The organism is Paenibacillus cellulosilyticus (assembly GCF_003182255.1).
GTDB classification, from domain to species: Bacteria; Bacillota; Bacilli; order Paenibacillales; family Paenibacillaceae; genus Paenibacillus_T; species Paenibacillus_T cellulosilyticus.
Genome location: NZ_QGTQ01000030.1, coordinates 1 through 80,954, shown reverse-complemented (window position 1 = coordinate 80,954; position 80,954 = coordinate 1). Strand labels below are relative to the sequence as shown.

General features: G+C 43.9%; 104 protein-coding genes and 4 pseudogenes. 1 reads left to right on the top strand and 107 read right to left on the bottom strand.

Going from position 1 to position 80,954, the window contains the following annotated elements:
* Entirely contained in the window at nt 1–177 is a 177-nt protein-coding gene (locus DFQ01_RS25480; RefSeq protein WP_146216902.1) for an IS3 family transposase, read from the top strand.
* A gap of 332 nt (nt 178–509) precedes the next feature.
* On the opposite strand, the gene DFQ01_RS31260 is transcribed toward DFQ01_RS25480, so the two are convergent.
* From DFQ01_RS31260 to DFQ01_RS24935, 107 genes and pseudogenes are all read right to left on the bottom strand, one after another.
* Complete coding sequence (locus DFQ01_RS31260) at nt 510–1,226, bottom strand: NPCBM/NEW2 domain-containing protein (protein WP_174812621.1); 717 nt, start codon at nt 1,224–1,226, stop codon at nt 510–512.
* 366 nt (nt 1,227–1,592) lie between these two features.
* A complete protein-coding gene (locus tag DFQ01_RS25470) occupies nt 1,593–3,779 on the bottom strand; it encodes a protein kinase domain-containing protein (protein ID WP_217490334.1) in 2,187 nt (728 codons plus the stop codon).
* Nucleotides 3,780–3,783: 4 nt separating this feature from the next.
* Nucleotides 3,784–7,854, bottom strand: a complete 4,071-nt coding sequence (locus DFQ01_RS25465) for a TIGR02680 family protein (protein ID WP_181394750.1) — start codon at nt 7,852–7,854, stop codon at nt 3,784–3,786.
* Nucleotides 7,820–9,019 carry a TIGR02678 family protein gene (locus DFQ01_RS25460; RefSeq protein ID WP_110046765.1) on the bottom strand — a complete coding sequence of 400 codons (1,200 nt, stop codon included), beginning with the start codon at nt 9,017–9,019 and terminating at the stop codon, nt 7,820–7,822. The genes DFQ01_RS25465 and DFQ01_RS25460 overlap by 35 nt, the downstream gene beginning before the upstream one ends.
* Nucleotides 9,016–10,512 (bottom strand): TIGR02677 family protein, encoded by a 1,497-nt coding sequence (locus tag DFQ01_RS25455; RefSeq protein ID WP_110046764.1) that lies wholly within the window; start codon nt 10,510–10,512, stop codon nt 9,016–9,018. Before DFQ01_RS25455 ends, DFQ01_RS25460 begins: the two co-directional genes overlap by 4 nt.
* 311 nt (nt 10,513–10,823) lie before the next feature.
* A complete protein-coding gene (sigK, locus tag DFQ01_RS25450; protein ID WP_110046763.1) occupies nt 10,824–11,522 on the bottom strand; it encodes an RNA polymerase sporulation sigma factor SigK in 699 nt (232 codons plus the stop codon).
* A gap of 378 nt (nt 11,523–11,900) precedes the next feature.
* Nucleotides 11,901–14,225 (bottom strand): helix-turn-helix domain-containing protein, encoded by a 2,325-nt coding sequence (locus tag DFQ01_RS25445; protein ID WP_110046762.1) that lies wholly within the window; start codon nt 14,223–14,225, stop codon nt 11,901–11,903.
* A 15-nt stretch (nt 14,226–14,240) separates the two neighbouring features.
* The gene (locus DFQ01_RS25440) at nt 14,241–15,116 is read right to left on the bottom strand and encodes a carbohydrate ABC transporter permease (protein ID WP_110046761.1); all 876 of its coding nucleotides are present in this window, start codon (nt 15,114–15,116) and stop codon (nt 14,241–14,243) included.
* Nucleotides 15,117–15,132: 16 nt separating this feature from the next.
* The gene (locus DFQ01_RS25435) at nt 15,133–16,035 is read right to left on the bottom strand and encodes an ABC transporter permease (protein ID WP_110046760.1); all 903 of its coding nucleotides are present in this window, start codon (nt 16,033–16,035) and stop codon (nt 15,133–15,135) included.
* Nucleotides 16,036–16,099: 64 nt separating this feature from the next.
* Nucleotides 16,100–17,725 carry an extracellular solute-binding protein gene (locus DFQ01_RS25430; RefSeq protein WP_110046759.1) on the bottom strand — a complete coding sequence of 542 codons (1,626 nt, stop codon included), beginning with the start codon at nt 17,723–17,725 and terminating at the stop codon, nt 16,100–16,102.
* Nucleotides 17,726–18,069: 344 nt separating this feature from the next.
* A complete protein-coding gene (locus DFQ01_RS25425) occupies nt 18,070–18,789 on the bottom strand; it encodes an NPP1 family protein (RefSeq protein WP_110046772.1) in 720 nt (239 codons plus the stop codon).
* Nucleotides 18,790–19,129: 340 nt separating this feature from the next.
* On the bottom strand, nt 19,130–19,903 hold the full coding sequence (locus DFQ01_RS25420) for an ABC transporter permease (protein WP_110046758.1): 774 nt from the start codon (nt 19,901–19,903) through the stop codon (nt 19,130–19,132).
* Complete coding sequence (locus DFQ01_RS25415; RefSeq protein ID WP_110046757.1) at nt 19,900–20,817, bottom strand: ABC transporter ATP-binding protein; 918 nt, start codon at nt 20,815–20,817, stop codon at nt 19,900–19,902. The genes DFQ01_RS25420 and DFQ01_RS25415 overlap by 4 nt, the downstream gene beginning before the upstream one ends.
* Nucleotides 20,818–20,852: 35 nt before the next feature.
* Complete coding sequence (locus DFQ01_RS25410) at nt 20,853–21,041, bottom strand: PLD nuclease N-terminal domain-containing protein (RefSeq protein ID WP_110046756.1); 189 nt, start codon at nt 21,039–21,041, stop codon at nt 20,853–20,855.
* Nucleotides 21,042–21,411: 370 nt separating this feature from the next.
* Entirely contained in the window at nt 21,412–24,186 is a 2,775-nt protein-coding gene (gene nirB / locus DFQ01_RS25405) for a nitrite reductase large subunit NirB (RefSeq protein ID WP_174812619.1), read from the bottom strand.
* Nucleotides 24,187–24,330: 144 nt separating this feature from the next.
* Nucleotides 24,331–24,804, bottom strand: a complete 474-nt coding sequence (locus tag DFQ01_RS25400; RefSeq protein WP_110046755.1) for a DUF1572 family protein — start codon at nt 24,802–24,804, stop codon at nt 24,331–24,333.
* A gap of 37 nt (nt 24,805–24,841) precedes the next feature.
* Nucleotides 24,842–25,363 carry a GNAT family N-acetyltransferase gene (locus DFQ01_RS25395; RefSeq protein WP_110046754.1) on the bottom strand — a complete coding sequence of 174 codons (522 nt, stop codon included), beginning with the start codon at nt 25,361–25,363 and terminating at the stop codon, nt 24,842–24,844.
* A gap of 14 nt (nt 25,364–25,377) precedes the next feature.
* Nucleotides 25,378–25,572 (bottom strand): hypothetical protein, encoded by a 195-nt coding sequence (locus tag DFQ01_RS25390; RefSeq protein ID WP_110046753.1) that lies wholly within the window; start codon nt 25,570–25,572, stop codon nt 25,378–25,380.
* Between the two features lie 19 nt (nt 25,573–25,591).
* On the bottom strand, nt 25,592–26,146 hold the full coding sequence (locus tag DFQ01_RS25385; RefSeq protein ID WP_110046752.1) for a GNAT family N-acetyltransferase: 555 nt from the start codon (nt 26,144–26,146) through the stop codon (nt 25,592–25,594).
* A gap of 6 nt (nt 26,147–26,152) precedes the next feature.
* Nucleotides 26,153–26,521: a glyoxalase superfamily protein gene (locus DFQ01_RS25380; protein ID WP_110046751.1), complete on the bottom strand. Its 369-nt coding sequence runs from the start codon at nt 26,519–26,521 to the stop codon at nt 26,153–26,155.
* A gap of 85 nt (nt 26,522–26,606) precedes the next feature.
* A complete protein-coding gene (locus DFQ01_RS25375) occupies nt 26,607–27,041 on the bottom strand; it encodes a GNAT family N-acetyltransferase (protein ID WP_110046750.1) in 435 nt (144 codons plus the stop codon).
* 27 nt (nt 27,042–27,068) lie between these two features.
* Entirely contained in the window at nt 27,069–27,584 is a 516-nt protein-coding gene (locus tag DFQ01_RS25370) for a hypothetical protein (protein ID WP_110046749.1), read from the bottom strand.
* A gap of 47 nt (nt 27,585–27,631) precedes the next feature.
* Nucleotides 27,632–28,000 carry an avidin-fold protein gene (locus DFQ01_RS25365; protein WP_110046748.1) on the bottom strand — a complete coding sequence of 123 codons (369 nt, stop codon included), beginning with the start codon at nt 27,998–28,000 and terminating at the stop codon, nt 27,632–27,634.
* Nucleotides 28,001–28,018: 18 nt separating this feature from the next.
* Entirely contained in the window at nt 28,019–28,771 is a 753-nt protein-coding gene (locus tag DFQ01_RS25360) for a DUF4269 domain-containing protein (protein WP_245946882.1), read from the bottom strand.
* A gap of 49 nt (nt 28,772–28,820) precedes the next feature.
* Nucleotides 28,821–29,360, bottom strand: a complete 540-nt coding sequence (locus tag DFQ01_RS25355; RefSeq protein ID WP_110046747.1) for an NUDIX hydrolase — start codon at nt 29,358–29,360, stop codon at nt 28,821–28,823.
* Between the two features lie 18 nt (nt 29,361–29,378).
* Nucleotides 29,379–30,110 (bottom strand): GH25 family lysozyme, encoded by a 732-nt coding sequence (locus tag DFQ01_RS25350; RefSeq protein ID WP_110046746.1) that lies wholly within the window; start codon nt 30,108–30,110, stop codon nt 29,379–29,381.
* A 23-nt stretch (nt 30,111–30,133) separates the two neighbouring features.
* A pseudogene (locus DFQ01_RS25345) lies at nt 30,134–30,843 on the bottom strand (class I SAM-dependent methyltransferase).
* A gap of 104 nt (nt 30,844–30,947) precedes the next feature.
* On the bottom strand, nt 30,948–31,289 hold the full coding sequence (locus DFQ01_RS25340; protein WP_245946881.1) for an HIT family protein: 342 nt from the start codon (nt 31,287–31,289) through the stop codon (nt 30,948–30,950).
* Between the two features lie 101 nt (nt 31,290–31,390).
* Nucleotides 31,391–31,819, bottom strand: a complete 429-nt coding sequence (locus DFQ01_RS25335) for a hypothetical protein (RefSeq protein WP_110046744.1) — start codon at nt 31,817–31,819, stop codon at nt 31,391–31,393.
* A 12-nt stretch (nt 31,820–31,831) separates the two neighbouring features.
* Nucleotides 31,832–32,491 (bottom strand): hypothetical protein, encoded by a 660-nt coding sequence (locus DFQ01_RS25330; RefSeq protein WP_110046743.1) that lies wholly within the window; start codon nt 32,489–32,491, stop codon nt 31,832–31,834.
* A 33-nt stretch (nt 32,492–32,524) separates the two neighbouring features.
* Nucleotides 32,525–33,130 (bottom strand): phosphoribosylglycinamide formyltransferase, encoded by a 606-nt coding sequence (gene purN / locus DFQ01_RS25325; protein WP_217490333.1) that lies wholly within the window; start codon nt 33,128–33,130, stop codon nt 32,525–32,527.
* Between the two features lie 51 nt (nt 33,131–33,181).
* Nucleotides 33,182–33,724: a YfiT family bacillithiol transferase gene (locus tag DFQ01_RS25320; RefSeq protein ID WP_110046741.1), complete on the bottom strand. Its 543-nt coding sequence runs from the start codon at nt 33,722–33,724 to the stop codon at nt 33,182–33,184.
* Between the two features lie 43 nt (nt 33,725–33,767).
* Nucleotides 33,768–34,109: a hypothetical protein gene (locus DFQ01_RS25315; protein ID WP_110046740.1), complete on the bottom strand. Its 342-nt coding sequence runs from the start codon at nt 34,107–34,109 to the stop codon at nt 33,768–33,770.
* Nucleotides 34,110–34,136: 27 nt separating this feature from the next.
* On the bottom strand, nt 34,137–34,697 hold the full coding sequence (locus DFQ01_RS25310; RefSeq protein ID WP_110046739.1) for a DEAD/DEAH box helicase family protein: 561 nt from the start codon (nt 34,695–34,697) through the stop codon (nt 34,137–34,139).
* Between the two features lie 24 nt (nt 34,698–34,721).
* A complete protein-coding gene (locus DFQ01_RS25305; RefSeq protein ID WP_110046738.1) occupies nt 34,722–35,534 on the bottom strand; it encodes an aminoglycoside adenylyltransferase domain-containing protein in 813 nt (270 codons plus the stop codon).
* Between the two features lie 27 nt (nt 35,535–35,561).
* Complete coding sequence (locus tag DFQ01_RS25300) at nt 35,562–36,149, bottom strand: hypothetical protein (protein WP_110046737.1); 588 nt, start codon at nt 36,147–36,149, stop codon at nt 35,562–35,564.
* A 103-nt stretch (nt 36,150–36,252) separates the two neighbouring features.
* The gene (locus tag DFQ01_RS25295) at nt 36,253–36,606 is read right to left on the bottom strand and encodes a DJ-1/PfpI family protein (protein ID WP_110046736.1); all 354 of its coding nucleotides are present in this window, start codon (nt 36,604–36,606) and stop codon (nt 36,253–36,255) included.
* 170 nt (nt 36,607–36,776) lie between these two features.
* Nucleotides 36,777–37,307 (bottom strand): NUDIX hydrolase, encoded by a 531-nt coding sequence (locus tag DFQ01_RS25290; protein ID WP_110046735.1) that lies wholly within the window; start codon nt 37,305–37,307, stop codon nt 36,777–36,779.
* Between the two features lie 2 nt (nt 37,308–37,309).
* Complete coding sequence (locus DFQ01_RS25285; RefSeq protein WP_174812618.1) at nt 37,310–37,849, bottom strand: histidine phosphatase family protein; 540 nt, start codon at nt 37,847–37,849, stop codon at nt 37,310–37,312.
* 139 nt (nt 37,850–37,988) lie between these two features.
* Complete coding sequence (locus DFQ01_RS25280; protein ID WP_110046733.1) at nt 37,989–38,501, bottom strand: DinB family protein; 513 nt, start codon at nt 38,499–38,501, stop codon at nt 37,989–37,991.
* A gap of 197 nt (nt 38,502–38,698) precedes the next feature.
* Complete coding sequence (locus tag DFQ01_RS25275; protein WP_425452440.1) at nt 38,699–39,157, bottom strand: SRPBCC family protein; 459 nt, start codon at nt 39,155–39,157, stop codon at nt 38,699–38,701.
* A gap of 23 nt (nt 39,158–39,180) precedes the next feature.
* On the bottom strand, nt 39,181–39,618 hold the full coding sequence (locus DFQ01_RS25270; RefSeq protein WP_110046731.1) for a VOC family protein: 438 nt from the start codon (nt 39,616–39,618) through the stop codon (nt 39,181–39,183).
* A 47-nt stretch (nt 39,619–39,665) separates the two neighbouring features.
* A complete protein-coding gene (locus DFQ01_RS31255; protein ID WP_174812617.1) occupies nt 39,666–39,824 on the bottom strand; it encodes a hypothetical protein in 159 nt (52 codons plus the stop codon).
* A gap of 22 nt (nt 39,825–39,846) precedes the next feature.
* A complete protein-coding gene (locus DFQ01_RS25265; protein WP_110046730.1) occupies nt 39,847–40,452 on the bottom strand; it encodes a hypothetical protein in 606 nt (201 codons plus the stop codon).
* A gap of 35 nt (nt 40,453–40,487) precedes the next feature.
* Nucleotides 40,488–40,919, bottom strand: coding sequence for a GNAT family N-acetyltransferase (locus tag DFQ01_RS25260; RefSeq protein ID WP_110046729.1), 432 nt, complete (start codon nt 40,917–40,919; stop codon nt 40,488–40,490).
* A 28-nt stretch (nt 40,920–40,947) separates the two neighbouring features.
* Nucleotides 40,948–41,475, bottom strand: coding sequence for a nucleoside/nucleotide kinase family protein (locus DFQ01_RS25255; RefSeq protein WP_425452439.1), 528 nt, complete (start codon nt 41,473–41,475; stop codon nt 40,948–40,950).
* A 39-nt stretch (nt 41,476–41,514) separates the two neighbouring features.
* Nucleotides 41,515–41,937 carry a GNAT family N-acetyltransferase gene (locus DFQ01_RS25250; RefSeq protein WP_110046728.1) on the bottom strand — a complete coding sequence of 141 codons (423 nt, stop codon included), beginning with the start codon at nt 41,935–41,937 and terminating at the stop codon, nt 41,515–41,517.
* Nucleotides 41,938–41,952: 15 nt separating this feature from the next.
* The gene (locus DFQ01_RS25245) at nt 41,953–42,414 is read right to left on the bottom strand and encodes a hypothetical protein (RefSeq protein WP_110046727.1); all 462 of its coding nucleotides are present in this window, start codon (nt 42,412–42,414) and stop codon (nt 41,953–41,955) included.
* A 167-nt stretch (nt 42,415–42,581) separates the two neighbouring features.
* The gene (locus DFQ01_RS25240; RefSeq protein WP_110046726.1) at nt 42,582–43,067 is read right to left on the bottom strand and encodes a GyrI-like domain-containing protein; all 486 of its coding nucleotides are present in this window, start codon (nt 43,065–43,067) and stop codon (nt 42,582–42,584) included.
* Between the two features lie 232 nt (nt 43,068–43,299).
* Entirely contained in the window at nt 43,300–43,851 is a 552-nt protein-coding gene (locus DFQ01_RS25235; RefSeq protein WP_110046725.1) for a GNAT family N-acetyltransferase, read from the bottom strand.
* Between the two features lie 13 nt (nt 43,852–43,864).
* Nucleotides 43,865–44,512 (bottom strand): hypothetical protein, encoded by a 648-nt coding sequence (locus tag DFQ01_RS25230; protein WP_110046724.1) that lies wholly within the window; start codon nt 44,510–44,512, stop codon nt 43,865–43,867.
* A gap of 54 nt (nt 44,513–44,566) precedes the next feature.
* Entirely contained in the window at nt 44,567–45,007 is a 441-nt protein-coding gene (locus DFQ01_RS25225; RefSeq protein WP_110046723.1) for a GNAT family N-acetyltransferase, read from the bottom strand.
* A gap of 14 nt (nt 45,008–45,021) precedes the next feature.
* Complete coding sequence (locus DFQ01_RS25220; protein WP_110046722.1) at nt 45,022–45,615, bottom strand: GNAT family N-acetyltransferase; 594 nt, start codon at nt 45,613–45,615, stop codon at nt 45,022–45,024.
* A gap of 15 nt (nt 45,616–45,630) precedes the next feature.
* On the bottom strand, nt 45,631–46,098 hold the full coding sequence (locus DFQ01_RS25215; protein ID WP_110046721.1) for a GNAT family N-acetyltransferase: 468 nt from the start codon (nt 46,096–46,098) through the stop codon (nt 45,631–45,633).
* 124 nt (nt 46,099–46,222) lie between these two features.
* Nucleotides 46,223–46,650, bottom strand: a pseudogene (locus tag DFQ01_RS25210) (NUDIX hydrolase).
* A gap of 15 nt (nt 46,651–46,665) precedes the next feature.
* A complete protein-coding gene (locus DFQ01_RS25205; RefSeq protein ID WP_110046720.1) occupies nt 46,666–47,241 on the bottom strand; it encodes a GNAT family N-acetyltransferase in 576 nt (191 codons plus the stop codon).
* Between the two features lie 13 nt (nt 47,242–47,254).
* On the bottom strand, nt 47,255–47,971 hold the full coding sequence (locus tag DFQ01_RS25200; protein WP_110046719.1) for an HAD family hydrolase: 717 nt from the start codon (nt 47,969–47,971) through the stop codon (nt 47,255–47,257).
* A gap of 83 nt (nt 47,972–48,054) precedes the next feature.
* Nucleotides 48,055–48,210, bottom strand: a complete 156-nt coding sequence (locus DFQ01_RS31250) for a hypothetical protein (RefSeq protein WP_174812616.1) — start codon at nt 48,208–48,210, stop codon at nt 48,055–48,057.
* Between the two features lie 5 nt (nt 48,211–48,215).
* On the bottom strand, nt 48,216–48,821 hold the full coding sequence (locus DFQ01_RS25195; RefSeq protein WP_110046718.1) for a nucleoside/nucleotide kinase family protein: 606 nt from the start codon (nt 48,819–48,821) through the stop codon (nt 48,216–48,218).
* Between the two features lie 125 nt (nt 48,822–48,946).
* A pseudogene (locus DFQ01_RS31785) lies at nt 48,947–49,132 on the bottom strand (GNAT family N-acetyltransferase); the annotation flags it as partial.
* Nucleotides 49,133–49,171: 39 nt separating this feature from the next.
* Nucleotides 49,172–49,714, bottom strand: coding sequence for a hypothetical protein (locus tag DFQ01_RS25185; RefSeq protein ID WP_110046717.1), 543 nt, complete (start codon nt 49,712–49,714; stop codon nt 49,172–49,174).
* A gap of 47 nt (nt 49,715–49,761) precedes the next feature.
* Complete coding sequence (locus tag DFQ01_RS32300) at nt 49,762–50,094, bottom strand: DUF3024 domain-containing protein (RefSeq protein ID WP_484297972.1); 333 nt, start codon at nt 50,092–50,094, stop codon at nt 49,762–49,764.
* Nucleotides 50,095–50,127: 33 nt separating this feature from the next.
* Nucleotides 50,128–50,859, bottom strand: a complete 732-nt coding sequence (locus DFQ01_RS25175; protein WP_110046715.1) for a metallophosphoesterase family protein — start codon at nt 50,857–50,859, stop codon at nt 50,128–50,130.
* 49 nt (nt 50,860–50,908) lie between these two features.
* Nucleotides 50,909–51,445, bottom strand: a complete 537-nt coding sequence (locus DFQ01_RS25170) for a hypothetical protein (RefSeq protein WP_110046714.1) — start codon at nt 51,443–51,445, stop codon at nt 50,909–50,911.
* A 93-nt stretch (nt 51,446–51,538) separates the two neighbouring features.
* Nucleotides 51,539–51,973, bottom strand: a complete 435-nt coding sequence (locus tag DFQ01_RS25165; RefSeq protein ID WP_342770011.1) for a GNAT family N-acetyltransferase — start codon at nt 51,971–51,973, stop codon at nt 51,539–51,541.
* Nucleotides 51,974–52,012: 39 nt separating this feature from the next.
* The gene (gene rpiA / locus DFQ01_RS25160; protein WP_110046712.1) at nt 52,013–52,678 is read right to left on the bottom strand and encodes a ribose-5-phosphate isomerase RpiA; all 666 of its coding nucleotides are present in this window, start codon (nt 52,676–52,678) and stop codon (nt 52,013–52,015) included.
* A 35-nt stretch (nt 52,679–52,713) separates the two neighbouring features.
* A complete protein-coding gene (locus DFQ01_RS25155; RefSeq protein ID WP_174812615.1) occupies nt 52,714–53,496 on the bottom strand; it encodes a DUF4184 family protein in 783 nt (260 codons plus the stop codon).
* 89 nt (nt 53,497–53,585) lie between these two features.
* Nucleotides 53,586–54,056, bottom strand: coding sequence for a signal peptidase II (gene lspA, locus DFQ01_RS25150; RefSeq protein ID WP_110046710.1), 471 nt, complete (start codon nt 54,054–54,056; stop codon nt 53,586–53,588).
* Nucleotides 54,057–54,095: 39 nt separating this feature from the next.
* On the bottom strand, nt 54,096–54,626 hold the full coding sequence (locus tag DFQ01_RS25145) for a histidine phosphatase family protein (RefSeq protein WP_110046709.1): 531 nt from the start codon (nt 54,624–54,626) through the stop codon (nt 54,096–54,098).
* A gap of 37 nt (nt 54,627–54,663) precedes the next feature.
* Entirely contained in the window at nt 54,664–55,512 is an 849-nt protein-coding gene (locus DFQ01_RS25140; RefSeq protein ID WP_110046708.1) for a phosphotransferase, read from the bottom strand.
* 179 nt (nt 55,513–55,691) lie between these two features.
* Nucleotides 55,692–56,195, bottom strand: a complete 504-nt coding sequence (locus DFQ01_RS25135) for a DUF5071 domain-containing protein (protein ID WP_110046707.1) — start codon at nt 56,193–56,195, stop codon at nt 55,692–55,694.
* A gap of 243 nt (nt 56,196–56,438) precedes the next feature.
* Nucleotides 56,439–56,729, bottom strand: coding sequence for a GyrI-like domain-containing protein (locus DFQ01_RS31775; RefSeq protein ID WP_281272042.1), 291 nt, complete (start codon nt 56,727–56,729; stop codon nt 56,439–56,441).
* Between the two features lie 18 nt (nt 56,730–56,747).
* Complete coding sequence (locus tag DFQ01_RS31770; RefSeq protein WP_245946879.1) at nt 56,748–56,888, bottom strand: hypothetical protein; 141 nt, start codon at nt 56,886–56,888, stop codon at nt 56,748–56,750.
* Between the two features lie 291 nt (nt 56,889–57,179).
* A pseudogene (locus tag DFQ01_RS31765) lies at nt 57,180–57,578 on the bottom strand (transposase); the annotation flags it as partial.
* Nucleotides 57,579–57,766: 188 nt separating this feature from the next.
* Complete coding sequence (locus DFQ01_RS25120) at nt 57,767–58,354, bottom strand: YdcF family protein (RefSeq protein WP_110046706.1); 588 nt, start codon at nt 58,352–58,354, stop codon at nt 57,767–57,769.
* A 311-nt stretch (nt 58,355–58,665) separates the two neighbouring features.
* Complete coding sequence (locus tag DFQ01_RS25115) at nt 58,666–59,133, bottom strand: GNAT family N-acetyltransferase (protein ID WP_110046705.1); 468 nt, start codon at nt 59,131–59,133, stop codon at nt 58,666–58,668.
* A complete protein-coding gene (locus tag DFQ01_RS25110) occupies nt 59,123–59,947 on the bottom strand; it encodes a VanW family protein (RefSeq protein ID WP_110046704.1) in 825 nt (274 codons plus the stop codon). Before DFQ01_RS25110 ends, DFQ01_RS25115 begins: the two co-directional genes overlap by 11 nt.
* A gap of 235 nt (nt 59,948–60,182) precedes the next feature.
* Nucleotides 60,183–60,650 (bottom strand): NUDIX hydrolase, encoded by a 468-nt coding sequence (locus tag DFQ01_RS25100; RefSeq protein ID WP_110046702.1) that lies wholly within the window; start codon nt 60,648–60,650, stop codon nt 60,183–60,185.
* A gap of 653 nt (nt 60,651–61,303) precedes the next feature.
* Complete coding sequence (locus DFQ01_RS25095) at nt 61,304–61,714, bottom strand: SRPBCC family protein (RefSeq protein ID WP_110046701.1); 411 nt, start codon at nt 61,712–61,714, stop codon at nt 61,304–61,306.
* A gap of 325 nt (nt 61,715–62,039) precedes the next feature.
* Nucleotides 62,040–62,534 (bottom strand): GNAT family N-acetyltransferase, encoded by a 495-nt coding sequence (locus tag DFQ01_RS25085; RefSeq protein WP_110046699.1) that lies wholly within the window; start codon nt 62,532–62,534, stop codon nt 62,040–62,042.
* A gap of 80 nt (nt 62,535–62,614) precedes the next feature.
* Complete coding sequence (locus DFQ01_RS25080) at nt 62,615–63,142, bottom strand: hypothetical protein (RefSeq protein WP_110046698.1); 528 nt, start codon at nt 63,140–63,142, stop codon at nt 62,615–62,617.
* Between the two features lie 87 nt (nt 63,143–63,229).
* On the bottom strand, nt 63,230–63,787 hold the full coding sequence (locus DFQ01_RS25075) for a histidine phosphatase family protein (RefSeq protein ID WP_110046769.1): 558 nt from the start codon (nt 63,785–63,787) through the stop codon (nt 63,230–63,232).
* A 141-nt stretch (nt 63,788–63,928) separates the two neighbouring features.
* Nucleotides 63,929–64,426: a DUF6933 domain-containing protein gene (locus DFQ01_RS25070; protein ID WP_110046697.1), complete on the bottom strand. Its 498-nt coding sequence runs from the start codon at nt 64,424–64,426 to the stop codon at nt 63,929–63,931.
* A gap of 32 nt (nt 64,427–64,458) precedes the next feature.
* The gene (locus tag DFQ01_RS25065; protein ID WP_174812613.1) at nt 64,459–64,959 is read right to left on the bottom strand and encodes an NUDIX domain-containing protein; all 501 of its coding nucleotides are present in this window, start codon (nt 64,957–64,959) and stop codon (nt 64,459–64,461) included.
* 293 nt (nt 64,960–65,252) lie between these two features.
* On the bottom strand, nt 65,253–65,756 hold the full coding sequence (locus DFQ01_RS25055; RefSeq protein WP_110046694.1) for a GNAT family N-acetyltransferase: 504 nt from the start codon (nt 65,754–65,756) through the stop codon (nt 65,253–65,255).
* 74 nt (nt 65,757–65,830) lie between these two features.
* The gene (locus DFQ01_RS25050; protein WP_110046693.1) at nt 65,831–66,268 is read right to left on the bottom strand and encodes an NUDIX hydrolase; all 438 of its coding nucleotides are present in this window, start codon (nt 66,266–66,268) and stop codon (nt 65,831–65,833) included.
* 243 nt (nt 66,269–66,511) lie between these two features.
* Nucleotides 66,512–66,931 carry a GNAT family N-acetyltransferase gene (locus DFQ01_RS25045; RefSeq protein WP_110046692.1) on the bottom strand — a complete coding sequence of 140 codons (420 nt, stop codon included), beginning with the start codon at nt 66,929–66,931 and terminating at the stop codon, nt 66,512–66,514.
* Between the two features lie 84 nt (nt 66,932–67,015).
* Nucleotides 67,016–67,585, bottom strand: coding sequence for a hypothetical protein (locus DFQ01_RS25040; RefSeq protein ID WP_110046691.1), 570 nt, complete (start codon nt 67,583–67,585; stop codon nt 67,016–67,018).
* A 398-nt stretch (nt 67,586–67,983) separates the two neighbouring features.
* Nucleotides 67,984–68,571 carry a GNAT family N-acetyltransferase gene (locus DFQ01_RS25030; RefSeq protein WP_110046689.1) on the bottom strand — a complete coding sequence of 196 codons (588 nt, stop codon included), beginning with the start codon at nt 68,569–68,571 and terminating at the stop codon, nt 67,984–67,986.
* 259 nt (nt 68,572–68,830) lie between these two features.
* Nucleotides 68,831–69,232: a DUF4265 domain-containing protein gene (locus DFQ01_RS25025; RefSeq protein ID WP_110046688.1), complete on the bottom strand. Its 402-nt coding sequence runs from the start codon at nt 69,230–69,232 to the stop codon at nt 68,831–68,833.
* 138 nt (nt 69,233–69,370) lie between these two features.
* Nucleotides 69,371–69,961, bottom strand: coding sequence for a metallophosphoesterase family protein (locus DFQ01_RS25020; RefSeq protein WP_245946878.1), 591 nt, complete (start codon nt 69,959–69,961; stop codon nt 69,371–69,373).
* 50 nt (nt 69,962–70,011) lie between these two features.
* Entirely contained in the window at nt 70,012–70,377 is a 366-nt protein-coding gene (locus tag DFQ01_RS25015; protein WP_174812612.1) for a VOC family protein, read from the bottom strand.
* Nucleotides 70,378–70,411: 34 nt separating this feature from the next.
* Entirely contained in the window at nt 70,412–71,035 is a 624-nt protein-coding gene (locus DFQ01_RS25010) for an AAA family ATPase (protein WP_110046686.1), read from the bottom strand.
* Between the two features lie 40 nt (nt 71,036–71,075).
* On the bottom strand, nt 71,076–71,858 hold the full coding sequence (locus DFQ01_RS25005) for an HAD family hydrolase (RefSeq protein ID WP_110046685.1): 783 nt from the start codon (nt 71,856–71,858) through the stop codon (nt 71,076–71,078).
* Nucleotides 71,855–72,289, bottom strand: coding sequence for a VOC family protein (locus tag DFQ01_RS25000; protein ID WP_110046684.1), 435 nt, complete (start codon nt 72,287–72,289; stop codon nt 71,855–71,857). The genes DFQ01_RS25005 and DFQ01_RS25000 overlap by 4 nt, the downstream gene beginning before the upstream one ends.
* Nucleotides 72,258–72,737, bottom strand: a complete 480-nt coding sequence (locus DFQ01_RS24995; RefSeq protein WP_110046683.1) for a GNAT family N-acetyltransferase — start codon at nt 72,735–72,737, stop codon at nt 72,258–72,260. Before DFQ01_RS24995 ends, DFQ01_RS25000 begins: the two co-directional genes overlap by 32 nt.
* A gap of 708 nt (nt 72,738–73,445) precedes the next feature.
* Complete coding sequence (locus DFQ01_RS24985; protein WP_110046681.1) at nt 73,446–74,006, bottom strand: pyridoxamine 5'-phosphate oxidase family protein; 561 nt, start codon at nt 74,004–74,006, stop codon at nt 73,446–73,448.
* Nucleotides 74,007–74,210: 204 nt separating this feature from the next.
* Entirely contained in the window at nt 74,211–74,708 is a 498-nt protein-coding gene (locus tag DFQ01_RS24980) for a shikimate kinase (RefSeq protein ID WP_110046680.1), read from the bottom strand.
* Between the two features lie 130 nt (nt 74,709–74,838).
* Nucleotides 74,839–75,276: a GNAT family N-acetyltransferase gene (locus DFQ01_RS24975; protein WP_110046679.1), complete on the bottom strand. Its 438-nt coding sequence runs from the start codon at nt 75,274–75,276 to the stop codon at nt 74,839–74,841.
* A gap of 202 nt (nt 75,277–75,478) precedes the next feature.
* Nucleotides 75,479–75,970, bottom strand: a complete 492-nt coding sequence (locus DFQ01_RS24970) for a DUF4304 domain-containing protein (protein ID WP_110046678.1) — start codon at nt 75,968–75,970, stop codon at nt 75,479–75,481.
* 406 nt (nt 75,971–76,376) lie between these two features.
* A complete protein-coding gene (locus DFQ01_RS30910) occupies nt 76,377–76,613 on the bottom strand; it encodes a hypothetical protein (RefSeq protein WP_146216925.1) in 237 nt (78 codons plus the stop codon).
* 42 nt (nt 76,614–76,655) lie between these two features.
* Nucleotides 76,656–77,126: an alpha/beta hydrolase family protein gene (locus tag DFQ01_RS32255; protein WP_425452438.1), complete on the bottom strand. Its 471-nt coding sequence runs from the start codon at nt 77,124–77,126 to the stop codon at nt 76,656–76,658.
* 129 nt (nt 77,127–77,255) lie between these two features.
* Nucleotides 77,256–77,906: a DUF2625 family protein gene (locus tag DFQ01_RS24955; RefSeq protein WP_110046675.1), complete on the bottom strand. Its 651-nt coding sequence runs from the start codon at nt 77,904–77,906 to the stop codon at nt 77,256–77,258.
* 39 nt (nt 77,907–77,945) lie between these two features.
* Nucleotides 77,946–78,944, bottom strand: coding sequence for an NAD-dependent epimerase/dehydratase family protein (locus DFQ01_RS24950; protein ID WP_110046674.1), 999 nt, complete (start codon nt 78,942–78,944; stop codon nt 77,946–77,948).
* 42 nt (nt 78,945–78,986) lie between these two features.
* Entirely contained in the window at nt 78,987–79,649 is a 663-nt protein-coding gene (locus DFQ01_RS24945; protein WP_110046673.1) for an SMI1/KNR4 family protein, read from the bottom strand.
* 128 nt (nt 79,650–79,777) lie between these two features.
* Nucleotides 79,778–80,233 (bottom strand): VOC family protein, encoded by a 456-nt coding sequence (locus tag DFQ01_RS24940; protein WP_110046672.1) that lies wholly within the window; start codon nt 80,231–80,233, stop codon nt 79,778–79,780.
* An 89-nt stretch (nt 80,234–80,322) separates the two neighbouring features.
* On the bottom strand, nt 80,323–80,820 hold the full coding sequence (locus tag DFQ01_RS24935) for a DinB family protein (protein WP_110046671.1): 498 nt from the start codon (nt 80,818–80,820) through the stop codon (nt 80,323–80,325).
* Between the last annotated feature and the right edge of the window lie 134 nt (nt 80,821–80,954).

Genomic DNA, 80,954 nt, shown 5'->3' with positions numbered 1-80,954 from the left:
ATGGAATCCTTCTTCGGTCATATGAAAGATGAGGTTAATTTCATCGATTGCCAAACCCTCGATGAAGTAAGAGAACGCGTCGCTGATTATATACATCAATATAATACTGAGCGATATCAATGGGGATTAAAAAAGATGACCCCCGACGAGTTCAGGGATCATCTAATTGCTTGTTAAATTAAGATGGTCGCTTTTTAAACTGTCCACAAAACGGGTCACAGTTCAGATGTATGGGTTGTTTAATAAAACTTCACGTTGTGCCTCATTAAAATATTTCTTGTTCATGTCATCCCCTCCGTTGCATCTTCCAGTATACGAAAAAGTACCCACAGCCCAAACACCTTTTTTCAAAGTGTCCAGTCTATGGGTACCAGTTTATGTTTACCTACTCCATTTATTTTGTTTAACATATAGCGAATTGAAATAAATTTTTTTAAAAAACTCCACTCAATCTTATAAAACAAAAAAATGCCACATAAAGTAGGCATTTTGTCTTTGGGCCATCTCAATTAAGATACTTTTGCATCTCCTATAACGAATGCAATGTCTTGATTGTTGTTAAATTCAAATTGTATCCTCAATTTAAGAACTCCAGTAATATCTACATTAAGATCAATTGGTAAATTGCCACCGATTAAATCTGTACTAGTATAGAGTAATTCACCATCTCCAAAGATCTTGATTACACCGACAGATGTGGAATTTTTATATATATCATCAACGCCGATTTTCCCTACAAATTTTGAGTACTTTCCGTTAAGATTATAATCAACTGTTCCGGATAATGCCTTATTCCAAAAATCATTTGGAAAATACATTCCTATTCCGTTTACATATTTGTTCTCCGCAACAATAAAGCTACTTCCGTCTTTCCATTTATCAAAACGTAGCCCATCAACTGCTACACCTTCTGCTCTCGCATAATCAATAGAACTCAAGTACTTAAATGCCCCTTCTTTCTTCCCAATCCAAATCGTTTTACTTTTACCTTCCCATGTTACTTCTTTACCTACCGCTTCAGCTGCAAAACGTAGAGGTACATAAGTAGTTCCCTGGTAAATAAAACCTTGACCGGTAGTTGGCTTCATTTGTACCCCATCAACCATATACTTAAGGTTATCAATCACTACCTCTATCTTAGTACTTGTTGCTGCATAAGCAGCACCACCAGTAATCATTGTTCCAATTAGCAATCCTGTTACTAGGCCTTTAAGTTTATCGCTCACATGCATCCCTCTTCCTATGAAATAGTAATTCCAAAGATCCATATTTCGACATAAAATCTCAGAATCCTTCTATTTCCAACCTAATAGAAGTTTGCATGGTTTTAAAGACACCGGTATGTTACACCTATTTAAAGATATATCCCTTTATTCCTTTTCAAGAAGTACCAATTTATCACAATGACCGTACAACGTAAACGTAAAACAGCCCTCATCTTGATTACAGGGTGTGGACTGTTTTACGCTTACGTAGGAGCGAGATCAGGATTCCAAGTGAGACTAATACATCGTTTTTGTTCTTATCATTTAGGAATTTCATTACTTTACTTATGGCATAGTTCATGGCCAGTTCGGTTAAACACCTTCATATTAAAAGTCGTTCAGAGCAAAACGTATGTTGGATGGGTAGTTAATGTTCTTCAAAAGTCCAATTAATACATCGTGATAGCATAAGAATTCTTTCTCAATGATGTTTGCAATTTGTTGGGAAAGTGCGTCTTGCCCCGTCAAGGTAGAGAAAATATCCACCAGTATATTCAGAGTCAATTGATTGCCCTTCTTCAATGCGATGACTAGGATGAGATGTATTGCCATTAATTGTAGCTCACTATGCTGTGTACCTTTATAAATTTCTGCAATGCGTATTGAAACATGATACCATTCCTCATCCTTACACCTTGCTCTACCTATGTTCTTCTCAACAGCATGCATGAAAGGAAGCATCACCGTCTCATGTCTTGAACATTCTTCCAGTATATTGAGTGGCACAGAGATAAACGATTTAATAAATACCCAAAGAACTGCATCCGATTCCCCAATATCAACTGTCGTTAGACATCTTAATACATGATTCACGTCTATGGTAAAATCATTAAATTCATAATTCATTAAACTACTAAATGAGTAACCTCCTGATGGCAACGAACTATTAATAATATCGTCCCACAACTCTTGAACAGTTTGATACCGTTTGGAGCGATCTTCTTCCATAGCTTTACCAACAATATGCTGATAAGTAATAAACGATTTAAATCTATTCTCAGGTGATGTTCCACTAAATATATAATAAAGCAACGCCCCAAGTGAAAAAACATCAGACAGAGCATCAGCATTTTTCAAGCTTTCTTTCTGCTCAGGGGCTGTATACGCATCTCTTCCGTATAAAGCCTGCGAGTATCTTGTGATGGAAGAAAATGATCGATGATCTTTTGCCAAGCCAAAATCAGCTACTTTTGCCACTACACTGTCATCCTTTTGTTGGAACAACAATATGTTTTGAGGAGCCAAATCCCGATGACTGATTTTATGCTGATGAAGATATGCAACACCACTTAGAATATCCTTGAAAATGTTTAACTTCGTCTCATTGGGTACAATATGATTCGAAGATATCCATTTATCTAGAGAAGATGTCGCCAACGGCATTGTGAATAGCACTGGATCACGCTCTACTTGTATCTTGTTAATCTCAATGATATTGGGATGCGCGATATGATCTCGAAGCAAATTAATCTCTGTTTTAAAGCGGTGTAAATATTCATCCCCCTCTTTCCCGTAGGATTGTATAAAATATGACCTTTCAAATAATACTTTACAAGCCAACTCTCTTCTTTCAATCGGATCAAAAACTCTGTACACCTGTGCAAAAGATCCCCGATCAATTTTCCTCAAGGGAACTAGCTGATAATGTCCAGACTCCTCACTATTTTTTCTACCCAAAATCCATAAACGCTGCGCCAATTTATTAGCTTCCGGACAGAACAAGATGCCATAATCCTTAAATAGTTTCTCTACTTGTTCTTCTTCGAGTATCTGAAGAATTTCAACACCATTATCAAGATAACTTAATACTTGTAAAGCAAATATCACCATCTTACCGGCATCCGAGTTAAAAGCTAGTGCATGATAGTCCCCTCTAAGCTTATAAGCAAGCAGAGGAAGATAGATATCTCTGTTAAATGGCAACTGCTCAAACAGGTTCTTTATTAAAATTAGTAAGCCTTTGAGTGATTTAGAGTTTTTTTTATAAGCGTAATGGACAAATGGTGCATTTTTGTATGTCTTAATAAACGAAATAAATTGGTAGAATGAACTTTCCATCTGAGCTTCACGTAAAAGTATTTGAAAGAATTCCATCTTTTCTGCATCATAACGCCGCTTATCTTCACTTTTTGATGTTAAGTTCTCTCCGTAATACACTTGCAGAAAATCATTTAGATCATATCCATTAAATAAATCTCGATACTTACTTTTTCGAATTTCTTTTTCTATTTTGTCTGCTGTAATCGGTATGGCTCCTTCCTTCCTATAAGCCGAGCCTAAAAACCCGTTTAATACCCGCAATTCATCAGCTGATGGATTTTCAAGATAAATTTTAGTATTCTTGGTAATTCTTCCATAACTTCTGTATTTTTGATGAAAAAGCCAGAACACTCTTTTAAAACCATCATTATTGCGAAAAACCTGAACTAGTTGCTGTAATGATGAATCCATCAGTTCGTTTCCTCCATTCTCTAAGCCGCTTTTTCTTGTTATTATCTCTTTCACCGTTTTCATAATGTTATACCATAGGCTCAGGGTTCGTCTCAAGTGATTCCCCCGTTGGGAAGCGGTAACGTTTTTTACCATCCCAATGATACTTTACTAGCCCGAGAGTCGACGAGCTAATTGGGCGAACAATTTCAATAATGGAGAGTTTATCGACACTTTCGTAGCACCCCCATAGCCCAAAAGCGTTCATAATATAATCAAAATCAAGCTGATGAGCAAGCTGAAACAATTGCGCGGTATTATCTGCATCGACTCCAGCAAAAGCCTCGTCAAGAGATATAACCCTTGGAGCTGTCGATGATGCGTCTTTGTATTTTGCCGCGATTGCAGCAAAAAGCGGCATGTAGATGCTCATCGCTTTTTCACCGTTAGAGTACGTATTGAACACGGTGTCAGTCAGGTCGCTGAACCCAACTTCGTCTCCCTTTTGGGATCTGATGGTGAACACAAACCACTTGCGGTAATCCATAACCTCACGGATTTTGTCTCTCAATGAGAGATGTTTATCACTTTTTGCAAGACTACGTGCATCTTCGATCTGGCTGCGGAAGTGCTTGGATACTCTCGCTATGTCTTCATCAATGATCCACTCACTATCCCGGCTTAAGATATCAACCAATTGTTTAGTAGATAGTGAACCAAGTTTCCTTGGAAGTGCATCCCATCGCAACTGAATTTTAATATTGGTAGACATGTTGCCCAGCATCTCGTTGATACTAACGGTCCAATCACGAGCGCTTTGGATACGTTGCACGACGGTAGTTCCAATGTCATCGATCAAAACCTTCTTATACAGTTCCTTTTCTTCAGCCTCAATCAGTTGTTCGTCGTTCAAACGTTGTTGTTTTCTCTCCAATAGGAGTGTATTGGGAGTAATCTTTTTGTAATCTACGGTAAAAGTAAGTATAAGACGTGTTGTTTTTTCCCGCAGTGCAAGCCAGCCTTCATCCATTTCTTCTCCGATATCCGCACCCTCGACCTTGTGTAGGTCCGGTTTGTAGTCATGAAGATCATGTTGCGCACCATAAAACTGCTCATTAAGTGCAATTTCTAGGTCAGTGCGTTGGAGCTTGTGATATGTTTCCTCCATGCTTATCACCGTCTCTTCTGGAGACCAATCAGATGGGATTGTTGCACTTCGTTGTTCTTCTTGGAATTTCTTTTCCCACGCTCGAACCAGCTTTTCAAGCCCGAGCAGCCGGGTCAAGTTCTCTTGCTTATTTTTCTCTTTCTGTTCCTTAAGAGTTTTAGCAGTAACCTCCAAGTTTGAGGCAGTGATGATGGATTCACTTAGCACGTCCATGCGCTTGTCAATAGCTTCAATCTGATCGCTGATATCTTGGAGACCTTCATTTTTCAATTGTTCTTTAATCAGTGCAATCGTAAGATTTGCATTACTAATGTTGGCCTCTTCTGTACCAATCTCCTCTTGGGTCTCCTCCAAACTTCTCCTCACCATCTCATATACTTCTTTCGCCCTACTTACAGCCGCGGCCAAACTCGTGAGCTTCTCGCGCTCGACCCGCAGATCCGTAAGGGCGCCTATGTAGTCGCCGCAGCGCTTTAGAACATGACCATAAGCATCTTCATCCATGCCAAAAGGATATTGCCTTGTACGCTCTCGTATGGTTTGTTTGAATTGGGTGTACTTTTTTTCAGCCTTGTCATACTCATCACTACGAGCATCAAAGGTTTTTTGGGATACGATAAAACTGGTTTCCGTTTCTTTTATATCCCCATAACATTCCTTTACCTTAGTTGGGATTGGCATCTGTGATGCCGCAAAAATAATTTTTCTTTTCTCAATCTCCAATTCACGAATACCTTCTTCACAGCTAAGAATACGCTCATTGCAAACTGTAATGATCTCATCTAACTCGCCTAAAAGAACATCACGAAGGCGAACCCTGGCTTCTCTTCCAACATAGTAATACGACAATTTCGCTGCACTGCCAAGGCTCCATCCTCCCGAAAATCCACCATCCTCTAAGATATATCCTTCTTCGTGCGTTGCAACCGATATTCCCTCCAAAACACTACGAATGGTTTCTTCATGGACCCCTTTTGTAGAGACCGGTGACAGATAGTTACTAAGGTTATGTACTTTTCGTGTTCTAACTTGCGTTATTACGGCTAATTTTCGAGCCTTCTCATCATCCTGAGGGTTTACAATGATGGAATGAATCAAACCCACTTGTGTAATTGAAGACTCCAGTGCTTGCCTAACTTGCTCTGGCACATATTCTTTAAACTCCACCAATTCATAGAAACGGCCGTGCGGGATATTGGCATTTCGAAGCTGTTCCGAATGCTCTTCTTGGCCTGGGGTAAGCTCAGGGGATACTTCTCCCAATTCAACTAGGTTCCGCTTTTTGTCTGATGCATATTGGAGTTCTTTTCTTGCGCTCTCCAACTCCTTATTCATCAGAAAAATCCGATCCTTAACGCTTTGCAGTCTCCGTTCTTGCACCACGTTCTTCCACTTTTCAAGGGCTATAAGATTTTCCTCATCCCGATACAACTGATCGACTGCTAAGCGCAGCATTGATTTTTCTTGCTCCATAACTTGGAGTGCTTTCGTATCTTCGGCCCATGAAAGAACAAGGGTTAGAAATTCAGCACGCAGGTTTTCAAAGAGCTCATCCAATCTATTAAGCGCTTCTTTATTAGATTCCAATGCTTCTAGTGCCGTTTCTTTTTCATCCCGTTTTGTCCTCTCAACGAAAGCAAGTTGCGCTAGCTCAACGAACCCTTCTTTTATTTCCGTAATTTCCGTGGAATACTCTTTAATCAAATCATTCCATACGGTAAAAGGGTAGGTTTCGTCATCCCTCGAGCTTTCGAAGAGTTTTGCCTGCCGCTCATGTTCGGAAAAATAGATTTCTTCTGCATTTTCTGATAACTCTACAATCAGGTCATGAATGTTTTTTCTTGTATTTGAAAGATTGCCTACTTCTGTTTCGCATCGATTTTTAGCCTCTATGTACTGGCTTCGTTTATTGCTGATTCGTTCTTTAAGGATTTCTAACTTATCCTCAGACTCTGTCATCCTCGTTTGATTAGTCTGCAATTTGTCGAACAACGAATTGGTCACTAATCCCTGCTTTTGTTGATTCAACGAATCTCTTTCTGCCCTCATCTGAGTAACCTCAGCAGCCGCATCTTCCATACTTCTCTTGAATTTTCGAATTTCATCATTACTATTATTTATGCTTGTCCGAATTGCCTTCTCATTCTCTTGGACTTGTTTTGTTTCCCTCGCCACCGTATAGGCAATGTACCCTTTGTATATGTCGTTTACATTGCATAAGGTAGTCAGAATCTCAATTTCCTGCTTTGTCTTTTGCAACCGGACCTCATGCTTATCAATTATGTCTATCGATTCGGTCAATGGATCAAGCTCTTTTTCCGTAAGTTCCTGAAGTGATGTCGAAAGGATCTCATTCACCACGCCAGGTTTGAGGTCGCGAGATAGTTTAGGGCTTCTTAAATTGAGCAGCAATTCGACAAGGTCCCGAAACATCTTTACGTCAGGGAAACCAAACAGCCGGCGGCTGACTTCTTCCATATACTCCTCTTGAGATTCCGTGAAGAATGTATGAGGCCCTAGGGCTTCCCGCATGGCTGGTTTATTTTTGACAACTTTCTGAAGGTTACCACCAACCCATTCCTCATCAAACAAACGAACTTGTCTTCCGATCCTTCTGCCATCAGAGAGAATAAAATACCAGCTGTTCAGCCTGCCAGTGTCGCGAAAACCGTGCATTCCAATGCCCGTAGTAATATATTGGTTACCGTTTTTATATTCAAAATACAAGTAGCCGATCCTATCTTTATGACCGCTGATTGATTCCTCACCAAGCAGTAAATCGACCATATGTCGATCCCTTGATCCCATTGGATCCAAACGGTTAGCACGCTTGTTTCCATCAATAAGAACAGGCACTCCCATCGTGGTAGTGATCGTTTTCCCACTTCCGTTTTTGCCGCGAATAAATAGCTTACCCTTCGAAAACTCAAACTCACTGTCGGTGTGGTACCAAAAATTAAAAAATCCAAGTCGATTCGGATGAAACCTCATCAAGATCGTTTCCCCCTTTCTCATATTCACCGGTGACACGACCAAGCACATCGTATATATATACATACCCGTTTTCTTCTTTTGCAAATTCAAAAGATTTCATATATGCGAGTGCCCAAATCCACACTTTTTCTGCAGATTCCCTTTGGTATGTAATAGACCAGCCATGATCGTTTATCTCTTTAACTTGTGTAAATATTTGAAGAGCTTGTTCAAAAGTGAATGTGAGGGTACCTGTTTCATCAGGAACAATCGAGCCGTTGTTGATAAGAGCCCATAAGTATGTACCAAGCTGAGTTGTCATTAAAGAAAGAGTAGAGCTTTTGTTTTGTGCTGGATAGTATTGCCCGTAGAAATGTCTAGAGTGAGTCATCATGAACATAGAGGGGTATTCCTCAAGTTCTAAATGATCGAACTCTTCAGCGGCGTTACGGATTAGTTGAGCTCCGTACTCCCTCATGAGAATACTTTCGTCCTCAGATAGTGCCACTCTTTTTACATTTGGCTCTAAAAACATTCTTCTCATAAATCGATGTTTTGGTTGGACCCCTTCGCGTTTCTCCTCTTCAACCATGAAGCCCTTAAGAGTATCAAAAGAACGAACAGCGGAATAATCAAAATAGAAACTATTTACGAAATAACGCAAAAACGATGTTGTTTCAAACAACATGTCGTGTGAAACGTTATCCTGGAACTCATCAATTTTTCGATCAAAAGTCTTAACGACGAACAACTCTTCGCAATATTTGATGGCTCGAACAAGACTTTGGCGAACCGATCTGTTTTTCCATACAACCTCACTGGCAGGACCGGGATAGTAGTTAATAATTGCTTCACAAACATCTTGCAAAACGAATTGCTGGCCTTCTCCCTTCTCCTCCATGTAAGCGATAAAACAAGAAAGAAAGATATAATCCATTGGGTGCAGGAACGATTGGATTCCCATCCATGGCTTGGCTTCAACAGGCGTTTTCACGAGTTTTATATAGTCGGGCTCCACGATTAGACGATAGCGAAACCAACGATCAAAAAATTCTTTAAGCTGCATCGACTGGCGAAACGTCGAGGCATACAAATCCGGTAGAAGTTCTTTTGAAATCCAATAGTTTTGGAATAGTGCATACACACAGTACTGAAGTGGATCGTCCGATACTTGTTCACTCATTCGGCTTCCTCCATAAATTGAATTTCAATATCACCCATAGTCAGCGTCCCATCCGGGCAGCGCAGATATTCAAGTTCATTCGATAGAAAACGCATCTTAAAACGTCGGCCTTCTTCCGTAATCCCATTACCGTTTGAAGAAACCGTCGCACGACCAACCATGTCCAGGATAGCTTCACGTACCATGGGATGTGCAACAGTAATGTCACGAATTCGTATGATTCGATCTGTGGTGATAAGTTCTAAATATTCTCGTTTCAGTTCCTCGTTTTTTTGATGCTCGTTTAAAAGTGCAAATTCCTTCATTGGGTCCTCGTTTACCGTTTGGCTTCTTTTTCGAGCACGTCCTGCTCTTGTAGTTTTTCGCAATTCAATTTCATATGGATCGTTTTCCCACACCGTCTGATACGGATTAGCTCCAGTTTTCGGTAGAGCAAAGACGTGGCGAGCTTCCTGAGTGCCGAACATATATGAAGCGATCATATGACACTCATCAAGATTTTTTGCATCATAAAACCATCGTGCGATCTGCAGGTAATCATTCTTACGGCTTTTGTATTGGTAGGCTTTCTCACCAATTTGCTGTGCGATGCGAAGCACTTTCGAGATCGCCCCACGTGTCTGTTTAATCAAAAAAGAAAAGCCTGATTCCCTTCCGTCTTCCTCAATGAACCACGATTTTAATGCATTCCATTCTGCAATACGAGCCCCTTTAGCAGCCCCCACATCATACTCCTCTTGAGAAATAAGGAACTGCGGGAATTTTCTCTCAAAATCAACTACAGCCTGGATGGTATAATCAATATGCCAGGTCGGCATTTCTCGAAGGCGCTTTTGTATTAGCGTTCTCTTTTCCGCGATGTGCGCTACGAATCCGTCGAGATACGATACGAATTGTCCTTTGTATGGGATAAAACTTTCAGATCGCAAAAGCTTCTCTGTGGATTCTGCATTAATTAAAGATAAATAATCGGAAGTATCATTTCGTAATTGGTCATGCCTTCGCATTAAATCTCGCCATATGTAATATACTTCTTCGGGGTTGGTTAAGTGGTTATTGGCAATTTTTGCGAGTTCTTCAAGAATGCGGTCAGCCACTTGCTTCTCCAATCCACCTCGAATGGTTCCTGCCCTCTTCTCCGTTGCAATTAGCATTCGTTCGATATCAATCAATATTTCCGACGCCTTATAGCGATACTTTTTCTTTTGATAATCCTCGTAGCTGGTCGCTTTGGTATTGTCTTGAATGACCTCGAGATCGCCCCACTCTACAAGCATCTTCAAATCCGTTTCCAGGTTCTTTTCAGTATATTCTAGTAACTCAAATCGTCTCCAGTATTCGGAATTTCGTAATAATTGATAGACTTCTTGAAACGATAAATACGAAGAGAATTTTAAATGCTGTTCATAAAAAATTCGCACGATGGGGCGGTATTGTTCTGTATTATCTGTATTTAAGTATTGAATTGCTTTGATTCGGTTAAATATACTCATAGACGCTCACCCCTAATATTTCAAACTTAGTTCTAATCTATCGATAGTTTTAAATTAAACTCCCATAATTGTATCATAATCACATATGGTAAAACCTATAAACTCAGCCTTAGCAGCATAATGAAGAGAAATAAGTTTGCTACTTCGCTCGTTTTCTGATGCTCATTACAGAATCGCTTCGTCTTAGTTACAATAAAGCAGTATGGAAACGTGATTGAGTCAGATGTTCTGCTTTCTCTCCTTTGTGAAACAAAAGACAATCCCCTTCCTGTTATAGAAGAGAACTGTCTTAGTTTTGTTCAAATAATTTATCACTTCTTCACCTTATAAAACTCATGATACAGCTTCATAAGCGCCCGCTTCTCTATCCTTGAAACATAGCTCCGTGAGATCCCCAGCTCCTTCGCGATCTCCCGCTGCGTCCGCTCTTCCCCACCATGCTCCAACCCAAATCTTCCCACGACGACTTCCTTCTCACGATCATCCAATATGTCGAGGTTCCGATAAATCTTGCTCTTCTCGATCTTCAGCTGTACCTTCTCGACCACATCGTCAGCTTCAGAGCCGAGGATATCGATCAACGTAATTTCGTTGCCCTCTTTGTCCGTTCCAATCGGGTCATGCAGGGAGACATCTTTCTTGGTCTTTTTCAACGAACGCAGATGCATAAGTATTTCGTTCTCGATACACCGCGCGGCGAATGTCGCGAGCTTCGTGCCTTTGCCTTGCTGGAAGCTCTCGATCGCCTTGATGAGGCCGATCGTGCCGATGGAGATCAGATCCTCGAGATCCTCTCCGGTGTTATCGAACTTTTTTACGATATGCGCAACCAAGCGAAGGTTATGCTCGATCAGTAAATTGCGCGAGTGCTGGTTTCCCTCGGCCATGAGCTGAAGATGCTTCAATTCATCTTCCTCATGAAGCGGCTGCGGAAACGCATTATTTTTGACATAAGAGACGAGCAGCGACAGCTGCTTAATGAACAAGGCAACAGCAGCGAACAATCCCATGAACCGTACACCCCCATGTTGGTAGGCCGGCGTGAAGCGATCCGTGTCGAAATGACTCGCCTCTCCCAGCGCGCTTTGAAGTCGGTTCTACATTGTATGTAGGCGCGCGCCCACTCGTGCATGTACACGGGAAATCGTTGCTGCTGCTTCATCTGCAACCGTTATCTCTTACCTTCCTCTAGCCCCCTCCTGCCATCGTAACATCAGCAACTCTGTTGTGAAGAACGCCATACATCGCACTATTGTTCCGACAAGCGGCGCCACGAAACGCCTATCCACGCTGCTCGTTAGCTTGACCGTATCATTTTGTGATACCGCCGTTGTTCTGCCCCCGGTGACTCAATCTATAACGCCCGAAGCCGGTTCGTCCAGCGATCTTTATTGTCGATGAGCTTCTCGTAGACATTCATGATTCCCTTCACTCTCTGCGTCACTGCCAACCGGATGCAGCTTCACGGCGGACTGCATATGCTTGCGATAGTCGCTTGGCGTCATGCCGACGCTTTTCTTGAACGTCCTGCCGAATGAAAGCGGCAGGTCATAGCCGACCAGCGACGCGATGTCATTGATCGGCCGATCGGTGCTTGCCAACAACTGCTTGGCACGCTCCATGCGAAGCGTGAGCAAATAGTCCGCGAAGTTAACGCCGGTATGCTCCTTGAAGAGCTGGCTCACATATTTGCTGTTGATGTTGAATTTGTCGCTCAGATGCGTCAAGCAGAGCTCCGAACTCCAATAATTCGCCTCGACGTATTCACGTATTTGATGGATCGTCTGCGCACTGCTCTTCGTTTTAACCAGCTCGGCGACGCTGTGCTGCGCCTGCTGACAGATCTCGACGATCGCGGCGGCGATTTCGTCCATCGATTCCCGCTCGATCGCACGATGCCATTCAGGCAGCAAGCTTCCCTTCCAAAACGAAGACAGCTCGTGAGGAAGTTCCTCCATCGCCTGATTCAAGCCGCTCTTGAAGTATTCGAACAGATGCAAAATTTCGTCATCGGAGAAGTCGCCCTCTCTCATGTCATCGAACAAGCGCTCGACGGTTCTGCTCCAATCCTGCTTGGCTAATCGAAGCTCCTGGGCGATCCGATTCATCTCTCCGTAATAGCCATGCGTCTTCGGACCTCGCTGCTTCGGCGCGTCCCTGAAGAACAGCACGCGATCGTATCCGAGAGACAGCTTGTACTGCAGCGCGAATATCGCGTGCCGATACGACGTCCGCAGCGCCTCCCACTGATTCGCCGGGGTACCGACCCCGATCGTCACCGTAAATCCGAGGTGGCTTCCGACCCACGACCGGAACGAATCCAATGTCGCCGCGATCGGCGGGCGCGTCTCAGCGGGTGCCTGGAGGTACACGACGGTCATCCGATTTTTCCGATTCCACTCCGACCAAGTCTTGCCGCCGCACGTTGACACGAACTCTTGCAGCACGTTGGCAATCGAGAACTTCATCAAGTTTTGATCCGACCGCGAGGGATATTTCCGTTCGAACGCCTGATAATGATCGATCTCGATGACGAACGCGATACCATCCTCGAACGTCTGCGGCAGATCCAGCCTGAGCAGCGTCCGGTTCCATTCTTCCAAGTGCAGCGGCTCGTCGGATTCCAGCAATGTTGCGAACGCCTGCTTACGCCGATTCAACTGCGTCTCCTGCACCTGCGCCTCGTGCAGCGCGTTCTCGTCAATCAGACGGTCAATCGCTTTCTGAATGAAAGCGAATTCATCATTCGCCACCCCTTTGCCTGCCACCGCACGTGTATCCGAACGGGACTGTATGAGCTGTACAAGCTGTTCAATCGGCCGATAATTCCGCTTCGTGATGAACAGCGTATACGCCAGACTGAACACAATCGTCGCGATGCCAAGCACGATCCAGATTCGCGAGATAAACTGCATCCAACTGAATGCAACGCCAGTTTGAAGGCCGCTTACGAATTCCCAATTGTTAACGCTTGAATGAAGTCGGTTCATCACCATGCGTTCTTCGATATTGTCGGCAGTGGACGAGAAGACAAGTTGTCCCGTCCCATCAAGAATGTGCAGGTACGATACGTGCGGATCGATAATATCCTTAATTTGGCTTATTAGAGCATCAACCGACACATTGATGACAACAAGACCTTCCCCACCCATCGGCAGCCGCGCTTTCTGACTGAAGGAGATGACACGGTAGCCAGGATGATCTTCGTTGTCGTTCATATTATCATTGTACAAGCGAACATCCGACCACGTCCGGTCGGCGAATGCCCGCTGCGACCACTCATGGAACAAGAAATCCCGGTCTCCGAATGTCTGCGCCGATTCGAATCGGCTTTCCGCCAAGATCATATTATCCCGAAGACGATACAAGTAGATCGATTGGATCGCCGCATCGTCAAGGATAAGATACCGAACCCGTTTCAGCGCCTCATAGTTCAGCATCCGCAATTTGCTCGACTCGCTGCCTTCGTACCGGAAAAACTCATCCCAACCTTCGCCGAGCTGCATTTGATTGATGACACGCTGCTCGATAGACTTCAGATGGTTCTCGACGGTATGAATAACGCTTTCCGTGGAATACCGATTCGTGCGTTCCGCTTCCTTAAGCGAAACCTCGTTGATAATGAAAATCGCCAAAAACACGATGACGGCGATCGTCACGTACAGGGAAGGCAGATACGAAAACACCGTTTTCTTGAACCATGTTTTTTTCATGCGAACCGTAGCCTCCTACTCCTTGACCGAGCCAAGCGTCATCCCGCTGACGAAGTACCGCTGCAGCCACGGATACACGATTAGAATCGGCACTGTGGCGAACATGATGCTCGCCGCCTTCAAGCTTTCGGAAATCGTCTTTTTCATCTCTGCGCCTTCAATCGCGGTAATATCCGAAATCATGTTGTTCACCACCATCTGATACAGTTTCAACTGGAGCGGAAACAAATTCTGATCGTGAACATAAAACAATGCATCGCGGAAACCATTCCATCGCCCAACGGCGTAAAATAGCGCCAACGTCGCGATTACAGGCAGCGAAAGCGGCAGCACAATTCGAAACAGCTTGCCAAAATGCGTACATCCATCGATCTCGGCCGCCTCGTGCAGGGTTTCAGGAATCGTCGTACGTAAGAAGGTGACCATAATAATCATGGAGAACGGACTAATAAGCCCTGGCAAGATGAGTACCGACATCTTATCAAGCAGTCCTAGTGACTTGATTAGCAAATATTCAGGTATTAATCCCCCGCTGAAGAACATAGTGAACACAATGAACAACATCACCGCTTTACGCCCCTTCAGCTTGCCGTTCGACAGCGGGAAAGCCGCGAGCGTTGTCATGAGCATCGCCAGCAGCGTAAAGCCGACCGTCAATAGTATCGTGAATCCGAGAGCGCGGAGCATCGACTTATCATTGAATACGCTGGAATACGCTTCCGTCGTGAATTGGATCGGGAACAAAAACACCTTTCCCGCCGTGATCGCGCTGCCCGAGCTGAACGAGACGGATACAATGTGCACGAACGGCGCTAGACAGAGGAGTACGCAGCAAGTGATAATGACGAGGTTGATGACATCAAACCATGTCGTTCTCCGATTTCTTATCATGCTATCGTTCGCCTCCTCAAATAATGCTTTCGTCGGTCGTCTTCTTCGAGACGTAGTTCGCCGTCAAGACAAAGGCAAGTCCGACCACAGCCTGGAACAAGCCAACCGCTGTCGCGGTCGAATACTGGGAATTCTGAAGCCCGACGCGATAAATGAACGTGCTCAGCACGTCCGAGACATCACGCACCATGACGTTCCCTATAATATAGGGGCGGTCAAAGCCGATGTCGACCATATCCCCGATTTTCAGAATCATCAGCACGATGATCGTCGACCGAATCCCAGGGATCGTTATATGCCAGATGCGGCGCAGTCGGCTCGCACCGTCGACGTCTGCCGCATCGTACAATTCCTTATTAATACCCGTCATCGCTGCGAGGTAGATGATGCTGCCCCAGCCGATGCTTTGCCAGATACCGACGCTCGTATACGTCACTAACCAATAGCTCGAATCCGAGAGGAACGGGATTTTGGCGATACCAATCTTAGCAAGCAGCAGATTAATGATGCCGTAGTTGGTAGCAAACAGCTGATACATGATGCCGCCGATGATGACCCACGAGATAAAGTGAGGCAAATACAGCAGCGTCTGAGAGAGCCGTTTAAAAGAGGCGAACTTTAGTTCATTCAAACAAATTGCCAGAAATATAGGCGCGGGAAATCCGAAGACGAAATCCAGGCCGTTCAACAGGAATGTATTTCGTAAAGCGGTATAGAAGTCTTCCATGGCGAAAATATTACGGAATACGTCAAGTCCGATCCACTCGCTTGCATTGACTCCTTTGAACGGGTTGTATTCCTTGAACGCAATAGTCACACCGTACAACGGCATGTATTTGAACACAAAGAAGTAAGCGATTACAGGCAGAAGCATAATGTAGAGCTGCCAGTAGCGTTGCAAGTAGTGAATGGCGCGCATGGGTCTCCCCCTCTTATAGCTGCAATACAAGAGGGAGGCCCCTTGTATTGCAGCTGACTTTTTCTTATTTGTTCATCGCTTCGTAAGCCGCCGTTCGTTCCGCGATAACCTCGTTACCCGCAGAGCTCATGAAATCCTTGAGCGCTGCGTCGTAAACCGTGTCGAATTGATCCGGCTTCGCCATCATCGCTTTCACCAATAATTCCTCGTACTTCTCCAGCATGATGGTTGAATTCTTCGCTTCCGAATCGAGCGGTTTATCGAACGCGATCGGCTGCCGTACCGCGTCTTGGCTGGACATTTTGCGATTAGCCATCGCCGCATCCCGGTGCTTCTCATCGATAACAAGACCGTTGTACGCGAGATTCCGCTCTGCTGAGCCGAAGTCGATGCCATTCGTAATGACTAACATATCACCCGTGTTGAACAGAAGCTTCTTATCTGCATCACTGCCGTTACGCACCGGGAAGCCATCAACGACATCATGATGTACGCCTTCTTCGCCGAATGACATGTATTGAATCACTTCGTCTTGCGCCAGCCAGTTCAAGTACTTGATTGCTTCAGTAGAACGTTTACTGAAAGACGGCACTATGATGTACATTCCGCTTGGCGTGTATGCCGGCTGACGCGTCTTTCCTTCGAAATCCGTCCATGGCAAGAGCGGCGTCACGCTCGAACCGGGCACATTCTTCTCGAGCTGGTTGACTTGCGATTCCTCTCCGCCAAAGTAATACTGCGTAACGTCCGAAGTCATAATGCCGGTATATCCGTTGACGAAGTTCTCTTCCTTTTTCTTCTTGTCTTTGTCCAGTGCAAAGTCGGGATCGATCAACCCTTCATTGTACAGCTTGTTCAAGAAACGTACGCCGTCCTTATGGCCGTCTGCCAAGATCGGATATTCCCGCGAGCCGATCGTAACGGAGCGCAAGTATCTCGCCTCGTCGGATTGCTCCTTGATGAACGACCAGATGATAGGCTCGTAGGAGTCCGGAGTCAGCGCGAAGGATAACGGGAACGTACGATTACCGCCAAGGTTCATCTCTTTGAATTTCTTAAGCGTGTTGTATGTTTCTTCCGTCGTCTTCGGCACTGGCAATTGTGCTTTATCGAGCCAATCCTGACGAATAATGCTCGTGTACTTCTCCAGATTGACGCGCCGCGCCACGACTGCATATTGTTTATCATCGAAGACTCCGTAATTCATCGCGTCACCGATATAAGACTGCAGCTGTGGACCATTCTCGCTCAGCAATTGCGTCAAATCCGTCAAACCGCCTTGCTTCGCCCAATTATAGACAGCGCCAGAGTTATACGTGAAGCTGACATCCGGAGCCGTTCCCGCAGCCATGAGCACGCTCAACTGGTTAATCTCATCGGTACGCGGCACAGGCACAAATTCGAGGTCAATATTGTTCGGATCACCGAAGTTTTTCTGAATATATGCGATCATCTCGTTATTCGTAACGGTAACACCTTCCGGAGCGTTGCCCCGATCGAAAACTTCCACGCGCAGCTTAACTCGTTCCTTCGGCTTCTCCACCACATTCGTATCGGCTCCTTTGCTTACGGCCGATTCACCGCTTTCCTCCGATTTGCTGTTATCACCGCTGCTGCAGCCCACCAAAACCAAAGCGAAAACCATGCACACGAGAAACCATTGCATTACCCCTTTTCGAAACGCTTTCATCGGTTCGTAACACCTCACTTTTTTCGATTGCGCCACTGCCGCGTCTCAACGTTGAAGCGCTTAACTTGTGGTCGCAACTGAATCATACGAAAGCGCTTGCAAAACAAGCAATATACATGTTTCCTAGCATCATGTAATGCTCCAGATTCGGCCTATCTTTCCTTGATTATAAAGGGAATTCGTCCTGCTAGTCCCTAGAAAAAAAACGAACCGTTCATCGTTTCTCCCCTGCTCTTCAAGTCTCCAATCGATATAATCGTAATCAAAGAGCTGTCGGTGCCTCGAACGAACAAGCAGTTACAATAAAAAAAGCAACCTGCTTGTATAAGCAGGTCGCTTGAATGTTACTGGTACCAAGCATTCGCCAAATTGCTCGTGAAATTGGAGTCTTTCATCGGAACGTTCGCATCACCGAAATCCGTTGTATTCAGCGCATCCCTAGCGGCAGAAGTTAAATCGTCCCAATCGATCAGCGGTTGAGTTCCGCCGCTTTCACTAGTTGAATACAGCGCGTGGTTGACAGGCCAAACGCTCTTGTATTCCAGCTTGGCATGTGTTCCGCTTGTGTTTGAACTGCTCGGCGCAGCGTTAAGGAAGTCTCCGTGCTGAGAATAAGCAATTGATAATATTTGAGGATTTGCAGCTGCAGGATTATCAATCCAAATGACGGCCGCTTCCCAATCATGTCTGTGACCCAATCCCGAAGAAGGCGAATCTTTGGGCATATACCATGCATACATAATGCCGTACACGCCGTTATACCATGCTGCACGCGAGTAGACCTGTCCCGTACTGGAATCGCAGCTGGCACTCGATCCTCCGGAAGGGCTTAAGCCTCCGCTTGTATTTCCTTGAGCGTCTACTGCAGGGAAAGGTACGCATCCGTTTGTAACCTTCAAGGTCGGTTGAAACGTTTTGGCAGCAATTTGTGCAGTCGTAACAGGAGTTACTTCGGCAAAGCCTACAACTTGATCGTGAGCGATCACCGCTGCATACGCCGTTGAAACCGTTATGAGCATTGACAAAACAAGTAAAAATGACAACGCTTTTAATTTGTGCTTCATGTCATCATTCATCTCCCTTTAGGCGAAGTATTACAGGTATAACGACCTCCGGAGTCCCTGTTGCCTTAGCATAAAGTAGAGCTCTTCTAGTGCTCAACATGTATTTTTCTATAAGCATACAATTTTCTCGATTAGCCCCCCATTATATATCCAATAGTTTGTGAACAAGAACAAGAAACAGCAGCAAACGATCCCTTGAACTTTACACCTCTAGTTGATTGGCTGGCGTGAAGTCGGCAGTATCGTAATGACTCGCTGCTCCAGCATGCGCCTAAAAGTGTACGTTCAATCGAAATCGTTGCTGCTGCTATATCTGCAACCGCTTATATCTTATTTTCCTCTATACCTCTTGCCGCCTTAACAACAGCATACCCGCTGCAATGAATACCGAGCAGAGCACCAATGTACCGACAAGCGGCGCCACGATGTGCGTATCCGCCACGCCCATAATGACATTACTTGCCGTATCCACTAGGTGGCTGGGCGATACCTTACGAAAGAAGCTCCCCAGATACTGCGGCACCATCGTAAGCACCAGATACAACACGAACGCAACGCCACCCGCTCCAACCTGGCTTTTCATAAAAGCAGAGCAGCACAGCGTAATCGCAACCGTCATCAGAATGTACGGTACGTACAGCAGCGTCCCTAACATCGCATCAAGCCAGTCGACCTTGTCGAACATGATCTCAGTATAATAGGAGGAGATGATCATGCCTGCGAAGAGACTGACAATGACGAGCAAGGAGCCTGCAATCAACTTGGCTGCAAAATACCCGACATAGCTGATCGGCTTCGCAAACACCATCGCCATAACGCCCGATGCCCGTTCTCCAGCAATCTCCCCCATAATGATCAGAATGATAATAATACTGCCGAGCGAGCCGAACTTAGGCAGCAGCGATCCCATTACGTCGATAACGGACGGGTCCGGAATTTGTATAATCGTCCCCTCAGGCAGATTAGATGCATCCTTGAGTAGCGTTGGCAGCATCTTCAACGTAACCGGCTGCATAATCGTCAGGAGTGTGAACACGATGGGAATATAGAGGATCTTCAAACTGCTTCCAAGCTCTCGGAGCTCCTTCGACAACATAGGCATGAAACCGATCATGATTGAACCACCTTCATGAAAATTTGCTCCAAATTCGCCTCTGCCACCCGATAGTTCGTAAATCGGATACCATGACTGACGAGCAATTGCGGCAGCTTCTCATTGGCAGCCCCGATATCTCCACACTCGATGGTGAAGCTGTTCCCCTCGTGATGGATCTTCTTGAACACAGGCTCTGTTTGCAAAATACTTACAAGATCCACTGTCGTCGGCTCGATGGTCAAATGGATCATCGACTCCTTGTAGCTGCTCTTCAGCTCATCCATCGGCTGGGACAGCAGCACCGAGCCCTTATCGATAATGACAATGTGATCGGCTACCCGCTCCACATCGTCTAGAATATGCGTCGACATGAAGATCGTCATGTCCGACTTCAGCTTCTCGATGAGCTTGAGCACATCGTAGCGCCCCATCGGATCAAGCGCCGATACCGGCTCATCAAGCACAAGCAGCTTCGGTCGATTGATGAGCGCTTGCGCGATGCCAAGACGCTGCTTCATGCCTCCGCTGAAGCCGCCGATCGCCCGATGCCGTGCCTCCCAAATCCCGCACAGCTTCAGCAGCTCCTCCGTTCGGGCGGCAATCTCCTTCTTCCCCAGCTTGAAGATCTTCCCGACCCAATGCATCCACTGCTCCGCTGTCATATCGTTGTAGAAGGCTGGCGCCTGCGGACAGTAACCAATCTCCTTCCGAATATGCAGCGCATCCTTCATAACATCATAGCCAACAACTTTAACCGTGCCTGAAGTCGGCTTTGCTAGACCGGTAATAATTCGAATGGTCGTCGTCTTGCCCGCTCCATTGGCGCCAAGGAAGCCGATACAGCCCTTGCCTTCAATCGCGAAGGAAACATCCTTCAGCGATTGCACATCACCGAACGTTTTGGCGAGTTTATTGCATTCGAGAATAGACACTTTATCGCTCCCAATCGTTGATTAATCGCGGTGGCTTAATACTTTTTCCGACCAAAGATCAGATAAGCGAGCGGACCAAACATCTGAATGAAGATGCTGACCAGCACCCATATCACCTTCGGACCACGAATGCGGCTGCTATCTCGGCGGATGATGTCAACGAGCGCAATGATAAGCAGCAATGCTTGCAGAATAATAAGGGGTAACAGCAATTTCAAATCCATAAAGTAAACCTCCCAATAATGAGTCATCATTAAACTAGAACGTTAGCTAGATATAAGACCGATCGGATTCCTCTGTCCAAGCAGTATCGCCATTCCAACGGGCATCCATCCGACTATAACCTCGGACATCCACATTTCCTAGCCGATCCTAATCATGCGTACTGTAGCATTCAGTCTATCTGTTATATATACACTATAACAAATAGACGTGATGAAGTAAATAGATGATAGCTAATCTCTATTCGCAGTTTTTATGAAGCTGTAGTTCATCTACGGCAAGCTCAAGAAAATACCGTCTCCTAACCAACAAAAAACCGCGAGCAACGAGCGCTCGCGGTTCCTTGTACTCTTCCTGAACTCCTACAACAACTTAATTCACTACGCCTTCGCGAATCCCGACGAACACTTCGCCGTCTGTCACCCGAACAGGGTATGTCCGAACCTGACCTTTATCCGGAGCAAGCACTTGACCGTCCGACAGGCCAATTCTCCAATCGCAGATCGGATCAAACAAGATGTCGCCCGATACGATGCCTTCCACGATCGTACCGCCACGAGGTCCTGGGCTTCTGTTCTCAAGCGCATATACATTGCCTTCCGAAGTTCGGAATACGGCAATCTCTTGCTCTTCCAGCTGAACAACTCGGCCTAACCGCTCTTGATACTGATCCAGTGTTCCAACCGAATAGTAATGGTAGTCTTTGTTGTCGACAGGCTGGGCCGCGCCTTGGCCGCTCTCGAACAGACGTTCACGCAGCTTCGGATTGTCCAGAATATCTTTCCACGGCTCTTTCACCTGACCTAGTGCAAGCTCCATTCGCTCGGCGAGCTGTTTGCGCTGCTCCTTGTCCTCCACCACAGTCTGGATGACCGTCTTCATTCCGATCCGTTCGATCCAATCCGACGTCCGTTCCAGGTACTTGCCCGTCTCCCGATAATACTGCATGAAAGCGGATGCGATCTCCAGAAGCTCTTCATCCGTCGTGACCTTGCACAGCAGCTCAGCAAGTCTCGATTTGATGCCGCCGTTACCACCAACATAAATCTCCCATGCGCCTTCGTTGCCAACGATGCCAAGATCCTTGGTCGAGGATTCAGCACAGTTACGCGGACAGCCGTTGACCGCCATCTTGAATTTCGCCGGCATGTCGAGTCGTTCGAACTTCTTCTCCAGCAGAATGCCCATTCCCATCGAATCCTTCGTCCCGAAGCGGCAGAACTGCGAGCCGACACATGTTTTCACGGTGCGCAGCGCTTTGGCGTAGGCATATCCCGAAGGCATCCCCAGCTCTTCCCATACCTTCGGCAAGTCATCTCGATTGATTCCGAGCAGGTCAAGCCGTTGACCGCCCGTTACCTTGACGAGCTTAACGTTGTACTTAACCGCGACGTTCGCAATAAGCTGAAGATCTTCCGGCGTTGTGACGCCGCCATACATCCGCGGAACGACGCCGAATGTTCCGTCCTTCTGGATGTTCGCGTGCATCCGTTCGTTAACGAAGCGTGCATCCCGTTCATCCTCATGCTCTTTGGGCCATACCATCCCCAAGTAATAATTGATCGCGGGACGGCACTTCGAGCATCCCTCTTCGTTGGTCCAGCCGAGCGCATATCGAACCTCTTTCGAAGTAATGAGGCCCTTCTCCTGAATATTTCTTACAACCTCGTCCCTGCTCAGCGTCGTGCAGCCGCAGATGCCTTCCTTCTTCGCAGCAGCCGAGTCGTACTTGTCGCCGAGCACATATTGCAGGATTTGTTCGACGACCGGACGACAACCGCCGCAGGAACGCGATGCCCCTGTCGTGACTTTGATTTCCTCGACTGTTGTCAGTCCATGCTCGTTGATCGCATCAACGATGTGTTTCTTCGTGACTCCGTTACAGCCGCATACAATCTCTTCGTCTCTTAGCTCCGCCACTGTGTTGCCGGTTTCTGCTGCGACCGCGCCCATAAGCCTTCCATGGATCTCCTCGGTCATGACAGTGCCTGTGCGGATCCATTGCTGCAGCCGTGTAGCCTCTTTCCCGTCGCCGACCAACACGCCTCCGACGATTCTCCCCTCGCGAAGCAGGATTTTCTTATAAACGCGCCGCCATTCATCATGCATCCGTACGACCGTAAGGTCAGCGGCGTCCTGGAACTCCCCGGCAGAGAACACGTCAACGCCCGAAATCTTCAACTGCGTGGAGACAATCGTACCTTCATAGGGCTTAACCTCTGCTCCGACCAAATATTTGGCAAGCACTGCCCCTTGCTCGAAGAGCGGAGCTACTAAGCCATAACATATACCGCGATGTTCGTTACATTCGCCTACTGCGAATACATCCGGTACGGACGTACGCATGTAATCGTCCACGACGATGCCGCGGTTCACTTCAATTCCGGCCGCTTTGGCCACTTGTACGTTCGGCTGAATACCCGCTGCCATCACGACGAACTCTGCTTCAAGCACCGTACCATCGCTGAACTTCAGCCCCGATACACGGTTCGTTCCGAGGAACTCAACCGTTTTCCTGCCCGTTGCGAATTTCAAGCCTTGGCTTTCCAGCTCAACTTGCAGCATATGAGAAGCGGTATGATCCAGCTGCCGCTCCATCAAATCCTCGAAGATGTGAACAACGGTAACGTCCATGCCCAGCTTCAGCAGACCTTTCGCCGCTTCCAGCCCAAGCAGACCTCCGCCGATAACGGCCGCCTTCTTATATTCATTCGCGGTACGAAGCATAAGCTCGCAGTCGGCGATATCCCGGAAGCCAACGATGCCCTCCTTGTCCACTCCCGGAACCGGCAGCATGAAAGGCTTCGAGCCTGTCGCAATAATTAGTTTATCGTAAGGAACTTCCATTCCATTGTCTGCAATAACCTTTTTGCCGATTGTATCAATAGCTGTGACCGAAGTGCCGGTGAATAAGTTGATCCCGTTGTCACGGTACCAATCCCAATCGTTAAGAATAATATCCTCAACCGCTTTACTCTTCTCAAGTACATATGATAACTGAATACGATTATAGTTCGGGTAGGGCTCCTTGCCGAATACGGTGATCTGATAAGCATTCGGTGAGAGCTTCAACATATTCTCCACCGTGTTAATTCCCGCCATTCCGTTACCGATGACGACTAATCGTTCGCGTTCCTTCGAGTTCATGGCTTTCCCCTCCTAAAGATCCTGCTTGTTCGTCTCTCTCTGATTTCTTCAGCATTCTAATGACGGAGTATTTAGAAATATCAGAATACTTATTTTAAATAAAACCCTTATTAAAGGGTTCTAGATTGCACGCTGTACTCTGTATTAGATGGAGGTTGAAGCGTACGATTCATTCAGACACATTTTTGCAATGTAAAAGATTTGCCCCATATGCTCAGAGTAGTGGACGGCGCATTGGTGCAGCATATCCAGATTCGTACGTTCTTTCGCCCGAACGGTCTGCGTCCGAGCCAGGTCTGCTTCTGTGAGTCCCTTAACGGTCTCGATGAGGAACCCGAAACGCTCCTCGACGATCGAGAGCAGCTCTTCCTTCGTAAGCGGATTTGGCACGAAATCCAGTGCACGGTCACGCACGACATCCCGCAGCAAAATCCCTTTCTCCACCCGCTCCTTCATGTTGCCGATTATATGACGGATCAGCGTAGCGATGCTGTGACTTTCATCACTCGGCCTCCAATTCAGCTGTTCATCGTTCAATTGCGAAATCGCTTTCAACAAGCGGCGGCGGATCTCCTCGAACTTCGCAGCCAGCCAAGTCTGATTAAATGTATGATCCATACAGATTTCCTCCTCTATTCCAAGCCTCTCAACCATTCTAGTTTGGTTCAAGCGTACGCGACCGAAACACCTGCACCGGCCCGTGCCACCGCTCATCCTCTAGCATTTGCTGCTCATACGAGCCGCCTGTGTACGCTTCAAGCACTTGATTCCAGAAGTAGTTAGCCGGTAAATTGCTCTTCGTCTGTCTCAATTCCCATGTGCCGGGGAACCGATCAAACAACTCGAACGCAGCCTGCCTGCCGTAGCCCTGTCCTCTGAACTTACGCATAATGAAATAATCGCCAATTACATTCGTCCGCTCCGCCTCGCTGAGCTTGACCAACTTGCGGGGAACATCAAGCATGACAAGCGCGAAGCCCGCAATCTCGCCATTGATCCGGAATAAGCAAGGACGACGGTACTCGTCCGTCCACTGATGGTCCAGATATTTGTACATATACAACCCATGCTCATTGAGCGCATGTCCATCGAACTCACTAGAATCATAGCGGTACAGCTGAATAAGCTGGGACAAAATATTTTTGTCATGATACGGGATAAGTGTTACTTCCAACATGTGCGAAACAGCTCCTATCGGCGACGAGTCGGTCTCCACAGCTTGCCCTTGTGCAAGATGAGGTCAGAGATGATAACCGCTACGATAAACATGGCAACATACGTTAGAAAATGATGCGAGTGAAACACATAAGTCGGAACAATCCAGAAGCAAATCAATGCAATGACCAGGTTCACCAGAAACGACCAGCGCTTCAATCGGTTATACATCGCGGCTGCACCTCTTCTATTAAGAATCTAGGGGCTGATTGCGCTCAATTAGCCAGCAATCCCTCATCTCGCCTTCGTGCCATTCGTGGGATTCGAGCAGCTTCACGCGATTGAACCGGCATTTGTCATACACGCGCAGTGCTCTCGTATTCCATGTTTGCGGATCCATGATGACCTTTGCTGCTTCCTTCTCACGGAACAAATATTGCACCGTCGCTTGAACCAACTTCGTACCAACTCCACGATTCCAGAACCTCGGCTCGCCGATGAATTGATCCATGCCATAGATGTCACCGACGACATCCTGGTAGCCGTACTCCTCTCTATCCTCATCATCAAGTGGATAGAACTGAATATATCCGATCGCTTCTTCCTCGAATTCCACGATACAGCGAACTTCTTCGTCATCATCTCCTCGATAGAAGTGCTCCATCACGAGCGCATGATCATGCGGCCTGTCCCTGCCTTCATAGAATTCGAGTACAACCGGGTCGGACAACCAACGCACCAGCAACTGGGCGTCATCAAGCTCTAATCGCCTTACTGTCAGCTGATCTTGCTGGTACAGGACCATGTCTAATCACTCCGTCATTGGTTCGTAGAGAATAATTCGATTGCCAAACGGGTCTGTTATACTAATCTCTCTGCTGCCCCACGGCATGCTCTCCAGACCTGGACGCGCGTATTTGTACTTTTTATCCGAAATCTCCTTATACAGTTCATCGATCCCTTCAACTTCAATACGAATCGCTGCGCCTGGGAGACAGTCGCCGTAATGCTCACTGATGTGAAGGAGGATCTTCCCTCGCGACACCTGCATATACAGTGGAAAATCCGCCTCGAACCGATGCTCCCAATCGATCTTGAATCCGAGAAAATCAATATAAAATTCCTTCGCCTTGCTTTCGTCCAGCATGCGCAGAATAGGTACAATCGTGTTCAGCTGCATAGATTGCTCAACCTCCTGATCGATCGAATAGTCGATAGGTTCATTATCAGATACGGAAGCTTTACTGTCACTATCTGGATGCGATTTACTTATGCCTCTTCACGAACCGATAGCCTGTAATCTCGAACCCTAGCTTCTTATACATTTCGTGCGCAGCCTTCCGTTCCTCCTTAATGCCACTCGTGAGGTACAAGATATTGGAACCATTACGAATTGACCAGTCCTCGACATAATGGATAAGCTGTTTGCCGATGCCCTGCCCCTGCAGCTCCTTCTTCACGACAAGCGCAGAAATATACGTTACGACATCATCCACCTCATAGTTAGTCGAGATGCGAATGCCGATCATTCCAACAACTTGTCCATCCTGCTCCGCAACGAACGTATGATAGAACGGATTGGATGCGATGACATCCATCCTTCGCTGCATCTCATCAACCGTAGTTGGATACCCTAGATCCTCCATTAAATCTGCAACAGCCGCCAGATCGGCTGGCTCATAAGCACGAACGATTGCCATGTGTAAGTTCCTCCTTTATTCAGTCTATTAATAGTCTCGGTTTCTCAAATCTTCATCTCGAAAAAAGACTGTGAATGACTCTACCTGCTCGTAACCTTGCAGCAGGATGACGTATTCGCCATTCTCAAAGCTGTATCCTTGATCAAAGGTTTCCGAATAATTCTGATCCAAGAAAGCAGCCTCCGCTTTCTTTATTGCATCACCTTTCTTAATTCCATATAGAGAACAATCCGATCCGTAGCACTCGACCGCATCTACACGACCGAACATCAAGCTATTCTTATCCGTAGGAATGCTGATTCGGATGCCGTAATCCTTATAATCACGTCCATGCCCGCCGAAGCCTTCCATATACTCTCCCTCACCTAACTTAGCAACTACTTCATCCTCCGTTTGATGGAACCGCACTCCTGCGGCATCTAAATGCTGATTAAGATGCTTATACGTCTCGTGATGCTCTACACGTGAGATAACCAGATACAGCAACGCTATGAACAAGGAAGCCGCGACGAACACCGTTAATCTTACTTGTGTATTGCTCAACGACCGAACACCTCCGTTATGTATGGCAATCGGTTGCTGCCTATTTTTTATATTTCTTCAATGATCGAATGTCCTCTAGAACGATCCTTACAAGTCCACTCCCATTGCTCATGCATGCGAAGCTTGCCATTCGATAGCAGCTCAGGTGTAGACTTGCATATGCCAGTCATTAATTCGCCCTGCTCATTGTGGTGATGATACCTCATATCGAGTGCACCTGTGTCATCAACGATTGCAATCAGATGCCCCTTCAAGATGCCGCCACCTGAATACTCTGCCCAAACCGTCCGCCCCTGCTGAAAATAAGGAAAGACCGTATCATCGTTCACTTCACCATTCGCGGTGTTGCTGACCGTACGAAACCGTCTTTCATTATAGTCGATCCCAAGTTGTGACGTTCGATTCAACTCCTGCATATCTCGCCCTTCTAGCTATTAGCTCCAAGGCAGCCGATCAGTAAATTTGTCCCTCAGCTCTTCATCGGTCCAATCTGCGAGCTTAAGCAGAGCGGCATATGGATCGCCTTCGAGCTGAAGCAAGCTTGCGAAGGCAGGCTCAGTCTTCATCCCTTCAAGCTTTCGAGCAATGACGGCTTGCCGCAAAGGCTCTCCGAATAAATTGAGCAGCCGATCCTCAATGATCATATGAACGAAACCGTTCTGTTCTTGTGTCGGTTTATTTTGACCAAAGAGCTCAATTGGCCACCCTTCAATCGTGAAGTTCGCCTTGACCCGCTCTATCCCATCTACGATACGCCTCGTAATGGTAAATCCACTGTAATGTTCAAAGTGTTCTTTAACCACTCGTTCAAATGCTGTGAAATGCTGCACGTTACAAATAATGTCCAAGTCGCTGGATGGGATTTCAATGAAGATCGGCACGGTACCGACAAGAATGGGATCATATTCATGGAGAATGTCGAACACCTTATGAGCCCTTAACAAATGAAAAACTTCGGCCTGCAGCATGCTGCCATGCTGCAAATAATTAAGATCGGTCCAATCATGGAACTCTTCTACTTCGTCCTGAACCGGTGGCGGGGAGCTATTGATTTTGTCCTGCGTCAGGGCTTTCAGCAGGTCTTTGATCTCCCCTATATCCCGTGCCATACGGGAGTTGTTTATCGCCCCTTTAATGATTGAATATAACAAATAGTAGCCGATAAACGTTACGATTAACCAAATCACTATTATCGTATCGATCACCTTTCTTTACTTGTTACAAAATGTGCTGCTTTCAGCTCATCGATCCAGCGGCTATCATTGTCTCGACGGCCGAATGGACATCCTCGAACTCCACCTGCTCGTCGAGTGCCAGAAATTGCTGTTTGAGCAGTTTCCCTTCGCTATAGAAGCACCGATATTCGTAACAACCTGGATCGAATAACAGCTTCTCTAGACTTTCCGGTATGTTAGCAGCAAGACCTACGTTCTTCGGATGCAAGATCCACTGCAGCTCTTTCCAGTCCAAGATACCTTCGTCCGTCTTAATCGGCGTTTCGTACGTGTAGTCTTCAGGCAGTTCCGCCACATAGGTGTACATTCCACCCGTCATTGCACCATCGACCACCCACGTAACGATGCCTTTGAACTGGATCAAATCTAGTACAATCCCAGTCTCCTCCGCCACTTCCCGAAGAATACCTTCCCTTGGCGTTTCATTCGGTTCGAGCTTACCGCCAACACCGTTCCACGCCCCCATCCAGCTGGCTTTCTCGCGATTCAACAGTAGTACTTTACTTCCTTGTCTTATAAAACAAATGGTGTATTTGATCATTGATGTAAGTGCTCCTCATTAAATCTCTTCACTTGTAGAGTTGAATTTTGCTGCAAAATCGTTCTTGCTCCCGTGGAACACATTCGTATCCACATACCCGTCAATGCCTGCGATTCTCGCTCGATGATTATACTGCCAGAACGTCCATTCCCGATCACGTCTGAGCGTCGGGTATTTGATAATATCCATGATCCAAATCTCGTAACCCTCGAAATGATCAGCTATATAAGTATTAAACGTATCATAAGTCACATACAGGATCGGCCTTTGGTTATAAAAAGCTTCGAGCTTCTCGCACAGCTGCGTCAGTTGCTGTCTGATCCCGTCCGCATCCTTATCCAAGGCAATCTCAATGTCGATCACTGGTGGAAGACTATCTTCTTCCTTGGGAACGACCTCTATGTAATGCTCTGCTTGATCAACTCCAGCGCTCTGCGTGGTGAAGAAGTGATAAGCGCCTCGCTTCAAGCCGACGCGCTTCGCTCCTTCCCAATTCCCCGAGAACTGTTCATCCGTCATATCCATGCCTTCGGTTGCTTTGATGTAAGCGAACTGCCACTTCGAATCGGCGCTCACACGATCCCAATCTACCATACCTTGAAAGTGCGAGACATCAATCCCCTTCACCTCATATCGCAGTGCGAACAAGCTGTTATGCCAGATCACACCGCGGTATTCCAACGCGCCTAGAACGAGGAGAATCAATAGAATGATGCTGGTCTTCGTATATTTTAACCGCTTCTTGAACATGATTCTATTATTCTCCTCCACTATTACTTACTAGGCTTATTCGCCACATACGTAATACAATTCGTCATCAATGAGACCGGGGCGCCGCCCCGGTCGATCGCATATTCCAACGGTTTAACCAAACGCTGCTTGATGTCCCAGTCAGCGTATTCGGTATCCAGCAGATGAAGCATCCGATCCGTTGACAGATTGATCTCGAACATCGGGTCCAGCTCAACATTCGTCTCTACCGTAACCTCACGGATGCTGGAACCGATAATCATACAATTCACACCAGACGGCTTCGTACCCGCCGCCATCTCTTGGAGCTTGCGCTGTAAGGCAAGCTCCGAGCTCGATGCTCGAGAGAGGACACTGCGACGATGAAATCATAGGCCTCAGGCTCGATGTCAAAATGCTCAATGTCCGACAGCCTTGCATCCATATAGTGCAGTACATTGTACTGTTCGCTGTACGCAAGCAGCTTGTCGATGGCTGACTGCAGAAGGTCTACACATACAACCTTGCCGTTCCTGCCTACCAGTGACTGCGCAATTGGAATGCTGTTGCGTCCGATGCCGGACCCTAGGTCCAGCACGTTCATCTGATCATAATCAGTGAACTGCTCGAGTTGATCCAGCACGGTCTTGACTGGTTTATGCAGCCAGGAGCCCGGCTCGAACAGGCTGCAGCTGTCATAACAAGCATCGTGATACCGCTTCTCTTCTTGACGTATATGTTCTACGCGATTCATATGCGGTGCTCCAAACTCCATTATTTTTTACGACGGGATCGTAGGGCTATTAGTTTTCTGCCAACAGCAACTACGACAGCATATAGAATGAAAAGTGCTAACTGCTACGGCGTCACAGGACGGATATTGTCTTGGCTTTTGAACCAGTGCCGAATGCCCTTCCCTGCGAATGGCTCGTCTGCGAACCTTGGGATGACATGAAGATGCGCGTGGAAAATATGCTGTCCGCCAACGCTGCCTGTGTTCCAACCGACATTGTACCCATCAGGCTGATACTCGGCATCAAGCACCGTTTTAACCTCTTGCAGCAATGCTAACGTGTCCAGCCACTCTTCTTCGGTCAGATCAAATACGGTCTCACGATGCTGTTTCGGAATAATGATTCCTGAACCGATGATCTCCGGCTCCTTCAATTGCAAATACATGCAAGTTTCATTGTCCATCATAATGTGCTGGTGCTCCAACGTAATATAACAATACTCACAACACATGAATGACCTCTCCCTTATCTATAAACGTATCCCTCTTGTGGGGTATAGCAATCTACTTATGCCTCTTCATGTTTGTCGATTATTTGCCATTGCCAATGATGCAGCTTGACCTTAAGTCGGATTGGCACATTAGATGAGCCGTAACTGGACAATCCCGTATCCGGATCGATACCTACGAATGTATAGTTGACCCATACCGTACCTCGTACGAAAGAATGAAACCCGCTGCCGATGCTCAAACGGAATTGGACAGCATCTTCATCCTTGCTCAGTGGATAAGCCCCGCGCCGAAAAAACTTTCGTAACGCATCATCGGTCACACGATAGTCGTCTATCATTGTCTGATCCTGATCAGGATGTAAATAGAGTGTGCGAATGGTGCTCTTTACACTTGCGATCATCCTTACATCGATTGCGATATAGACAAGAAGCAGCACGACCAACCCAGCGATAAAGATGCGGATCTTTCTCCGCTTCCGGTTCATGATATTCCTCACTTAGAACAACACATATTTTACGATGTCGAAGTACTTGCCTATTACAGGTACGAGCAGAAACAAAGATAACATACCTACGCTAATCACGAGTCGTTTATCCAGTCGTGCCGTCTCCAGCAAGAAATAAATGAGAGCTGTTCCTCCACCGACTATCCAATAAATGAACAGTTCTGAATCTCTGTACGTATCGGTCAAGTATGGGAATAGCAAACCTCCAAGTGCATACAGGATGCCTTGAGCCCCTCTCTTCTGTGCGAAGCTGGCATACTGTGCAATGAGATCAACCAATACCGAGCAGGCAACGCCATACGTAGAAGTAATGAGCAGTATTGCAATTCCTATGTAAGATCCATAAAGAAAAGCTCCTGCACCTGCAAGCATGCTGAGCACAAGCGAGCACGCCAATGTACAGATTAAGCTCGCCCCTGCCGCAGAGAATGCTTTACGAAGGACATAGTAAACCACTTTATGCTCAAGAAACGCAGGAAATTCGAAGCTCTTCTCATCCTCTATTTGCTTCTGCTCATGCTCATAACCACAGCTCCAGCAATACGCTGGATAATCCGCATGGCTGCAGTCCTCACACAGTGACTTGCTGCACTCGGTACATTGCTTCATGGATACTCGATCTTCATGATAGGCGCAGTTTATGTTGTTCATGTTCCACCTCGATTGCTGCTGTGCTATCTCATTTCAGCCGATGGTGATCGCTTGATTCGCAATTCGAATGAGTGTCTCGACTAGAAACTCATGTTCACGCTTCAGCACACGTGCGCTCAAGCTGTCGACGGTATCATTGTCCTCAACCGGGACCGTACATTGGCTAATGATAGCTCCTGTATCGTATTCCCCATCGACTAGATGAATCGTAACACCCGTCTGACGTTCGCCGCTGCGCAGCACCGCTTCATGGACGTGACGTCCATACATCCCATGTCCGCCATGCTTCGGAAGCAGAGACGGATGAATGTTGATGATTCGACCCGCATAGGCATCCAGCGTCGCTGGACCTAGCCGCTTCATGTAACCAACTAGCATCAAGTAATCAATCTCATGCCTCTTAAGTGTCTCTAGGATTTGCAGATCGAGTATCTCTGGCTCTGGATGTGTAACCGAAGAATAATGATAGGCTGGCATCCCGAAGGTGCGGGCTCGCTCCATCGCGGTAGACGTAGAATTGTTCGAGATTAGCACGGCCGGCCATGCATTCAGGCGCCCATCTGAAACCGCGTCCAGAATTGCCTGCATATTGGAGCCGCCATGCGAAGACATAAAGCCAAGCCTCAATTGTTTCATCATGGATTCCCCTAACAAGAATTTTTGCTCATCTGCTGCTGCGATGGATATACCTTAATTTGTTCGCCAGCCCTTCCTCTCTATCAGTAACTGAATTTGTGCCATATGATGCCGATTGTGCCAGACCAACCGCTGAACAGCGGTATCAATCGTAATGATGCCGAGAAGTCCGGTTTGCAACTTTCGCTGAAATTGATCTTCACTTAAACGACTCAGAAGAATGACTAGTCGTTTGTGCAGCGCTTCCAGCAAAGTGATAGACAACTCAATCGGTGCATCGCTATAGTCGCTAAGTTCAGCGAACAAATCTTCTCGATAGGAAGAAGCAGCAGGCTGATCCTCTGTGAGCGCCCTCCTGAGCCGTAGGCAGGCATTCGTGTCGTTGTCCGCCAAATGGTGGATAATCTGTTGAATGCACCAACCCTCTGGACGATACGGCACTTTCAGCTGCTCAGGGGTAAGATCTCGTACGAGGTCCCGCAGTTCGTCGGTCAATCCTGCGATTTGATGGATCAGCTGCCGACGATCTTGTAAGGTGGGGGCTAAATTGGGCTCAAATTGGCCAATGGGATAACGTAATGCATCTACTACTATCATGATCTCACCTCCTTCATAAAAACATTGGGTTGTAGTAAACCCTTCAATGCTGATCCGTATCGGAGTAACTCTTCTTCCTCGCAGCACTCCCCCCTTCTAACGCTTCTCGCAGCTCCTTGATCTGCCTTGCCATCGAAGACATATCATCCTCTGCGTCCTGCGCGACCTTCCGAAGTACGATGCCGAGTATAAGGAAGAAGATCGACAGGACGAAGAATACCACGGTCCATAACGTCCACAGAAAATGATTCGAATTAACAATGTTATACTGAATAATCTCTTGAAGATCGCTGAGCGAGTAGGCAATGACTGTGATGAGCAGACTCAAGCTGCTCAGCGTGAAGAACACCTTGTACATGCGATTCGATCGTTCAAAATAAGGCAATCGCGCTTCCCCCTTCGCCTGACGATATTACAGCTGGAATCGCTCCTTCACGATCACTGCAACCTGCTCGGGTGAAAGGTTGCTGTTGTTTATTCTTATGTAGTTCTCCAGATCGAATTCTCCTTCGAAAGAATTCAATCGATGCTTCTCCATTGTTTTAACTAAATCGTTTTCTGAGAAAGTGATGTCACGCTTAGTCGGCTTATGCGCCAATCGATGAGGGCTGCGATTACGGACGAGCCGCTCTTCCACATTCGCTTCCAGCTCCACAAAGAACGTCTCTGCACCATTGGATTCGAACAACTCCCGAATTTCCCGAATATAATTCCAATCGTCCTCAAGATCGAGCGCCCATACGAATGTGAAGATAAGTCCCGGCAGATCGCTCTTCGCCACTTCCTCGAATATCGCCTGTCGGAATTGACGAACGAGCCGTTTACCCGGCGCCGTACTGTAGCTGAAGAATGGGGACACAAGCTCGATGGTCATGTGATTGTGGAACAGCTTGAGCGGCGTGATACGTTCCAGCTCCTGTCCAACCGTCATTTTGCCAACAGCCTGCGGTCCGAATAGGATCACTAGCTTCATCTGACTCCCTCCCCTTCTTCCTTATCACGGAAACATGTCATTGCATGCCTTCAGCATGAAGTGCATATACGCGATCGCATCGGCTTTGCGCTGCTTTCTTGAGGTATAAAGCGAGGTGCCGCCGCCTCGACGTATTCGAATGGATTCATGCAAAATCGGATGCCATTGCGCCGGCACATGCTCCAACGCATACTCACCTGCTCTAGCTTTACTGGTTACCTGCCCCTCGCGGAAGGTATACCACAATCGGGTAATGCCAAGGACACCCCACTCCATCTCAGACCCTCTCAGCCATACGAGGTAGGAGTAGAGTCGACGTGGATCAGATGCTTTGAGTATCCAGTTCGCCCAATAAGTATTGAGGTTAAGGTGCATGTTACGGATGAACCGCTGCATGTCGATTTCTAGACCCAACTCTTCAATTGCAGGACCAACCAGCCGAATGCCATGATGCTTCAATTCGTACCAAGTCACGAGGTTCAGTTCAAAATAGCCCGCCCGCTTCAGCTTGCCATCCGAATAATAAGGAAACGGCTCAATGTCATCTTGCAGCTTTCCTAAGTCAGCCCAAGTGACATAAATGCCTCCCATTCGAGACTTCGGATATCGCTTCTCCACTTCCTTGTGTACGTTCATGACGTGCAAATATTGATAGTCCGTCAGCCGAGCCTCCGTGATAGCAATGAAATCAATATCGCTGCAATGGACGTAATAATCACCGAGCGCAATTGAACCATACAGGTAGAAGCCTTGAATAAGCTCGACCTGCCGCTCATTGATTCGTTCCAAATAGTAGGCAAGCATCTCATCAACGATTGAAGGTAAAGCTTCGGTCATGCTGCGCACCTCACATTTGTCCAGCGATCAAACGCTCGGCTTCCAATGGGTTAATCCTTCGACTCCATGCTCTGCCTGCCAGGACAAGAACTGGTCGATATTCCGTACATCCCAGTCGATTACGGCTTCATAAATTTGAATCGAGGGAGCTTGAAGACCTGGTGTTTGCTGGATGTGCTGCTTAATGTCCAGAATCGCATGCCTCTTATCGTCCGTCAGCGCCGCTTTCAGCGGTTCGACCAAATCGCGGGCACATGGACCTGGGTGATCGTGCGCCATAAGCCACATATCGAGCTTCCACTCGATGCCGTCTTCGTGGCGGTACTTCATTTGATAGTAGATGCCCTGATCTTCCGTATCGAGCAGATTTACGTACTTCGCTGATGTCACATTCGGATGCTCCACACATTGCGCTAGCACTTGGAATCCAACTGAAGCCTTAGGTAAATCGCAGTAGATCTCCATATCAATATCGGGACTAATCATCAATTCATAGGCGGTTGCACCTACAACAATCGGCTCTCCGACCTCCCGCCATCGCTCGAGCAGCTGCAGCTCGCGTAAAATCTGATGAGCTGTTTCTTTCGTTCTATCTGCCTGTTCGACAATTGTCATGCTGTTAACAGCCCCTTTATTCCTCTCTTACCATTTTCTTGGGGAAAGCAAACGTTCGCATGGAACAAAAAAGTCTGCAACCTCCATTGCAGACCAACCATGTTCAGTTTACTTCAATAATACGTTGTGCCTCGTATGGGTAGTCGATTTGTTTCTTGAAGGCTGCTGCCGCTTCTGGGTGGATGAATAGCTCCGCGAGATAGTTCGCAAGGTCGATGGATGTGGAGACGCCGCCGGCTGTGATTAGGTTGCCGTCCTTGACGATCCGAGTCTTGATGGCCTCGTCGCAGTACGGCCCCAGCAGCTCATAAGCATATGGGTGGGCTGTTGCTTTGTTACCTTGGAGAAATCCTGCTGCGCCAAGCAGCAGCGCTCCTGTACATACGGATATCAGAACCTTCACGTGCGCCGCCTGCCTGAGCCAATCGACGAACTCTTGATTGAAAAGAAAAAACATCAAGCGGGCACTTGATGTTTAATTGTTTTATATATAATAATCAGCAAACAGCATATTTGTAAAGACATTCCACATCAAGTTTGTGACGAATTAATCGAATCTTTAATTATTAGTATCATTTGAAGGCAGATGTTAAGATACCTGCCAGAGCCGGTGGGCTGCATACAAGCTCACCCCTTGTTCTTACGAATCTCATGCGCAAGCCTGTACAGCTGTGCGATATCATGCCGATGACAGCTCTCGAGTCGCGCAACTGCTTCATCAATATCGATCACTTCTACTGCTATGACCTGCTCGCCGTCTTCGGGATTCAAAGGTTGCCCGACCAACTGGACTTCACCATACCCGACTAATCTTACGAAATGAGGATGCGGAATATAGGGCCTATACGGCTTCGAAGCACTTGATTCGCAATTGAAGTATCCGAAGCGTTGGAACGAGACCAGCTCAGCTCCGAGCTCCTCCATCATCTCACGTCTTAGCCCGTCTAAGTAATGCTCTCCCAGCTCTAACGTACCGCCCGGCAGCTCCCAGCCCCCATCCGCAATCTGGAATATAACATACTGATCGCCCACACAAGGGATGATGCTCACATTGCTCACACGCGTTTCATCCGCATTCATGCCAAGTTCGAACCTAGCTGTAACAGGCCCCCACACAATCGCATTAGCGAGTGCCGGATATTGGTTCAAGTCAATCATCTTTAAGCTCTCTCCATGACATAAGGATGTACGCTGCCTAATTCGACTTCCTCATAGCCGTAATCCAGCAGGCTTGTAATGACCATCCCATGACAGACGACGATAACCTTCGAGTAATCGAGGTACTTTGCTAGCGCAGCCCTTGTTCGATCTACGACACTTTGTTTCGTCTCCCAGATCTTTGGTTCCCCTTCAGGGTGCCGCCCTTCATGTGCGAAGAACTCCTTGGTTAAGGCAGTAATCTCTGCATGTGTATTCAGCTCGAAGTTATCGGGAATCCATTCGTGAAGATCATACTCAACGAGGATAGGCAGCACTAATTGTCGATTGATGATAGCAGCTGTATGTAGAGACCGCGTGAATGGAGAGGACAGAACTAGTTCACTTTCTCGAATAAAAGGATGCGCATCAACGATTTGTTCTGCCTGCTGCAGACCGTTCGCAGTCAATGGTACATAATCTCTCATTGCACCTCGCAAATTTCTCGCATTCTTGAATGCCCAATCCGGCTCTGCGTGCCTGACCAAATAAAAGGTTGTCATGATTGTACTTGTCCCTCCTTGAAGTATGTTATCCCTTATTGAGATGACAAAGCCACCCTCACAGGGATGCGAGGCTGGCCCAAAGGCGACTATGACTTTGAAAGCTCGAAGGTGAATCCCAATGTTCTGGATACCTATTCTACATGTTTGTAGGTTCATCCTCCGTGGAGAACGCAGCTTTTGTTTTATTGAACAAATCTTTGCCGATAAAATTAGCACTGACAGGTTCGATTCCTAATTCTCTTGCCCATATGGATAGCTGACCTACGTGATGCACCTCATGGACGATCAGATGCTTCAATATCTCCGCTTTGCTGAACGTTTGCGTCATCCATGGTGCTGTTATGTATTCATACTCGAGGTTCTCCATCTGCAATGCAAGTAGGTCATTGCGAATTTCAGCTCTCAGCTGATTGGATAATGCAGCAAGTGACTGTATGTCTCCGTATGCTGCTGAATCAAACTCCATATCCGGCTTACCTGCTATAACACAGACCCAGCTGTACTCCACATCGATGATATGGAACAACGTTTTCACTATGGAGCCTAAGCCTGCTTGTCGATCTTTGGTGAGCTCCTCCACGGGTAATGCCTCAAAAGCTTGAAAATACGCATCTCGAACTTCCCAGTTATAGAGGATTAAACTTCGCATAGGACCCCCCTCTTCATTAGCGCTTTGATAACCAGCCTCTGCCACGAAGTATCCTCTCTATCGGGAAGCTTTTTTCTTACGAGGCTTACCGATCCGGTAAATCACATACCCCAACAACACTAGAATTACCGTTGAAATCACTTGTATAACCGCCGTTGACCATACAAAATGCATGCCATTCTCCCCTTTTCGAGTAACTATTGTCGTTGAACCATCTCTTCCGCGAGCTTCTTCAGCTCGAGATTGCGATGCTCAAGAAATCGTCTCATGTACCACTTCAGCACCAGCCGTTCTGCAAGGAATCCAAGCGGGCCGAGCGGCGCTTCGAATTCCAGTACATCGGTCATTACCGTCTTGCCGTCCCGCTCTTGAAAATCATGCGTATGCCGCAGTCGTTTGAATGCGCCTTTCTGCATTTCATCAACGAATAAAGTTGGCTCCTCATACGCTGTAATTTTGGAAGTTAATCGCTGCCTAACCCCCAGATGTGTTGCTTCAAACGTAACCGTCTCGCCCTCTCCAATCGGTCCAGACGTGACGCCGTGAATCGCTCGCTCTCTTGTATGCTTCCACACCGTTCTCGTATGAATCTCGATATCCCGCGCCAGGTCAAAACATAGCTGTATCGGAGCGTCGATCTCAATCTGTGTCGTCACTTTAATCAAAACTGTCCACCTCGTTAGCCATTCATTGCGATCATTGCGCCGCGCTCATCAAATTCAGACTTCGGGTTAAAGGCAACCTCCCAGTAGTTGTTCTCTGGGTCTAGGAAACCGCCTGTCCTGCCGCCCCAGAATGCGTTATTTGGTTCGTGAACGATGACTGCGCCTGCTTGGCGAGCCAACTCAATCACCTTGTCCACTTGTTCGGCGTAATCAGTGTTTATGCTTAAGGTTACACCTCTGAAATACTGCGGCCCCGCTGGCTTCGGCAGATCGATACCTTTCATCATCTCCTCGATCGGCCAGATCGACAGCATGCCGCCAGCTGTTAAGAAGACGCAATATTCATCATTGCTCCACTCGGTTTCTGTCCATCCTAATCTCAGATAAAATGAACGCAGTTCAGGCAAGTTCCAAGCACCAATCGTTACGAGACTTACTCGTTGTGGAATCATAGGTTAGCCTCCTTCATCTGTAAGGCATACATTCAGGGTTGTTTGCCCTATTTCTCAACAATCACGAGCGACAAGGATGCATTCGATTGACTGCCACTCATCGGATTCTGACTTACGACCTTCCAGCCATCAGCTAGAAGCTGATTAAGCTCACTCACGTTATTTTTCTTCTCCGTTAGAAAATAGACGACGATTGCTTTCTGCATTTGAAGCCTCCATCAAGAGCGTTCAGCTCAGATATGATATTTTACACATAAGTATAAATACCTCAGGGAAGGAAGTGATAACACTCGATTCTTCCTCCTGCTGTTCTCCCTCTGGAATGACCTGATTATCATAACCTGCACCAATCATGATAGATGCTATTGTTTCTTGTTCAGTTGAGAGTAAGATCTCATTCACAGGATGCATCATGCGCGATTGTGCCGCATCCGATTTAACTCTCCCTTTCGCAGAAGCAACGCTGTTCCCTTCTCGGAACGCCACCGTCCATAGCTGCTCATCATTAGACTCATCCATCGTGGAGAAATACAGCTTATGCCCTGCACTCGGATCACCAACTTCAGATTCGAAGCTCATTAGCTTCTCTTGCATCTTTCCGTTGACGTAATGCTCGATCCAAAATTCTATTTGTGTCTGCTCTTGCATATTGGATAGGTCATATATAATTGCATTAACTGCTCCAGCCGCCTTCATCGTCGCATACTCGTTGTCTTCAAAAACGATAAACGTCATCGCAACAGCATCATTCTTATTTTGTTCCTTAACCGATTGCTCATTAACAACTTTAGCAGTTTCCGTTGATCTAGAATCACATCCAGCGAGCAGCAGCAAACAACTTAGCAGGATAACGTATCTCCTAACACTTGCTATTTGATCTCCCCCTCATGAATAACGCCGAACATTCCCGTCATTCCATCATGGCGATTAAAGCCGTATCGATTATAAAATGGCTCTTTGCCTTGCGAGGCAAACAAGCCGATAAAAGCTTTCTCTGGCGCATGGTGCTTCAGATAATCGGTAATGACATCCATGATCTGTCTTCCAATCCCTTGATTCTGATGCGCTGGCACAACAGCAATGTCCTGGATATAGAAATAGATCATTCCGTCCCCTACCACGCGGCCCATCCCAATAGTCTCGTCACCATGTTGAATAACAACGCCGAATAAGGACTGCTTCAACGACTGTTCAACTACGTCAAGGTTCAAATAATCGGCCCAGCCAACCGCTTCAAATATGCTCTTATATTCTGCGAAGGTCGGTAATCTCAGCGAGGTCGTATATTGTGGTTGGTTCATAGGTTCTCCTTTAGATGCATCGTTGTTATTATTGTTCCAGCCCTGCTATCTCCTGCTCGATTATCCGAACGATCTCATCAACAGGCAAGGTCCCGTTAATAACGACATCTGAATGAGGCTTGATCGTAGTCAGCATACTCTCATAACCAAGTCTTCCTCTTGTCAGATAGAACTGCATTTCATTCATGATCTCTTCCGTATTCATGTTTCCGAAATCTCGTAATATCCGGCGCGCCATGGCAATGTCCAATGGGGTATCGATAAAAATCGTTAGATCGATCGTCTTCAGATTATTATGTAAATTGGCAAATGGATAATCCAACAGGACATACTCGACTTCACCGGAATGTATGAGCTTCGTAATATCAGCTAGAATGGGATCAATGTTCCATTCGTTATGGTTCGCTCCTCGTTCTACCCAGTCGAGGATATCATCAGGCCCTGCAAGATCATACTCATCAAAATACAGTGCTATCGCATTCGGCAGTCTTTCACCCAAACGCGAGGTCACCGTCGTTTTCCCTCCGCCAGAGACAGCGGCGATAGCAATTGTCATAGGTGTCCGAATGTCGATTGTATTCAGCCTCCTTCTCAATCACAATGATTTCTTATAATAAGTCGCAGACTCCTTATATCCAATTGACTCATAGAAATGCGCAGCTCTGCGAGTCGCCAACGCAACCAGCTTCGATCCTCGCTTGTGCGCTCTCGCTTCAACTTCGTTCATGAGTTGATTACCGATATTTTGGCGCCGAAATTCTTCTTGTACGAAGATCTCCTCAACCCAACTCACCATGCCATTCGCGTAGAAGGTCTGGTGATGGAAAGCGAGCACATAGCCAACAACTGTAGAGTCGGACTCGGCAATAACAAGATCAACATGGGGAGCTGTCACAAGAGAGGAATAAGCTTTCGCAAAAGCGTCCCGCTCCAACACGTAGCTTGTCGCTAACTGAGAAGCCAATTTGAAGAGTTCATTGCAATCACCCGTTGACGCCGTTCGAAGTATGATCGTCATTACCCGCCCCCCTATCTACTCTTCAATTCTAGAACCGGATATGACGAAGTGTTTGCTTTCTTCTTCGCTGCCCATGAATTCAATGAATCTCCACAGCTCTTTCTCCGGGTTATCCTGCGGTATGTACGCTTGCAGCATCCATTTGTTGTCTAGCTTCATATAAAATCCACCGTATTCATCGGCATCCACTGCAACGATGCGCAGCGGCAGCGGCACACCATCAACTAAATAATCAAATCTGGACTGTCCATTCATATCCAGCCTATCAGCCTCTTCCATCCAAACATTGCCCTCATAGGTTAGTACCCATGGGCATTGTAGATGGATCGCATATTTGTACACGGTTTTCCTACCGAGTATTCCTTTTGTTGTCGTTGGCTCACCAATGGAGAGCCACACCATGTCTCCTGCTCTACCAATCTTGTATATGGTTGAACCGACGATATGTGTCATGATGAATAAGATTTTATCTCTCATGTCAATGATCCTTTCGGCACCAACAGAATCAATCAAACTTCGTTATTGGTATTGTATCCCATCTAATTATGGTTGGCACTATTTTCTTGCAGCGCAAAAAAGCACCACCTGAGACCTTTCACGGTCCGAGGCGGTGCGTTGAACATTCTTCTATTCGGGTTACTTCATTACTTCTTCACGATTGGAAAATAAATATCCGTTATCGAGTCCGCCGCATGCGGGCCTTTATTCCGTTCATCATAAACCTCGATATTATAAGAACTTGCCAGCTGGTAGTCGCTGTTATTGAGCCATGTGGAGTACAAATAATGATGAACAGGACCAGCGTTGTCGGCTGCGCCTTCGAACGAGAATACAACATATTCACTTGGTTGTACTTCCCGATAAACCATGCCATCCGGCAGCTCTTCTGCTGCCGCTACTTCAACCCCAATGAAAAACTCGAACTTGTCTGTTTCAGGATTATAATTCTCAGGGTCGGTTGACAGGCCGAACACTTCTCGCGTATTGATCTCGTTGTTGATCTCGGATCGTCTCGTATTAAACTGTTCCGACAGTTGAATGGTAAGACCCGATTCCACATCTCCCAGCGTCACATTGGCCGCAAGCCCTGCTAGCAGCATACCCTTTCGTTCAACAATCCGACTTTCCACACCTAACGCCTCCGCCTCATAGTCATAGAATTGTTATGCCTACTCTATCGATCTTTCTTGAGGTCAAACCTGTGTGCGACAATGAATGAGATACTCAGGGAAAATTCTAACAATTTATTTCATATTTTTCAATTAAATCCTTTGCATTCATTCAAATCAACTTTCATATATTTCCCCTCAAACGTTGTCTGTCTTCACATGCAAGTTGCCGAATTTTGTACCCATCGTTTCGTTAGCCCCCTGTTGTATACTCCTTATGTAAAATAGAGAACATGACCGCGTCTACGTACTGACCTTTCTCAAAGTAATAGTCCCGTAATAGGCCCTCTTCTCGTAATCCAGACTTCACAAGCAGCTTTCTTGAGCTAATATTATCCGGATCAATGAGTGCCTCAATCCGATTTAACTTCAATTCCTCGAACCCATAAGCAATAACCGCCGCGAGCGCCTCCGACATCAGCCCTTGCCGCCAGTACTCAGGAGCTAGTTCATAACCAATCTCTGATTTATTATGCTCCTTCGACCAGCTGTGGAAGCCACAAGTCCCGATGATCCGATCCTCACCCATGAGCGTAATACCCCATCTGATCCCTTCCGAGCGCCTGAATCGGTCATTCCACTGTTCAATTAACTCTTCCGCTTGCCTCTGCTCCGTGAAGCTTGCCAGATCATAATATTGCGTCACTTCATCTTGGGCAAAATAGTGAAACACATCCCCCGCGTCCTCATTGCGCAGCTGGCGGAGTACTAATCGATTCGTTGCTAGCTTGGGAAAATCGTTCACGTTCGTCTCTCCTCTACCTCTTATCACTAACGGGTAACCATTCCTTCAACAGCTCTTGAATCTCCTGCGCCGTCTGCTGGATAAACCGCTCCACCCGATCTGTTGTAAAATAAATCGGCGTAATATGCGGCTCGTTCCTCGTATCCCGCAGCCATTCCACCTTCTCATTCCGATACTGACTCACTTCTTGTTGGGTCACGAACGGGTCTATCGTGTACCCATCTGTCTGGCGCAGCAGCTCCGTCCAACACTCCATACCTCTCGTCGACCGAATGAGATCGAATTCCACCTGACTGACTTCCTCATTATAGATCCCCCGCATCTCGCTTGGTCCGCCTGTATATGCCTGCTCGAAATCGGTATATAACGTTTCGGTCCACCTGAGATCGGTATAGATATGTGAGAAATAACCCAGAACAAAATCTTTCCATTCCGGCTCTTCATATAGCGGCCAATAGGATAGGAACTTGTCCCAGATCATTTCCTTCGTTGGCATGATTCCTTGATGAACAAGGTGCGTGAAGCCTTTCTGTTCGCGAGTGACATGGCTTCCTCTAGCATGGATGGAGTCTGGAGCGATGCTGCCAATTAGAAGCTGTCGGGTTGGTGAACCCTTATAGATGCAATCGGATATTGCAAAATGCACCATCGGCCAAGGCAAAGATATCTCCCTCTTTCTAGCGTTATAGTCCATCGTGGTCGTGTCTGCTAACTGTTATTTAAACCGGTAGGTTGCTATCATTTCGCCCCATGGTGCGATTCCCGCCTCAATAAACCCGACCCTTGCATACAGATTCTGAGCAGACTCATTGTTTGGCTTATAGCCAACATGAATAACATCTGTCCGATCTCCTTTTCCCGCAATGTCATCTATAATGAGCTGCATGCCCTGCGTACCGTATCCTTGACCTTGATACTGCTCGTCGATCATAAACCGATATATCCAATAATTAGAATCATCGCTGTCCAGCCCATACATCGCGAAGCCAACTATAATATCGTCCGAATAGGTAGCCTTCGTTACAAATCCAGGAATAAACTGTGCCTCTGCGATCGAGTAAAGATTAGAGGCAATGTTCCCCTGCTGTTCATCCGACACTTTCAATTGGATACACGCTTCCCAGTTATGCTTATCGACATCTTTTATACGAATCAATGAGTTAGTTCCCCCTAGGTTTCTTCTTTATAGCCATGCTGATCGAGCCCAGCAGCGATTAATTTTTCCGAACGCCACTCGCTGGACTTCAGTCCATAGATCACACGATTAAGATAACGTCCATTGATAAACTCGTAATCTCTTAACTCACCTTCACACTGGAAGCCAAGACGTTCAGCGATCGCACGACTTCTCGTATTGCTCGAAGCTGCTCCGATTTCGATTTTGTTCAGATGAAGTTCACTGAAAGCGTAGTTTATGAGTGCTCGAATCGATCTTGTAATGATGCCTCTTCCCTCAAACTCCTGCCCCAACCAATAGCCAATCTCCGTCTTACGATCATCTTGATTGATATATAAGTAACCAATAGAGCCTACTAATTGATTGTTATCCCAAATTCCAAGCCAATAGCCGTCATCCTTCGCAAAACGTAGACGTGTCCGCTCAATGAAAGCTCTTGAATCATCCGCATGGAGTGTCATGCTAGGAAACTTCAACCACTCTCCGATGTACGCTCTGTTACGGTCTATTAATCTGTACAACGCTTCCGCATCTCTCGTTTCCAATAGAGAAAGGTGTAGTGATTCATCAATTTGATACTTGAACATATTGGCTGCCCCTACCTAGTCCACTGCGAGTTTGATTTCGAATTCGATCTCGTGCTTAATCGGAATACCTTCTGCATTGTACAAAGGAATCGTGGGCTTATGCAGCCTAGCCTCATCCACTGCATTCAAATGGATGGCCTTCATATCGAAGCCTCTCTTCTGATAAAAACGGATGGCTTTGATATTATCGTTCGTGGTGATGAGCCACAATCTGCTGAGGTGCTCGGTAATCGCTTTATTTTTCACCAATTCTATTAATTCCGTTCCGATACCTACATTCTCGCTGTAGCTGTTCAATGCCACGATCTCACACTCATTGTTGCAGATGTCATACAGAATCAAGCCTTGCACGTGCTCATCCTTTCGAGCCAGATACCCCGACAATTGCCGTACTTTATGTACCCGCCCCCTCGAAACAATGGTATCTCCTCTAATTGCTGCAATTTCCTCCGAGCATCCGCTCGTTATAGCCTCGTAACGCATCCGCCGATCTCCTCCTGCACTTCACATTCCTAAAATTGGTATGCCAAAACACCCAACCTAGATTGCTGTATCTTAAGTTGGGCCGTGGCCATATTGCATTAATTCAATGGTTGATCCTGGGCGATCAGATCGAGTGTTTATCCTCATGGAACTCCACCAGAAACGGCTGCAGCTCCGGCTTCAAGCAGTATTCAATCCGTTCCCGGAAGGTCATCCATGTTACCATTTCCAGCGCTTCTTCAATTGGAAAATATCCCGATTCCAGGCTCTCCGAAGTTGGCATCGGCTCACCACCAATCGGCTTGGCGAGAAATAGCATATTACAGATCGATCGCCCGACATTTTGGAACACACCGCAATACTTGACGATCTCAATATCTACGCCGATTCTTCCTTCGTCTCTCGGATCGCCGCCTGGATGAGCGACTCTCCTTCCTCTACGAGTCCACCCGGCATCTCCCAGCCTCGCATAGGTCCGCGAATGAGCAAAATCTCATTGTATTCATTAAGCACGATGGCAGCTGCGGATACGTAATGTTGTGGATGACTCATAGCGATTCGCTCCTTTTAGTTAATATCGGTTAGAAAACCTTCAAGACGATTCTTCAAGTCATTGTGCCAATCCGAATCAATAACGCTATAGATGATATAATCCCGATTGTTATATTTTTTACGAAAAATACCTTCTCGGACAGCGCCCAATCTCTCGATCGCTCGCTGCGAGCGCAAATTATCTGGTGTTGTGATGATCTCCACTCGATTGACTGCCAACGTCTCGAAAGCATGCCGCAGCATCAAATACTTCGCTTCTGTATTCACCCTCGTTCGCCAAACCTCTGGAGCATACCAAGTCGATCTAATATTCAAATTGTTGTTCTCCTCCGAAATGCGCAGAAACCGTGTGGAGCCAACAACCTTGCCCAACTGCTTATCGAATACTGCGAAAGGAAATTGCTCCTTACGTTCGCGGGCTTCAATTGCTTTGGCAATAAAGGCTTGCATGTCCTCTTCACTGCGAATAGCCGTGGGATACAGCTCCCAAATTTGAGGATCACGGGCTGCTTGGAACAGAGGGCTCAAATGCTCCGTCTGCAATGGGAGTAATTCAATTCGCTTGCCTTCCAACTTGTCAAAAGTAAACATGTATTCCCTTCCTTCAAGCTGGAGTGGTTGAATCCGTATCACGTTCTGCCAACTGCTGCATTTGCTCAATTGCAGCTATAAGTTTGCTTGGGCTGTCGATCTTCATGAAATCGCTCTTGATCGATGAATGAAACCAGACCGCATGGACAACATGAAGTCCTGCTGCCGCAGCTCCCGGTAATTCATCAGATCCCCCATCACCAACGAATATACACTCATCAGGCCCTACACTTAGTCGGTTACATGCCAAGGTATAAATGTCCTTATCTGGCTTACACATCCCGACCTGATAGGAGAAAATAACATCATCAAAGTATTCGCCAAGCGCAGAATCCCGCCAGCCTCTTACTTCTTCTTCCGTACAATTGCTAATGAGGCCGATTCTGAACGAATTGTTCTTTAAATCTCTCAGCATCTCTAACACTTCCGAATGGATCTGCTTGAATGGCATTTGCTTCTCCTGGACTCTGTCTTGATAAAGTGAGTCGATATTCTTCTCATCCACCAACAAGCTCCGTGAAGTAACCATTGCTTGAATGACTTCAGGGAATGTAGCGAATTCACCACGCATCCGCGCGTCATGATGCTTATGCCATTCAAGCTTGAAATCCGCATGGGATAAGCCTAACAGCCGCATGTAATCATATTGACGATTAGAGATTCTCTTGCCGTCCGCGAATTCAGTGATCAACGTTTCGAACAAATCGAAGAAGATCGCTCGTATGCTCATATTGGCTCCTTATCAGCTGAACTCATCCCATAATACAGGATATTATTGGAAGTTATATTTTTAATTAACCGCTATGCTATATTCTAAATCTCATCCCATTCGTGGATCAGACTGACTTCTCGTTCCGGTCTCCACTGATTAATCCCCTTCGCATCCAGCCACCTTGCAGACATCTGCCATAGCTCTAATACACTTGACGCTTCTTCCGCTGATGCTTGTCTAATCGTAAGCTGTTCCACTGTTATCACCTGCTTTGCTTGATGTATGAGACCAATTCTTCAACCAGCTCATCTGCCGGTTTTAATCCATCCAATAGCACGTCCGCACGCGCATTGACCATCTGTTGCAGGTGTCTCATAACCTTTCCTTCGTACTGATTGTAACCCTCTACGTACTGAAGGACTTTGGCTAAGCGCACTTCTTCGGAATCGTTGATGTAATCGTAGGTCAGGTTGCGGATGATCCTCCGACTTAACGAGATTTCAAGCGGGATATCGATACTCACACTCCCATCAATAAGTTCGGACATGCCTTCCCGCAATCGGCCAAATGGCTCCTCGACCACAATCGTTTGCGCGGGGTGTATCGTTCTGCCCCAAGGGTCAACAATCGTGGAACCGTTAATTAATTCGCGCAAATCTCTAATGAAGCTGTCATTCTTAATTTCACTAGGATCGACGAATTCCCCGGCTTGCAGCCTTTCGAACAATTGGTCTGGGTAATGAAGCGTAGACTGATAAGCATCAAAATAAAAGCTCACAGCATCCTCGAGCATTTCCACCGTCTTCTCCATTAAACTGCTCTTGCCCGCTCCAGATGGCCCGCTAATGCTAAATACGATTGGTTTCATTTTGTTTACCCCCGATATATTTACCCAATTGTTTACATAGTAGCTTTTATTCTACTATAATCTACCATTATGTCTATTTAATAATTGGGCTAACTAAAAAAGGCCACTCTCTTAGAGCAGCCTGCTTACAGTTCCATGCGAAGTCGGATCATATCCCGGCATTGGATGCCATCCTCATAGATCTCTTCCTCATAGTTTCGGACGAAATAATCCACATCGACACCAACGATCCTAAACCCGCACCTCTGATATAGCTTCAGCTGATGAATACTTGAATTACCCGTTCCAATCTCGATTGTCTTGTAGTTTTGATCACAATATCCATCCGGCGCTATATCCTTTCGACAAGCCTACAACGATAGCTCCACATCTGGGCCGCAGCCAGAAAGGCAGTCATCCCAGTTTCCTTCCATATACAAGTCATGACTTACCTTGCCCTTATACATAAAGAGAACCAGCGATTGACCTTCCGTAAGAGGTGCTCCTCTAAACGGAAACTTAGCCCAGTTCTGTCCAATCCTTCGATTGATATCCTCTTCGCCTGTGTAGGCTCCGAATGTGTACATCTTGTCCCATTTAAAATCTGTTATAGCCGCAATTTTCACATTCGTCTTCTTCTCATCCGACCCATGCATCTGCCACGACTTCTCGAACTGGCGATCATGATGAGCATGTACAAGGTACCCCATGGCGAGAAGCAGCACCGGAATGAGATTAAGTTTGATGATGGAACCCCAATATTTCCTCACGACAACGAATATAAGTACGCCAATCTGCAAGATGACTAGCGCCCAGAATAACAGCGAATTCAAATCCGACTCAAAATAAAAAAACTTATATAAGAGGCATATAAATATCAATCCGTTAATCGTAATCTTTATCTTTGTTCTCATAAGACCAAGTCCCTTCCCCAAGCTATTGAAGAAGAACTGCTGAAAGCCTATCCCCAGAACATTCCTCTATCGTCCGCATCAACAATTTGAAGCTGCGTCTCAAAGCTTTCGTCCGGTATGATGTCCTCGACAAAATGCCATTTGTTTCTGCTATCTTTCCAATAGACCTTCCATTTGCCATCATCCAGTCGGAACTGCGCAATGTCTAATTCCACCCACTCCTTGCTCCTAAAAGCGGGACGCTCCTCGATTAACGTTACGTTGTTACCTCTAATTTTGTAGCTCATTCTAATCTCGTTCCGAATATGGAACGGAATCTTCTGATCAATATACAAGCTCAATATCTTTTCTAGTCGTTTCTTTGTGAAAGGATCTAACATCATGCACCTCTGTTATTATCGTTTGCTGATCAGCTAACCTTTTTTTCCCCGATACTGCGCCGTTCTTAATTCCAACACATATGCCTCAAGGTCGGGCATGCTCTCATTTGTTGCCTGCTTAATTGCAAGTTCAATATCGTAAGGCACTCTAACCAGTTGAATACCAAACGAAGTAAGCTCCGAGCTGTTTAAGCGACCTTCTAGCACGGCGTAAGAAGCTTGAGGGATTTCCAAGGGGTTGCCTACACTGCCCGTGTTGAACAATGTCTTACCGGAGAAATTTTGCACATATGCATTATGTACGTCACCGTATCCTGCTGCATCCGCTTGGCCTTCTCGCTCAAAATGCTCAGAGCCATCGAATAGAGATATCCTCCGTTCCTCTGATTCCCATGGTTGAATTCGCTCATACTCGCTGCGGGGAGAAGCATGGAACAGTCGGATTAGCCGCCCGCTCATATAGAACTCGATTCCAAATGGCAGTTGACTTAAGTACATCATTCTCTCCGGTCCCAGCTTCGATTGATGCCACTTTACGGCTTCAAACTCACTCGGCTTGGATACAAAATCATCCCAATTGCCTCTAATCACCTTATCGCATGTCCGCTGCACCAAATCTACTACAATATCCGAGCTCGGTCCTTTGCCGATCAGATCGCCAAGGCAATATATATTGCTAATTTGACGCGCATTAATATCCTCTAACACGGCCTGCAAAGCCGGCAAATTCCCGTGGATATCCGAGATAATTGCGATTCTGTCCACCAGCTTACCTCCTGCCGTTTAAATCTTTATTTTGGTCGCAATACACTCATTACTTCATATACCGCCCAAGCTCATTCTCATCCCACACCTGCACTTCAATATATCGCTCCGGTCCTTTATCCCCGTCTTTGTTCCAGTCCTGAGGGAAGCCGTATTTCGCAATAAGCTCCATGATTTCTAACTTCGTGTATACTTGCTTCCTGTACGGTTTATCATCATGGTAACGCATTGTCGGGAACAGATCGCCGTATGTAAAACTTACCGAATCGTCCATGAAGTTGTCCCAAGGAATCTCAATCACATCTGGATTCACATACCATGATTTCAGCCAGTCACAAGGCCCAAGCGTCATATAATGGGGGAATGAATTGCGAGGCTTCCCGCCCTTAGCTATGAATCGCTCGCGCGCCATAGCTTCCAGCTCTCTTCTAACACGCATATAATCTTCTGATCGCCGACTCGCGAAGGTCGTTCCACTCAACCGGATTTGGTTGGACACTTCCTCCGATTCCTCACTCGTGAGCTTGGACAAGTTCCTGAACGGTCCTAACTCTCGATCAAAGTAATGGTATAGTTTGTAGGTCATAAGATTGGTCCTTTGTATCAAAATAGTAGGCTATCCGCTTCTTCCTATCACTTGCTCTACCACGACCTTGAAATCATCCAATTGAATGTTCAACTACAAATTCGACTTTGCCATCCATTGCGGAGGTCGTCTCATAAACCGCTCACTGTCTCGAATAAACCCGTATCTCTCATACAGCCCATGCGCATCCTTCGTACCTAGAAGCCCTGTCAGTCCCTCCAGCACTGCTTCGCTCATGACCGCCTCAACTAGCTTCTTACCGATGCCATTGCCTCGATGCTTCTCATCTACAAAGACATCACATAAATAGAAAAATGTTGCCCAGTCCGTAACAACGCGCGCAAACCCAACCTGCTGCTCGCCGTAGAAGACACCGACACAATACGAGTTCTCAATCGCTCGAATCGTCCGTTCGGGAGGCCTTGTATTCGCCCAATAGCTCTGTGACAAAAAGGCAACGACAGCCTCCACGTCAATCTTCGACTTGTCATCGCTAATAAGATAGTCTTGGTACACGACTTCCATCATCCAGCCTCCTATGGTCGCTTAAGCGTCGAATGGACTTGCTTATCGAACGGTTGTCGTTCCATCCAGATGTCCAACGACAATCGTGCTCGCCATCTGAACGAACAGGCCATGCTCGACGACGCCAGGGATTGTTTTGATCCGCTCACCTAATTCCCCTGGACGCTTGATTTCATCAAAATGACAATCGACGATCCAGTTCCCATTGTCCGTTATGAACGTCGATTCATCAGCCATACGCACGACAGGTCTGCAGCCCAGCTGCTCTAACCGTCTAATCGTAAGCTCTGCTGCGAATGGAACGATCTCGATCGGCAGCGGAAACTTGCCTAACGTCTCCACAAGCTTGGACTCATCCACAATAACCACGAACTCCTTACTGTTCGATGCGATAATTTTCTCCCTGAGCAGTGCGCCTCCGCCGCCCTTGATCAGACTAGACTCACCATCCACCTCATCCGCACCATCAATCGTGATGTCGATTGTTTCCACTGCAGAGAACGGAATAATCGGTATGCCAAGTTGATTGGCGAGTTGTTCCGAGTTCTTCGAGCTGGATACCGCTTGAAGCTGGAGTCCCTCTTCCTTCATCCGCTCTGCGATGCGATGAATCGCCCAATAGGCTGTGGAGCCCGTACCCAGTCCAACCGTCATTCCATCCTGAATCAGTTCAACTGCTTTATCTGCTGCTGCTTTCTTAGCGTTCATTATTCGATACACCTCAGTTCTAAATAGTAAAATCTCTATTTACGAATCTTAATCTCATCCCGACAGATCAAGCTTGCGATTGCGATACCCGCTAGTACACCCGAAATCGGGGCGACGACAAGAATGCCAATTGTATTCGTGCTTGTCGTCAAAGCCAGCTTAGCAGTAACAATTCCTATCGTGATGATAGTCACTATGCACCAAAACTTGATTTTACCCAGCCAATGGATGTTCCTAACTTTGTTTGGATCCGAATAGACAGGCGTCCTGAAGAGCATCCATGCTAGCAGAATGAACTCTGCTGCCATTCCAATAAGAGATAGTAGGTATTGGAGCAGCTTGTACAAAGGTAAAGAGAAGTATTCATGTTGAAGGGAAGAATGCCGAAGTACGAAATAACCTGACTCATGCGTGAATGCATCCACAAACAAGTGACTGTAGAAACCGATGATCACCGATACGATGAAAACAATCCAGCTCCTCAAGCTCCGTAGATCGACCAATCGGATTCGTTGGTAAGCTCTCACATCGAGTTGAGCAATCGATGGAAGGTGAGAGGTAAATGACTTGATCATAAGGTGAGTAAGTATCAATAGGATTACACACAACGGAATCGTTTCAAGAAGGAGCCCTTTAAAGGTATGCCCGATCGTCTGGCGCGGTTCAAGTGCAAGGAAATACTCGAAATCCGGAGACATGCTGCCCAAGATCAGACCAGACACGCTCAAATAACGCGGTTTCACAGCTTTCAACGGAATGGCATACAACGGATGTGCGAAAGTAAATGGCGTATGGATCACTCCTTCACGATCTGCCAAACGAATGTTATCCTACCTATAAAGAAGCCGAGTGCGGCTAACAAACACTCGGCTGAACGATTGGCTCGGATGGGTTATCCCCTTCTCATTCATTCGCTGACTGGTGCGCTTTTTGCAGAAAGCCTTCTCTGTCTCACAGGGCCAATAATTAGGGTATGAATAAGAATGAGCAGCATCCCTAGGCTTATCGCATGATCTGCTAGATTCGATATCCCTCGCCCAAAATCCAAGAAGTCCGTCACCTTACCTAGCACGATCCGGTCGATCGCATTCCCAACAGCACCACCGACGAAGATCGCTGCACCACATTTCAATACCATACTATTCAACGAACCCTTATGGTAAAGGTAAACAGCCCCTATCGTGATCAGAATAGCCGGAATGACAAAATAAGTGCCGTATCCTTCAAAGCTGCTCCCCATTGCACCAGAGTTCTCGAAATACGTCAATCGAAACCCATCCCACACCGGGATCGATTCTCCTAACTCCATACGGCTTCGAATCCACAGCTTAGCACCCTGATCGAGACAAACGATGAGGACTAGTAGGGTATAAAACATAAGTTCACCTCAGCTTTATGAAATTGGAAGATACCTTATTCAGTAATTATATTCCTTGATGGCACAATTCTCGATATGAAATCGATAGAAATCTTCATTGTTTTGATCTGTGAAATACGCATTTATGACCCTGCTGACGCCACCATGTGTGACGACTAACACGTTCTGGTTACTGTATGTCTTTTTGATTTCATCCAGCAGATTATAGACTCTCTGTCCCAACTGCAGGAGTGACTCTCCGCCAGCAAGTCGGAATGGGAAATGCTTTTTTGCCTCTTTAAAATCAACGTTGTCACGATCGACGCCTTCGTAACATCCATAGTTCTGTTCGGTTAATCTATCGTCGATAATGATTTCCTTCTCGATTGAACATGCGATAATTTCAGCTGTTTGCAATGCCCGGCTTAATGGGGAAGATAGGATAACATCGATAGGCCTGTCCTTGATGGATTGCGATAATTCCTTTGCTTGTGTAATTCCCTTGTTCGTTAACGGGCTATCCGTAATCCCGCATACTCGATTCTCGCTATTCCAAACCGTCTGGCCATGCCTAACTACAAATAGTCGCATAGGTTCATCTCCAACAATAGTTGTATTTCTGAATCATTTATCGGCTCGTTCCGATCGCTCTCCGAATTTGTTCAATAAGAATGTTCTTCTCGCTTTCCGAGATCCCATCAGCAGACAGCTTCCTAGCTGCAATTGGTATGAGCCATGGTACGACTTCTTCATAGGTAAGTCCAGATAACCTCGTGTATTCATCCATGAATGTGTTGATGATGTCTTCCTTGATTTGATCGAATGACATCCTCATGATTTCTGGAAAGTCTGACGATAATACCGCATACCGAATCATGACAATAAATTCGGCCAGATCTGCTTCGGGGTTGCCAAGCGTAGCGTTCATCCAGTCGATCAGAACGGCTTTCCCATCATTTTGAACAATAATATTGTTCGGATTCGGGTCGCCATGGCACATACATTGCTTAAGTGGCAGGCTGTCAGTGAGGAGCAGGACGGCCTCCTTCTCTTCGTTGCTCAAATAATTGGCGCTGTCGATACAGCCCTTCATAACCTCTCTCTGATTAGCCAACTCGATGTCGTTAAGCGTAATGTTATGTAGTTGATACATTAGCCGAGCTGTCTGCCGAAAATCATCAAGTTTAACATTTTCGACGCCAGCAGCGTTTACGATTTGATTGATCAATCGCTTCGTAATCGTTTCACCTACGATTCGTTCTGTGACGATTCCCGGTCTTCCGTCTACATCTATAAAATCGAACGGTTGTGGTACAGGCAGACCGTTTTCCCAGGCAATACAGTTGTTGAGATACTCTCCCCTAGCCGAATCATAAAGGGTATTCTCCTTGGCCAGTTTAATCACTTGGTTATTCGGTAGCTCATACACTTCTGAACAGCCGCCTTCTCCCATTTTGGCGCCTAATGTGATGGTCATTGAATTCGATCTCCCTTATATGTTCTGTTACAAATCTATTAACCTCTTTACCCGAAACCTCCAAATAATACATCCAGGTACGATTGGAACTGTTGAACGTTCATACGAATATCCTTCAGGATTGGTTACTAGTATTCCTCTCCATCTCTAACTACCCTTGCATGAGGTTCTTCACGTTCTCATGAGGTAAAATCGGATAATTCCTCACGAAGCTCCTCGATCTCCATCAGGTAGTTTTGCAAAGACGATTTGTGATTGCAGTACTGTGATGCGACTTTATTTTCTTCCAAATGCTTACGAAACTTCTCTGGATAATATATTAACTCCTTCACACCTCGGTTAAATTCATCGCAAGGTACACTAGGATGATCCTTCATAACAGCTTGAACATAGGGAACTAGAGGATTTCCAATGCTGTTTAATACTTGGGCGATCCGTTCAGAGCCAGGCCAATTCATATCTTGCAGCCATTCTAACATCATAGGAATAATGATTTTGATTCTTGGGTAGCCAAATCTTGTAATGACCTCGGCAGCTCCATCCCATAAGTCCTTACCATTTGGTTGAAGCAAGAGATGCATATCTCGATCTTTAATAAAGAGCAGTTGTTCAATCGCACGTTCTCTCATCTCATCGGAATTATTCCATGAAAGCTCCATAATTAACTTGTTAAGATCTTGCAACAGGTTCACCTACTCTTATTTTCAACCTCTGATTCTATACTTCAATGAGTTCCTTGATCAACAAAATACCGAGACAGACAACAGTGATTCGTATGTATTTTCTCAAGCGACGCACCCTTGATATTTCTCTTGTAAAAGATTGGCTATGTTAAATTCTAATGTTGATATTTGACCATAAGAAAACCGCCTTAGTTGAAAAGGCGGTTCATTGAGCTATCGTTCCCCGAAAGCTTAATGATATTGTTAACCAACTGATTTTATTTGTATAAACATATCAAACTCACTTTCATTGTCCTCACCTTTATATCTGTGGTCGTAAACCTCAAAACAAACAACATCGAACTGTTCGTAATTGTTTGTTCCGAGCCAGCTAATGAGTCCTTCAAAAGTTTCATTAATTTTGCCCAGAGGTCCTTTGTGCGTAACCATTGCATACTTGCCTGCTGGAATTTTGTAGGAATACATCCCTTCAGGTACTTCACTATGTATTGAAGTTTCAACCCCTGCTAGATAGCCATGTTCGTTTCTTTTAATTAATCCAATGGTTTCGATTTAATTCAACCTGTTATTAATCTCGTTTATTCTGTTAAACAAAGCTGGCCAGACATCTCCAGGATTAGTTTGTTCCCCAATCTTGCCCATTCCGACAATCATGCGTTCAGAAAATTCAGCCAATGTTGGTGTGTTAATCATCGCCCATTCGTCTCCCTTACAAGTTGAGTTGAGTTGAGTTTAATTTTCAATTCAACATAGACTCAATATCTCCTCCTAATTATTGTAATTAATCTGCCCGTCAGCTTAACAAGGATAAGCAGAAAGCCGAAGTTTGGTATTCGTGTCGGTCACAGAAAACAGGCACGATTTGACTAACATATTTTTCTTATTCGATGCGGTATTCTCATATTCCTTGCTGTCCAAATAACGGAACCATGCCAGATAGTGTTGCAAATAGCTGTTTACGTTTTGGATATGATACACGCCTGCCTTTTCTGAGTACAGAAAGTAAGTCTCATCCATCTCAACAATATCTTGAAATGCTTCGGTTGGAATCTGTTTTAGAGCAGAGAGAATCTTATGTCGCCAGTAAAACAAGGTGACATGCGTGACTTCATCGTTTAACTGCTCTGCACATTTTCTTAGTGAAAAGCCCTCAATCATGCATTCAATAAAACGAACCCAAATATGAGGTCTTCGAGTTCGTTGGAGAGGGGTGTTTGTAAGGCCATTGAACGTTTGACGACAGGACTTACAACGGTAACGTTGACGTTTAACCTCTCCAGTACGTGTTTTTACAGCGTACTTTCCAAATCGCACGACAGAATGATTTTTGCAATGCGGGCAAACAAGTCCATCTTTATGCTTCTGCTCTTGAATTTCATCAATCGCCCGAACTGGAACGTCGACTCCTTTTATTCGGGACTGTAAAAAGTAGATCTAGCATATCAGCAAGCTTTTTCATTTCCTTTAAATCCATGGGTCAATCATCTCCGAACAGTGATGTTACCCTTATTATAGAACGTTTGTTCGCAATTATCAAATATCAACAACAAAGTTTAACAAAGCCAAAAGATTTAGATCTTCCAATCCACAATGCTCTTCGATCTCGTATATTTAATAAGCCGCTCGACCTCATTCATGACACGGGTTCTACCCTTCTCATTCGTCCACCAATTTTCCGGTCTCGTATTGTTATCCAATACACCACATAAGCTATACTCGATCCATTCTGGCATATAGGTTTTCATCGTTAACAAGCATCTTCTCAAATGAAAATAATTGGTGACTAACAGAATTCTTCTAATGGCCTTCAGACCATAAATCTCATCCAGAAGAGACTTTGTAAACAGCGCATTTTCAAACGTATTGTTGGATCGGGTCTCAAGAATAATATCAGATTGCTGCGCCCCCAATCGAAGGGCAGCATCCTGCATGGCCATCGCCTCTGGCGGGTCCGACTGTCCACCGGACATAATGATCTTGCTCGCTCTATTACTGTGCAATAGTTCAACAGCCTTCGGAACTCGATATACGGGAGCCGTGATGCTGCCAAACACAAGGACGACATCGCCGATCAACCCATCGTCATTTAGATTTTCAAAAATGATTCTATTGATCATTGTATGATCCAAGTCTTCGACACTGAGTTCAGATAAGAGCATTTAGTCCTCCTTGAACCGAAATTGTATGGATTTTTCTCAACGCTCAAAAACCGTTATTACATAGGGGTTATTAGGTACTAATGTCCAGCTGCATAACCTAGCCATCCAATTACAGCATATACCGGTATACATAACACCAGAGCAAGTAAACCTTTATTCCTTCTTATAAGCTTAGCTGCTCCTGAGTAGAACAACGGGAATACTAGCCCCCATATAATGAAAAATGGCGTTCCCGCTACATGGCCAGAACAACAGGGTCATCAACTCTCGCCCCCCCTTATGAATCAGCCTCAGATTACCCCTCATCGTAATTACTCTAGCATTAGCTCCATCGGCTCTTTGCAGTGAATGTAATCGTTTCTTTGATAAAACTCAACGCTGTTCTCACTTGGCCAGACCATGATGAATTCATATTCGTTCTCAGCGGCCCATTCCTTGATTTGAGTCAGAAGTGTCGATCCAATGCCTTGCCCTCTGAAGGATGGCAGCGTATAAACATTCGTCATATAAACGAAGGGGTTCGTCTTTTTGCCCGGTCGTGGCACCTTATTAATCAACTCGAGGTAGATATGAGATACGACTATATTTTCATCCTCAGCTACCCAAATAAACCATTGCTGGGAGTTGATTGCTTTCTTTAAGAAGCCCTTAATTTCACTATGATAATCGGCATAAACCTTGTCCGTTATTTCGAGCTTCGAGTTGTATTCCAGTGTGAAGTCCAACCGCATTTGAATTAGTTTTTCGATGTCATCATCTGTCGCGAGTCTAATGTTCATATACTCTCCTCATATCTTCCGCCTCTAAGAAAGGCTGATACATCATAAGCGCATGATTTTTCGTAATCAATTCATCCGCAAGTAATGTCCCGTCTAGATTGTACATTTTTCTATAGATTGCATTGCTCCGCACGTATCCTCCCCAATATTCTTGGGATATTCGATGCTCTTTTTCATACACCTCATACGTATGCAAAGGGGGCCTTGTCGTTCTCCATTCACCATACAGGTACGCGTCATCCATACAAAGGACAAGCTGATACGGCTCATCGGTCGGATTATAGATCTGCAGGTCAAGGTAATTGTAGGAGCAAGTAGCTCCGCTGCCGAACGGCTGCGTACGATTGGCGTCGGGGAATACGTCATAACTATGCCGATGCCTTTCCGTAACAACAAGCGGCGTGTGCAGCGTAATCCAGTAAATAAGATTGGATAATTGGCAGAGCCCGCCACCAACACCCGGCTTGAATCCTCCGTAAAATAGTACCATGCCCTCCACATAACCTTTCCGTTTCGTCGGATTGCCGATTAGCTTCCAGTACGAGAAGGTTTCACCGGGATAAATCGTGATCTTATCCAGTTGCTGGATCGCAATCTTCAAGTTCGTAATCTTATTATATTGCAGCCACATATCTACTTCCTTAAGCTTGCGAAGCAAAGGGGTGTGATGCTTAGAGGTTGTAATCGGAAGCTCTTCCTTCTCGAGTCGAACAGCATACTTGGCATTACCGAATAGCCAGACCAGGCGTCTTTTGAGTTTAAAATAATGAGATCCTGCCATCAGTCTAAGCCGCGACCGCTTGATTGGTTTCATAAGTTCCTCCGATCCTCTCTACTCAATGGCATACTTGTCATGAAACTCTTTAATAAGCTGATCTCTTTTTACTTTGCCGACTAATAGACTCGTCTCATCTTGATATCTGGTAGACATTAGATGCCATGCTAGCTCGACCCTCAGGCTTAACCCTAATGGTGAATATTTGATGATAACCGTTGAGAATATGATTAGCAAAATAGACAGGTAGATAACCTTTCGACGCATAGCTTCATTAATCTCCTTGTAGTAATTGCTTCAACTTTGGCCCTAACTCCGCTAGCTTCGTTCTAATAAAAGGTTCTGTTGTCTCTGGTACGTCATTCAAACTATAAAATTGAGCATCCAACACTTCGATTCCATCCGGCTGAAGCTCACATTCATATTCTAGACAGATGTACGCAATGACTACATTGTAATATTCGTGGCCATTCCGTAGTTTGGTGAATAGCTCTTGTCCAGAAAAAACGCCGAACAACTGTAGATTTCCAAGGCCTAAGTTTATCTCTTCTTTAACTTCTCTCCGGATGCAATCTTCTGTCGATTCCCCTAGCTCCATAAGTCCACCTGGAATTCCCCAAGAGCCATCTCGATACTGTACCAACAAAATTTGTCCTAACTTATTAATGATTGCGACACTTGGTCGAACGAGTATCAATGCTCGATTGCCAACAACTTCTCTAAGCTCTTCAATATATCCCATAATGATTCTCCTTATGTAAATTGAAATAAACAGAAGTAGAAAACCGAATATTAATTACCACAACACCCTTTAATAACCAATATAAACCTACAAGAAACAATACCTTTACAAGAGGTGTACTTTTGATGTAAAAATAAAAAGCCTGCATCTAAGTTGCAGGCTTTAAGCTTGTTAGTGGAAGAAATCAATGCTGCCTCTTTTCCCTTTTTCTATATTTTATTAAGTCAAAGACAACTGTACCTAACAAGAAAGCGATAATAAATGTATTGGCCCTCATAAAATCAAATTCATCGTGCGGCGTGTGTGTTGACATCGTAAGAATAAAACATGCAGCCCCAATGAATAGGTACATAAAATATCTGCTTCTAACCTGAAAATATAGATTAACCATAAAAGAAAATAATAATGATAGAACGAGTCCTAGCGAAGCAGATAACAATTCATAATTATGATTAATAAAGATATCATATTCAGTTGGGGGTAATAGAATGGGTTACAGCATCTCTATAATGGAATGCATATCTATTATTCAGATACATCAGGAACGTTAACATTAGTAGGTAACAAGTATAATTGAATACCTTCACCATTAATAAGTTCACCTCCAGTACTATAAAACTGCACAAGCGTCAGCCTCTTAGCACAACGATGCATTATGTAGTCATTGCTTTTAATTTATTCAACACCTCTTCCCAATACACTTTCATCTCTTCCCGCACTTCCAAGCTGCCTAAGTTCTCCTGATGGAAACTAATTGTAGTCTGGTCTTTACCTTTCGCAATGGTTCTGACCTGTACGGTTGAGGGCTTTGCCCAACTTTCCCGCTTCCAAGTGAGTCGGATATTCTCATGAACATTCACCGTTCTTATCTCGCCGGTTATGCCTTCGCTGCTCTGGTATTGATGACCTTTTTCAAAAATCACGGCCGCATGTCCTAGCCATAGCTCGATCCCTTGAGTCGAAGTAATGAGATCCCAAGCATCCTCTACCGCGATGTTGAAGGTTCTTCTAACACCTACTTGGAATCCGGTAGATTTGGTTTGTCCAACAACTTTGGCCTGCATAGCATTCTTCCTCCTTACACAGCTATATGCTCGATTTCTTGATTCATTTTCCTCTCCGCTCGCTAACTCACTTCTTCTTAAACATAGCGTAAGTAAAATAGATAATCCCACCAATACCCAATACCATAGAGATACCAAACAAAATCCATACCGTCTTCACAAGCTCATCGCTTAGACCATTTCCTACGGGACCAACCTTGGGCTCGAAAAACTTATTTTTCTTCCATATCCCATAGAATACGAGAAAGATGGATGCCATCAAACCAACCAGATTTCTTTGATTAATGGTAGTCCCTCCAATCTAAAGTATTTCCACTTTCATTCATCACAAAATCTTCTGAAAGCTGCCAATATCCAATCTTCTACCGAATTTATATCCTACTTCCTTAAACAACGCACATTGCTCATATCCATTCTTCTCGAATAGCTTGATGCTGCGAGCATTCTCCATACAAATGGTTGCGATCAGTGTATGGAAGCCTTGCTCCCTCGCCGTGCCCTCAATAAATGCAATAGCTTTGCTGCCGATACCCTGGCCCAAATAGTCAGGCTTCAAATAAATCGTCACTTCCGCACTGACATCATACGCCTGCTTATTCTTATATGGAGCGAGAAGAACATAACCGACCATTTCTTGATACTCTTTTATAAGACAGGACTTAAATTTGGGATTCTTATTTAGCACAGACTCTCTCATTTGATCCATGTTCAACTCTTCAGTATGGAATGAGATGGTGGAGTTCATCACGTAATAGTTATAAATCTCTCTTACTTCTTGAATGTCATCGATCGTGATTTCTTCGAACGTCACCGTATTCACGAGCAGCCATCCCTTTTCTGTTTGTAAAATGGTCCATCGCATGCATCAGCGCACGAGTGCTGAAGTGACGATTACGTATTTTAACCAAGATCACTCTTGATCCGCTCGATGCTTCTCTTCGCACGTTCGTTTAACGATCTTTTATCCTTCAAGCTGTAATTCTCCAGTTCATGTCCCGTATCGATCTCTAAAGGCCTATTGATAACATCCTCAAGGATTGTATAAATAATCTTATATGCTTCAAGCTTGAGGTCAGCACTTATGGTTTTAAACTTCATAATGATCTCAATCATCTTCTCCGCGTACATCAGCTTAACGATGCTATCTGAGCTCAATACATTTCTCGAAGCGAAGGTCATCACATTCCTAATAATCCGCTCATCCTGATAATTAGCTGCGATTAAATCTAGTCGATCTACCGCAGCCCAGTCTCTAATTGACAGCTCACGGGTATATTGGTCGACCATTTCATTGAACCAACCCATCTCTATTTCCTCCGAAATGTCGTAACCCTTATACTCTTCCAGTACACCTTCTCGATACATCCGGAACGTATTCCCGTCATAGGTAGTAAACAGTTCTTTTGCTCTTTCTAATGGATTACTCATACAACACCGGCTTTCTAAAAATTTCTTCCAAACGGTTCATTTGGGCAGCTGCTTGCCGTTAAACTTCATCACAGCCCTTTCAAAATCTTACGCCCACTTTCGTGTCACTTTCATTAAACTAGTCTTATTGAAGTCCAGCTTATAAATATCCGGCATCGTCGTCGATTCCCAGAACTCGAATTGATAGCATTCATCAAAATAGTTCATCATTAACGTCATAATATCCCCGTGAGTTCCAATGACTATTTTCTTACCCTCGTAGGTTTCGAGTAAGCCTAATAATATCATTACCGCCCTTTGCTGGGCTTCTGAAGAGGACTCTCCATCAGGGAAAGAATAATCGAAATCGCGATATACCTTCAACTTCGATTCTTTGAACTTATTCTCAGGTATTTTTCCAATTTCTCTCTCCCTCAGGTCTTCCATCAATAGAATTTCATTCGTTCCAGCAGCATCCTTAATGGTTTGTATTGCACGTTCATATGGACTTGATACATAGTAATCAATTTCTTCATTATGTAAAATTACACTAACCTTACGAGCATCTTCTTCACCGGTATTCGTTAATCCCCGTGATCGTTCTTTCCCAATCTCATAAGCAGATTCTGCATGTCTGACAAAATATATCGATGTCGTTGTTTCCATAGAGATTCCTACTTTCTTTACTATGCTCCTGCTTGTCACAGATTGCTTGACACCAACGCATATCAGTGGAAAAATGCTTTCCTCTCTTCTCTGTTTGTCTAAATGAGCATCTCTTATACTCCACATGCTGAACCCCGTTATTCAAATTCCCAGGGCACTTTTCATCATGATATCTGGGAAGTTATTCAGTTTTACTATTGGAGTGTGATTATTTATCTTATTTAGTTCCAGTATATTCATTTCTGTTATTGGTAAATATTCTTCAATTAAAAAATCTGTCATTTTGACCATATCCGTCATTGAACCAAGAACACTTCGATCATACGTCTTTGTGAACCGAATTGAACTTGCATTCTCTATGTAATTCTTTATATTGGAATCTGGAATGCCCTCATAAGCAAGATTATCGATTAGCGAGCTAACAAAAAGTTCATTAAAGTCCCTAAAGTGTTCCTTCTTGATTCCAAACAAAATAAAGCAATATCTAGTCTTATTATTCATAAGAATGAGGTTGTTCCTTCTTGCCATACGAAACACGTTAGCATGCCAACTGAATAGTTCATCATTTGTTGATATATTCGTTTCTTCAACAAAAGAGCTTAGTTCAAATAGCTTTTTCGTACAAGAGATTGTGATCATAAAATAGATCCTTCCTTAATTGAAAGTGATGTTCAAAAAACCAACGGATCTCTCAGCTCCGACCACTGCATTGTCGGAGTCATCTCTGCATCCATCGTGATAGTGCCCACCATTACTTCATCTCTATTCGGATGACTTTGATAATCCTCCAACATGAACGCGACAATCCTTGAGAAACGTATTCCCTTCAACTCACTCATCCGTTGCCAATGCAATTCACCCTCGTCTGAATTCACAAAATCGGTCTTTGTCGTTCTCCCAAAATAAACAAACTGTTGTCTGATCTCATCATTTTTAATTCTGAGCAGGATATATCTTAGCTTCAGATCTTCGATGTCTGATTCCGCGATCCCCGATTCCTCAAGGATTTCTCGATAACAGGCCTTCATTGGTGAATTCAATTCATAAGGCTCAAGATGTCCACCTAATCCCGTCCAAAAAGGTTCATCCGATACCTTACTTGTCTCTTTCTTCATCAGCAGAACCTTATCTTCATTAATAAGAAATGCCGTTGACATTTGCCGGATTTCCAAGTGCCTCATCCTTCTTTTATATCAGACTTATACCTAGCAGCTCACTAAAGCTGCTCAGCTTAACATCTTCCTTCCAAATTCAATTCACAGGAAAAATAAGTAATAGAGCTATTGTCCAAACAATCAATGCAAAGAACAACCCGCTCCAGAATAGCTCTACTGTATAACGCTTATTTTTAACAATCCTTTGAATCGCTCTCAATAAGAACAATACAAACAAGTACCCGATTACCGGCATTGCAAATATTCCTACATAAGCAAATACAATCATAACTTACCCCCATTGAACTAAATTAACAAGAGAGCTGTTTGATTAAACTTACTCGAACTACTTCATCCCAGATCGGACCTCGTCGTACTTCTCTATATCCAAGCCTTTCATTCAACTTCAAGACATGCAGATTACGTTCTTCTGTGTGGGTATAAATTAAATTCACAAGTACTATCCTTGCTTCTTCTTCGAGTTGTAATTTTAACTTTGTAGCTATCCCAGATCTTCGATGGTCGGGATGGACCCATAATTGAAAAATCTCAATAAAGCGTCCGTCTTCTTGAAGCATTCCCCTATCGAGTTCGCGGAAAATGGTCGGCCATAAGTACTCTCCCTCTCGATTGACGATCGAGTACATTAATAATCCAATTCTTGCTCCAGTTCCATCTTCACAAATAAATGCTCCCCTGTCTGCCTCTGTTACAAATCTCATGATCTTCTCTCGATGTAATCTCAACTCTTCTTCAGACAATTGATGTTCTACAGATAAAGTCACTCCTTCATCTTCCAGATCAATTTGAACCATAAAATCAAGGTCGCCGCGATTCGCTTTTCTGATCAGTTCTCGTCACCTTCTTGCGCAAATTAGTTATGCTATTACTAACTTAACAACCATACTCTGCCTTCATTGAAATAAGTAATCTCCGTATCTTTACGAATAATTCCACTTAACCCCCCTTTATAATAGGGCATTAATTGATCTGCTTTATGTATATCAATCCATTGAATATCTGAGATTTCTTCTGGTCTAACTAATTCCTGGTTGCCACCTATAATCTCCGCTCTAAAAGTAATAAATAACGCATGTTCCTCGTACTTCTCCAATATGGCTTCATTGACAGCTACTATACCAAACACTTTAATATCGAATCCCGTTTCTTCATTTGCCTCCCTGATAGCAGCTGCTTCAAGAGACTCATCTTCTTCTACAGCACCACCTGGAAGTGACCAACGATCATTGTCTTTATTTTTCACCATTAATATTTTTGTTTTCGATTGATCGGTAATCAACGAGTAAACAACATTGATTCTCTTCATAGAGCTGCCTCAACCTCCTCGATTATTTTGCTCTCAATGTAAAATACAACAAGTTATTCTTCATATCTGTCTCTTGATTTAAATTTCTCGGATAACGCGTTGCTCAACACCTATATTCCTTTAATTGGTATTGTATCCCATTCCTTTCCCGCTGGCACTATATAATTGATATACAAAAAAGTGCCGAAGCTTCAATCAGTTTCTCCAAACCGATCGGCTGTCAGCACTTCACAATTAGCTTTTCTACAAATCCTTCTTTAAAAAATAATGCGTATGCCGACCGGCATTCTCTATTGTTCCATAGATCTGGAATCCTTCTTTCAAATAAAAGTCCAACGCTTGAAAGCTCAGTGTATCTAGTTTAATAAAATCACATTGTTTCTCTATCGCCATCTTCTCTGCTTCTCTGAGCAGCGCTCTTCCATAACCTGATTTGCGTTGTTCTTCTTCAACATACAAATAGTGAATCTCCAGCCAATTCCAACAAAACTCTCCAACAATACCTCCGAATATCTCGCCGCTATTATTAACCAAATGCAGCTTCAATTCTTGATAGCGTCCTTTCAGATCATCCGGAAAATGCTTGAGATTAAACGTTATCATCTTATCCCTTACGTAATCTTTATTCTCAGCATCAATGTTATTCGATATCACTAATGACATGTAAACCACTCCGAATCTTATATAGTATGGACCCGACGACTGTCCCTGTCATGCAAGGTTCGGACGTTTTCTTTACGGGTTAGATTAGAATGAAAGTAAACCTTTAATGATCCTGATTCCCCTGTTACTCATTTCCGTTGGGTTTTCCTTATATTCGCTTTGAACATAATGGAACGATATCCACTCATAATGCTCTAAACGTAATAAGCTAGCTATTTGATGAACAGGATCTCTTTCTGCAAGGTCGTCGAAATCAGAAACATAGAAGATCTTCGTTATATCTAGTGGAGTTACCGAAGTGAGTTTGTTGGGGTTTTGATTAATGAGTTCTACCATGCGTTCTCGATTATATTCGTCTTGATTAATTTCAATGTCATCTTCCCATGTACATTCATAATGAAACGTGCGTTTATTCTCATCATATATACTAATTGACCAGCCATGGTCTTCCGCATTTACGAAATGAACCAATACACTCTTATTGCTTCTGATCAGACGTTTATTAGGTTGAAAATTCTTCCCGCTTGGTAGGATGGTTACCCAGTTATTACTTGCCGGATAAACATAACCTTGCAGCCAGGCACGTTTCAGCAACTTAACTCCATCATTCTGATCCGTTGAGAACAGATGATAACTTTCGCTAAACTCGCTCATATGTCAGACTCCCTTCTATGCCTAACTCTCACTTCGATTGCTTTATATACGCACTTCCTAGATCCATTAGTCCCCTCACAAAAATACGATTATGTTCTTTATCATCCTTATACTCATAAATCCAAACGGGCCAAATATAATCGGCCACGGTCCGCTTCCCAGATACTGCAATACCAATTGTTTCACCAAGATTGTCTGTATCCGATTCTGAATTGGCACCTTTACTTATATAAACATTATTCTCGAATCTAAGGGTATCGCCCATTAATGTGTACTTTTCTATCCAGACTCGTGTGTTCAAAAAATAAAGCAGTATACCTAGCAAGAGTAAAATAACTGCTAATCCAATAATCTTCCGACTGCATACAAAAAGTATTTCTATACAATTTCACCTATCCTTACATGTATTTGATATTCAAATATTCTGTTAGTTTATCTCTTACAACATTCCATTCCGAGTTCAAAATGCTATATATATTAGTATCTCTGATGTGCCCATTATGAAGGATCATGTCTTGTCTTATGGTGCCTTCGTATTGGGCCCCGATCCGTTGGATTGCAAGGTTTGATTTTTCATTTTTAGCATCTGTTTTAAATTGTATACGTAAAAGCTGTAGGCTTTCAAATCCATACTTAAGCAACAAATACTTACATTCGGTATTAACCCTAGTTCTCTGTACTTTAGGGTCTAACCACGTCCCTCCAATTTCAAGTTTTCGATTTGATAATGATATGTCTAAGTAGCTTGTACTGCCTACAATCTCATTCGTCGCTTTATCCATAATTACAAAGGGATATCTTACTCCCTGCTCCTTCAATCTCATCCACGAATCCATTGTATTATGCATATCTTCAATTGTAGAAATACTTGAAGGACTGTATCTCCAAAGTTCATGATTACCACTAACATTAAACAGCTCTTCTACATGCTCGTATGAAGCTGGTATTAGCTTTATCCTTTCACCTTCAAGCTCAATATCTCTCATATATAATCACCTTAAGATATATTTTATTGGGACTATTCATGAATATATCCTCCAGACATTCCGAATGGAATCTCAATTTCTTAATGGCACCAAGGACATTCAATCATCAGCAGCACTCCATCTCAATGTAATCTGGGTTAAGTCATGTGAATGTACCTACCCATACAAATATACCACTACCACTAAATAATGGTAATGGTATACATCAACTCTTTAATTCCCTTATTCAACACGCTTCTATTGAATGCCGCTGCCGTTCCTATTCTTTAGCATTCATCACGATCTCATTTAGTTCTTGCAGTATCTCTTCTTCATGCTCTCTTGGAATATTAACGATCAGTATGCCTCCGAAAACAATTTCAGCTCTGCCATCATATCTTACTACTCTGTTCATGATGCTTTCGATTTCTCTCGACTGACTAGTCTCCTGAGTTAACAGCCTTGCATGCCTTACCAATTCCGATTTCTTGATTGTCTCTATGTAATAAAAGATATCTTTATCTCTTCTAATTCGTATTACGTCTCCATATGATACACGATCATAAAAGATCGGATTCTCTTCAATTCTGATCGTTTCAGCATCTATGCGAAGACCATCTAATACTTCAATTTCCCGTCCATCTTGATCGAAGCATAGGTGAAACTGTTCAATCTCTTTCATACTTATCACCTCATCAAGCTATCTTCATTCCAAAGGTCTTGTCGCTTCTTCCAATTCACCCTGAGCATCTAAATACCTTTCTGAGAGTCAACATATTCGTTCGTCGCATTGACGTTACCCCCACTTTCTCGGAAGATGCTAAATCTCTACGATGTAATAACCAAATGCATTTATGATTTGTGTTCCATTGAGATAATGGATTCGTTGATTCCTGCCATAATTCAGATGTTGATGTCCGTGGAGTAACAATCGAGGGTTATATTTATTGATCAATTCTACAAAGCATTCAAACCCTCTGTGACATAGATCTTCACCGTCACCAATCTTGTACGCCGGAGCATGCGTAACAACGATATCGATCCCCTTATTCCTCCACAGCTTATATTTTAATTTAGTGATCCTTCGCCTCATTTGTCTTTCGGAGTATTGATGTTCCCCTGGAGAATACCGATAACTCCCACCTAGACCCATAATGCGAAGGCCTTTATATTGTACGATTACATCTTCAATACATTCGCAGCCCTCTGGCGGGCTTGTCTGATACTTCGCATCATGATTTCCGTGCACATACAATAAAGGAGCATGAATCATGCTCACCAAGAATGATAAATATTCAGGCTTGAGATCCCCACATGAAATAATAAGGTCGATGTCTTTAAATCGATTCGGATCAAAATGATCCCATATATATTTCGATTCTTCGTCGGAGACAATCAATAATTTCAGCATATGAGCCCTCCGGTTTTGACTTGGAGTCACCAGACGCAGCCAACACTGAACTATCGATTTACGATCGTGATTCGATTTCCATCCAAATCATCAAATACAAAGAAGGAGAGATCATCAAATGACACAATATCCCTTACAAATCCTCCTGCTTCAGTAATCAACTGTTGCGCTCGGTTAAGGTCATTCGCAACGAATGTAAATAATGGATGCTTCGCCGGTACGAATCCTTCTTCCAAGTTGCTATCCAATACAATGTTCGGAGATGGAATATCAAGATTATAAATGTTCTCATAAGGCCCTGGCTTAATGGTCAAGCCTAATATACTGCTATAGAACTTCACAGCATTCTCCATGTTTTTTACGGGTACAAATACAAAATGAATTTGGTTATTAATTACCTTAATCTCGTTCGTCATTTCCTCATCTCTCCATTTCGTTTTTTGTTTTGTTTTACAATGGCTCCCACGAGTTGCTTTGTACTTCCCTAACGATATCATTTTCGATTTCCTTCAGAACCTTATTTCGGTCATGAGAGACATCATAGTACTTGATATCATGCTTCTGAAACGATTCTGCGTAACGTTTATTACGACTTACTAAAGCCTCGGAATATTTCAGCAGTTCATCATCCTCCATATAGTAGCTCCAGTCGATGATGGTGTCATACTTCTTCATTGTGTGATAAATCTCTTCTGCAGATCGATCCAAATAGCATATCCCCACGACTATAAAATCATCTTTAGCAAAATGTTTATAGAACTCATTTAAGTCTATATCGCTGCCTTCAATAACATAATTAATACCCTTTTTTCTCGGCGGATCATCATTCAGTTCTTTTAAATATTCAATTATAAAAGGGGTAGACTTACTTACCTCCATGATTCCGTCTGGTTTCTTTATAACCTCAAAGTCTGGAAAAGCTCTTTTCATGGCTTCAACAATTGAATCAAGCTGAACTAGGTTGTAATTCAGTCGCTTACTGATCTCAAAAGCCACTGTTGATTTTCCTGCTCTCGGAATGCCTGTTATAATAATATTCTTGTTTGTTTCATGCAAGTATTTGAGTCTTTCCACTCTTGTTTTCTCCTTTACCGAAGTCCATACATCTTTGTCTTCAGTATCCCTTCGATCTCTCCAATACCTTAGCAACCCCGTCATCATCATTGGTATCTGTAATTTCTTTAGCGATCTCTTTTAAATCACCTACAGCGTTTCCCATTGCGACAGGCCAACCACAGATTTTGAATAATCCGACGTCGTTGTAATCATCACCGAATACCATTACTTCTTCGAGAGGAACTCCTAAGCGCTCACATAATAAAGTGACTGCTGTTTCTTTAGAAGCCTTATCTGAAGAAATTTGAACAAGCTCTCCGTTATCCGTAACGACAATATTCAGTTTGTTTGAAAATCTCTCTTTCAAAGAATCAACATCTATCTTTCCTGAACAAAGAACCTTGGTCGCTTCCTGCTTCTTGAGCTCATCCAATGATTTAATAACTGGGAACTCTCTCACCTTCGTTACCGATGAATAGTCATATTCCTTCAGGCTCATCCATTCATCCTTCACTTCCAGATTTATATCAAGCTCTGGATTGTTAGTTATACAGTAGTCTAATAATTCAGCAGTAAGCTTTGAATGAATCAGTTCATGATGATTAATACCTGTCAGCGGACATTCTATATAAGCACCGTTGTAATAAATGAAGGAGCCTATTCCTCTCAAGTCTTCCGGCAGAAAGTATTTCACCGATCTTGGAGGCCGTGCCGTGGCAAAGATAATTTTCATTCCTTGCTGATGGCACTTCATGACAGCATTATAATTCCTTTCCGAAATCTGCTTTTCAGAATTTAGAAAGGTTCCATCTAAATCTAATACAACAATGGAAACCTTCATCGAGCACTCCACTCAATCAAATTAATTGCATTGCCATCGGGATCATATACATCAAAATCAATATGAACATTTCGATCGGAAGACCAGTTCTTGACAGGGCCAACCTTTACACCTTGCGCTATAAGCTTCTCGTGTAATTCCAAGACATTATTGTAGTTTAAATTAAAGGTCGGATAGTCTTGAGCTTGATAACCCTCTGTCTTAATTAAAGTGATCAACGGTGAACTCTCATTAATGATATAATTAGCAATTCTGCCGCATTCCTCAATATTACGTAATTGAAGCCCGAGTATATCAGAATAGAAACGAAGAGATTGTTCGAGGTCAGTTACCCTTACAAATACTGCACCCATAAAATTTAATGCCATATTTAACTCCTCCATTTTCGTTTGTATTTTATTAACTTTCAAACTCTTGTATTCTTCTTCCATTCTCAAATCGCTCTTTAAACCGACCTTTTGTATATCGAACAATAATCTTGTTCCAAAATAGTTGTGCTGGCTTGTTGCTTTCTAATTGCTTGACTTCCCAATTCCCCTTATGTAAGTTAAAAATCTCCTCCGCTGCTGCTTGACCGATTCCTTCACGCCTATACTTCTTCAGTACAAAAAACTCTGCAATCGAATAATATTTTCGCTCTTCTGTCTCGATATATCTAACCAATACAAAGCCGACATACTTTTGATTCTGCATGATTACATACGGGAACCGATTACTTCCTTCTTTCCAGTAGTCTTCTAAGTAGGGATAGTCCTCAAATAATCCATTTTCTTGGACATCACTATTAACAAATTCCGAGAAATCATAGATGTAATATTGCATCAAATTTCTGACCACTTCTTTATATTCTGGAGATGCTTGAATCAGCTGAAAGCTCATTTAGATCTACCGTCCTTGTATGATGTTTAATGTGATTATACTTTCTACCAAGGTTATCTTTGAAGAGAATGTCAACAGAACAATTCCCATAATTAATAGAGTCCATATAGTCTAAAACAAACTCTAATTGCGGAGTAATAGGTAATTTTGTTTTTATGTACTTCCATGCGATTTAACCCTTTCGTCTAAACTAACCTTCAATTGTTCTCTTCTTTCTTTCATATTCCGACCGATTTGTAATGAACCACTCCAAATAAATAAACATGAGAATATAATAAGCTTTTCGTAGAATTGTTCTGGATTATTTCGATGTATTAACAGAAATGGAATGATTGCAGATACAAATATAAAGAGCAGCTCGATCACTAATAACTTGTTCCACCCCTTCTTAGTCGTACTTAATCTGCGCTTTATTTTCGAGTAAATGTACTTATCGAATAGATAAAGAGAACCCCCTACTCCCAACACGACTATACAAAATTGAGCGATATTCTGTATCTTGTTATTATCGCCGATCATATTAATGCCCATGAAAAATAGCATAAAGGCAATAAACGTACAATAATATAGGTACTTCATGCTTCCTCCCTTTTAGGCATCTCCTTATAAAAGGCTTGTGCAATTCCACCTGTCCTACAAGCGATGGTGTCGCTGTCCCCTCCTAGAGAATGCTTTCCATAACATAGTGCTCCTTAGTCATTCGACTTCCTATTCATCTTCAATGAGTGAAACTCCAATAGGTGTCACTATGCCATCCATACTTATTGAATTCTTGTTCTTTCTATATTGAATTAAATTCTCTTCGCCTTTATTAACTGCCCACTTTAACAATACGTCTCGCTCACCTTCGAAAGAATATAGCGGAACACTATATCCACAAGAAGTTTTAACGATTTCAATTTCAGAAACAATAATTTGTCTATAGCCAGGCAGCAGATCGAAGTTAGGTACAAGCTTATTCCATTCATCAGTGTTAGGCAGTACTACTCTTCCATTGCCATATAGCCTTAATATTAATGGCTTTCCTTCAAATGAAATAAACATAAAAGTTAACCGACTACTTTCTGTAATATGTGCACTTGTTTCGTTTCCGCTTCCTGTCAAATCAAGGTATGCTACCTTATTTGGCGATAGTATTCTAAAGACATCATGCCCTTTGGGTGAAATATTAACATGACCGGTCGATGCAGCTGATCCTACAAAAAATATTCTCTGCTCTTTAATAAATTGTTCATGATCAGGCAGTAATGATTCGAATGTAGTTCCCAATTTGATCACCTCAACATATAAAGTGAAGTTCCGGGATTACAGATAATGTTTATGCGTTCCTGGCTTTCCAGTATCACTTCTATATTATTCCAAACAATTCCTCCAACCGATTGAATTTTATAAACAAAAACACCGGACTCAAATGATGGATGCCTTCCTAGTAATGGCTCTTCATTTGATCCGATGTTAATGAATACCTGCACGTTAGACCGTTTTTAGTTGCATGACTATTTCATCTACTAACTCCTTAACATCATAATTCTCAGCATCAATGATTATGTCTGAATACATTTCATATAACGGACATCTCTCTTGATATAGTTGTATCAGGGATTGCTTTTCCCTTAGAACAACCCCTCTTTGTTTCGTATCTTCCAGACGCTGCTGAATCGTCTCAAAGCTTAGTTTCAAATAAACCACAGTACCAATATTTCTTAAATGTCTCATTGCTTCATCCCCGTAAACTACACTCCCGCCTGTAGCAATAATGGAGTGATCAACGTTCAATGAGGCATGAATCCGGTTTTCAATAGCAATAAAACCATCTATACCCTCTTGTTCAATTATTTCTTTTAATAAGCGATTTTCTTGGTTTTGAATGACTACATCACTATCGATGAAATCATAACCATACACCTTCGCCAAAATTACTCCGACAGTGCTCTTCCCTGCGGTCGGCATACCAATTAGAATGATGTTCATCTAAATTCTCCTATGGTGATCTCATTGAATGTCGATTCTCTAATTAAATCCTTCACATAATGCAATCCTAGCAGATTATCTACTCAAGCAATCTTCTTTATGGCAGGACCTTTTGGACTTAGTTATCTTTTCATTCATAGCGCAAATATTTCTTAAATGCTTTACTTACTGTACTATCGTAGCCGATGCTCGCAAAGAAGTGATGAGCGCTTTCACGTTTAGAATTACTTAATAACATAATTTTCGAACATCTAATACTTCTGCAATAGCGCTCAGCATAATCCATTAATTGCTGTCCGATCCCATTCCCTCTCAACGTTTCATCCACTACAACATTCTCAATAACTCCGTATGACATCGATCCATGTAGTGCTTCTAAACAAATTGTTAGGGTCAAGGTTCCTATAATTTTATTGTCGCTCTCATAAACATATATAAAATTCTTCGAGTCATTTCTAATTTCAATAATTCTTTCTTCTACTACATTTAATTTCTTACTATTTGGAAGCAGCATTCTATAGAGACGATATAACTCTGAAACATCACTCGCTTCGGCTTCACGAATCATCTTATGTTCTCTCCTAATGATGAATTAAATAATAAAGTTCGACCGGCTTAACAAGGGTAAGTACATCCTCGAATGATTCCCTCAGAATCTTCGATTAATCCATCTGCATTACCAATATTCTGCAAGCCCCATTGAGGGAATTTTACCGCTAATTCAACATTACCAAGATACTTATGAGTACGTGCAATTAACAAGGCTAGTTTTAGATCAAGCGGCCAATGTCATCTAACCGATTAGATCTTGCAACGATCTCATCTAATTCAATTGATGTAATACTCTTGGGAAACTCCTTGAACTGAGAATAATAATTCATGCCTTCATTCAAAAAGAGCTCTCTCATCTCCATAATAGTATCTAGGGCCTCTTCTTCTGTTTCACCATATGAGAACCATCTTTCACGCTCCACCTTCAGCCAATTTGCTTTTTTGTTCAGCCGTTTTCTAAACTCACAATCATATGTAGTAATATCAATCGGAGGCTTTATTTCATTAAACGAAATAGGCAGAAAATCCAAGTGCACACCCATTTCCATTACACAAGATCCACCATACTTATCTGCTTGAATCACCAGCGTATAAATAAAGTGATTATCATTTGTCTTAACAAAATGATGATCACTCCCCTTAAACCCGAGCTGATGAAGCCTTGGAGCAAAATGCTCTTTGATTAGCTTTCTAAACTGTTTAGTATTCATGCTTTCATATCCTTAGTGTCATTTCATCTAACGTTTCAGAAGTCATAATCATCTTTAATATATGGAATATAAATATAGTTTTGATCAACATAGATTAAATACAATACATACCCAGCAACCAATACATGAATAATAAATAATGAGTAATACACCCTAGCCTTCTTCTTGTAGATCAACAAGAGACTAGCACTCAAAATAACTCCCAATCCAACACCAATATATCTACTATAAATATTGAGACGTAATAAGTGGGCTGCCGAAACCGTCCTAGTCTTTAACGCCCATTCAAATGTGATCTTATCTATCACTAAGTAAAAAGCTATTGAATACACAAGCAGTAATAAAATCGTTAATACTATGATTTGAATTGATCTGTAGCGCTTCAATATTACGCTTCACCTACATTTTAATTATTCTCTTTTCGAATCTTTTTGTATGAATATATCGCTAGTAATACTAATAAAACCGGTACAACCGCACACCCCGTAATTGTCAGGATAAATTTACTATAGCTTGCATTAGGATCATCAAAAAACAAAGTGCCGACAACTAACAATAATGTACATAGCGCTAATCCTAGGACGCCAGGTAACCCACAACAAACCAATACCAAGATCCAAAGCCAGCGAGGTCGTTTTTTCATTAAGCTAACTCCTCTAGAAACTAACTACAGTTTTAGTCCTGATTAATTCTTTGACAAGCTTCTACTTGACTGGTCTTCAAGTCCAATTAACCAGCTCTTTACTTCTTCTAACATGCCCAATGTTATTTGATGATTTACTTTGGAGTACTCAATTGATCTCACTGATTTTATTAAGTTGTTTTGTTCAACCACTTGCATAAAATATCTCTGACTATCGATGGGTATCGTTGTATCTTCTGTACCGTGTAAAATAAGCAGCGCCCTCTGCTGTATATTTTTTATTGATTGAATCGGATCTAGAGCCTGAACTACACCTTTATTTATCCCGGCCCAAGGTTCTCTGTTGTCTCTTTCACATATTTGTTCCTCAAACCTTACCCATGCACAAGATCCATTCATTACAACTGCTGATTGAATAGCGGTGTGTTTCGTGAAAACACCTGCTGCAATAAATCCACCTGCAGAATTCCCAATTACGCCTACTAACTTGTCCTCTTTAACTAATTCATCGATTATGAGGCTCGACTCTTCTACCGCCTGAATAACGACGTTCCAATACTGCTGTTGTAATACCTTCGGATCATAATAATTGAGCTTTCCTCTCGATCCGTGGTACGGGATTTCAGGTTGAGATAATTAAATCTATCCATTAAATTGATTCCTGAAATCATTTTGAATTCCCCATATTTCATGGAGAGGGATAGCTTTTTTTAAACTTTTCTCCACGTCTTTGCCCTCTTTGGACCATAGATATGGAAATACTGAAATCCCTTGATCGTATTGTAATCCCTTCAAATCATTAATCCAATTATCCCATCTAAACGTCTCATAGTACTGATTTAGATCTCCATTCAACACCCAATTAATAAAGTCTGTATATCCCTTCCCCGTATCTTCCCACTCTAGCGTATCCGGAGCAAAATAATAGATATTGCGGGAATGATTTTCGAATTGGCCTGTATTAATTGCAAATAAGCCTCCAACTACGTCGTAAGCTATTACAAACCCTTCTTCGAAGAGAGAGCTATGCTTATTATTAACAAGGGATCCATATATCCGGGAATGACCCGATCCAAGTATGCACAGCCACCCGTTATCAACGATCAAGCCACCACTCTCTAGCGCAATGGCACCCATCGTTGATCTGTTCGTTATTTGCAAATGATAAAGCGCTTCTTCACCCTGAGTTCTATTATTCTCGAGTATTTCTATATTTAATTGTGAGTTGCGAATCCATTCTCTTATCATCGCCCATGTATCCGCTTCAACAATAAGGTCTGAAATTTCTTTCATGATTACACTCCTATCAAATAACCCTCATTCATCTTTTGATTATAATTCCCTCAAAAATCTATCCTCAACTTCGTAATCCAATCTCGGAAAATCTTTAGGGTGTAACTCATCGGGTGGATTGTTAAGTTCCCATGTAACCGTCTTCATAATTCCTTCTTCTAAAGTTACAATTTCTTCATAACCTAACTCTACTCTTATCTTTGTCGTATCAATATCCCAGTTCTGCTGGAAATTCAACTCTGGATATATCAATTCTGCAGGTAATTGGCTTCTTTGAAATGTATGTATTTTCCCATTCCATTGTAGTGAAGTTTTTATTGTGTTAAGCCACTCATATTCTGATAATGTTGTACTCTCCCCCACATTATAAATCTCACCTGCAGCTCTATCGTTTGTTGCCGCCAAAGCAATTGCATGTGCCACATTCTCAACATATCCTCGCGAAGAACGCCAGTTAGCAAAGAGATCATCAAAAATAATGCAATCACGTTTATCATAGATGCGCTTAGCATATTTATACAGACGATGGGATGGATCACCAGGACCATATACCATTGGCAATCTTAATATTGTTCCTACGATGTTAGGGCATTTCATTATCTGCTCTTCAACAACAATTTTTTCATACTCTCCACCATACGGATATAGTCTCTGACGTAATAACGATTCCTCTGACAACGGGGTTACTGCTGCTCCACCTTCAAGCCCAAGCACAATACCATATGCACGGTAGACATCTATACTACTCAATACGACCATTCTATTTGCTATTCCCTCCAATGAAGCGATCGCCATTTCTGCATCTTGGTTCGTATAGGCTCCCATATGTATGACAACATCGGGTTGAAATTTTGCAAATTCGGATCTAAAATCGAAAAGCTTCTGTCTATCCCCTGAAATGTAGCATATATTACTATTCGAGAAATTAGTGTTTTTATTGCCTCTATTAAAGAGAGCCAATTCATGACCTGCTTGAGATAGTTCCTTGACTAAGAAAGGACCAATAAAGCCAGTCCCTCCAACTATTAATATCTTCATTGCGTCACCATCCTGCAGATGATTTATAAGCTTTCTCCCGATTTATCTTCTCTTAAACTTATTGAGAATCACTCTAAAAATCTTCGTATTTTTCTTTTTCTTTAATACTTCCAAGATACTGTTATCTAACCAATTCTCATACCATTCATAAAACCCTAACCTATTACCATTCCTTATTAATGGCATCATTCCTTGGTCAGATACCATTCCATCTAACCAAATGTTTCCTCTTTCCTCGCCAGATACAATTAACAGCGTATAATAACCGCATCCTTCATGACTTAAAGCCAATGTACCTGATAAAGATTGCTTTAGAACATCGTAGTTATCATGCTCATTATTAGATCTAGGTTCCCATTTATCTGTATAAGGGAATGAGTACCTAAGATAGCTTTTCTTTAAATCTTCATCTTCCCAAATGTAGTTGTCATAATGTTCATGATAGTTTGTTAGTGGTAATAACCCATAACAAGGTCCACTTCCACCATTGCCAATCTCACATATAAAATAACGATATTCAGAAGGGATAACAATACCATTTTTCATTTCGAATTCTTCAACTTCTTGTTCAGATAGTTTCGGATTTAATAAATAGTTGTGATAATTCGATCCAAATATCTCTTGCTTTTTATCTAGAGCTCTTAGCCTTTCTAGCTTATTAGCTAAAGCTTTGTAATCCCTCTTCATGTACTTACCTTCTTTCAATAAACTTCCTTCTAATTCTAACTAGATATTCATTCATTGATTAGTCTAATCGGACTCATTTCGTAAATTGATCTTTCTCTGCCCTAGCACTACAATAGCTGCTCCATCCATGATAAAGCTACACTTTCTTATTTGTTACCAAGTTGTTCCGCCAAACCGATTAGAAGTCCTTCGATTCCACGAATGTAGCAGAGCCGATACGAGTCCCCGTACTGAACCACTTCGCCAACAACCTGAGCACCATACTTATTAGTAAGTCTGGATACCATTTCATCAATGTCTTGAACTGCAAACATGACACGCAGATAACCGAGGGAATTCACAGGAGCAGTTCGGTGATCTGATATTGTAGGTGGGGTGAGAAATTTCGAAAGTTCAATCCGGCTATGGCCATCTGGGGTAACCATCATGGCAATCTCTACGCACTGAGAACCTAGTCCGGTTACGCGACCAGCCCATTCACCTTCGACAGTCGCTCGCCCTTCGAGGTGCAAGCCAATCTCCTCAAAGAAAGAAATTGCGTCATCAAGGGATTCTACAACGATGCCGACATTGTCCATTCTGAGTAATTTGTTTGCTGTCATAGTTTCAACTCCTCGTTTGGGTTTTCGGGCATGTATAATAACGTCTTTGTATTCACGAATCCTAACTGGCTTAAAAGGCACTAGCCCTTTTAAAATGTCTTTTTATAAATTGAAGTCGTTTTATACGATGATCCTAAACATATCTTCACTAAGTAAAGAATTTGACCAAGGTGCTCAGAATAATGACTTGCACACTGTTGTAAAACTTCATATACGATTTTTGCTTTCCCTCGCACTTCTATACTTCTTAATAAATCTTCATTACTCAATTCTTTAATGCTTTCGATCAAAAGCTTAAATGAGTTATCTATTTTATTTAACAACTCGTCTTTTGACACATACAACTCTCTACTAAATTCATTATCCCTAGATCTCACGTCTTGAAATCCATGTAGGCCCGTTCCAATCCTTTGATTAATATTTCCTTCTATATGAACAACTAAATTTGCAATTGTATTACTTTCATAATTAGGTCGATAGTTTAAATCGTCATCCTCTAACTGCTCTATTCCTTTCTTTAGGGTATCTCTGATTTCTTCAAATTTACTTACTAACTGCGTAAATATTAAATTATAGATCTCCATCATTTCTCTCCTGTCTTTGTGAGATTTAAATAGCAAGAACTGTGGAGTTGTCAAAAAAAGTGCAGTTTGAAAACACACTCATACAGAAACCCCGTTACTAAGCTGCCTGTGACAGCATTCTTTCGCGATAAATAGCA

Excerpts from the sequence above, each read along its gene's own strand:
- DFQ01_RS25015 (WP_174812612.1), bottom strand. The coding sequence starts at position 70,377 with ATGACGAACGAGATTAAGGTAATTAATAACCAAATTCATTTTGTATTT.
- DFQ01_RS25245 (WP_110046727.1), bottom strand. The coding sequence starts at position 42,414 with ATGAGAGATAAAATCTTATTCATCATGACACATATCGTCGGTTCAACC.
- DFQ01_RS25170 (WP_110046714.1), bottom strand. The coding sequence starts at position 51,445 with ATGACCTACAAACTATACCATTACTTTGATCGAGAGTTAGGACCGTTC.
- DFQ01_RS25250 (WP_110046728.1), bottom strand. The coding sequence starts at position 41,937 with ATGACGATCATACTTCGAACGGCGTCAACGGGTGATTGCAATGAACTC.
- DFQ01_RS25420 (WP_110046758.1), bottom strand. The coding sequence starts at position 19,903 with ATGATCGGTTTCATGCCTATGTTGTCGAAGGAGCTCCGAGAGCTTGGA.
- DFQ01_RS25460 (WP_110046765.1), bottom strand. The coding sequence starts at position 9,019 with ATGAGTGAACAAGTATCGGACGATCCACTTCAGTACTGTGTGTATGCA.
- DFQ01_RS31255 (WP_174812617.1), bottom strand. The coding sequence starts at position 39,824 with ATGCAGAAAGCAATCGTCGTCTATTTTCTAACGGAGAAGAAAAATAAC.
- DFQ01_RS25365 (WP_110046748.1), bottom strand. The coding sequence starts at position 28,000 with ATGCAGGAGTTGAATCGAACGTCACAACTTGGGATCGACTATAATGAA.
- lspA (WP_110046710.1), bottom strand. The coding sequence starts at position 54,056 with ATGTTTTATACCCTACTAGTCCTCATCGTTTGTCTCGATCAGGGTGCT.
- DFQ01_RS25395 (WP_110046754.1), bottom strand. The coding sequence starts at position 25,363 with ATGTTGGAAGTAACACTTATCCCGTATCATGACAAAAATATTTTGTCC.
- DFQ01_RS25435 (WP_110046760.1), bottom strand. The coding sequence starts at position 16,035 with ATGCGCGCCATTCACTACTTGCAACGCTACTGGCAGCTCTACATTATG.
- nirB (WP_174812619.1), bottom strand. The coding sequence starts at position 24,186 with ATGAACTCGAAGGAACGCGAACGATTAGTCGTCATCGGTAACGGAATG.
- DFQ01_RS25445 (WP_110046762.1), bottom strand. The coding sequence starts at position 14,225 with ATGAAAAAAACATGGTTCAAGAAAACGGTGTTTTCGTATCTGCCTTCC.
- DFQ01_RS25300 (WP_110046737.1), bottom strand. The coding sequence starts at position 36,149 with ATGACAATTGTCGAACAGGCAGATAGAACGAAAGAAACAGCTCATCAG.
- DFQ01_RS25080 (WP_110046698.1), bottom strand. The coding sequence starts at position 63,142 with ATGAGTAATCCATTAGAAAGAGCAAAAGAACTGTTTACTACCTATGAC.
- DFQ01_RS25140 (WP_110046708.1), bottom strand. The coding sequence starts at position 55,512 with ATGACCATCACATTAGGCGCCAAAATGGGAGAAGGCGGCTGTTCAGAA.
- DFQ01_RS25320 (WP_110046741.1), bottom strand. The coding sequence starts at position 33,724 with ATGATAGTAGTAGATGCATTACGTTATCCCATTGGCCAATTTGAGCCC.
- DFQ01_RS25030 (WP_110046689.1), bottom strand. The coding sequence starts at position 68,571 with ATGAGAGATATTGAGCTTGAAGGTGAAAGGATAAAGCTAATACCAGCT.
- DFQ01_RS25375 (WP_110046750.1), bottom strand. The coding sequence starts at position 27,041 with ATGGCAATCGTTCGTGCTTATGAGCCAGCCGATCTGGCGGCTGTTGCA.
- DFQ01_RS25255 (WP_425452439.1), bottom strand. The coding sequence starts at position 41,475 with ATGACAATTGCTATCGCCGCTGTCTCTGGCGGAGGGAAAACGACGGTG.
- DFQ01_RS25270 (WP_110046731.1), bottom strand. The coding sequence starts at position 39,618 with ATGATTCCACAACGAGTAAGTCTCGTAACGATTGGTGCTTGGAACTTG.
- DFQ01_RS25070 (WP_110046697.1), bottom strand. The coding sequence starts at position 64,426 with ATGATCACAATCTCTTGTACGAAAAAGCTATTTGAACTAAGCTCTTTT.
- DFQ01_RS25390 (WP_110046753.1), bottom strand. The coding sequence starts at position 25,572 with ATGTATAACCGATTGAAGCGCTGGTCGTTTCTGGTGAACCTGGTCATT.
- DFQ01_RS25185 (WP_110046717.1), bottom strand. The coding sequence starts at position 49,714 with ATGAGAACAAAGATAAAGATTACGATTAACGGATTGATATTTATATGC.
- DFQ01_RS25000 (WP_110046684.1), bottom strand. The coding sequence starts at position 72,289 with ATGGAAGAAGAATACAAGAGTTTGAAAGTTAATAAAATACAAACGAAA.
- DFQ01_RS25440 (WP_110046761.1), bottom strand. The coding sequence starts at position 15,116 with ATGATAAGAAATCGGAGAACGACATGGTTTGATGTCATCAACCTCGTC.
- DFQ01_RS25165 (WP_342770011.1), bottom strand. The coding sequence starts at position 51,973 with ATGATGGAAGTCGTGTACCAAGACTATCTTATTAGCGATGACAAGTCG.
- DFQ01_RS32300 (WP_484297972.1), bottom strand. The coding sequence starts at position 50,094 with ATGTTAGATCCTTTCACAAAGAAACGACTAGAAAAGATATTGAGCTTG.
- DFQ01_RS25020 (WP_245946878.1), bottom strand. The coding sequence starts at position 69,961 with ATGCTGAAATTATTGATTGTCTCCGACGAAGAATCGAAATATATATGG.
- DFQ01_RS25205 (WP_110046720.1), bottom strand. The coding sequence starts at position 47,241 with ATGTTTACTTTTGACAAGTTGGAAGGCAAGCGAATTGAATTACTCCCA.
- DFQ01_RS25400 (WP_110046755.1), bottom strand. The coding sequence starts at position 24,804 with ATGGATCATACATTTAATCAGACTTGGCTGGCTGCGAAGTTCGAGGAG.
- DFQ01_RS25335 (WP_110046744.1), bottom strand. The coding sequence starts at position 31,819 with ATGAACCGGAAGCGGAGAAAGATCCGCATCTTTATCGCTGGGTTGGTC.
- DFQ01_RS24955 (WP_110046675.1), bottom strand. The coding sequence starts at position 77,906 with ATGAAAGAAATTTCAGACCTTATTGTTGAAGCGGATACATGGGCGATG.
- DFQ01_RS25310 (WP_110046739.1), bottom strand. The coding sequence starts at position 34,697 with ATGAAGCTAGTGATCCTATTCGGACCGCAGGCTGTTGGCAAAATGACG.
- DFQ01_RS25295 (WP_110046736.1), bottom strand. The coding sequence starts at position 36,606 with ATGTTTTTTCTTTTCAATCAAGAGTTCGTCGATTGGCTCAGGCAGGCG.
- DFQ01_RS31770 (WP_245946879.1), bottom strand. The coding sequence starts at position 56,888 with ATGATTAACACACCAACATTGGCTGAATTTTCTGAACGCATGATTGTC.
- DFQ01_RS25280 (WP_110046733.1), bottom strand. The coding sequence starts at position 38,501 with ATGCGAAGTTTAATCCTCTATAACTGGGAAGTTCGAGATGCGTATTTT.
- DFQ01_RS24950 (WP_110046674.1), bottom strand. The coding sequence starts at position 78,944 with ATGAAGATATTAATAGTTGGAGGGACTGGCTTTATTGGTCCTTTCTTA.
- DFQ01_RS24980 (WP_110046680.1), bottom strand. The coding sequence starts at position 74,708 with ATGAACATCATTCTAATTGGTATGCCGACCGCAGGGAAGAGCACTGTC.
- DFQ01_RS30910 (WP_146216925.1), bottom strand. The coding sequence starts at position 76,613 with ATGAAAAAACGACCTCGCTGGCTTTGGATCTTGGTATTGGTTTGTTGT.
- DFQ01_RS25145 (WP_110046709.1), bottom strand. The coding sequence starts at position 54,626 with ATGCGACTATTTGTAGTTAGGCATGGCCAGACGGTTTGGAATAGCGAG.
- DFQ01_RS25355 (WP_110046747.1), bottom strand. The coding sequence starts at position 29,360 with ATGATCAAATACACCATTTGTTTTATAAGACAAGGAAGTAAAGTACTA.
- DFQ01_RS25025 (WP_110046688.1), bottom strand. The coding sequence starts at position 69,232 with ATGAAAGAGATTGAACAGTTTCACCTATGCTTCGATCAAGATGGACGG.
- DFQ01_RS25220 (WP_110046722.1), bottom strand. The coding sequence starts at position 45,615 with ATGTTCAAGTATCAAATTGATGAATCACTACACCTTTCTCTATTGGAA.
- DFQ01_RS25005 (WP_110046685.1), bottom strand. The coding sequence starts at position 71,858 with ATGAAGGTTTCCATTGTTGTATTAGATTTAGATGGAACCTTTCTAAAT.
- DFQ01_RS25430 (WP_110046759.1), bottom strand. The coding sequence starts at position 17,725 with ATGAAAGCGTTTCGAAAAGGGGTAATGCAATGGTTTCTCGTGTGCATG.
- DFQ01_RS25095 (WP_110046701.1), bottom strand. The coding sequence starts at position 61,714 with ATGCAGGCCAAAGTTGTTGGACAAACCAAATCTACCGGATTCCAAGTA.
- DFQ01_RS25425 (WP_110046772.1), bottom strand. The coding sequence starts at position 18,789 with ATGAAGCACAAATTAAAAGCGTTGTCATTTTTACTTGTTTTGTCAATG.
- DFQ01_RS25260 (WP_110046729.1), bottom strand. The coding sequence starts at position 40,919 with ATGAACCAACCACAATATACGACCTCGCTGAGATTACCGACCTTCGCA.
- DFQ01_RS25215 (WP_110046721.1), bottom strand. The coding sequence starts at position 46,098 with ATGCGTTACGAGGCTATAACGAGCGGATGCTCGGAGGAAATTGCAGCA.
- DFQ01_RS25200 (WP_110046719.1), bottom strand. The coding sequence starts at position 47,971 with ATGAGCATACGAGCGATCTTCTTCGATTTGTTCGAAACGTTGATCACT.
- DFQ01_RS25385 (WP_110046752.1), bottom strand. The coding sequence starts at position 26,146 with ATGGTCCTGTACCAGCAAGATCAGCTGACAGTAAGGCGATTAGAGCTT.
- DFQ01_RS25470 (WP_217490334.1), bottom strand. The coding sequence starts at position 3,779 with ATGAAAACGGTGAAAGAGATAATAACAAGAAAAAGCGGCTTAGAGAAT.
- DFQ01_RS24970 (WP_110046678.1), bottom strand. The coding sequence starts at position 75,970 with ATGAATACTAAACAGTTTAGAAAGCTAATCAAAGAGCATTTTGCTCCA.
- DFQ01_RS25110 (WP_110046704.1), bottom strand. The coding sequence starts at position 59,947 with ATGAAACCAATCAAGCGGTCGCGGCTTAGACTGATGGCAGGATCTCAT.
- DFQ01_RS25120 (WP_110046706.1), bottom strand. The coding sequence starts at position 58,354 with ATGCTCTTATCTGAACTCAGTGTCGAAGACTTGGATCATACAATGATC.
- DFQ01_RS25465 (WP_181394750.1), bottom strand. The coding sequence starts at position 7,854 with ATGAGGTTTCATCCGAATCGACTTGGATTTTTTAATTTTTGGTACCAC.
- DFQ01_RS24975 (WP_110046679.1), bottom strand. The coding sequence starts at position 75,276 with ATGATTCGTGAAGCCGAAGCGAGTGATGTTTCAGAGTTATATCGTCTC.
- rpiA (WP_110046712.1), bottom strand. The coding sequence starts at position 52,678 with ATGAACGCTAAGAAAGCAGCAGCAGATAAAGCAGTTGAACTGATTCAG.
- DFQ01_RS25455 (WP_110046764.1), bottom strand. The coding sequence starts at position 10,512 with ATGAGTATATTTAACCGAATCAAAGCAATTCAATACTTAAATACAGAT.
- DFQ01_RS25045 (WP_110046692.1), bottom strand. The coding sequence starts at position 66,931 with ATGTCATTAGTGATATCGAATAACATTGATGCTGAGAATAAAGATTAC.
- DFQ01_RS25350 (WP_110046746.1), bottom strand. The coding sequence starts at position 30,110 with ATGTTCAAGAAGCGGTTAAAATATACGAAGACCAGCATCATTCTATTG.
- DFQ01_RS25100 (WP_110046702.1), bottom strand. The coding sequence starts at position 60,650 with ATGGGATATATTGAAGAGCTTAGAGAAGTTGTTGGCAATCGAGCATTG.
- DFQ01_RS25380 (WP_110046751.1), bottom strand. The coding sequence starts at position 26,521 with ATGCAGCTGAACACGATTGTACCTATTCTGCGCATGCTGGACGAAAGC.
- DFQ01_RS25305 (WP_110046738.1), bottom strand. The coding sequence starts at position 35,534 with ATGACCGAAGCTTTACCTTCAATCGTTGATGAGATGCTTGCCTACTAT.
- DFQ01_RS25040 (WP_110046691.1), bottom strand. The coding sequence starts at position 67,585 with ATGAGCGAGTTTAGCGAAAGTTATCATCTGTTCTCAACGGATCAGAAT.
- DFQ01_RS24995 (WP_110046683.1), bottom strand. The coding sequence starts at position 72,737 with ATGAGCTTTCAGCTGATTCAAGCATCTCCAGAATATAAAGAAGTGGTC.
- DFQ01_RS25075 (WP_110046769.1), bottom strand. The coding sequence starts at position 63,787 with ATGGAAACAACGACATCGATATATTTTGTCAGACATGCAGAATCTGCT.
- DFQ01_RS25055 (WP_110046694.1), bottom strand. The coding sequence starts at position 65,756 with ATGGTTCAAATTGATCTGGAAGATGAAGGAGTGACTTTATCTGTAGAA.
- DFQ01_RS25480 (WP_146216902.1), top strand. The coding sequence starts at position 1 with ATGGAATCCTTCTTCGGTCATATGAAAGATGAGGTTAATTTCATCGAT.
- purN (WP_217490333.1), bottom strand. The coding sequence starts at position 33,130 with ATGATGAAACAATTGAGGCTTGGCTTTATGTCTTCGCATGGCGGCTCC.
- DFQ01_RS24935 (WP_110046671.1), bottom strand. The coding sequence starts at position 80,820 with ATGATGGAGATCTATAATTTAATATTTACGCAGTTAGTAAGTAAATTT.
- DFQ01_RS25115 (WP_110046705.1), bottom strand. The coding sequence starts at position 59,133 with ATGAACATTAGACTCGCGACAGATGATGACATCGAAAAACTAATTCAA.
- DFQ01_RS25195 (WP_110046718.1), bottom strand. The coding sequence starts at position 48,821 with ATGAAACCAATCGTATTTAGCATTAGCGGGCCATCTGGAGCGGGCAAG.
- DFQ01_RS25050 (WP_110046693.1), bottom strand. The coding sequence starts at position 66,268 with ATGAAGAGAATCAATGTTGTTTACTCGTTGATTACCGATCAATCGAAA.
- DFQ01_RS25285 (WP_174812618.1), bottom strand. The coding sequence starts at position 37,849 with ATGACAACCTTTTATTTGGTCAGGCACGCAGAGCCGGATTGGGCATTC.
- DFQ01_RS24940 (WP_110046672.1), bottom strand. The coding sequence starts at position 80,233 with ATGACAGCAAACAAATTACTCAGAATGGACAATGTCGGCATCGTTGTA.
- DFQ01_RS25340 (WP_245946881.1), bottom strand. The coding sequence starts at position 31,289 with ATGATGGACAATGAAACTTGCATGTATTTGCAATTGAAGGAGCCGGAG.
- DFQ01_RS25330 (WP_110046743.1), bottom strand. The coding sequence starts at position 32,491 with ATGAACAACATAAACTGCGCCTATCATGAAGATCGAGTATCCATGAAG.
- DFQ01_RS25410 (WP_110046756.1), bottom strand. The coding sequence starts at position 21,041 with ATGGATTTGAAATTGCTGTTACCCCTTATTATTCTGCAAGCATTGCTG.
- DFQ01_RS25290 (WP_110046735.1), bottom strand. The coding sequence starts at position 37,307 with ATGATTGACTTGAACCAATATCCGGCACTCGCTAATGCGATTGTGTGG.
- sigK (WP_110046763.1), bottom strand. The coding sequence starts at position 11,522 with ATGGGATTGTTCGCTGCTGTTGCCTTGTTCATTAAGCAGCTGTCGCTG.